Raw genomic sequence first — 115,343 nt, 5'->3', positions numbered from 1 at the left:
TTGGTTATCGTTTTTCAGCAGCCCCTTGTATCTGGCTTTCACGAAGCCGAACTGCCGCTTGATGATGCGAAACGGGTGCTCCATCCTGGCACGGATGCTGGCTTTCATGTATTCGATGTTGATGGCCGTTTTGTTCTTGCGCGGATGCTGCTTCAAGGTTTTTACCCTGCCGGGACGCTCGGCGATCAGCCAGTCCACATCCACCTCGGCCAGCTCCTCGCGCTGTGGCGCTCCTTGGTAGCCGGCATCGGCTGAGACAAATTGCTCCTCTCCATGAAGCAGATTACCCGGCTGATTGAGGTCATGCTCGTTGGCCGCGGTGGTGACCAGGCTGTGGGTCAGGCCACTCTTGGCATCGACACCAATGTGGGCCTTCATGCCAAAGTGCCACTGATTGCCTTTCTTGGTCTGATGCATCTCCGGATCGCGTTGCTGCTCTTTGTTCTTGGTAGAGCTGGGTGCCTCAATGATGGTGGCATCCACCAAAGTGCCTTGGGTCATCATGACGCCTGCTTCGGCCAGCCAGCGATTGATGGTCTTGAACAATTGGCGGGCCAGTTGATGCTGCTCCAGCAGGTGGCGGAAATTCATGATGGTGGTGCGGTCCGGCAGGGCGCTATCCAGGGATAACCGGGCAAACAGGCGCATGGAGGCGATTTCGTACAGAGCATCTTCCATCGCGCCATCGCTCAGGTTGTACCAATGCTGCATGCAGTGAATGCGTAGCATGGTTTCCAGCGGATAAGGTCGCCGGCCATTACCAGCCTTGGGTTAAAACGGCTCGATGACTTCCACCATGTTTTGCCATGGCAGAATCTGCTCCATGCGGGACAAGAAAATCTCTTTTCTGGTCTGACGGCGCTTACTGCTGAATTCACTGTCGGCGAAGGTAAGTTGATGACTCATGATGAACCCTGTTCCATGGCTCCAGATGACAAACATGATCTCATATCAGGGACTTGTTCGCACCTTCCATAGCTAAACATGATTTCCCCATCAAACAGTAAGTCGTGTCAATTCCTAGAGTTAACACATTTCTGATCATGACTCACACGTTACGTTCAGTCGGTAGCCATCTGTGCAAAAAATGCGCTTAGCGTAGGATAATTTCCTTTTTCCAAGCGGACCCCAGGGACAACGGAACGCAACACCAAGTAGATTGATGACATAAAGTTCCTTCAATTCCGATCTGCCCTCCCGCTTTCATTTTCTGCCGCAGATCACTTTTGTTGCCATTCCTTTACAACAGCTCCCCAATCGACAGTTCTCTCGACCAATTTCCCATCAGCATACTTTCTTGTCCAAACATCCCAGAAGTCAGGGTCATCAGAATGGGGTTGCTGATCTTTCGTCAAATTTTTCATTTTAACCAGGACAGGAAGCTCAGATGCCCAGCCCATCAGTATTGCATGTTGGGATGGCAGTGAAGGCAACTCACGGAGTAATCCTCGCAAATTATCAGGTACCATTTTATGAACTTGCTCCTGATCTTTGTCATTACTAATTCGATGCAGAAGAAAAGTATTACATTGAGATAAAACTGTAGGTGATAATTCTGATGGTCGTTGCGAGGAAACCACCATCCCAAGACCAAATTTTCTGCCTTCTCGTGCAATTTTCTCAAACACTTGGCAGCAAACAGCTGCGACATCCTGATTTTCAGAGTCATCACGATACCGTTTAATAAATGTATGTGCTTCTTCAGCTACAAGTACCGTAGGTAAAGATTTATTATATAGTCTTCTATAGCGTTGCAATGATTCAAAAATAATCCTTGAAATCACAGCAGTAACAATGTGAGTAATTTCGCTTGGAACTAGAGATAGATCTATTATAGAAATACAACTGTTATCATCTCTTGAACAATCGGTACCAAGATATTTCTCTAACCATTTAGCTAAGTCAATCCGATTATCAGCATCATTAGTAACAGATCTCATCCTTGTATCTGAGAGCATGGTGCGTATTCTGGCAACCAAATATTCAACATATTGTTCACTGCCATTTTCTTGAGCAAGAGCTTCTAAATAGGCAACCAGGTTATTACCATCAAATGGTAACGGTATATCTTCATTCTTTGGTAGTAACTCTTTCTCAAACCCTCCGAACTCTCTAAATGCAGAGGTAACACTCTCGATAATGCTATCTATTTCAGGCACGGTCGCTTGCATGGTTGCGTACTGTACATTCCTATCTTGTCTATATTTAGACATTATTGTGATTACATTCGTTAAGTTGTTATTTCCAAGTTTATCTCTGTATCCTTCAAAGCTTTCAATCCATTTACCCATTATCTCGTTAAAGCCTTTTGCAGGCCCCCAAGCTCCAAAGGGTTTCCCTGAACTTTTATCATGTTTTAAGGTTATGAGAACATTCCCTAGAAAACGTTTTATTTCTATATTTGAGGTTGTTTCAAGTTCAAAATCTTCGTTTCTCATTGCCCTTAGAGAACGCTTTAGTAAAGGAAGTTGGGCTTTAGGACTCGCTTGCGTAAATGATGCCCATTCCGAGCTATTCCAAAACCAAGATGGCACTTGGAGTTGATGCTCATTTTCCCCAGCTTCGACTTTAAAAATTCTGCCTTTAAATTTTGTAGTTGGTCCCAAAGCACGTACATACTCGCCATTGGGGTCTAATATAATAAATCTGGCGTTTGGTTTTACTTCTGACTCCATTGCAGCTTCGAGTGACCATTGGATTAATCCTGCGACAGAACAAGACTTACCACTACCAGTATTACCAAGTACTGCTATATGACGACCAAATAATCTATCAGGGTCTACGGCTACATTAGCATTGTTAGCAAGTGGACTTTGCCCAATAACTATTCGTCTATTATCACCAGACTCGACAATTGATCTAAGCTGTAAATCTGTTGGTAGTAAAATAGCTGAACCAATAGAAGGAAATGATTCAGAGCCGCGTTGAAATTTAAAATAATCAGTACCATCTTTGGAAAAGCGTTTAAGAGTTCCGACTGGATTTAAACTTATTTTTTTTCGAGGAAATGGTAGGTTTACTAGACCAAAATCTTGAATATCTCTTTGTTTAGGATAAGGTGAATGCTCAACTGCAAGCCACTCTATTTGCCCAACTAAGTAACCATTATCACATGAGACTAATACATAGCTGTTTACTCTAGGAAAATTTCTAGGTGTGCCTGCATTCAAAGCGACAGCATCAGGTGAATCGATATCTAATAGTGCTCTAATTTCATTGGGTGAAACAAAATCTACAGTACCTACCCTGAGTTGCTCACCTTGTTCAATGGGAAATGAGTTCATTCGGAATCCCCACTATTATTTGAGGTAGTTGCACGATACAAACCTCTTGACTTCAATAGCTCCGCCATACGAATTGATGATCTGTCTATCGCGGCTTTAGGAAGATAAAAATCTACTAATTTCTTTATATCTCCAAAGTGATCACCAAGCAATAAAGATATTTGAGCTTTTCTTCCACTATCGTTTATAAAACGCATGATTCTACCAAGTGGATCACCGTATGCAATTATTACTATATGCGTTGAGGGTATTGTCAACATGTCAATAATAACCCGATTTATATGCTCATCGCCAAAACTATAACCATATGTTACCAAGGTGCTATTAGGACGACATGTTGCAGATGCTAAATCCCTAAATAGCTCAACATAAGGATATTCAGATGTTTCACGGTCTTTAACTGAATTTGGATAAATCATTAATTGTTGATAATTTGCAGTTCCGGTAGTTTCCACCTGTAAAAAGGGTTCAACCGAACTGGCTCCAAATGGCAATCCAAAACGCCTTATAGCCCCTTCAGTAGCATACCAGTCCAATGAACCATGTAATTTAGTAAATCGCGCCACACCTTCCAAATATCTTGGCTCACCCCGAATCCCTGGTGGGTTGTAATGATAATCCACTTCTAACCGAGAAGATCTAAAAATTGGTGCTATAGTACCGACAAATCTGTCAATTAAACGAAGACCTGCTATTTCAGCGCCCGTTTCAATTATCCTGTCGTAATTTGTCGTAAAAATATGTAATCGATCCCTAGTTGCTGTTCGACTTGAAAAACTCATCAAAAAACTTACTAAATAATTAAATGTTTCTGTTTTTAAATCGTTGTTTGCATCACGAATTAATTTTTCACCATAACTAACTGAGTCTGAAAATAATTTCAGACACCTTGTTAGCTCATTATTTAACTCTACTAACTCACTTTTTAAATTTCGATATGAGGGAGCACCTGGTGGAGATGGTGGAACCGGTAGGTTTTGTACCGTTAAAATCTCTAGTCCTTTAATCAACTCATTAATTGAACGAATCTGATCTTCAATATTACCCTTTCCCCTTCCTGAGGCGTCTGCTGTTTTAGCTACATAACTGTCTATTTCAGCCTTACAAACTTTGAGATCTTCAATCCATCCCATACCTTGAGGTTTGGTGCCGGTCGCTGACTCTTGGATAGCCGAACTAAGGCCGGCGCCAATAAGTATATTTAAGTGTTCAGACTGAAAAAGTGCAGTTAACCAAGGTTCTACTCTTGAACGCAAAAAGTCAGGAGTGATTTTATCTTCTGGTTTTGCCCATGCGCAGTGTCCAACGACTTTAAATGCACCAACTTCGCTGTGTGGGTCCAACTGAACCGGAGACTGGTCATCGCCAAGCTTTAAATATTGACTCAATTTGAATACATCCTTTTTTCGAGTTTAAATATTGCTAAATAGAAGCCGTTCAGGTTTTTAAGAATGCTCATCTTTCTTATTTATTATTGGAAAGATTAATATTGTTAGTAACCGTTTTTCTTTTCAGCCTAAAATACGTCGCCCGTGATATACCCGTTTTTTCCATTACCTCTTTTACTTCTACGTCCTTATTGATCAATTCATTAGCTAATTCAGCCTTTCTATGAGGTTTTCTTCCGAATTTGACGCCCTTAATCATAGCTGCCTGCCGTCCATCGTTAGTTCGTTCCAAGATCCTTTCACGTTCCGCTTCGGCAACAGCAGCTAGTATCTGGATGACCATTTTTCCCATAGTGCCTTCAGTACTAAGGCCGTTCTCAAGAAAGCGAATAGCGATGCCTTTTTTATAGCAAGTATCCACGATGCGAATCATATCTGCGGTATTACGTCCAAGACGATCCATTTTTGTACAGAGAATAATGTCATCTTTCTCCGCTCTGGCAAGGAGTCGCTGTAGCCCTTCGCGCTCATCAGTTGCTCCCGACATCATGTCAGTAAACACTCGATCATCCCTCACTCCCGCTGTGTTGAGCTCAGTAACCTGGCTCGTCAGTTTCTGATGGCTGGTTGATACTCTTGCATACCCTAATAATGCCATTTTGGTCTCATAAATCGATATTGATACTGCGTAGTATCATAAGGCATAAATCACGATTTTTGATACTCATGTTTAGGGCAGTTTTCATTGGTCTCAAAATTTATAATATTTGAGACGGTTAAAAAATGAACAGAACTCCCGTTTACGAAAGGATGCGCAATGAGTGATGACTTTCTTACCAGCGAACAGACAGAAAACTACGGTCGCTATGTGGCAGAACCAAATGAGGTTCAGCTGGCTCGGTATTTTCATCTGGATGAGCGTGACCTTGCTTTTATTAATCAGCGACGGGGAAAACATAACCGGCTGGGGATTGCACTTCAGCTGACTACGGCGCGCTTTCTGGGAACGTTTCTTCCTGATCTCCTTCAAATTCCCTCATTCATCCGTTTTTACATTGCGGCACAGTTGAACATCAGCCGACCAGAGATCCTTTCCCGGTATGCTGAAAGAGACAATACCCGCTGGGAGCATCAGGGGCTTATCAAGCTCTATTATGATTATCATGATTTTGGTGATTTCCCCTGGTCATTCAGACTGAAGCGTTTGCTCTATACTCGCGCCTGGCTCAGCAATGAGCGTCCAGGTCTGCTGTTTGATTTTGCTACCGCATGGTTGCTGCAAAATAAGATCCTGCTACCCGCAGCCTCGACTCTGACAAGGCTGATTGGCGAAGTACGCGAACGGGCAAGTCGACGATTATGGCGAAGGCTGGCTTTGTTGCCTGACAGCTGGCAGAAAACACAACTGGACGGTTTACTTGAAATACCTGAAGGGCAGCGTATGTCGGTGCTGGAGGAGATGCGAAAAGGTCCTGTCACTATCAGTGGGCCGTCATTTACAGACGCCCTGGAGCGATATACCCGACTGCGTAGCATGGAGTTTTCCCGGCTGAATTTCTCCGGTCTGCCTGCCATCCAGCTGCGGAATTTGGCCCGTTATGCCGGAATGGCTTCGGTGAAATACATTTCAAGAATGCCTGACGAACGGCGACTGGCCGTGCTTACTGCGTTTGTGAAAGCACAGGAAATTTCGGCGCTTGACGAGGCCGTGGATGTGCTGGATATGCTTATTCTGGATATCACGCGTTCTGCAAAAAATATCGGGCAGAAAAAGCGGCTCAGGACCCTTAAAGATCTTGATCGTGCCGCGCTATTACTGGCACGGGCATGCACGTTATTACTTGATGAGAACACCGATGAAGCAGCTCTGCGGCAGGCTATTTTTCGCCGCATACCAAAGGACAAACTGGCTGAATCCGTCGGCAAGGTAAATGAGCTGGCGCGCCCGCAAGATACTCATTTTCAGGATGAAATGGTGGAACAATATGGACGGGTGAAGCGCTTCCTGTCCGCGATGTTGCGTGACTTACACTTTCAGGCCGCCCCGGCCGGGGAGCACACGTTGTCAGCAATCCATTATCTGGCCGAACTGAGTGGCTCAAAAAAGCGAATTCTCGACGATGCACCAGAGCAAATCATTTCCGGCCCCTGGAAACGTCTGGTCTACGACAGAGATGGTAGGATTCTACGAGCGGGTTACTCGCTGTGTCTTCTCGAGCGCCTTCAAGATTCTTTGCGCCGTCGTGATCTCTGGCTGGAGAACAGTGACCGGTGGGGGGACCCGCGTCAAAAATTGCTTCAGGGAGCTGAATGGCAGGCACAACGCATCCCGGTATGTCGGGCGCTGGGTCATCCATCAGACGGAACTAAAGCAGCAGAACAACTGGCTACGCGGCTTGATGACACATGGAAATCAGTGGCTTCACGTTTTGCCTGCAACGCAGCGGTCAGCATAAGCAATGAAGGTAAGCATCCCTCACTGACGATTAGCAGTCTGGATAAACTGGATGAGCCACCGGCACTGATACAATTGAATCGTCGGGTAAGAGAACTGATCCCTCCGGTTGATCTGACTGAGCTGTTGCTTGAAATAGATGCCCGAACCGGTTTTACCCGCGAATTCAGCCACGTCAGTGAATCAGGTGCTCGGGCGCAGGATCTCCAGGTCAGTCTGTGCGCAACACTGCTGGCAGAAGCCTGCAATATAGGGCATGAACCCCTGATAAAGCATAATATTCCCGCGCTTACTCGCCATCGTCTGAGCTGGGTTAAACAAAATTATCTCAGGGCAGAAACGCTGGTCAGCGCTAATGCACGGCTGGTTGATTTTCAGTCCACGCTGCCGCTCGCGGGGTACTGGGGAGGTGGTGAGGTTGCCTCCGCAGATGGTATGCGTTTTGTCACACCGGTTAAAACGGTTAATTCCGGACCAAATCGTAAATACTTTGGTTCAGGACGCGGTATCACCTGGTACAACTTCGTCTCCGATCAGTACTCCGGTTTCCATGGCATTGTCGTTCCCGGTACGCTTCGTGATTCCATCTTTGTACTGGAAGGGCTTCTGGAGCAGCAGACCGGGCTGAATCCGGTAGAAATTATGACGGACACGGCAGGATCCAGCGATATCATTTTTGGCCTGTTCTGGTTACTGGGCTACCAGTTTTCCCCTCGTCTGGCCGATGCAGGCGGGGCGATATTCTGGCGGGCAGATAAAACGGCACATTATGGTGCCCTGAATGAGCTGGCCCGGGGATGTGTTGAACTGTCAAAAATAGAATCCCAATGGGATGAAATGATGCGAATGGCGGGCTCACTGAAGCTTGGGACCATCCATGCATCAGAGCTTATTCGTTCACTGTTGAGAAGTAGCCGACCATCTGGTCTGGCTCAGGCGATTATGGAAGTGGGCCGGGTCAACAAGACGTTGTATCTTCTCAACTATATCGATGATGAGGATTACCGGCGTCGGATCCTCACTCAGCTCAACCGGGGAGAAGGACGCCATGCAGTGGCTCGAGCCATTTGCTACGGACAACGTGGTGAAATTAGAAAACGCTACCGTGAAGGGCAGGAAGATCAACTCGGTGCTCTGGGTCTGGTGACCAATGCGGTTGTGCTGTGGAACACACTTTACATGCAGGAGGCGTTGTCACATCTTCGCAAATCGGGGGAAACACCTGAAGAGGAGCATCTGGCAAGATTATCGCCGCTGATACATGGCCATATAAATATGCTGGGGCATTATACGTTTTCGTTACCGGAAGATATTCTGAAGGGCGAGTTAAGACCATTAAATTTCAATACAAACAATGAATTAACCTCTTAGCGTGGTTTTTTACATCATTGGACCTTGAACCCCTAGTAGGGTTGCAGCCACGAGTAAGTCTTCCCTTGTTATTGTGTAGCCAGAATGCCGCAAAACTTCCATGCCTAAGCGAACTGTTGAGAGTACGTTTCGATTTCTGACTGTGTTAGCCTGGAAGTGCTTGTCCCAACCTTGTTTCTGAGCATGAACGCCCGCAAGCCAACATGTTAGTTGAAGCATCAGGGCGATTAGCAGCATGATATCAAAACGCTCTGAGCTGCTCGTTCGGCTATGGCGTAGGCCTAGTCCGTAGGCAGGACTTTTCAAGTCTCGGAAGGTTTCTTCAATCTGCATTCGCTTCGAATAGATATTAACAAGTTGTTTGGGTGTTCGAATTTCAACAGGTAAGTTAGTTGCTAGAACCCATGGCTCCTTTGCCGACGCTGAGTAGATTTTAGGTGACGGGTGGTGACAATGAGTCCGTGTCGAGCGCTGATTTTTTCGGCCTTTAGAGCGAGATTTATACAATAGAATTTGGCATGAGATTGGATTGCTTTTAGTCAGCCTCTTATAGCCTAAAGTCTTTGAGTGACTAGATGACATATCATGTAAGTTGCTGATAGGTTTCCAGTTTTCCGCTCCTAGGTCTGCATATTGTACTTTTCCTCTTACTCGACTTAACCAGTACCAACCCAGCTTCTCAACGGATTTATACCATGGCACTTTAAAGCCAGCATCACTGACAATGAGCGGTGTGGTGTTACTCGGTAGAATGCTCGCAAGGTCGGCTAGAAATTGGTCATGAGCTTTCTTTGAACATTGCTCTGAAAGCGGGAACGCTTTCTCATAAAGAGTAACAGAACGACCGTGTAGTGCGACTGAAGCTCGCAATACCATAAGTCGTTTTTGCTCACGAATATCAGACCAGTCAACAAGTACAATGGGCATCGTATTGCCCGAACAGATAAAGCTAGCATGCCAACGGTATACAGCGAGTCGCTCTTTGTGGAGGTGACGATTACCTAACAATCGGTCGATTCGTTTGATGTTATGTTTTGTTCTCGCTTTGGTTGGCAGGTTACGGCCAAGTTCGGTAAGAGTGAGAGTTTTACAGTCAAGTAATGCGTGGCAAGCCAACGTTAAGCTGTTGAGTCGTTTTAAGTGTAATTCGGGGCAGAATTGGTAAAGAGAGTCGTGTAAAATATCGAGTTCGCACATCTTGTTGTCTGATTATTGATTTTTCGCGAAACCATTTGATCATATGACAAGATGTGTATCCACCTTAACTTAATGATTTTTACCAAAATCATTAGGGGATTCATCAGCGCTTTGTCGGTATTGAGCGTGGCAGGCTTTTCCCAGTGCTTCAGGCCTCGCAGGGCCTTGCCCAGGAACCGCTTCGCTGCCTTGGCGCTGCGGGTCGGCGACAGGTAGAAATCGATCGTGTCGCCCCGCTTGTCGACTGCCCGGTACAGGTAGGTCCACTTGCCCCGCACCTTGACGTAGGTTTCATCCAGGCGCCAGCTCGGATCAAAGCCACGCCGCCAGAACCAGCGCAGCCGCTTCTCCATCTCCGGGGCGTAGCACTGGACCCAGCGATAGATCGTCGTATGGTCGACCGAAATGCCGCGTTCCGCCAGCATTTCCTCAAGGTCGCGATAGCTGATCGGATAGCGACAATACCAGCGCACCGCCCACAGGATCACATCACCCTGGAAATGGCGCCACTTGAAATCCGTCATCGTTCCGTCCGTCCAATCTCCGCCAAGCATGCTCAAGCTTCACGATTTTTGCAACAGAGCCCACACGAGTATTGAGCATAGTCGAGATTGGTGCAGATCACTTCTGATATTGAACTGTCAGGAGCTGGCTGCACAACAGCCATTACGCCCAATCAACTGGTGCAGTCGTCTTCTGAAAATGACATTTGGTATCTCTCATAAACGGATGTTTTTGAGAGAACTATCTTCGGCCTTCACACGCACGAAAGGCGGCGAAGCTCCGCCGTTAATCCGTCCGCCGGAGATCTCGCCCAGGCAGGCTGAAGGCCGAGCAAGCCTGACAGGCCCGAAAAGCCCGGCACGGGCGTCGGCGGCGATGACGGCGGCGGCATTATCCAGGGTTGATGATGGAAGTGGAGGATATCGACAACCTCTCGCGCAACCAAGACATCGCGGTCGGACTGCAAGTGATCTTGAAGCCACGGGCCCGTCCCACCCCGACATGGACCTCGATGCCCGAACGGACGTTAGATTTCGAGTTCTAGGCGTTCTGCGATGAAGGTTGGATCCCAGCCGGGATTGAAAGTGTCGACGTGGGTGAATCCGAGCCGCTCGTATAGGCCACGCAGGTTCGGGTGGCAGTCGAGCCGCAGCTTGGCGCACCCCTGCGTTCGCGCGGCATGGCGGCAAGCCTCGATCAGCGCGGAGCTGACACCCCGGCCCGCATGTGTCCGTCGCACCGCGAGCTTGTGCAGATATGCGGCCTCCCCCTTGAGGGCGTCGGGCCAGAACTCGGGATCCTCGGCCGACAAGGTGCAACAGCCGACGATGCCGTCGCTGCAACTCGCGACTAGGAGCTCGGATCTCAGGACGAAGGTCTCCGCGAATGTCCGGTCGATCCGCGCGACGTCCCAGGCGGGCGTTCCCTTGGCGGACATCCACGCCGCAGCGTCGTGCATCAGCCGCACAACCTCGTCGATATCACCCGAGCAGGCGACCCGAACGTTCGGAGGCTCCTCGCTGTCCATTCGCTCCCCTGGCGCGGTATGAACCGCCGCCTCATAGTGCAGTTTGATCCTGACGAGCCCAGCATGTCTGCGCCCACCTTCGCGGAACCTGACCAGGGTCCGCTAGCGGGCGGCCGGAAGGTGAATGCTAGGCATGATCTAACCCTCGGTCTCTGGCGTCGCGACTGCGAAATTTCGCGAGGGTTTCCGAGAAGGTGATTGCGCTTCGCAGATCTCCAGGCGCGTGGGTGCGGACGTAGTCAGCGCCATTGCCGATCGCGTGAAGTTCCGCCGCAAGGCTCGCTGGACCCAGATCCTTTACAGGAAGGCCAACGGTGGCGCCCAAGAAGGATTTCCGCGACACCGAGACCAATAGCGGAAGCCCCAACGCCGACTTCAGCTTTTGAAGGTTCGACAGCACGTGCAGCGATGTTTCCGGTGCGGGGCTCAAGAAAAATCCCATCCCCGGATCGAGGATGAGCCGGTCGGCAGCGACCCCGCTCCGTCGCAAGGCGGAAACCCGCGCCTCGAAGAACCGCACAATCTCGTCGAGCGCGTCTTCGGGTCGAAGGTGACCGGTGCGGGTGGCGATGCCATCCCGCTGCGCTGAGTGCATAACCACCAGCCTGCAGTCCGCCTCAGCAATATCGGGATAGAGCGCAGGGTCAGGAAATCCTTGGATATCGTTCAGGTAGCCCACGCCGCGCTTGAGCGCATAGCGCTGGGTTTCCGGTTGGAAGCTGTCGATTGAAACACGGTGCATCTGATCGGACAGGGCGTCTAAGAGCGGCGCAATACGTCTGATCTCATCGGCCGGCGATACAGGCCTCGCGTCCGGATGGCTGGCGGCCGGTCCGACATCCACGACGTCTGATCCGACTCGCAGCATTTCGATCGCCGCGGTGACAGCGCCGGCGGGGTCTAGCCGCCGGCTCTCATCGAAGAAGGAGTCCTCGGTGAGATTCAGAATGCCGAACACCGTCACCATGGCGTCGGCCTCCGCAGCGACTTCCACGATGGGGATCGGGCGAGCAAAAAGGCAGCAATTATGAGCCCCATACCTACAAAGCCCCACGCATCAAGCTTTTGCCCATGAAGCAACCAGGCAATGGCTGTAATTATGACGACGCCGAGTCCCGACCAGACTGCATAAGCAACACCGACAGGGATGGATTTCAGAACCAGAGAAAGAAAATAAAATGCGATGCCATAACCGATTATGACAACGGCGGAAGGGGCAAGCTTAGTAAAGCCCTCGCTAGATTTTAATGCGGATGTTGCGATTACTTCGCCAACTATTGCGATAACAAGAAAAAGCCAGCCTTTCATGATATATCTCCCAATTTGTGTAGGGCTTATTATGCACGCTTAAAAATAATAAAAGCAGACTTGACCTGATAGTTTGGCTGTGAGCAATTATGTGCTTAGTGCATCTAACGTTTGACATGAGGGGCGGCCAAGGGCGCCAGCCCTTGGACGTCCCCCTCGATGGAAGGGTTAGGCATCACTGCGTGTTCGCTCGAATGCCTGGCGTGTTTGAACCATGTACACGGCTGGACCATCTGGGGTGGTTACGGTACCTTGCCTCTCAAACCCCGCTTTCTCGTAGCATCGGATCGCTCGCAAGTTGCTCGGCGACGGGTCCGTTTGGATCTTGGTGACCTCGGGATCATTGAACAGCAACTCAACCAGAGCTCGAACCAGCTTGGTTCCCAAGCCTTTGCCCAGTTGTGATGCATTCGCCAGTGACTGGTCTATTCCGCGTACTCCTGGATCGGTTTCTTCTTCCCACCATCCGTCCCCGCTTCCAAGAGCAACGTACGACTGGGCATACCCAATCGGCTCTCCATTCAGCATTGCAATGTATGGAGTGACGGACTCTTGCGCTAAAACGCTTGGCAAGTACTGTTCCTGTACGTCAGCAAGTGTCGGGCGTGCTTCTTCTCCGCCCCACCACTCGACGATATGAGATCGATTTAGCCACTCATAGAGCATCGCAAGGTCATGCTCAGTCATGAGGCGCAGTGTGACGGAATCGTTGCTGTTGGTCACGATGCTGTACTTTGTGATGCCTAACGCCCGGCTTTGGGGCGGACTTGTAGCCGCGCAGCGGCGAAAAGGCCGTCCCAGCCCCGAAGGGGCGACAACAGCCGATTGTTACGTTTCAGCTCCACACCAGCCCCTTATAAGGCGAGCTTTCCAGCTCAGCTAAGCGAGTGGCCAGTGTTCCGCAATGCAGTTCAAGGCGATGCCCATTTGGGTCAAGTAAATAGATGGAGTCACCCTCACTGGTATTCTGCTTCCACTCTTCAACGCCAGCCTGCTTTAGTTTAGCTCGCAACTCCAGGAGCTCCCCTTCGCGGACACTGAAAGCGACGTGTGTGTAGTCCTTGGCGGGTTCGGGCTGCCCCAAACTCAAACATAACCACGTATTGCCTGCAGTGAGATAAGCACCTGTGTCCCAGAATACGTGCAACTTCATTCCCAGAAGATCACGGTAGAACTCAATCGATGCCCGCAGGTCCCGAACCGAAAATGTGATGTGATTGATGCCGGTAATCATGCAGAGAACCTTGAGAAAACGTAACTTTGTTTTAGGGCGACTGCCCTGCTGCGTAACATCGTTGCTGCTCCATAACATCAAACATCGACCCACGGCGTAACGCGCTTGCTGCTTGGATGCCCGAGGCATAGACTGTACAAAAAAACAGTCATAACAAGCCATGAAAACCGCCACTGCGCCGTTACCACCGCTGCGTTCGGTCAAGGTTCTGGACCAGTTGCGTGAGCGCATACGCTACTTGCATTACAGCTTACCAACCGAACAGGCTTATGTCCACTGGGTTCGTGCCTTCATCCGTTTCCACGGTGTGCGTCACCCGGCAACCTTGGGCAGCAGCGAAGTCGAGGCATTTCTGTCCTGGCTGGCGAACGAGCGCAAGGTTTCGGTCTCCACGCATCGTCAGGCATTGGCGGCCTTGCTGTTCTTCTACGGCAAGGTGCTGTGCACGGATCTGCCCTGGCTTCAGGAGATCGGAAGACCTCGGCCGTCGCGGCGCTTGCCGGTGGTGCTGACCCCGGATGAAGTGGTTCGCATCCTCGGTTTTCTGGAAGGCGAGCATCGTTTGTTCGCCCAGCTTCTGTATGGAACGGGCATGCGGATCAGTGAGGGTTTGCAACTGCGGGTCAAGGATCTGGATTTCGATCACGGCACGATCATCGTGCGGGAGGGCAAGGGCTCCAAGGATCGGGCCTTGATGTTACCCGAGAGCTTGGCACCCAGCCTGCGCGAGCAGCTGTCGCGTGCACGGGCATGGTGGCTGAAGGACCAGGCCGAGGGCCGCAGCGGCGTTGCGCTTCCCGACGCCCTTGAGCGGAAGTATCCGCGCGCCGGGCATTCCTGGCCGTGGTTCTGGGTTTTTGCGCAGCACACGCATTCGACCGATCCACGGAGCGGTGTCGTGCGTCGCCATCACATGTATGACCAGACCTTTCAGCGCGCCTTCAAACGTGCCGTAGAACAAGCAGGCATCACGAAGCCCGCCACACCGCACACCCTCCGCCACTCGTTCGCGACGGCCTTGCTCCGCAGCGGTTACGACATTCGAACCGTGCAGGATCTGCTCGGCCATTCCGACGTCTCTACGACGATGATTTACACGCATGTGCTGAAAGTTGGCGGTGCCGGAGTGCGCTCACCGCTTGATGCGCTGCCGCCCCTCACTAGTGAGAGGTAGGGCAGCGCAAGTCAATCCTGGCGGATTCACTACCCCTGCGCGAAGGCCATCGGTGCCGCATCGAACGGCCGGTTGCGGAAAGTCCTCCCTGCGTCCGCTGATGGCCGGCAGCAGCCCGTCGTTGCCTGATGTCTTTGCACATTAAAGACTTAAACTGATGAATCATAAAATCAATAACTTACATTAGGTATGATTCAGTAAATTTACATTATAGTTCTAAACTCAATGAACTTTGAGTTTAGATAACCAATCCATTTATGACATAATAGTTGTAAATTTACTTATGTTTGAGTTTACCTATTCCAAATATCCAATAAGTAAATAAAACGGTGATTGCAAGTGATATAAAAATGACTATTGGGGATGGTACTTGCATTGGACTCAACCAAAATCCAAATAAAATACATGCAACAAATGCACTGCTACAAAGAAACAACTTAAAAAATACCACAAGTATTGAATCTGATTTTTTCGTAATATTCATTCAAACTTCCTCTTTGAGTTTACAACTATATTGTTAAAGTTTAGAACATTAATGTCATTTTTGAGACTTTAATGGTCAGTCACACTGTTGTCCGCGGTTTGGCACTCGCTTCGCGCGACTGCTAAAATCGCCGGGTTTTTCCACGTCAATCAACCATTTACCGAGGTTGCCATGTCCAATATCAAGCCGCTGCACGACCGCGTGGTCATCAAGCGCATGGAAGAAGAGAAGCTGTCCGCCGGCGGGATCGTGATCCCGGATTCGGCCACCGAGAAGCCGATCAAGGGCGAAGTCGTCGCCGTCGGCACCGGCAAGGTGCTGGACAACGGCCAGGTCCGCGCGCCGCAGGTCAAGGTCGGCGACAAGGTGCTGTTCGGCAAGTACAGCGGCACCGAAGTGAAGCTGGACGGCGTCGAGCTGCTGGTGGTGAAGGAAGACGACCTGTTCGCGATCCTCGGCTGATCGCGCGTCGCTCCCACACATTTCTCATCCGAATAATTTTTCGAGGTAATTCGCAATGGCTGCCAAGGACATTCGTTTCGGCGAAGACGCGCGCTCCAAGATGGTGCGCGGCGTCAACGTGCTCGCCAACGCCGTGAAGGCGACCCTCGGCCCGAAGGGCCGCAACGTCGTGCTGCAGAAGAGCTACGGCGCGCCGACCATCACCAAGGACGGCGTCTCCGTCGCCAAGGAAATCGAACTGGCTGACGCGTTCGAGAACATGGGCGCGCAGATGGTGAAGGAAGTCGCTTCCAAGACCTCCGACAACGCCGGCGACGGCACCACCACCGCCACCGTGCTGGCGCAGGCGTTCATCCGCGAGGGCATGAAGGCGGTCGCCGCCGGCATGAACCCGATGGACCTGAAGCGCGGCATCGACCAGGCGGTGAAGGCCGCGGTCGGCGAACTGAAGTCGCTGTCCAAGCCGTCGTCGACCAGCAAGGAAATCGCCCAGGTCGGCGCGATCTCCGCGAACTCGGATGCCAACATCGGCGACCTGATCGCGCAGGCGATGGACAAGGTCGGCAAGGAAGGCGTGATCACGGTCGAGGAAGGCAGCGGCCTGGACAACGAACTCGACGTGGTCGAGGGCATGCAGTTCGACCGCGGCTACCTGAGCCCGTACTTCGTCAACAACCAGCAGTCGATGTCGGCCGACCTGGATGATCCCTTCATCCTGCTGTACGACAAGAAGATCTCCAACGTGCGCGACCTGCTGCCCGTCCTCGAGGGCGTGGCCAAGGCCGGCAAGCCGCTGCTGATCGTGGCGGAGGAAGTCGAAGGCGAAGCGCTGGCGACCCTGGTGGTCAACACCATCCGCGGCATCGTCAAGGTCTGCGCGGTGAAGGCCCCGGGCTTCGGCGACCGTCGCAAGGCGATGCTGGAAGACATGGCGATCCTGACCGGCGGCGTGGTGATTTCCGAGGAAGTCGGCCTGTCGCTGGAGAAGGCCACCATCAAGGACCTCGGCCGCGCCAAGAAGATCCAGGTGTCGAAGGAAAACACCACCATCATCGATGGCGCCGGCGAAGGCGCGGGCATCGAGGCGCGCATCAAGCAGATCAAGGCGCAGATCGAGGAGACCTCCTCCGACTACGACCGCGAGAAGCTGCAGGAGCGCGTGGCCAAGCTGGCCGGCGGCGTTGCGGTGATCAAGGTCGGTGCCGCCACCGAAGTCGAGATGAAGGAAAAGAAGGCGCGCGTCGAAGACGCCCTGCACGCGACCCGTGCGGCCGTCGAGGAAGGCATCGTCCCGGGCGGCGGCGTCGCCCTGATCCGTGCCAAGGCGGCGATCGCCGGCATCAAGGGCGTGAACGAAGACCAGAACCACGGCATCCAGATCGCCCTGCGCGCGATGGAAGCCCCGCTGCGCGAGATCGTGACCAATGCCGGCGATGAGCCGTCGGTCATCCTCAACCGCGTGGTCGAAGGTTCGGGTGCGTTCGGCTACAACGCCGCCAACGGCGAGTTCGGCGACATGATCGAGTTCGGCATCCTGGACCCGACCAAGGTCACCCGCACCGCGCTGCAGAACGCCGCGTCGATCGCGGGCCTGATGATCACCACCGAAGCGATGGTGGCCGAGGCCCCGAAGAAGGACGAGCCGGCGATGCCGGCCGGCGGCGGCATGGGCGGCATGGGCGGCATGGATTTCTAAGCCCCGCGATCCATCAAGCAAAACCACAAAGCCCGGCCTCGTGCCGGGCTTTGTGCGTTCTGGCGTCCGAGGCGGGAGACTTCCTACCCGCCCCGCGGCAATGTCTGACGCGAAGATCAGAAAACGCCGATATGAACGCGTGCTCGCGGGCGCAACCCTGAGCAGCCGTCCCTGCAACGGAGCGCTGCGTGCCGCGCCTGACCGCACCCCGGCGGCAGGCCGAGGTGTGCGCGCCACTGCCGGCCGCCCACGCCGCTGCGCGTTACGCGCGCCACCTGCCCGAGCGCACGCTGCTGTACGCGCTAGTGCAGGCGCACTACCCGGACTTCATCGCGCGTCTTGAGGCCGAAGACCGCCCGCTGCCCGAGTATGTGCGCGAGGAGTTCGAGACCTACCTGCGCTGCGGCGTGCTCGAGCACGGCTTCCTGCGCGTGGTCTGCGAGCACTGTCGTGCCGAGAGGCTGGTGGCGTATTCCTGCAAGAAGCGCGGGCTGTGCCCGAGCTGCGGCGCACGGCGCATGGCCGAGTCGGCGCGGCATCTGGTGGACGAGGTGTTCGGCCCGCGGCCGGTGCGGCAATGGGTGCTGAGTTTCCCGTACCCGTTGCGCTTCCTGTTCGCCAGCAAGCCTGAGGCGATCGGCCCGGTGCTGGGCATCGTGCATCGTGTGATCGCCGGTTGGCTTGCCGATCAGGCCGGCGTGCCGCGGGATACGGCGCAATGCGGCGTGGTGACCCTGATCCAGCGCTTCGGCAGCGCGCTGAATCTCAACATCCACTTCCACATGCTGTGGCTCGACGGCGTGTACGAGGACACCACCGAGCGTCCGCAGCGCAAGCCGCGCCTGCACCGCACCCGTGCGCCCACATCGGCGCAACTGACGGAACTGGCCAACACCATCGCGCATCGCGTGTGCCGGCACCTGTCGCGCCGCGGCTGGCTCGAAGGCGAAGACGAATCCGTGTTCCTGTCCGACAGCGCGGGTAGCGACGACGGCATGGATGGGCTGCGGATGAGTTCGATGACCTACCGCATCGCCACCGGTCGCGACGCTGGCCGCAAGGTCGTCACGCTGCAAACGCTGCCTGGCGACGCCGGTCCGCTGGAGGGCGACGCCGGCAAGGTCGGCGGCTTCTCGCTGCATGCCGGCGTGGCCGCGGAAGCACACGAAAGCCACAAGCTCGAAAAGCTGTGCCGCTACATCACGCGCCCGGCGATCAGCGAGCAGCGGCTATCGATCTCGCCACAGGGCAGGGTGCGTTACCAGCTCAAGACGCCGTGGCGCAATGGCACCACGCATGTCGAATGGGATGCGGTGGACTTCATCGCCAAGCTGGCGGCACTGGTCCCGCCGCCACGCGCGCATCTCACCCGCTTCCACGGCGTATTCGCCCCGAATGCAAACCTGCGCGCGCAGCTGACGCCCTCGGGGCGCGGCAGGCGGCCTGCGGGCGATGCGGCGCCAGTGGACGTCAGCGCCCACGACGAGCCGCGCAGCCCCGAGCAGAAGCGCCGTGCGATGAGCTGGGGCGGGTCTTTTCCATCGACATCACCACCTGCGCCCACTGCGGCGGCGCGGTGCGGATCGTCGCCAGCATCGAAGACCCCAAGGCCATTCGCGCCATCCTCGCCCACTTCGAGAAACACGGCGCGCTGGAGCAAGCGCACTACCGGCCCGCAGCGCGCGCCCCGCCGCCCGCCGCGTGATGAGGCGCCGGCCACACAGCCGGCAGCCAAGCCAGAGTCCGATCCGATGCGGCCACGACCCCGCAGGGCTGCGCTCGGCCCTGTGCCGGGATTCGGTGAGAAATGGCTACGCACTGAGCCGCTGCGTGGCCCCGCGATGTCGAAAACCCACGCATGAACCCCCGATCTGTGCCCGATCTGTGCCCAAAGCGGCGCTTGCGCGGCCGCTTCCTACCCGCCAGACTCGCCAAAAAGGGCGGTTGAACTTCCTATACCCATATCCCACTTTAGGTTTGGCAGCACCTTTTCAATCAGGTGGTTGTTTACACCAATCCAGCTATTGGCCAATTGAATATTGGTTTCGTCTACTTTTTTTGATTTTTTAAACAGCTTGGTAAAACCGAGTGCCAAAACAGGGGGACCATGTAAAAACGTGCTTCCTGTAATGACTGAACCAACTGTGAGTCCTTTACTGACTTTTTGCAATAAGGATGCTTTTTTATGAGCAGTAGACATAAATCTAACCTTGAGTGTAGAGATTTAAAAAAATGTTCCAACTATAAACAACGGAAATTGAAATACAATTGTATATTTGAAGATGTTGACATTTTTTATGGATTTACCCATTTTCTGCAATTTTAATCCACTTTATCATAAGTGAAGCATTGGTATTTGGTGTATAAAGTTCTTAAAAACTTTTATTGAAACATATATCTCATGTTTTTAGAAATCCGATAAATTGAAAACAATGGAGGGCAGAGTAAAACTTGAAGTGCGACATAAACCACCTAATTAATTTAAAGGGTTTATGGAGTATATAAAATTGTCATACCATCATCTTAACTTTGAAGATCGTACTGCATTAATGCTTGAGTCAAGAAAAGAAGGCTTTTCAGCCAGAAAATTTGCTGAACTCATTAAAAGACATCCTAGTACGATCTATCGTGAGCTTAAAAGAAATAGCATCAATGACGTTTATCAAGCTCGATATGCTTCTGATAACACCTTCGCTAGACGTAGACGTGGTCACAGAAAACTCAAAATCGATTCAATCCTCTGGAAATTTATTGTTGAAGCGATCCGTTGTTTATGGTCTCCTCAGCAAATAGCAAAGCGTTTAAAGACATTTCCTGATTTGGATCAAACAATGAATGTAAGCCATACAACGATTTATTCAACGATACGAGCATTACCAAAGGGTGAGTTGAAAAAAGACTTATTATCCTGTCTACGTCATGAAAATAAAAAGCGAAAAGCTAACGGTGAACCTAAAAAAGATTCTATATTACAGGATATTAAAACTATTCATGAGCGCCCAGCCGAAGTTCAAGAAAGAAAAATACCGGGTCATTGGGAAGCTGATTTAATTAAAGGTAAAGACAATAAAAGTTCGATAGCAACACTTATTGAACGAAATACACGGCTCTGTATCTTGGCAACATTACCTGATGCAAAGGCAGAATCAGTGCGCAAGGCTTTAACTGAAGCTCTGAAATATTTACCTGCAGAACTGCGTAAAACGTTGACCTATGACCGTGGACGTGAGATGTCAGAACATAAAATACTCGAAGAAGATTTAGGCATAGATGTATATTTCTGTGACCCACATTCACCCTGGCAAAAAGGCACATGCGAAAATATGAATGGTTTAATTAGGCAATATTTACCTAAAGGGATTGATTTAAATCAGGCAGATCAGCATTATTTAAATCAAGTTGCCATGTCACTGAATACTCGTCCTAGAAAGGCGTTAGATTGGCTTACACCATTAGAGAAATTTGCTCAGCTTGTTGATTATCATATGGCTTTTGAAACTGTCGCACCTCATGTTTGAATTCGCCCCATATTTTTGCTACAGTGAACCAAATTAAGATCATCTATTTACTAGGCCTCGCATTTGCGGGGTTTTTAATGCTGAATAAAAGGAAAACTTGATGGAATTGCCCAATATTATGCACCCGGTCGCGAAGCTGAGCACCGCATTAGCCGCTGCATTGATGCTGAGCGGGTGCATGCCCGGTGAAATCCGCCCGACGATTGGCCAGCAAATGGAAACTGGCGACCAACGGTTTGGCGATCTGGTTTTCCGCCAGCTCGCACCGAATGTCTGGCAGCACACTTCCTATCTCGACATGCCGGGTTTCGGGGCAGTCGCTTCCAACGGTTTGATCGTCAGGGATGGCGGCCGCGTGCTGGTGGTCGATACCGCCTGGACCGATGACCAGACCGCCCAGATCCTCAACTGGATCAAGCAGGAGATCAACCTGCCGGTCGCGCTGGCGGTGGTGACTCACGCGCATCAGGACAAGATGGGCGGTATGGACGCGCTGCATGCGGCGGGGATTGCGACTTATGCCAATGCGTTGTCGAACCAGCTTGCCCCGCAAGAGGGGATGGTTGCGGCGCAACACAGCCTGACTTTCGCCGCCAATGGCTGGGTCGAACCAGCAACCGCGCCCAACTTTGGCCCGCTCAAGGTATTTTACCCCGGCCCCGGCCACACCAGTGACAATATCACCGTTGGGATCGACGGCACCGACATCGCTTTTGGTGGCTGCCTGATCAAGGACAGCAAGGCCAAGTCGCTCGGCAATCTCGGTGATGCCGACACTGAGCACTACGCCGCGTCAGCGCGCGCGTTTGGTGCGGCGTTCCCCAAGGCCAGCATGATCGTGATGAGCCATTCCGCCCCCGATAGCCGCGCCGCAATCACTCATACGGCCCGCATGGCCGACAAGCTGCGCTGAGCCATGGCTGACCACGTCACCCCCAATCTGCCATCGCGCGATTTCGATGTGACAGAGGCGTTTTATGCGAAGCTGGGCTTTGCGACGAGTTGGAAGGATCGCGGCTGGATGATCCTGCAGCGCGGCGGTTTGCAGCTCGAATTCTTCCCCTATCCTGACCTCGACCCAGCTACGAGCTCGTTCGGCTGTTGCCTGCGGTTGGATGATCTCGATGCCATGGTGGCATTGGTGAACGCGGCGGGAGCCGAGGAAAAAAGCACCGGCTGGCCGCGCTTCAAAGCTCCGCAACTGGAGGCGAGCGGCCTGAGGATCGGCTACCTGATCGATCCCGACTGCACGCTGGTGCGGCTGATCCAGAACCCCGACTGACCGCATGCCCGCGAAAATCAAGATTTGCGGGATCAGCACACCCGAGGCGCTCGATGCGACCATCGCGGCGCGGGCGGACTATGCCGGGTTGGTGTTCTATCCAGCGTCGCCCCGTGCGGTTACGTCGAATGTCGCGGGCGCTTTGACATCGCGCGCAGCTGGCCAGATCGCCATGGTCGGTTTGTTCGTCGATGCGGATGATGCTGTCATCGCCGACGCACTGGTGGCAGCCAAGCTGAACGCGCTGCAGCTGCACGGTTCGGAATCGCCCGAACGCGTGGCCCAGTTGCGCGCGCGGTTTGGCAAGCCGGTGTGGAAGGCGCTGCCCGTCGCCAGCGCCAGCGATGTCGCACGCGCCGCAGCCTATGCCGGGGCGGCGGACTTGATCTTGTTCGACGCCAAGACCCCCAAAGGCGCGCTGCCCGGCGGCATGGGGTTGGCGTTCGACTGGTCGCTGCTGGCCGGATATCGCGGTGCCTTGCCGTGGGGGCTGGCAGGCGGGCTAAATCCGACGAATGTTGCCGAGGCGATTGCGCGCACCGGAGCGCCGCTGGTCGATACCTCCAGCGGCGTCGAAAGCGCGCCGGGCGTCAAGGATACCGACAAGATTACCAATTTCGCCTTTGCGGTGCGCTTGGCCTAAATCGCGTCGATCAATAGGCGTCGTTCAGCGCAAAGATCGGCTTGCGGGTGCGCCACTTGTCTTTGCACATTAAAGACTTAAACTGATGAATCATAAAATCAATAACTTACATTAGGTATGATTCAGTAAATTTACATTATAGTTCTAAACTCAATGAACTTTGAGTTTAGATAACCAATCCATTTATGACATAATAGTTGTAAATTTACTTATGTTTGAGTTTACCTATTCCAAATATCCAATAAGTAAATAAAACGGTGATTGCAAGTGATATAAAAATGACTATTGGGGATGGTACTTGCATTGGACTCAACCAAAATCCAAATAAAATACATGCAACAAATGCACTGCTACAAAGAAACAACTTAAAAAATACCACAAGTATTGAATCTGATTTTTTCGTAATATTCATTCAAACTTCCTCTTTGAGTTTACAACTATATTGTTAAAGTTTAGAACATTAATGTCATTTTTGAGACTTTAATGGTCAGTCACAGCGGCGTGAACGCTGGCCGTCCTTTCTGATCCGGCGCGATCCGCGCGACATCAGCCGTATCTGGGTCCTGGAACCGGAGGGACAGCATTACCTGGAAATTCCCTACCGTACCTTGTCGCATCCGGCTGTCACCCTCTGGGAACAACGGCAGGCGCTGGCGAAACTGCGGCAGCAAGGGCGCGAACAGGTGGATGAGTCGGCGCTGTTCCGCATGATCGGCCAGATGCGTGAGATTGTGACCAGCGCGCAGAAGGCCACACGCAAGGCGCGGCGTGACGCGGATCGCCGCCAGCACCTCAAGACATCAGCTCGGCCGGACAAGCCCGTTCCGCCGGATACGGATATTGCCGACCCGCAGGCAGACAACTTGCCACCCGCCAAACCGTTCGACCAGATTGAGGAGTGGTAGCCGTGGACGAATATCCCATCATCGACCTGTCCCACCTGCTGCCGGCGGCCCAGGGCTTGGCCCGTCTTCCGGCGGACGAGCGCATCCAGCGCCTTCGCGCCGACCGCTGGATCGGCTATCCGCGCGCAGTCGAGGCGCTGAACCGGCTAGAAGCCCTTTATGCGTGGCCAAACAAGCAACGCATGCCCAACCTGCTGCTGGTTGGCCCGACCAACAATGGCAAGTCGATGATCGTCGAGAAGTTCCGCCGCACCCACCCGGCCAGCTCCGACGCCGACCAGGAGCACATCCCGGTGTTGGTCGTGCAGATGCCGTCCGAGCCGTCCGTGATCCGCTTCTACGTCGCGCTGCTCGCCGCGATGGGCGCGCCGCTGCGCCCACGCCCACGGTTGCCGGAAATGGAGCAACTGGCTCTGGCACTGCTGCGCAAGGTCGGCGTGCGCATGCTGGTGATCGACGAGCTGCACAACGTGCTGGCCGGCAACAGCGTCAACCGCCGGGAATTCCTCAACCTGCTGCGCTTCCTCGGCAACGAACTGCGCATCCCGTTGGTTGGGGTAGGCACGCGCGACGCCTACCTAGCCATCCGCTCCGATGACCAGTTGGAAAATCGCTTCGAGCCGATGATGCTGCCGGTATGGGAGGCCAACGACGATTGCTGCTCACTGCTGGCCAGCTTCGCCGCTTCGCTCCCGCTGCGCCGGCCTTCCCCAATTGCCACGCTGGACATGGCTCGCTACCTGCTCACACGCAGCGAGGGCACCATAGGGGAACTGGCGCACTTGCTGATGGCGGCGGCCATCGTCGCCGTGGAGAGCGGCGAGGAAGCGATCAACCATCGCACACTCAGCATGGCCTGTCGACAACCTCTCGCGCAACCAAGACATCGCGGTCGGACTGCAAGTGATCTTGAAGCCACGGGCCCGTCCCACCCCGACATGGACCTCGATGCCCGAACGGACGTTAGATTTCGAGTTCTAGGCGTTCTGCGATGAAGGTTGGATCCCAGCCGGGATTGAAAGTGTCGACGTGGGTGAATCCGAGCCGCTCGTATAGGCCACGCAGGTTCGGGTGGCAGTCGAGCCGCAGCTTGGCGCACCCCTGCGTTCGCGCGGCATGGCGGCAAGCCTCGATCAGCGCGGAGCTGACACCCCGGCCCGCATGTGTCCGTCGCACCGCGAGCTTGTGCAGATATGCGGCCTCCCCCTTGAGGGCGTCGGGCCAGAACTCGGGATCCTCGGCCGACAAGGTGCAACAGCCGACGATGCCGTCGCTGCAACTCGCGACTAGGAGCTCGGATCTCAGGACGAAGGTCTCCGCGAATGTCCGGTCGATCCGCGCGACGTCCCAGGCGGGCGTTCCCTTGGCGGACATCCACGCCGCAGCGTCGTGCATCAGCCGCACAACCTCGTCGATATCACCCGAGCAGGCGACCCGAACGTTCGGAGGCTCCTCGCTGTCCATTCGCTCCCCTGGCGCGGTATGAACCGCCGCCTCATAGTGCAGTTTGATCCTGACGAGCCCAGCATGTCTGCGCCCACCTTCGCGGAACCTGACCAGGGTCCGCTAGCGGGCGGCCGGAAGGTGAATGCTAGGCATGATCTAACCCTCGGTCTCTGGCGTCGCGACTGCGAAATTTCGCGAGGGTTTCCGAGAAGGTGATTGCGCTTCGCAGATCTCCAGGCGCGTGGGTGCGGACGTAGTCAGCGCCATTGCCGATCGCGTGAAGTTCCGCCGCAAGGCTCGCTGGACCCAGATCCTTTACAGGAAGGCCAACGGTGGCGCCCAAGAAGGATTTCCGCGACACCGAGACCAATAGCGGAAGCCCCAACGCCGACTTCAGCTTTTGAAGGTTCGACAGCACGTGCAGCGATGTTTCCGGTGCGGGGCTCAAGAAAAATCCCATCCCCGGATCGAGGATGAGCCGGTCGGCAGCGACCCCGCTCCGTCGCAAGGCGGAAACCCGCGCCTCGAAGAACCGCACAATCTCGTCGAGCGCGTCTTCGGGTCGAAGGTGACCGGTGCGGGTGGCGATGCCATCCCGCTGCGCTGAGTGCATAACCACCAGCCTGCAGTCCGCCTCAGCAATATCGGGATAGAGCGCAGGGTCAGGAAATCCTTGGATATCGTTCAGGTAGCCCACGCCGCGCTTGAGCGCATAGCGCTGGGTTTCCGGTTGGAAGCTGTCGATTGAAACACGGTGCATCTGATCGGACAGGGCGTCTAAGAGCGGCGCAATACGTCTGATCTCATCGGCCGGCGATACAGGCCTCGCGTCCGGATGGCTGGCGGCCGGTCCGACATCCACGACGTCTGATCCGACTCGCAGCATTTCGATCGCCGCGGTGACAGCGCCGGCGGGGTCTAGCCGCCGGCTCTCATCGAAGAAGGAGTCCTCGGTGAGATTCAGAATGCCGAACACCGTCACCATGGCGTCGGCCTCCGCAGCGACTTCCACGATGGGGATCGGGCGAGCAAAAAGGCAGCAATTATGAGCCCCATACCTACAAAGCCCCACGCATCAAGCTTTTGCCCATGAAGCAACCAGGCAATGGCTGTAATTATGACGACGCCGAGTCCCGACCAGACTGCATAAGCAACACCGACAGGGATGGATTTCAGAACCAGAGAAAGAAAATAAAATGCGATGCCATAACCGATTATGACAACGGCGGAAGGGGCAAGCTTAGTAAAGCCCTCGCTAGATTTTAATGCGGATGTTGCGATTACTTCGCCAACTATTGCGATAACAAGAAAAAGCCAGCCTTTCATGATATATCTCCCAATTTGTGTAGGGCTTATTATGCACGCTTAAAAATAATAAAAGCAGACTTGACCTGATAGTTTGGCTGTGAGCAATTATGTGCTTAGTGCATCTAACGCTTGAGTTAAGCCGCGCCGCGAAGCGGCGTCGGCTTGAACGAATTGTTAGACATTATTTGCCGACTACCTTGGTGATCTCGCCTTTCACGTAGTGAACAAATTCTTCCAACTGATCTGCGCGCGAGGCCAAGCGATCTTCTTCTTGTCCAAGATAAGCCTGTCTAGCTTCAAGTATGACGGGCTGATACTGGGCCGGCAGGCGCTCCATTGCCCAGTCGGCAGCGACATCCTTCGGCGCGATTTTGCCGGTTACTGCGCTGTACCAAATGCGGGACAACGTAAGCACTACATTTCGCTCATCGCCAGCCCAGTCGGGCGGCGAGTTCCATAGCGTTAAGGTTTCATTTAGCGCCTCAAATAGATCCTGTTCAGGAACCGGATCAAAGAGTTCCTCCGCCGCTGGACCTACCAAGGCAACGCTATGTTCTCTTGCTTTTGTCAGCAAGATAGCCAGATCAATGTCGATCGTGGCTGGCTCGAAGATACCTGCAAGAATGTCATTGCGCTGCCATTCTCCAAATTGCAGTTCGCGCTTAGCTGGATAACGCCACGGAATGATGTCGTCGTGCACAACAATGGTGACTTCTACAGCGCGGAGAATCTCGCTCTCTCCAGGGGAAGCCGAAGTTTCCAAAAGGTCGTTGATCAAAGCTCGCCGCGTTGTTTCATCAAGCCTTACGGTCACCGTAACCAGCAAATCAATATCACTGTGTGGCTTCAGGCCGCCATCCACTGCGGAGCCGTACAAATGTACGGCCAGCAACGTCGGTTCGAGATGGCGCTCGATGACGCCAACTACCTCTGATAGTTGAGTCGATACTTCGGCGATCACCACTTCCCTCATGATGTTTAACTTTGTTTTAGCCACCAATGATGCCCTCACTTTCCATGATTTTGGTGGGAATGGATTTTCTTAGCGGCAACTTACTTTCGTTGTCTATATCCATGTTAAAGGCGAAAAAGTAAACCTCTGTCTCCTTCTCAACCCACCCAACCCACCATGCGACACCAGGATTTGACTCAGTTCCCACACCAGAAAAACCAGTTTTTGAATGCACTAGATATTCAGGTGCCGCCTCCGTTACCAAAGCCTCTTTTACTATTAGCTGGTTTTCTTTAGATGCTGACAATTTATTTAAATATAGAGACTCTAGAAACTCCACTTGATTAACTGCGGAAATTCTAAGCTGGCCTTCCAACCAGAATTTGTCAATGCCACCACTGATATTCTGGTTGCCATAGGAAAATTTTTTAAGGTATTTCTGCATTCTTACTTCGCCAACTTCTCTGGCGATTTGTTGAAATACGGGAACAGCTGAAACTTGTATTGCCCCTCTTAAGGTCAAGTCTCTTTCCCATTGCTTCATGGCTCTTGGCTTTCCGTCCCATTTGAAAACCTGATGCTCATTCTTTATGACACCAGTTTCTAGGCCGATAATTGCGTTGGGGATCTTAAATGTTGATGCTGGAAGATATTCCTTTGATGCACGAGCTAAGTCATTGGTAGCGCAGGATTTACTGCTACTTTTACAAAGCACGAAGACACCATTGACGGCTTCGGCAGAGAACTCTTTGTTCCAAGACGTATTTTCTGTAATTGAACCAGCTAATGCCGTACTCGAAAGACACGCGATAATTACATATGCGGCAAATGTTTTCATGGCACCTTCTTGGTGGCTAACGTTAATTCGACCTCAGAGGCGTTTAAGTCAAAATACCTCTGACGTCTAACATGATTAATCAAAGTCTGATTTTTTAACAAAATCAGAAAGATAGACGCGAAACTTTAAAACAAAGGCGTCAACACTTCAAGTAGCGATCTTTCGCTTCGGCGAGGCCTAACGCCTGAGCTCAGCCGACCGAAACCGCGTAGCGGTTTTGGGTCGGCTGCAGCGATTTGTTGGGCGATAGCTTGCCACATTCTCTCAACGATTGGGATTTGATGTACTTTCCGCACTTTGTAGCGCGACCACATCATGCTCCCCCTGGCCGCGAGAGCCCTTCACTCGGGAAACACAAGACAGACCGAGCACGACTGTTGCAAGGGTCAAACAGTACACGACAACCGGCCAAGCCGTGTTGCGCGGCAACAGCGAAATGATCAACGTTCCGATGCTTCCTAGCAGTACACCGCCCAAGCAGAAGTAGACTGCCGTGACCGTTCCAGCAACATGGTCGAATCCTCGAAGAGCGCCATTGGGCGACACAGATACCGCTGTGGCGACACCAATACCCACTAGCCACATTGGAGCAATAAAGCCTAACACGGACTGCGAAGCCCATATTTCGGTGATGGCAAGCAATACTGCTCCAGCTATCAGGCATCCCATTCCCATTCGCAAGACACTTGGGCTGCCCCACTTGGGTATCACACGCCCCATAAAACGAGCCGTAAACACCATGGCAATTGCCACTGTGGCGAACAGCAGGCTGAAGCCAAGCTGAGACACACCTTGCCTGCCCATCATTAGTCCGGGCGCAATGGAGAAAAAGACGAAGAAGCTACCCATTCCAGCGGCGTAACACAACGTGTACAACCAGAAGTTCAGGCACTTAACGGGGAGTAGCAGCTGCGACCATTGCAAGCCCGCAACTCGTTGCACCCGGGTTTCAGGCCAGAATCGCCACGCTGCTGCAGATGCAGCGATCATGCCCAAACCTAGAAACGCAAAGATAGCCCGCCACCCAAGCCACATGTCGACGAGCGCTCCGAGCAATGGGCCTACCGCCGGGACCATGGCCAGCATGGATCCGAGTATGCCGTAAATGACATTACTTTCCTCGCGACCTGCGTAAATGTCACGTACTGTTGCAAATGTGGAAACAAGGCACGCCGAGGCACCACAAGCCTGAAGAATCCGAAGCCCCAGAAAGACTTCAGCCGATGACGTAAGAGCGAGGCCCATTGACGCCACAACGTAGGCGAGGCCACCTCCCAGTAGAACGGGGCGGCGCCCCAGTCGGTCCGATAGCGGTCCAAACAAGAGCTGACCGGCACCAATCATGACCAAGTACGTTGTCAGCGTAAGCTGAATTGTGCTCGCTGTCGTACCAAGCGCGTTTGGCATAAACGGCACTGCTGGCAAGTACATGTCCATGCCGAGTGATGCCAATAAATCGAACGGTGATAACAACAACACCGTGGCGGCAAGGGAGTACCGCCAACTAAAGTTTTTTGAGCGCACGAAACCATCTCCTTGAACAAAGGATTTGGCGGCGCTCCCGTAGAGCAAAAGGATTCATGAGAACGCCGCAACAACCGAAAAATGAAGGTTGCTGCGGCTTACTTGTCTGCGTTCTTGGAAGTGCTCATCTGCTGACTATCTCATGATTGAATTTGAATCGTAACAACTTTCAAGCAACTCTGCGAGGAGCCTTATTGTGCGCCCAACGCCGCCATAAACGGCGACAGGGTGGCGCGCCTATTGCGCATAAAATGGCGAAGCCATGCGCAACAGGCGCGGAATCTCTGGCGTCCGGTTTGATGGCTTTGTTATGCAAAGGACTAGTCTTCAATGACGTGTAAACCACGGCGCTTTAAGTCCTCTAACGAATCCAACATTCCCCTTATTAATTCAACAGGATGCCCCTCCCAGTCTTCAACAACGCCAACAATTCTCAAGGGTTCGCAGGTTCTATAGGACTGTGTTGGATTACCGGGAAATTTTTTGTTCGTAAGATTCGGATCGTCTTCGAACGGTCCTGTTGGCTCAACTATGTATATGTAGCCGCGACCCTCGAGGCCAGACAGTGACATAGCAAGTTCAGCTCCCCAAACTGCTGGCTCCATCAAGGCTGAAAAGTAGATGTGCTTAAGAATACGACCGTCCTCGAAATGAGAGATGAACCCTGTGGTTAGCAAGTCACCAATCGCCAAATTGGCTTTGGTTCCATGATAGAACGGTCCTTGCACCTGCTTGTAATTATCATGAGAGATGGGAATCCAATCTTTTACCATTTTAAGACCCTTAATTGTTGGGATTTGGCTGCATAACGTCGCTATCAATCGCGGAAAAGGCGTAGTGCGCGAAGCGAACGAAGCTTTTTGCCGTCGATTGCATAGCTTTGTTAACCCTTTTTCCAAATTTGATAGCAATAGTTAATGTTTGAAGTAAAGTGTTGCTCAAAAACAACTTCGAAGGTATTTGGAATACTCGGGAAGAAAACATCCCCCTCTGGCTCGATGTCGATCGTCGATAAGTGGAGCGTAGAGGCCATGGGTAATGTTTCTCGGTAAATTTCTCCGCCACCAGACACTATAACGTGACCGGTGAATTCAGCTAGCCTGTCCATGGCCTCTTCGATTGACTGAAATACAACTACATTGTCATCATTTGATGTCCAACCTGAGCGGGTAACGACCGCGTATTTCCTATTGGGGAGTGCGCCCATAGATTCAAACGTCTTGCGACCCACCAGAAGCCACTGATTGTAGGTCAATGCTTTAAAAAGTAGCTGCTCCCCTTTCGCGGACCAGGGTATGTCTGGACCGCAACCAATCACGCCGTTTTTCGCTTTCGCAGCCATCAATGATACTTTCAAGGTTCTCATCCTGGGTTAACTTTGTTTTAGGGCGACTGCCCTGCTGCGTAACATCGTTGCTGCTCCATAACATCAAACATCGACCCACGGCGTAACGCGCTTGCTGCTTGGATGCCCGAGGCATAGACTGTACAAAAAAACAGTCATAACAAGCCATGAAAACCGCCACTGCGCCGTTACCACCGCTGCGTTCGGTCAAGGTTCTGGACCAGTTGCGTGAGCGCATACGCTACTTGCATTACAGCTTACCAACCGAACAGGCTTATGTCCACTGGGTTCGTGCCTTCATCCGTTTCCACGGTGTGCGTCACCCGGCAACCTTGGGCAGCAGCGAAGTCGAGGCATTTCTGTCCTGGCTGGCGAACGAGCGCAAGGTTTCGGTCTCCACGCATCGTCAGGCATTGGCGGCCTTGCTGTTCTTCTACGGCAAGGTGCTGTGCACGGATCTGCCCTGGCTTCAGGAGATCGGAAGACCTCGGCCGTCGCGGCGCTTGCCGGTGGTGCTGACCCCGGATGAAGTGGTTCGCATCCTCGGTTTTCTGGAAGGCGAGCATCGTTTGTTCGCCCAGCTTCTGTATGGAACGGGCATGCGGATCAGTGAGGGTTTGCAACTGCGGGTCAAGGATCTGGATTTCGATCACGGCACGATCATCGTGCGGGAGGGCAAGGGCTCCAAGGATCGGGCCTTGATGTTACCCGAGAGCTTGGCACCCAGCCTGCGCGAGCAGCTGTCGCGTGCACGGGCATGGTGGCTGAAGGACCAGGCCGAGGGCCGCAGCGGCGTTGCGCTTCCCGACGCCCTTGAGCGGAAGTATCCGCGCGCCGGGCATTCCTGGCCGTGGTTCTGGGTTTTTGCGCAGCACACGCATTCGACCGATCCACGGAGCGGTGTCGTGCGTCGCCATCACATGTATGACCAGACCTTTCAGCGCGCCTTCAAACGTGCCGTAGAACAAGCAGGCATCACGAAGCCCGCCACACCGCACACCCTCCGCCACTCGTTCGCGACGGCCTTGCTCCGCAGCGGTTACGACATTCGAACCGTGCAGGATCTGCTCGGCCATTCCGACGTCTCTACGACGATGATTTACACGCATGTGCTGAAAGTTGGCGGTGCCGGAGTGCGCTCACCGCTTGATGCGCTGCCGCCCCTCACTAGTGAGAGGTAGGGCAGCGCAAGTCAATCCTGGCGGATTCACTACCCCTGCGCGAAGGCCATCGGTGCCGCATCGAACGGCCGGTTGCGGAAAGTCCTCCCTGCGTCCGCTGATGGCCGGCAGCAGCCCGTCGTTGCCTGATGGATCCAACCCCTCCGCTGCTATAGTGCAGTCGGCTTCTGACGTTCAGTGCAGCCGTCTTCTGAAAACGACACCATGTGCAAACGATGTCAGAATAGAGTTAAATTTCCTATTGATTGACATATTCCGTCAAAGGTAATAGATTTCATCCTGACACTTTTGCCTTTGGAGGCATCTTGCAAGGTCAACGCATCGGCTATGTCCGCGTCAGCAGCTTCGACCAGAACCCGGAACGGCAATTGGAGGGTGTTCAGGTGGCGCGGGTGTTCACCGACAAGGCTTCTGGCAAGGACACCCAGCGTCCCGAGCTGGAAAGGCTGCTGGCCTTCGTCCGCGAGGGCGACACCGTGGTGGTGCATAGCATGGACAGGCTGGCACGCAACCTTGATGACCTGCGCCGCATCGTCCAAGGGCTGACACAACGGGGCGTGCGCATGGAGTTCGTCAAAGAAGGGCTGAAGTTCACCGGCGAGGACTCACCGATGGCCAATCTGATGCTGTCGGTCATGGGAGCCTTCGCTGAGTTCGAGCGCGCCCTGATCCGCGAACGTCAGCGCGAGGGAATCGTGCTGGCCAAGCAGCGCGGTGCCTACCGGGGACGAAAGAAATCGCTGAACAGCGAACAAATTGCCGAGTTGAAACGGCGAGTTGCGGCAGGCGACCAAAAAACCTTGGTGGCCCGTGACTTCGGCATCAGCCGCGAAACCTTGTACCAGTACCTGCGGGAAGACTGACCATGCCACGCCGCTCAATCCTGTCCGCCACCGAGCGCGAAAGCCTGCTGGCACTGCCAGATGCCAAAGACGAACTGATACGGCACTACACGTTCAACGAAACCGACCTGTCGGTGATCCGTCAGCGTCGCGGCGCCGCGAATCGATTGGGCTTCGCTGTGCAGCTTTGCTACTTGCGATTCCCTGGCACCTTTTTGGGCGTCGATGAGCCTCCGTTTCCGCCCCTGTTGCGCATGGTGGCCGCGCAACTCAAGATGCCAGTGGAAAGTTGGAGCGAGTACGGCCAGCGCGAACAGACACGGCGGGAGCACTTGGTCGAGCTGCAAACGGTTTTTGGGTTCAAGCCCTTCACCATGAGCCACTATCGGCAAGCCGTGCATACATTGACCGAGCTGGCCTTGCAGACCGACAAAGGCATCGTGCTGGCGAGCGCACTTGTCGAGAATCTGCGGCGGCAGAGCATTATCCTGCCCGCCATGAATGCCATCGAGCGCGCAAGCGCCGAGGCCATCACCCGTGCCAACCGACGCATTTACGCGGCGCTGACCGATTCTTTGTTATCACCCCACCGTCAGCGCCTGGACGAACTTCTCAAGCGCAAGGACGGCAGTAAAGTGACGTGGCTGGCATGGCTGCGCCAGTCGCCTGCCAAACCGAACTCTCGCCACATGCTCGAACATATTGAGCGCCTGAAATCCTGGCAAGCACTTGATCTGCCCGCAGGCATCGAGCGGCAGGTTCACCAGAACCGCCTGCTCAAAATCGCTCGTGAAGGTGGCCAGATGACGCCTGCTGATCTGGCAAAGTTCGAGGTGCAACGACGCTATGCCACGCTGGTAGCGCTGGCCATCGAAGGCATGGCCACCGTCACCGATGAAATCATCGACCTTCACGATCGCATCATCGGCAAGCTGTTCAACGCGGCCAAGAACAAGCATCAGCAGCAGTTCCAGGCTTCCGGCAAGGCGATCAACGACAAGGTGCGGATGTATGGGCGCATCGGTCAAGCGTTGATTGAGGCCAAGCAAAGCGGCAGCGATCCGTTCGCCGCCATCGAGGCCGTTATGCCCTGGGACACCTTCGCCGCCAGCGTCACCGAAGCGCAAACATTGGCGCGGCCTGCCGACTTTGATTTCCTGCACCACATCGGTGAAAGCTATGCCACGCTACGCCGCTACGCGCCGCAGTTCCTGGGCGTGCTCAAATTGCGGGCTGCGCCCGCCGCCAAGGGTGTGCTCGATGCCATCGACATGCTGCGCGGCATGAACAGCGACAGCGCGCGCAAGGTGCCCGCCGATGCGCCAACCGCATTCATCAAGCCGCGCTGGGCAAAGCTGGTTCTGACCGACGACGGCATCGACCGGCGTTACTACGAGTTATGCGCCCTGTCGGAGCTGAAGAACGCGCTGCGCTCCGGTGATGTCTGGGTGCAGGGTTCTCGCCAGTTCAAGGACTTCGACGAATACCTGGTGCCGGTCGAGAAGTTCGCCACTTTGAAGCTGGCCAGCGAATTGCCGCTGGCAGTGGCCACCGACTGCGACCAATACCTGCATGACCGGTTGGAATTGTTGGAGGCGCAACTCGCCACAGTCAACCGCATGGCTGCGGCCAACGACTTACCGGATGCCATCATCACCACCGCGTCAGGCCTGAAGATCACGCCGCTGGACGCGGCAGTACCAGACGCCGCGCAAGCCATGATCGACCAGACAGCTATGCTGCTGCCGCACCTCAAAATCACCGAGTTGCTGATGGAGGTCGATGAATGGACGGGCTTCACCCGCCACTTCACACACCTGAAGACCAGCGACACGGCCAAGGACAAAACCTTGCTGTTGACGACGATCCTGGCCGACGCGATCAACCTGGGTCTGACCAAAATGGCCGAGTCCTGCCCTGGCACCACCTACGCCAAGCTGTCTTGGCTGCAAGCCTGGCACATCCGCGATGAAACCTATTCGACGGCGCTGGCCGAGCTGGTGAATGCGCAGTTTCGGCAACCCTTCGCCGGCAACTGGGGTGACGGCACCACGTCATCGTCGGACGGCCAGAACTTCAGAACCGGCAGCAAAGCAGAAAGCACTGGTCATATCAACCCGAAGTATGGAAGCAGTCCAGGACGGACTTTCTACACCCATATCTCCGACCAGTACGCGCCCTTCAGTGCCAAGGTGGTCAACGTGGGCATTCGTGATTCAACTTACGTGCTTGATGGCCTGCTGTACCACGAGTCGGACTTGCGCATCGAGGAACACTACACCGACACGGCAGGCTTCACCGATCACGTGTTTGGCTTGATGCATTTGCTGGGATTTCGCTTCGCGCCGCGTATCCGTGACTTGGGCGAAACCAAGCTATTCATCCCCAAGGGCGATGCCGCCTATGACGCGCTCAAGCCGATGATTAGCAGCGACAGGCTGAACATCAAGCAAATACGCGCCCATTGGGATGAAATTCTGCGGCTGGCCACCTCCATCAAGCAAGGCACGGTAACGGCTTCGCTGATGCTGCGCAAACTCGGCAGCTACCCGCGCCAGAACGGCTTGGCCGTGGCGTTGCGCGAGCTGGGGCGCATCGAGCGCACGCTGTTCATTTTGGATTGGCTGCAAAGCGTGGAGCTGCGCCGCCGCGTCCATGCGGGGCTGAATAAGGGCGAGGCGCGCAACGCGCTGGCCAGGGCGGTCTTCTTCTACCGATTGGGTGAAATCCGCGACCGCAGTTTTGAGCAGCAGCGCTACCGGGCCAGCGGCCTCAATCTGGTGACGGCGGCCATCGTGTTGTGGAACACGGTATATCTGGAGCGTGCCACCAGTGCTTTGCGTGGCAACGGCACGGCGCTGGACGACACATTGTTGCAATATCTGTCGCCGCTGGGGTGGGAGCACATCAACCTGACCGGCGATTACCTATGGCGCAGCAGCGCCAAGGTCGGTGCGGGGAAGTTTAGGCCATTGCGACCGCTGCCACCGGCTTAGCGTGCTTTATTTTCCGTTTTCTGAGACGACCCCCAATAGTGGTGAAACCTTTTCGCCATGTGTATAGGAATGTTTTAGACTCGCTATTTTACTTTCATCTTTAAAGTGATTGTTAGGGGTCATAATATGCAGCAGTGCTAGATCTACGGTATAGATATCACCGGTCACAACTGGCGGGGTTACAAATATTTCAGTAAGGGCATACAAACGTAATACTTTAAGGGTGTAGTTTTCTTTGGTGCGTGGGTAGGCTAATTTCATAATGATTTCTCTGTGATTAATAGTATAGATTTTGGCTGTCAGGATGTTTGTCTAAACCGTTAAATTTTATCAGGAACGGCAAATAATTTTGGTTCTTCAGATATGCTTTTGCTTTAAGCGCGAGATAGTAACTCTCAATCCCCTCTACCAATACAAACAAAGCAGTAGCAGACTCATACCCTATCCCATATGCATAGTTTGTACAGTCGGGCAATATATCGTCACTGTGGCTATGTATTGCGGAATGATGCTCACCGGTCAAAGTATTGATGATAATAGGCAGGGGGTTTTCGAGTAATTCAAGCAGATCCGATGGTGACAGTTCATTAATGAATGTTTCATCACCTGCACTAATTTTATCAAATGCCGGTTTCGCAGGAACTCCTGAATGGGCTATAAATTCAGAGGCTATGTGCTGTAACAACGCTGTGTTGTTCATCATTTTTTATAGGTCCTCCCATACTGTTTGAAATATTCATTGAGCTCTTTGTCTCGCTCATACGTAGCCGCATCTGCCGCTTGTCTGGCTTCATCAACCTGCTTTCTTTGTAGTTCTTCAGCCAGCTTCAGATAAGATTGAATATTCTCTTGGTTTGGTTCATTTGTTACGAGTTCAAACGCAACTCTTTCACGTTCCTCCAATGAGACGCACCCCATCAACGAAAACATGGCAACTGAAGCACAAGAGTAAAAACGAGCGGTTGAGAATTCCCGTTGTGTTTTTTTCTTCATCATTTTTCCAACTTAATTATCTGTTGCCCCCTAAACACGCCAAGGAGAGTCGTTTTGTGTTTGTCAGAACGCTCCTGTCTGTCTGCTTCAGCAGTAAACAATGGCAGGGGACTTACTTTAAAATCCTGATCCTGCACTATCAAAAACGGCACAGGAGCGTTTATGCAGCGTTTTTTCCCACTGGCAAAGGTTAGGTTGCAGATCGGCTGCGGCGTAACGCTACGCTTTATTCTGAGCCTATTAGCAGGGCACTCTTGGATTTTATCCATTAAGTCCTGTAACTCAGCGTTGCCTTTTGCTATGTCAGCTATGAGCTGATAAAGCTTAACAGGGTCTGTTTTCTGCATGAGTCCTTTTAAGCCCCACGTATATGAAGCATGAGTGATCACATCGTCAGAGTTAAATACAGGAATGTTCCGGTACAAATGCAGTGTCATTACGTTACTCAGATGTTTACGCAAAATTCTGAAACGCTCAGATTTCGGCAGTGCGACAACCGAGCTTCTGATATTGTTTTTTACGGTATTGATTTTGATTAGATGATCAGCAAGTTCCATAGCCGCAGTTGATAACTGTACATATCCGGCTGTTCGCCTCGCAAACTTTTGTGAGTACAACGGAGAAATGTATAAGTCCTGCCAACATGAGATAACCGATGTATAGGCATGAGAACCCCAATTCACAACCGGCTCAATGCATTTACCGATATCATCACAACCATTTTCTACCGGTGGAATGACACAGGTAAGGGCTGAAATTACCTTTGTATCTCGAAAAAGAGAGTCAAGCTGGTGGAGGTACTTCAGCAATGAACCAATATAGCTATCAAGCATCACATGAAACTCCTGTTCTTAGAAAGAAAGAATCATAACCAAATATGCCAACATACAAATAAGCGTTCAACAAATACAGGAGCGAAACTTAGACATCTGCGCCCCTGACTCGCGCTTTTTTCTCTCTTTTTCTCTTTTTTTCTCCCCCTTTTTTCTAGGGGCGGCTGTTCAAGGTGGAACGCCCATGTAACTACACCATCTTTTGTATGTTGGCATATTTCATGGCGACTTTTACAAAATGAAATATGACCGATCATGCTATTATTCTTGTTCTCTGGATTTCTTCAAAAATTTTTTAAAACTGCTATCACTGACCATCAAGCCGTAAGCCGGTAAAGCATCCATAATCGCATTCCAAGACATGCCTGATGATTTCATTTCAAATAAATCATCCTGAATATGGTTCAACATAGCATTTTTTTATAATTCGGGTTCTGCAAACTGAACTGAGTAATTTTTTCTTGTAATCGTTTATTTTTATACATCATTACTATAATAAACCTATCTGCTTTTCGAGCTCGTCCAGTTCCTTATCGGTAGGCATAGAACCACCCACTTTTTCATTGTGAATAACATAGGATATGCGTAACACAGAAGCCTTGCGTCCTTTACGTGACTCAATCGCAATTGAAACATCCTTGATATTCGTTTGTTCACCCAAACTAACCGCCAGCCGCTTTAAAAACTGACCAAAATATTTATAGCTTTGATAGAGATATTCCTTATTGCCTTTCTTATCTATATTGAACAGCCACATTTCGTCCTTAAGTTCGTCAACTCCAATTGTGAAAGACGTTTTATATTCGGCAATAGTATTACGTTTAGAGTACCGTTTCATAATTAGCTGATATAGATTTGCCAAACTAGCATCCGATAATCTAGCTACATAAAAAAGGTTTTGTGTCGTGAATTTTTTTGATAATTCAAAGAAATAGGGAAATACCCTACGGTTAAAGAATATTTTGCAGTAGCCTTCGTCAAAGTAATATGTAGCACTCGTTGTAATGTTGGTTTTTGAAGCTCGTTTAAAACCTTCCTCACTTAGATCTTCATATATGTGAGAGCTCAACAGAGTATCTACGGCGAGTGGAAGGGATTTATACGCAGTTGAAAGGTCCACGTCACAAATTTCAGCATACTCCTTAGCTTTAACCTCAAAGCATATTTCATCTTCATCAACAGATTCTCTAGGATCAGATATCTGAGCGAGAATAAGAAACAGCACTCTTTTCGCCGGTATAGGTAAGCTGGCGAGAGAAAGATTGAAATCATCAGAATGACGAACATTAGTATAAAGTGTTAAGTTACTGATTTGCTTCTTTTTCATCACAAAAGACTCAATTCCAACATGATAGGTATATATTCTAAAGGTTGTTTTGTCTAAAAGCAAAGTGACCTTTAAAGTAATACGTAGCTGGTGGAGTATTGAACACCAGACGAAAAATTAGCAATACTTCCATGACGGCTTATTGCCAAGTCAGTTAACGAAATTTCCATATGACAAACTGCATATGTCGCGACCTTTCGTTAACATACTGATAAACAGTAAGTTAATGAAGTCCACCATACTACTCTATACTGCATCAACGACGACCTTTTACCTTAAACAGAAAAGTAACTTTTTTTTATGATCATACTGCACCAATGACGACCTTTAGCATAACCGATTGATATATAAGGATTATATATACATGCTTACACCATTCTATACTGCATTAGCGACGACCTTTAGCCACCAGCAGAAAAATACCTTTTTTTATGACCGTACTGCATCAACGGCGACCTTTAGTGTAACAATATGATATATAAGGATTTATTTTAAGCATTTACACCGTTATATACTGCACAAGTGGCGACCTTTAGCCTTTAATAGAAAAGTACCTTTTTTTATGACTATACTGCACCAACGGCGACCTTTTGCATAACATGTTGATATATATGGATTAAATTATGATAGAAGTATATATTTATACTGCATCAGCGGCGACCTTTAGCCACCAGCAGAAAAATACCTTTTTATTGATTAACTGCATCAACGGCGACCTTTTGCAGCAAATCAAAAATATACTTTTTCGGTAGTGGAATATTACAAAACATTTAAGAAAATCGTACTTATCCACAACAAAATTAGAAAATAAACTAATATTAATTAATAGGATAGGTTTTTTTTGATTAAATAATGAGCCTTGGTTAATAATTAACCGCATATACTTTACAAGTGACGACCTTTCACTGCATCAACGGCGACCTTTCACTGCATCAACGGCGACCTTTCACTGCATCAACGGCGACCTTTTACTGCATCAGCGACGACCTTTCACTGCATCAGCGACGACCTTTAATATCGTAACTAAATGATTATTATGAATATATCCCCATATCTAAGGTTTTAATGTTTTAAGATCTAAAAAGAAAGAAAAGATCTTAATATGCTAAGATGTGCTTCACTGTGGACAATTTTCTTATGCTTTCTAACGCACTCGCTTTGCTCGTTTGTTCAACAGCGACACCGACACGAAAACAAGTTTTCATGTCTCTCGCTGTTCAGAGCTAAAAATGTAAATTCATTTATGATTGAAAAAAAAAGCCCAAACAAATGTTTAGGCTTCTCAGTTAATGAGTGTCGTTCAAATACAGACTTTTTAGCGTTACAACAGTACATGCATAACTTATTTTTAACGCTGCGGATAGCTGCTGTACGATGAACACAGCAAGTTCCAAACGTTGGTATTGATCTATACCGTGTTCTAGCGTCTGTCCTGCTTCAGAGATCAAGAAAATCATTCCTGACTTGCCATTATCAAAGACAGACAACCCTTTGTTTCTATGACCCCCATGATATCGGGCATCTAGATTATCAATATACTTCTTTGATAGAAGAACTAATGCAGTGAGTTGAGTCAATTCTTTTAAGGATAACTGAATAGTCATTTTCTGTTCCCATCTTGCAGTTCCATCCTTTTCAAGAGGTGCTATCTCGATGTTAAGGGTAGGAACGCCAGATCTGGAAACTACCTTTTGAAAGTTAAGACAGGAACGTTTCTTTTCGTGTTTCTGCCAATCGGCGAAGAACTTTAAAGTCTCACCATACACTTGTTCGGACATACACCACCCATCAATCTGGTAATGAACCTTTCAAATTCTGTGCTGCCTGACTTGGGGGCTCCTTCTCTATTTTTACTTTATCAGTCAGTAACGCCCGTTTTGCCTGACTCAAATTTACTTTATTGTGAGCATGAGTGCCGTCACTATCAACAGTTAGAAAGGAATCTAACATTACTTTGAAGGTATCAGCCTTTGTCCTGTCTGATAGAATTGAAGCCAGCAAAGAAGGCAATCTATCATCAATTTCCCCTAATGCGATCCCTGCCAGTAACGCTGTACGTACTGCTTCAGTTTGAACCGGCGATTCTTCAATCTTTTTAATTGCGAATTTATCAGCCTCGCTGAGTTCGGGACGAAGATACAAAATTATCTTTTTACGCTCTTGTTTCATAACGTTATCCTAATAATTTCAGACCCCGAACCAAAGCAAACTGAGGTTCTTCAGCCACGTAGAAACGTTCTGGTTGGATTGCTATTTTCTTTCTGATTGCATCAGCGGAAAGCGCAGCTCCACCACCAATAACCATGACATGTGTATAGCCCTTAAAGGTGCTGACCGCATCGAGCACACGGGTATTTAGTCGTTCAATACTGCTGTTCATGGCATCTTTCACCATCTGAATATCATCAACGCTGTTGATGTTATCTAACAGATAGTTTTCATCGTGCCGGTTAATAATGAGTTGATCTGCGTTATAGCTGGATGTTTCTGTTGAAGCGTTCACCAAAGCTCTTTTGACTTCGTTAGTCACCAATGATACGCCAAGCGTAGGATCACCAAAAATGCGTGATACAGACGTCATTTGACCAGAAACCATTGAGATATCAGTTGTGGTGCCTCCAATATCAATAATCAGTACAGAATGATTGGGTCTTAATTCATCACACAAAGATATACCCGCAGGAATTGACTCAGGACGAACGGTTACTTTTTTGATTTTGAAAGGTTCATTCCGGCTTACTTGAACTTCGCGCATTAAGTTATCTTTTTTGCGTTGGATGTTATCCATTCGATATTGCGCATCCTGATCGTAAAATTCTGCCAATGGTAGAGTGACAACGATTTCAACCTCTTGGGGAGGTAAACCGCTAATCTGAAGTGCATGTTGCACTGCAACTGCGTTTAGAGGGCTATACTGCCAAGCTACGTTGTTAGTTGGCAAATTGTCAGGATCAATAATATCGAATGAATACTTCTCGTTATCAACGGTATAGTTGAATGGTTTGCCAGTACCAAAAGCCGTACCCCAACCGCGTTTGAAGCTGTTAGGACTAATTTTAATTACTTCACCTTCCTGATCCTGTTCCCACAGCATTTTTATGTTAGTAGAACCATCATCTATATAAATACGCATTTGAAGCCTCTAATTGTTAATGTGATGCATCTGAGATTTATTTGATGCGATATTGAGTATGTTTGTAATTTTAACAGTGGAAACTGAGTGTCGCAAGAGGTTGATGTGAGATTAATTTGAGAAATATCAGGGTGTAAAAATCATAATGAAAATGAAAATATATCATTTAGATGTGGGTGTGATGCATAACTGAGGTTTATATGAGGCTTGTTCTGTGTGGTATTACTGTGTGAGGATTAATTGAGGTATATCTGATATGTGTAGATATACCTCGATACCTTGACTGTGAATGTGTATCACAAAGGCGGCAATGCTGAGGGGAAAAGTTTTGCGATCAAATCATTAGTATTATTTATCAAACTTTCACTTTTAAATAATAGATGCATTGTGCCTTTTTTGTACCACTTAACGATGAAAAATTCAGTTTCAAAATTTTTATTATTAGTTCGCACATTATCAGATATATATAGCCCTACACTATTTTGAAATTCGTGAATTGGTTTTTTTTGTAAGATGCAAAATATTCTAACTAGATCGTTAACGGTGTCAGTCTTATTAAATCTAGTTGAATACTTACCAACTGAAACAGCATTATCCATTATTATTTTTTTGCTAAGATAGCGAGGATTATTACTCTTGTAATCCCATGAGACAGATTGCAACGCATCCATCAATCCATTCTTAAATGAATCAGCTTTGTTAGCGCTTAAACTTGTAAAAGTGCTTAATGCATTCTCAAAGTTGAATATAGGCGATTTCATATCGTAAAGGTCGTAATGTAACTTTTCTATTTGTTTATTGCTCATGATTGTTTTGATACCAGATTTATCAATAAACATTTTCCATATCTTTCTGTCTAACCAAAGTTCAAACCGTGTTCTGTTATCATCATCATTAGTATTTCTAGGGTATTGCAAATCAATTAAATCGTCCTCTATGCATTGGTGAGGAAAATGATTGTTGGTATTGGGGATTGTTTTTAATATTTCGATAGCCTCTGCTGCTTTAGAGAGTGATTCTTTATATAGGCTAATAGCATGTTTTCGGATTGCAATTACTCTGTCTATCTCAATTGATTCGATGATATTAGTATTGGTATTAAGGTTCATTAATAAAATCCAATTTAATTTTTTATATGGCATACGTTAGGCGAGAAAAAATAGAAGTAGTACCATATCAAGCAAACAACAATAAAGATATATGTTTGTCAAAGTGAAAACTTCATTATTTAATTAAAGATGAATAATTATGATTTAATTTAATTCTGTTAATTTGGTAATTAATTGTATAATGAATTGTTGTGTTTATATAAGTGGTGATATTGTATTTATCATTTTTACAAAAATATTGCTTTCAGCTTTGTACGAATATATTATTGATTCTCAAATATAATTAATTACCACAGCTAATAATAATTAAACGAGGATGAGTCATGAATACCTATAATGTATCGTATAAGGTTAATCTTAATAACAATAACTATGCTCTAGCTTCATTTGATGTACAAGCAAAGTCTGAAAAGGAAGCGCGTAGAATAATAAGCAAGTCGAATATAGGTGTTGAAGAATATACTGTTACTGAGAAAGACTTTTTCTCGGTAACGTGGTGTGCTGAAGATATTCATGCAAGTATTGTTTCCGGTTGGGATAGTGAAACAGAATTAGATGAATTTAATAAAACTGATCTTGATGTTTTCTATTTTAATTTAAGTGATAATGATAAAAAGAATTTTTGTTTAGATGTATTGGAGGCACTTAAAAACAACCATGATTGTAATTACGGTATTAATTGGGATGTAATTAAAATATCAGCAGATTCAAGTATGGATATATGGAAAAGATTAATTAATTAAGATTAAATATTAAATTACAGAAAAATAGTCAGAGCTTATTGTGTCTGGCTATCTTCCCCAAAGGGAAAGCCTCTACTTATTCGTAAAATACTGCACAAAATGGCTGAAAAAAGTGAATGGATGCAAGTAGTGGCTTTTTAATATCATATATGCTTCGTCTAAGCGATTCTGAGCCACTTTAGCCTGTACGCCAATGCTTATCCACGATGATGTGTGGAAGTCCTCTCAAAATCGCCCCTACGCTGTTTTTAAAGACAGGGAAAGGATCGCCTACGGCTCACAGTACCCCCTAAAAGATCGCCTACGGCTCACAGTAAACAAAAAAAACATAAAAATCAGCGAGTAACACCGATAACCGTTTTTCTTGTGCCCTTTTTCAAATGTGTAATTCTCATTTTCAATGATTTAGTAATATTTTTGGTTTGCTTAATGTCAGCCCTGATAATTTTAAACTTATCCTCGTATTTTTGAATAAGTTGGCGTACTTCATCAGACCGAATTGAAAAATAGCGTATGTCAAAATCGCCATTACCTGTGGTTGGAGCATTACGCATAGAGCCAACTTTTTTAGTCGCCTTGTTCATCACAACCATTCCCCATCGAATCCGTACTGAGCCCCTGTCGTTATGAATTACTGGCAGGTATGGGGAGAATAGCTGTTTGTTATTTATTTCTTGCATAAACTGTTGGATCAGATTTACCGCATTATCAGCGCATACAGTTATTGCTTCCTCACAGTCAGCAAGGATTGCTTCCAGCTTTAGCAATAACGCATCTTCATATGATACTGACATGAATTTCAGCACTCCAGAAAAGGTTCAGAAAAAGTCATTTTAACATAAACTATTTATACCGTAACCACCCTATTGGTGACTTAATGTTTCGATTACATTAAGTCGTAACTACTGTTTTGGTGACTTAACACGTGAGATACATTAAGTCACCAAAACCCCCTTGGTGACTTAATGTTTTTTGAAAATGTGCCGATAACAATTTTGGTGCAGAAGAAAGAATTGTCTTTCTTAAGCCATAAAACACCTATTTTCGACTTAATGCGAATGTTATTAATTTCTTTGGATAATAAGTATCATGCCACTAATTATTTATATTATGTAACATGTTGAATATAAGTGAAATTTTACTCCCTCTCTGTTTACGCATACTGTAAATAAATGTATAATAAATTGCATTAGTCGTAGATAGTGTGTTGACGACTAATGTATGTCTTACTATAATTTATACTGATATATACGTATATGCTCAGAATAAGTGAGGGGAGGATGAAACGCTTTCTTCTGTTTTTAAGCATTTTTAATGCTGCGATTTGCGAGGCTGCTGTTGTAGATTTAACTAATACCTCGTGGGAAAAGCACGCTAAACAATGTAACCTCGATCCGCTTTTACTCTATGCTATTGCTCTTAAAGAGAGCTCCCATAGAACAGGCGATAAATCCTTTGTTGCACCCCATCGCTATGCTTTAAATAACCCAATTATGGGCTCTTATTATCCGGTGAACCGAGATGATGCTGTCCGAAAAGTGCGGGAATATGTAAGCGTTTCAGCATTGACTGATATCGGTATTACACAAATTAATTGGCGTTGGAACGGTAGTAATTATGTTTCTGACCCTGCTGAGTTATTAGATGTAGATAAGAACATTGAGGTATCAGCGAAGGTCTTGTGTCGAGCGATTGAACTATCTCCAAATGATATAGCGCAAGCCATCGGTAATTATCACACACCAAATCCAGCGTTAAAGAACAAAGCTAAAGAATATGGTGAATCAGTTCTGCTCATATGGAAAAGATTGAAAGAAAATGAACAATAAAATAAATTGCTACAACACTGAAATGACTGATGTACTTTTCAGTTTATTAAGTAATTCTGAAAGAGTTGATAATAATCCATTTGTGATCGTCAATTCTGACAAAACCTGTTTTGTTGAAGATTTTTCCATTATGAGAGATTTTTTCAGTGGATTGAAAGTGCCTGCTTATATATTAAGCTATAAAGAGGATTCTCAGTCTTTATATACTAAGAAAGACCCAAATTTTAAAAAATCTCTGTTGGATGTTTCATTTTTGCGTTTAACAATGCTAATTGAATCAGCAATTATTAACAGCATGTCTGGCACAGATACTAATCATTTCTTTTGGTTTAATGATTGTCAGTCATACAATACAATTAATAAGTTTTCTTTTAAGGAAATACTGTTTTCTTTGTATTCAAAGCAAATAAATATTTCTCCAATTTACAGACCTTCGATTATATCAACTAGATTAGTCGATAGTGATGGTTATCATAAAAAATATGATGATGTATTATTCTATCTTAAATCTAGAGCGCGCTTATGTGGAAAGGTGTTTAAATGAAATTAACTATTGCACCAGAAGATTATCAATTAGCAATTGATATGATAAAACTTGGATTTAGAAAGAATGTAATATTGTCTGAGATTCCAGCAATATCTCCACGTATGTATGGATGTTTACGAAATGATTCAGGAATTGATAATGAGGATAATGATTTTACGTTAGGACGACTAAGAAAAATTAGCACTATATTAGCTAATCAACATGATAAACGATCTGCAACTGATTTTTTACATGTATATTTAATGACTGCACAAGATCCAGAAAATAGATTGCAAATAGAAGAATTGGTTGGTGCTTATAAAGCATACCGCCATTTATTTAATGTTCATTGTGGTTTCTTTGATGATCCATTAAAGAAAAACATAATTGATCCGAACTTGGCATGGCAAATTGCAACCAATTACCGAAATGGAATAATTGGTTTAACTGGCTGTTTTGAGTGTCGGCAGAAATATATCTATCTTACACACGAATCAGAGGATTCCTGCAATATGAAATGTCCTTATTGCTCTGAATCTAAAGAAAATGAATTCATTAATAATAAGGGTGAATAATGAAAAGTTGTAAAATGATTACAGGAATTCTATTTTCATTAGTGTTATCCGGCTGTGCTAATAATGAAAATAGTAATTGGATATATAATAATGAGGCTTCAAAACCAGTGGTTGAAAATGGAAGTGAAGCTCTCAAAATTGCTAAATCAATAGGGTTGAATAATCTAGATGATGATGCGGATAATTACACAATCTTTGCTGTGTTAGTACCAAGTCAGAAAGGAAATTCATTAAAAAAAATTAAGGAACCTATTGTTGTAAGCGATACAAAAGGGATGGATCAGTTAAGAGAAATCATCTCACAAAGTAAGAATGCAGTAAATGTAGTGGATCTTACCCTTGCTGCAACAGTAAACCCTGTTTTTGGGCTCTTAGCTTTTGATACAAGCACTCCAGAAGAACGAGCGCCTATGATGGAAGGTCGTTTACTAGTAACCGAATGGGGATCTACACCGCTGAGTTTCAGTGACCAACTTTTGAAAACGAAGCGTATTAACTCTGTCTTTGATAAATACTTATCAAATGCAATTAAAGCTGAAGTGGCTGGAAATGTTTTAGCATGTAACGCTGCTAAATTTGTATCTGTTACTGAAAATAGAAATATTTCCGATCAGAATCTATATGTAAATGTGCATCAAGCACCATTCACTAATCTGAAGTATTCATATAATTATACGGATCATGAGTGTGTTCATTATTTACACGATACTGGTAGGTATGAGGAAGAATTCAAGAAAATTAGTGTTGAGTTAGGTCCTGAAACCGTACTGTTTTTGCCGAGCAATTTGAAAAGTGAGCCAAAAATAATACGGAATGGTCAGGTATATAAATTTAGATAAAAAAAATCCCGCTTATTAGCGGGATTTTTTTTATCTATTCATCTTTAACACTTAACCTTGTTTTCGCTCTTTGTCTAACTTCATCTAAATCTGTACCTTCAACCCCTCTGGTAAATCGCTCGACAGAGTTTACTCGCTTTCCATCAGCATTGAGTGTACTTCCAGAACCCGTATATTTATCGAGGTCAAATTCTTTGAAATCAGGAAGCATGTCGGCTTCTTTAAGAGTTGCGGTCCATTCAGAAAAGTCTATTTTGGTGAAGTCTACTTTATCCATATCTGCTAATGTAATTCCTTCACAATTCGGATTTTTTGTATCACCGTATCCTATTGTTCCTCTAACGTGCTCAGTGATTATTCTGGCTACCTGAGAGTTATACGCACAGTAGCTACTTTTCTTTTCGATACATGCGCCAAGGACCTTCTTAGAACACCAACTGTCTACCTTTGTCGCTAACTTAGTTTCTTTTTTGATTGCCAGTTTGAATTCTTCATCGGTACAAGCCCATATAATATTCACCAATAGGTTTGCCATTTGGTATGCCAAGTATGCATATCCGACAACTGACATGGCTGTTGTGATCGTTGATGAAAGTTGCACTACTGAAGCACCTGAGCTAGCCCCTCCGTTTTCTGCTAATGATTGAGTTGCAGTTTTTCCGCCTTCAGTAGCTGCGGATTGGAAAATAGCGTTTGTAACAGCCTCACCGAAGGTGTTTGCAGTCCATTCGGCAACTTTGGTTGTTAGGTTGTTAAGCGCTGCTGTTGTCATCGAGACAACGCCTTTTTCAGCGACTCCTTGAGCTACTTCAGCACCGGCATTTCCAACAAAAGAGTTAAAAGCGGAAATAGCAGGTTTTGTAATAGCTTCCACCGCATCCATAGCTGCTGTGCTTGCCATATCAAATAAGCCTACACCACCATCAAACAACCCTGCTTCTATCGCTAAGGCATCTGCCGCTCTCATAGTCATCATTGAAAGCTGTACGTATTCTATCCAGCTCACACCGACCGGTTGATCACAACAATCTACCCATCCTCCCATTGCCGTTCGGCATGTCAGAGCTTCACCTTTGAAAATGACACATTGCTCTTTATTCAAAGAAGATTCACCGTTGTTTGCTTCTTCTGCATCAGCACAATTCGTATCTGCCAATGCAAAAGATGCCGCATTCAACATAGCAGCCGCTGTTGCAAAATCACCATTCTCTTGAGATGAAGGACGTAAACATGATCCATTTAGACATTGTACAGCGCCGTCACAAATTAGCTTTTCATGGACTGCGCCATTATTAAAGGTAACATCTTTTCCACAATCCCATGTTTCACTAGATTGCCAGCAACCAGCAATATCACCTTCTTTTCCTGTTAAACATTGAGATTTTATAAACGAACAACCTTGCTTCTCGTATTTCTTGCATGTGTTGTTTACCCCATGCTCTTTACCGCAATGCGTGATCACTTCTGCTCTCTTACAGAATGGTGATATTTTATCTAACGGAGGTGGCACGAAGTCCTCTTTACAGAGTTTGACACCATCTATGACAGCACAACCGTCTTTATCGGGGATTATTGTGTCATGACAAACAACAGTGTAATCCTGACAAAATCCTTCTTTAATGGCTTTTACAGCCTTGTTAAATTCACTTTGCTGTGGCGAGCTCCAGACATCATTAGTAAGTGCTTTTTTCTTATCAAATTGAATGCGTAATTGTGCAAAGCCTTCACCTGCACCGGTTACTGATACTCTGTTTTTAAAAAATACTTCATCATTCGGTTGGACTTTACTAAATTTTTCAGTCACATCAACATTTAACTGCTGATCCCAACTCGTTGAAAGTTCGCACCGACCAGGAGTTTCCGGTGGAAAAACATCTTTTCCGTGTGGACCGCCCCACACATGTTCTAAGGAATCCTTTGTTCCGGCATAAATTTGCATGTAATCATCCCATTTTGCTCGAGTAATTTTGGCACTTACAACAGCAGTAGGATTGATAACATTCACGGACATAAAATCTTCAAAGATTCGACAACGCCCTTCCCAATAGTTGTCACCAACTTTTCCAAGCCAAATATCAACACAGGTTTCCCCGCAGGTTTTAATATTTGCAGGACCTGAATTATGAGATACCAAACCTGCTAAATATGGATGATTAACTATGTAACCACCTGTCACATCGACTGTCTTTGTGCATTCTTTATAATCAGGTATGTGCTTTTTATCTACATAATCCTCAAATACCTGTTTTGTTTCGCATTTTGAAATAGCATCGGAATATTTTTTTTCATTTGAGAGAAAATCGTTATGAACATTAAAAACATCATCATCTTTGTTAATGTCAATTGAGGAGTGACGGGATGCCCCTACTAAAGTTCGGTATGCCTCTCCCTTGGGGCTTTGTTCTGTTTTCAGTTTTTTTGATTCATGAAACCCAATTTCATTTGTTTTGCTATCATTGCCATAGACGTTTGATACATCATCTACCCCCATAGCAAAGCTGTCTTTATAATAAATATTGTTAAAATTGACAGATTCACCTTTACCAAATTGTGAAGTACCTTTCGAATCTACATTTAGGCTTGGTAATGTTTTATAAAAATTTAAAGCCTCTTTAGCTGTGTCATGACCAGCAGTAACTCCCTCCAGATTATTTTTATCTGTCTGATATTTACCTGTGTTTTCTGGAGGTTTTGTCGAAACTTCAGCAAATGAGTTAACGGGTGTTATCATCACTGAGAGATAGGCTATTAGTGATAAATGTGTCACCACCGAAGAAAAATTTCTTCTCCTAAAATTTTGAATCATTTTCTTTCCTCATGGTTTTCAGATCATCACATGATAAACACCTTACATTTTTGTTTTTCAGGATAAATACTTAGAAAAGGGTTCTATTTAGCATGTAATTTTTTATCGAATAAGGTATGATTTGATGGTATGTAAATTAATCAGTTGAGGGGGGGGCGATATGTCTTTTAATCACGGTTTCATATACAGACGACCGCGTTATTATCACTTCACCCGTTCGTGTAAGTGTCATGCGGAGAGAATGCAAAAAACAGAACAACAAGCCGCAGAACAGCGTCAACATGATATTGATTTATATGGCTCTGCTTATGTTAGGAAGCGTGAAAACGGTTCTGGTTTCGGTAGTTTTTTAGAAGATTATGGATTAGGTATTGCTATCGTCGTTTTTTTGGTGTTTTTTTTAATACCAATTTGAGTAACACAGGTCATAAAGATAAGGCAAAAACACAATGTTTTTGCCTTTTTTATATCCGTTATCGTGGTTTTATTTGTTCTACCCTTGGCATTGGATTACCTTTTGTAATAATTATTTTATCTTCACTTGAATCTCCTGATTTTTCGGGTTTCTCTGGTATAGAACTTGGTGAGAGATCTGTACCTGTAATTATATCCCTACGACTTCTTTGTGGAATTTGATTGCCATTACCACCAGCTAATGTGTTGTTGGTAATGTTTAATTGGGTATTTCCAGAGCCGGTTCTTGCTTCGATTTGCACATTATTAAGTGCGCTGTAAAGTTGGTCACGGCTGGCATTACCGCCATTTTCATAATAAGTATTGGCATAATTAGTAGCAGCTTCGTTAATTTGATTAATGGATGTCGCATTCTTAGCAATAGCTGCGTATTGTGCCAGTCCTTCAGTAATATTGTTGGATTGTTCATACCCCATAGTCGCAGAGCTAACAGACTTCATAGAATTCAAATTAGCTTTTGTATCTGATTCTATATTGTTTTGATCCGCGCCCACATTACTAACAGAATTTGTCAAAGCATTCATGCTAGTTGCAATACTCGTACCTTCATTTGAAATACTTTGTGCGCTACTTTCTGATACAGAACTACCATGTAATTGCTCTCTAGCTCTCCTAGATTCTGAATAATGCTCAGACATCCCTAGACCCGCACTATTTTTAGCTGAATCATCTTCTATATTAGCCTGTTGGCTATTTAGGAACTGTTGGGCTTGAGCAGTTGTATTACCATATTTGGTATTAACAGCCCCCTGAGTGCTTGCAATATTGCCTTGAACTTCAGATGCTGTATTTTGTGCAATATTCATGTTTCTACTTTCTTCGCCATTCATTGCACCAGTAGGGTTTGTAGCAGGACCAAACAATTCTCCAAAGTGATTAACTAAACCACCAGTATCATTTGCCGCATAAATTGTTGCAGCGTTTTCTGCATCTGATGCCCCCATAATAGAACTAAGCTGTTGTTGGTATTCTTTTTTTCTGTTCTGGAATTCATCATTACTTAGATTTTCATTATTGATTTTGTCTACAACATTACTATTTTCATTTGCTAAATTTGCTACCTGACCTGCTGTATAAGACTGTTTTGCAGATACAGAATTATTCGCAGAAACAGTCTCACTATATGATTCTTGGGCTGTTTCTGCTTGCGAAGCGGCTTGTCTGATACTTTTTGCTAATTGTGCTGATTCTTGAGTACCACCATGTTTATCAAGTTGGTCAGCAATGTGTTCAGCAAATTGAATGTTATTAGATACACTAGTTGCGTCATTCGTTGCAACAGAGTCATTTGTCATTATGCCGGTTGTTTGAGATCCGGAATTACGGTGAATATCGGAGGATTGAGCACTAACGGCAGCGCTACCGCCAATAGAAACGCCTTTACCACCAGCTCCACCAGTTTCCGGTGAACCTACGCCCATACCACCTGATACGCTTGCGTCACCGGATAAAGCTGTAATTTTGGCACTCTCATCAATAGTAGAGGATGTGTTACCAGTTGTGATCATTGAGCCATTATTGGATGAATTGCTAACTGTATTGCTCAAACCGGTATCACTATTGATTGTAGAACCGTAGTTATGAGATGTATTTATCCCCATAGAACTCAAAGAGCTAACACCTTTATCTATGGCTGAAGTTAAAGTTTCTTGAGCTGTGATATTCCTGTTGGAAGCAGATTGTATAGCTTGTTGTCTCGTATTTGATAAGTCCAGTTTTGGAGCAGTGCTATTCCCACCTGTTATCGTTGATACTGCATTATGTGCTGATTGTTCAGTAACTGCTGATTGCTTGTGTAAAGCAGGAGAATCAGTAGCATCTGGAGTCATTGGTGACGTATCAGGAGCACCTGTTGTTGATAGACCTTTTGTTAATCCCGTGAAAGCATAAGAGGAACCAAACACGACAAATGCGCCCAACATCGGTACTGATGCCATCATGTGCCCTGCAATGGCGATATTTTTCTGTGTAACAAATAACAAATGATATAAATCGGAGAAACTAGAAGCACCAGAAACCAGCACTGAGATATCAGACTGTGTTTTAGTTAACATAATAGCGTTCATGATAGCCAGCAACGGTTGCCATGTTTGAATCCACAAAAGCACCAGAACATATTTAAGGCTTAAACCTACGCCCATTAATCCAAATGCTAAAGCGAAGGCTACAAATGGCACCAGACCGTATACAGCCGCTTGTATAAACGACTGAAGATACTGAATCCAAATTAGAAATGAAGAACCTTCAGATGCCCATTTGAATGACTGTTGAATTTGTGACTGTGATTTAGCAACTGCCGCATATGAGTGATAGGCGTTTTCATTAGCGGTTTGTGGCATATTAACAACGAATGGGTACATTAATAGCTGTGCTTGAAAATCCCGTAGGTTTTTCCCAGTTGCTCCAAAAAATGTCATTGCTTCAGTCATGGTTTTGTTTGCAAAAGGCAGTGAACACTGGTTCTTGGAGCCATATGTTTTACATTTTTCACTAAACCCATTTCTTACACTGAGCACACCTTTACCTATTGAGTCAGCTTGTCCGCCAACCATAAGCCTGATACTTTTCATTGCCTCAAGGCAGGACACATCATCAACTTTACCGTTTACTTCAATGGCAATAGTTCTGTTCGGGCTTGTTGCTAGTTGATCATCAAATGGCTTATTCATGATCCCCATGAAACTTTGAGCCCCTCTTGCAATATCAAATGCAAGGCATTGATTTGTGTAAACCTTTATAGCTTCCTCTAAGTGAGCACTTTTGCTATCGCCACTGGACCAAATTAACGGATCTCGCATTGCATCAAACATTGATGCAAGGGTATACAATGGGTCAACGGGACCGTTTTCAGTCATGCTTGGCATTGAAAATGCCTGTTCCATTTTTCGTGTAAACTGATAACCAGTATTGCTGATGATTGATGCTGTAAAACCAACACCGAAAGGTACATTATCAACAGCCCGTACTTCGCCGGTTGTAACATCTTCAATCGTGACTCTTGTTGTAACTTGAAAGAAGCATAAAAATAGAACTACTGATACGGCAGCTTGTTGAAATGCTATGGTTCTACCACCATCAGCGGCAGATTTTATTACATATCCGATGATAGATAACAAAAAAGCGATTTTAAATGATCCTGCCAAGACACCATCGTTACTGAGCATACTAAGCCCGTTAAACACCATTGAAAGTGCCGAAGCTCCACCAGATGATGTGTATACGTGAAAATCCATTACTGATTACTCCGATTGATTATTGGGCGTTCACACCATCTGGAACGTGAATTGGTTTCGTACCGACCATGAATGTATTAAATATTTCGTTTATTCTGACTAAACCACCATGCTTAACAATGTAACCATCATGTATTTGTCGAAGGGTTACTTTTGCATCTCGTATCATTTCACGCTGTTTTTTGATATGAGCAAAAATAGGTTCCTCATTGTTTTCTATAATTCTATCTGCACTGCTTTCTGCGGCAGTTAACATATCGTTTAAATATACGAAGGCTGCTTCATAACTAATTATTTCCGATATATTTCTGTAATAGTGCATTGCTCTAGTAGTATCTTGACCCTCTATTAATTTGTAGCCATTAGTGACAGCTCCATTAACATTGAAAAACAATACTTTTTGCTTTATGTTTTCAGCAGGTTTCTCATTGCTTATATATTTTTGAAGATAGTTATATTTTTCAAATATATCTAAGAATTGAGTCTGAAGCCCATCAACCTTAATTTTCTTTGGTGCTGGAGCTATGCAGGTGTCTTTTGATGTACCACAGCCATAGATTTGAACATTTTCTTTTTCTTTTGAGCCTTTCATCAACAGTTCATAGACTTCCTCAATAGGGATGGGGGCAATTGTTTGGTGCAATATGGGAGTGGATTTGTCATTAGATTGTGTGGCTTCTTTTACAATAACCATACCGGTTAAACTCATAACTAATTCTTTTTGTTCGTCAGTAGAATTTAAAAATCCACTATTAAATCCACCTTTACTTAATAAACACCACATTACATTACCGTAGTGAGTACACGGTTTTGTTAAACCGGCTTTTTGTGCTGCTATCATTGGCGGTTGTTTACCTAACACCTCGGATTTATAGCTATTGAATGAATCCTGAATACCTTTAGACGAAAGCTGTGCAGACACTGACGTTTTCATTTCTTCGCTAATTGCACCTGCCATATCTACCATTAAGCCTTTTGATAATTGACATGAGTTGGCGGTGTATTCATTCAGCTTTTGTATGATGGATTGTAGTTTTGATAATTCCCCTCCCAGTACGGCATCCATAGCGTTAATAGCCAACTGAAATGCCAGTCCGACAGAATTAGCCGCGATATTTCGGAGCAATTGAATAAATTCTTCCGTGTTAATGAAACTGAATGACCCTGCAAAGAAATCAATACCGGCACACCCACCAGACGCTTTAGGTAACGTTACGTTAACGGGTGTAAGGGTTCGTAGTTGATTACGGACCACGAAGCCCCCTCCTACGTACCCCTCGCGAGTAACACTCTTATAAGAACCACCGCTGGTTGTGTTCGACATAGAGCCAAACATCTTATTTAATTGCTCGTTTACATCAGCGGATTGACTAATAGGAGTAAATCCGAAAAGAGCTGTAACAACCAAACTTAATAATGTCTTTTTCATTACGAAATTAGCCTTTTAAGGTTTTGTAACTTGAGATCGTTTTTGGATATATTCAACAAATAGAATTGGGTCATTTAAAATATCGTCTGGCATATCTTTGATTATGTCGCTGTCAATATATCCATTGTGATTAAGGGGAAGTGTGCTTGTGTAATCTTGTTCAGAAATTAGTTTTGCATCTTTAGCAATCAACACAGTGCGTTCCTTCAGAGAATCACTACTGATAGCGCTAAATGAAATGATTCTGATATCTTTAGGGGGTATGGCTAATGCAATCGCTGGTACATTAGTAATTCCAAGTTTTTTGGCTTGACCGGTATCAATTTTCATATTGTTAAATTCATTTTGAGGTAGAGGGAGACCATCAACAGAAATAGGAATTACATTTATACTAGTTTCATGACTAAATGTTTTTAAAACAAAGGCTTGCTTCTCACATAAAGGACAGTCCTTTCCTTTAAAAAAGAAAAAGATACCTGCTTTACTTGAAATGCTATTCAAAACACGTCCTCTGTTTTCGTCAGCTACTCGTGTTTGCTCCATAGCCGCAAATGAGGATGTGGATCGGCGATTGTTTTCATCAATGAACGGATCAGTAGTAGTTACCAGTCTCGCCATATCTGCATAACGACTGGCTTTGTCCAGCATGATCCGTTGCACGTAATAGTATCGCCTTACATTCTCTTTAGTCGGATTATCAATTGCCTCATCTCGTAGCTTCTGAATGTTTTCCCGATACCATTTAACTGTAAATTTCGGCTCTGGTGCAGGAGCTGGCGCTGGTGTTAGTTTTGGTTCGACTGGCTTAGGTTTTGGTGTATCTGGTTTTGGTTTAGTTGGAGTGATTGGCTTTGGTTTCGTGACTTGCTTTTCATTATAGAAAAACCACCCTTCATCTTTTTTTTCCAAGTCTTGTACACTTCCACCAATTACCTGTTCAGAATCATCGTATGCTTTCTTAGGTTCCTGATTTGCCAAAGAATAACTTGTTCCTGAAAATGAAATAGCCACAATTACAGCCATAGATAAATATTTATATTTTCTCATTGAAATTCACTTATGTTTGATGTCAGCGACCTAATAAAAATGTTTTGCATTAGGAAAACACTGTTTTTATTCATTTTTTACATGGAAAATATTTGTATTTTATAATTGCAATAATTATTTTTTCTTGTATTAGAGTGATAAATTTCAAGTAAAAAAAAAGCCCCCGATGAAGGAGGCTTTATAGTTGTTGTAAGTGAAAACAAACTTTGTGTAACAACGCGAAAAGTAACCTTTTACTATCGTGCTGTGACTATTAAATTTGCACACATTTGAAGTATGGATTGCTCAATTTCATTGAAATTATTGATAAATATTGTATTTTTACCAAATATCCCCTTGAAATAGGCTTCGTTTGCACCATCTTCGTTCAATACAAAGGTACAGACTTCTATCCCTTCGATTGTTGCTGAATTGATGATTTCTTTTGTCTTTTTATCATCATTAGGTTCCCCGTCAGTGATAATAAAAATCATCTTTTTCTTTTCCCTTGATAGAGCGATTTCGCTTATTACGGGAATCAAACTTTCAGCCAATGGAGTAGAGCCTAAACATCCTTTGTGCGTAAAAACACCTTGAGAAATACTTGCGCGAAGCGGTGTGTATCTTGGCTTCATCGTTTGTACTAGTAGTGAATTGGATTCTTCAACGTAAAACGGAAATGCATAGCAAGCGGTTGAAACACCTGAGATATTTAACCCTTCCAATACTGCAATGACGGAAGATAATGCAGCTCGAATACGAGATGTATCAAAGTGGTATTCATGCATTGAGGAACTAGTATCAAGTAAAATAGAACAAGCACAATTTGGGCTTTGGATAACATTTTTAGTCTTAAAAATGTTAGTGTTTCCCGTTTTAACACCTGCTAATTTACTAGATTTAATTCTTGCGCCTTGCTCCCTTAACCGTGAAGTGGATGTAGTATTATCATGGACTAATTTTTCAAATGACCGGCGTAATCTACTTCCTGTTGTCAAACTTCTTTTAATATCAAGAGAAGTTATTGTTTGAGTGGCTTGATCAAAATTCTTCTTCCACTCTGTGTTAATAATAGCAACGTTAAAAAAATCATTAACTATTCCCTTGGAACTCATATCCTTTTTAAGTTGTTCCTTATTCGAGATTGTAGATGTTATATCTTGAATAACATTGGCATTTATAGTATCGAATGAAACATCCTTAAAAATATCGCTAAAACTCTCTGGATCTGAATCTAAATCGTCAATATCAGTTTCGGTTGAAAAATTGGCGTCATTAGGTCCATTTGAAGTTTTACCCATACCAGAGCAGTCAGAGTTGCCAGAACCGTCAGAGTCATTCCCCTCAGAGTTACCGGAACCATCAGGGTTATTGCCCTTAGAGTTACCGGAACCGTCAGGGTTATTCCCCTCAGAGTTACCGGAACCATCAGGGTTATTGTCCTTAGAGTTACCGGAACCGTCAGGGTTATTGCCCTCAGAGTTACCGGAACCATCAGGGTTATTCCCCTCAGAGTTACCGGAACCATCAGGGTTATTGCCCTCAGAGTTACCGTAATTATCAGAGCTCCCATTAGAAGGAGGTAACGTATCTTGTGGTTTGAGTTGAAGGGCTGTTGCTAGAACAATGAATAATTTTTTTGCGATCAGATTATTATCGACAGTAGTTGTGGATAAAAGCACCATTTCTAATAATCTATCAACCTTGTCAGAAATTGTTTTGGTAAAGATTGAAATGAATTGAAGTTTTAGATCGTTAATGTTGTTAACAACGACTCCGTTATATTTACTTCTACCATGCAGTAAAACGTAGTTGATGAAAAACGTAATTTTTTCCTCAATTGAAATAACGGAGTTAATAGGCTTTTCGGTAAAAACATGTTGTCTTACGGCATCCAAGTAATACTTGGCACCACCATAAACATGCTCTAACTTTGATTCAATCCAGATATCTTCGCAAATGTTTTCTAATACACTAATATATTTGTTGCCTGTTTGAGCAACAAATGAAAAATCAGTGAATTTGGCATGTCCAATTTCATGAAGTAAAAAACCTAACAAAATATTACCGAAAGATGTATCAGTTGTGTAAGGAATCCCTATTTCATATTTACCACTTTCAGATATACCACAATACGCTTCATCAGTAGTAAACTTAATTGAAATGTCAAATTTGCCAGCCAATACATTAGCAACGATTGCTAATGAGGCTGCACTTCTTAATTGTTTCATATATATACCTATTTAAATAAAAACGCCTGAATAAATTCAGGCGTTAGTTTGGTTTCCCATATTATTAGTAGAAAAATGGAACATCCTGATTTTCATCTTCAACACTAAAGGATGAACTTACAGGTAAATCCGAAGAAACTACTTCAGGTTCTGATTGAACATCAATTGGTGTCGGAGTTGGTGTCGTATTTTCTACAACATCTTGACTCACATTCGGCACTGTAACCGTTTGTGAGTTTTCGGCGACATTCACAATGTTTAAATCGTTTTCTGTTGGTTCAGCAAGATCATCTTCATCGACTACAATTTCAATGAAATCACTATCAGTATTACCCGTTACAGGTACTGAAGTTGGTATGGCAATTGATACATCAATGTTGTTTGTAGTTTGTGGTAAAACAGTTAATTCCACATCTGATACATTGTTCACATTGGTGGAGTTTATTAACTGCTTCAAAGTTTTAATGTCTGATAACGTAATAAAAAGTGTTGTTACGGCAATTGATTCGTCATTAGACAATCTCCCAACGCTTGGCAACGTTGAAATAAAGTTACTCAAATAATCACTTAAACTGCCAGCATCTGGATTTAATACAGCTAATCCTTTCAGCTTACTTGCAACTTCTCGTAACGTATTGAGTGTAGTTTGAGATATGTTTGATGCATTGTATGAGCCACGTTCCCGTAACTCAGAAATTCTATCAACAACATCAAGCAGGACAGATTCTTTAAGGCTTTGTACTTTTTCTTCTGACTCGCCTTCACCAAAGGGTGAAATATTGAAAGAAGAAAAACCAAATTGTAGCTTTTCATCTAACCGCTTGACGTCAATCACTTCGGACTCAAACAGTTTTTTTACAGTTTCATCTTCTTTATCTAACCATGAAAGAAAATCAGTTGATATAGCGGATAAAAACTCATTTTTGAATATATAGAATTGGTCCTTTAAATCATTCAACTGCTGTCTTACGTGACTTGCAAGTGAAGTCGGCACTGCATACCCGTTCAAGAATGGAACACCATATTTTGAACAGATTGCATCAGCACCAGTACGAAAGGTACGCATTTTGTTGATTTTTGCAGGGTCAATAACCTTTTTGGTTCCGAGGCTGGCTATTGTTTCGGGAGGCAGAACTATATCTCCAGTGTTAATAACCTTAATATCTTTACCTTTAAGTGTTTTTCTTCCAGTAGTTAAACGGATACCTTCCAGAGAAAAAATTACTACGTTTTCAAGAATGTTTGGGCTCATAAATTCACCTACATATTTATATATTTAAAAAAGGCAAATAGATAAATCTATTTACCTTGTCGATTTATTAATAATTAAAATTAAAAATAAGATTTGAATTAAGATTTAAAATAAACATTAAACATATCGTTCAATGCTATTTTTTCATCTTCAGGAGCTCTGTTAGAGATATGTAATTGCCATGCATCTAACAGAATATCTACCGGTGGTTGTTTAGAACGAAGCATAAAATCGAAACGGCGAACAACATTCACAAGGCTTCTAGTTGAAATAGCGGTACTACTGAAGTTAGTGACTGTCGCAGATGTACTTTTACGTACATCGTTAGCCAGCTTTATTAGTCCATCCGTCAGTAACTGATGTGATTCAGGATCAGACAAAAATGAAGCAAGTAGCTTACGTTCTTCTTTTTCGGGCATATAGTCAGCCTCAACAAACATAAACCTATCGAGGTTGGCTATATTCTGCGGTTTTACACCACTGTAATTTCCTGTCATATCACCGGTCCCATTACTGTTTGCAGTTACTGCAAATCTAAAGTTTTCATGGTGATGAATGCATTCATTTGTTTCAGGAATGACAAGAGAACCCATCTCTAAGATCCCGTTGAGGGAATTAGCTACGGAAGGTTCTAATTGGTCATACTCATCAATCAGAAAAACCAACCCATGCTTATACGCGATGGTTAGCGGTCCTTCATGAAAGACGGTTTCTTGATCACCCGTTAATTTATCGACTTTTAGCCGAAAACTACCGAGTAAGCTACTCATATCAAGATCAGGACTGGCTGTTACTTTCATCAATCCCCAATTCATACGAGCAGCAATTTGCTCAACTATTGACGATTTTCCACAGCCAGTAGGTCCAGAAATCCAGAGTGATGTATCTAATGGGTTATCAAACCACATTAACACATGCTTTCTGAGTGAAGGTTCAAACACATACTTCTCATTAAATTTCGGGATATACTCTGAAAATTGATGGTCATTAGAAAAACCTTTGATACTATATTTGCCCTTTAAATTCTCAGGCAGAATAATACCTAAAGATTCCATATCGACCGGAGTGTTACGTTTAATATCAAAACTGTTATTTACAGCGTTCATATATTTACCTATTTAAATAATAAACATTCAAATTAATTTGAGGTTTAAGTTTGTTAAATTGAACAATTAATAACACCGCAATGACGTTGACGTTTTAAAACCTCGCCATTCACAAATGTTGTTACTTGTTTTACGTTGGTCATGTAAGTTTCAATGTCTAAATCTCTCATGCTTTTAGTAATAAAAGGAATGAGAAAAGATTTTCCACCAATCAAACATTTATTTGTTTTGTACTTAACACTCAAGAATTCAGCAAATAAAGCAATGCTATTTGCTTGGTTTAATAAATCTTTTCTTTCGGTGTTTGTAACACGTAATAGCATACGAAGTTTTTCATTTTCATCTTGAGTTAAATCAATAACGCCAAAATTTTTTTGATCCTCGGATGCAGCATAAGTTGTCATATTAATGATATTATTCATTGATAATCCTTAAAACCTGAATTAAAACTCAGGGTTATTATAAATATTTATATATATCTATTATTGAATCACCTTTCTGATTATTATCGTTATCTTGATAATTATCAGAGGATGATATTGAATTGAAAGAATGATATTCATAACTTGTTATTGATGTTCTAATTGACGACTCACCATAACAATCAGGATGATCTTCTTCATTGATACCCAATTTCTCTCTTAGTTTCTTCCAAGAAAATCGTGGAGCGCTTTGAGATTCTAAATATCGAATTCCAAAGCCTTCAAGCCTCAAGGGAGCATTAGGTTGTAACTTTAATACAGATGATAAAACCTTTATTTCATTTCTTATCTGTTCATCAAATGATGCTACTTTTTCTTTAGCTTCATTCAATTGTTTTTGTGCTAATTGAAATGCAGATTGTAATTCAACTAACTTTTTGGTTCGTGATATTAAATCATCAGGATTAATATTACGTTCTTTTAGTACATCATCACTATTTAAATAAATTATATCCTTATTTACATCAAATTCAGGAGGCGTTTTGTTATTAACGCAATTCCAGAATCTTTTGGTGATGGTAACAACCTTATTTATTATTTTGTCATTAATTTTTAATTTAAAGACAATAGGTGTTTCTTTAGCAGACCAGAATACCAAGTACCCGTATGTGCTGCCAGTAACTACCATTTGATGATAAACCTGCCATTTGTAATAGTTGAAAACTGAAGATTTTGCTTTTTCCTCTAATAACATACGGTGATTTTTTGGGGATATATTTTTGAACTCTACAACATCATTATTATCACTAAGTCCATCAAGTGAGGCTATCATGTGCGGATATTTCCTACTACGCACGCAACATGGACTACTGATTTCCCCATACTGATTCTCAAACCAGTGTCGGGCGAACTGTTCGGATAGCTTCCCTACTTCAACTTGCCGTATACATGACAAATCCTTTGGAGGAATAGCACCGATCCATTCTAAATATAAGCTGTAAGGAGTATTGCTGAACTCATTTTTAACTTCGGGATTAAGTGTGGGGGTACACGTAGCTGTTACACCCGTTTTTCTCCAGCTTAACCATTTATCAGAGCCTTGAATGAGATCATATATATCGAAATTATTCATATTAATATCCAAAACCCGTAGATAAACTACGGGTCCGGTTGATATCTATTAATTCCGCTCAATAGTAAGCAAAATATAATCAGATAACGGTTTAAATTCGATAATAGACAACTTATTTATAAGTGGTGTCATATCGCTTTGTTTTTTGCAATCAGAGAATAACTGTCGGCAACAAGCTAAATCAGATTTAACTTGCTCAAGTGTTTTTATAAATGCCACTTGATCTGAACCTGAAACAGTTGAAATGAAATTATCAACATCTTCAAAATTATTATTCTGGATTGCATTAGTTAGTATTTTATTAAATACATTCTTTCTTTCTGCTATTAATTCCTCCTTTGCATATTCAATTTCAGCAGGATTAAACTCAAAGTTATTTGAGATTTCATCAAGCATGCTTTCAAATGCATTGGTCTTGCTGCACCGTTCAACCAGCTTGTCAATCCGCCGTTTCACTCCATTACGAATGACATCAACTACAATAGCCTCAGACACGTTTTTAGGCGAGTCTGTTACTACTGCTGAGTCTTGGTCGGTAAATGCGTGTACAGCTTCATAAGTAGTTGTTTCGAGCGAAACAGGACGATTTTGAGTAAAGCCCTCACCCCCATCTGTATTCAGATAATCAATTGTTCGCATGATTGCCTGATTAGCGTTAGGAAGTAAGTGTATACAGGATTTGATAGCAGTTTTTCTGATCATCTGTGTAGTAAACAACGACCACGGAGATTTATCAGGACTATACAGCCAACTTGCAGATTTTAAACGGGCGCTTGCAATATCACGTCTGGTTATGAAGTAAATCAAGTGAGTATCGTCATGCAGAAGGTAGTCAACATACACCCCCCTGAAATTACCTCTTTCACCGATTGAGCCTTTGTCGAATTGGTCTATAAGAATATTTCCAACATCAGCAAAAGGGTCATAGTGATGTGTTGGTGGTGTCCGTCTGCCATTGAACTCAAATTTATCTTTTTCAAAAACTAAATCTATAATTAAGTTTTTGCACATTTGAGCTTCAATAGCCATTTTAATTAAACCCAAATACGAGACATCAAGAATAACACGCTCATCTCTGGGTACTAAGTATGCTAATTTTTGAGCAGGGTCTAACGTTAGTGACGTTGTTGCAAGCTGTAAAAAAGCAGTTTTAAAACTAGCGGGATTATTAATAGCAATCGCCATTAGTTTTTTGTTGTTATCAATCTGATTCTTAGCAAAAATTGCTTCATTAAAATACGATGTTTCACTAAGAGAGTTCTCAGTAAATTTCGGTTTTAAACTTGCGATTATGTTAGAAACAGCTTTGCTACCTTGAACTATATTCGATGATGACATATATAAGATACCTATTTAAGAAACAAAAAAACCGCATATAGCGGCTATTGTTTGAATTGGAATTGATGAATATTAGTTCAAATAGATTTTTTACTATTTAATGAACTTAATAATTGGCTTTTTAACAAAAGCTGATTATTATCATATTTATTTTCTTCCAATTTTTTATTTGATTCATCAAGCGAATTTCTGGATTTATTAAAGTTTAATATATCCGTTAACTCTCTGATGCGTTCTAAACTTCTAACGCGCTGTTGTCTTGCTTCCTCATCTATTTCAATCTCTGATTTTGTTTGGTAAGTATTAACGCCATTGATTGATAATATAAATGGAAGAATATAGAATCTTTCTTTAACAATATTGTTAATTACAGATTCTTTTAATTTAACTTCACCCTTTGCAAATATCGTATCATTGCTTTTAGCATTTGATAATATCTCTGCAAGTTTGGTGTCCTTACAAACTATATGAAAGTAAGCACTTTGATCTTCAAGCATAACATCATAGACTATTTTGTCTTTTACTTGAGTCGAGCGAATAATATTTATTTTACCTGAGAATGATAATTCACACATATTTTCACCTATTTATTAAATAAGAGACACATAATTAAAACTATGAGCTCAGAGTTTTTGAATAAAGTATATTCAATGATTGAATATATTTTATTAGGGCGTAGAAAAGCCTTGACTGTTAAGCGTGATGCTAAACAGTTGTGATTAACCAGAAAGATCTCCGTTTGGGAGATGCCAGTTTCTCACTACCGAGTCGGTTTCCTGACTCATCAATTATACGGGCATATTCAACAACTTCTTCACGCTCTTTTTTGAGTGTGATGAAATCACCTTTCTGCACCGTTGAGTTAGCAATTGCATCTGCCAGACCTAAACCCCAAATGATATCTTCATCAATACGAACGTAATAGGACCGTCTGTTTTGAGGTTTGAACTGGTAGTGCGCTACTCCGAAATCACGTAAAATACCGTGGTATTCTTTGTGAGAGCCCTTTCGACAGTCGTTAGAAGATGAAAGCTGTGCTTCATTTCTATCCAATCTATCGCTATTTAAGGCGCAAATTTCCGGATAATTATTGCTTGAGTCGTCTTTTTGCTCACAATCGTGTGCAATCATTAACTCGTGTGAAGTTGGAACTTCAGCGTTTGGATATAGGTTCACATCATCGGCATTGCGAAAATGTGCCTTTCGTCTATTAAGCTGATCTCTATTGCGTTTATTCAGATACAAAATCATGAAGATAGTTGTACTGATAGCAATCGAAACCAGATTTTTAGTGCTAAAACTTTCTACGTTTGGTAGTGATCCATCCCACAAAAACACAAGCGCAAACATTATTGAAGCGTATGCAACCGTGAATTTATAGTTCAGGCAGGCGTGAACAAGCACACCAATCACTAGTATTGATATGATTAACATATAATTTACCTTCGTAAACTTGGGTATTATTGGAGAGTTTAAAGCCGTTAGTAGTAAAAACTACTTCGGGGGAGAGAGGGATTATTGAGATCTCTCTGAATTGAACTATGAGTTAACATAGCTAGATGTAGTGTCAATCAGACACTTGTAACAGAACCATTTTGTTTCAAAAATAATAAGAATGCAAGTCCCTTTTTTGATTACAACTTTTATTGCTATCATGAAAAGTTCTTTTTTATTGGTACGTATAATGAAGGTCTTTGAAACCGGTTTTGGAGAAAACATGAGTCAGGATAAAGAAGTTGTCGATTCAGTAACTACACGAAAAACAAGACGGAAAAAAGTAACTTCTGTACCGTCGTCTGAATACCAAATGCATTTAGATACCACTATTGCGATTGATGCCTATCATCAACGGTTCTTTGTAGCAAGCCAAGCCGCCTATTTGTTGGAACAGCGCCTTGAACGCTGTCTTATGCATCGAGACAAAATTATGCGTGATCGAGCTGCTGCTATCATGAAGTCACTCAATCAGGCAGTTGATAGTAATTTTTCTGATATAGAAAACTATAAGCAGACATTGGCACAGGTCATAGCTGAAGTAGAGGCTGAACGGGGTACTAAATATGAGTTATTGAGTTACTCTACTCCCCGCGATATGACGATTGAAAACCGTACCTATCTGGCTACACGAATGTGCAGTGGTTTAGAAACACTGGATCTCATAATCAAGTACCTTGATGTTTGCCGACATTACTCGTTAGTACCATTGGCTGAAATACTGGAAACTCAAATCACTGCCGATAAGCGTATTCGCGGTATATTTAGTACGATTATTCGTCATGGCGAAACAATGAAGCGTTTAGAAATCGATCATTCGATAAATGCAAAAAATGCTAAAAATGAATTAAATAATAATGACAGCACTGGTGCTGAAGATAAATAATTTTTCTGTAAACTAAATGTATAAAGGTGGTCAGCTACGTGACCACCTAGTTAATATTTTAAATTTATAATTCATTACTATTTGGTGGAATAACTGTAAATTCTTTATCTTTTGCATTCGATTCTAGCAACATTATCTTTTCTCTCAACCTATAAATTTCAATATCTATTTTATATTGTTTATGTGCCTTTCTGTTAAGAATTGAGGGTTTTTTAGGCTCGGTATCTAAATTATAAATTGGATGTAGATACCAGTCTTTATTTCTAACCACAGTAGGGGATGGATTCCAGTCTACACCTTGAAAAATAAGCCCGCGAGTATTCGGATATACGACTGATTGCCAATGATTTAGTGTGCTAAATGTTGATATGTTATTTGGGTCATATTTTACTTCATCTGAAGTTATCAAGTGAAAAATACTATTTTCAAATTCTGGCGGGGGGAGGGGCTGATCAAATGTGTTACCAAATGCTAATTTATGAATCCCTTTAAACTTGAATATAAGTCGTATTTGCGCGTTTGTTTCGTAATCTTCTATTTTATCCTTTATGTGAAAATTAGCATGTCTGCCTACATCTTTATTACTATAAATATTTTCACTTTCTAAAATTGATATGGCTGATTTAATAGATGTCCAATGATATAACTTTTCAAATAAGTTTATTTTAATTTCAGGAACAGCATAAATTTTAGTTATCATATTACCCTTATTTTACGTAATGTACTCTCTGTTAAAGAGTACATTACATGCTTTTAAAGTATGATTCTACAACAATCCATCCACTGAAAGATCATATACGTACTTTCTTGTCCTGATCCCGTAGGGTATCTGAATGAGCCCCCCTGCCATTTGTAAGGTGTCTCACCAAGTACGTGTGAGCTTTTGGTCTCCGGTGTAGGAAACACCATATTGAACTTATATTGCTGTTTAGGGATAGTTGGGTAAACACGAGGCTTACAAGCCACTTCACGCCCCACGGTTAGACGTGCTAGCCCACTGCGGTGTTCAAGTGATAATGATTTTGCTGCTGTCAGGCTGGTTGTCCGTGGTGTGTCTCTCGATGATGTAGAACCGGTTAATGGATATTGACCACCCCATGATCCGGCGCACCACCACAGCTTATTCATAGGCTTTCCTCCGCCAGTAATGGCAACGGATTCCATTGTACATGCTTGATGTGCAATTATATTTGCTACCGCAACAGACTCAGGATGTTGGAAAAAGGCTAGCGTGGCGCTATGCCAAGTTGGGTCAATCTCTGAAAAACTAATGATATCAAAGTCACTGTATGCGTCTGGTTGACAACCTTTTGGCAACCACAAATCTAATATACGTAACAGTGGAGCTGAGTAGTAATGATAGTGATAGAAACTGATACCAGAATTCGTGTCTATCTCATGACCTGTATCTGATACCTGTGTACCGTAACTGTATTTATTCCCCACATTGATTTTTAACCCGCCCATCGTAGAGAAGCAACCAGGAACTCGCGTAACTTCCATAATTTTGCGAGGTTCCCACACTCCAGTTAACAACCCTGCGTGATAAACCCCTAATCCGTCAGGACAGGCGCAGAATACGCCCTTTGCGGCATCATCAGGCATATCACCGCTAGGTCCAATATTAGCTCCTGATATCTTTATTGGAAAAATGCAACTCCAGCAAACATCAGTAAACATTTTGCCCTTTGTTAAAAATTCATTATCCTTGCATGTGAATGATGCAGTATTATTATTTTGTACACTTTCTGCATAGCTTAACGAAGTTAACAGGAGTGCAGATGATAATAACAATTTAAATTTGTTCATCAGTAATTCCTTTCTGCATATTCATTAACAATAAATTGCTTATCATCACCGGTTACAATGCTTGGAACATTACGAATCCCAAAACGTTCTTTCATACCTTCCTGTATAAAATATAAAGTGGCATTATCACCATACAAATTGCTATCTGAAAATGTTTCCCAACCATCCCCATATACGTCAGTTGCAATCAATGTAGGAATTAAATTTTCATCTTTGGCATTTTGATATTGCTGTTGTGCAAATATACGTTGCCATTCTGAAGCAGGATTGAAGAAAATTAACTTCAAGTTAAATGGGATAACGTCCATAGGGTTTACTCGCCCTTTTTTGGCAATTATGCGTCCATCTGGAGATAATATATCCTGTGGTATCACAACGCTTGGGTCTACATAGTGGGTGCTATCTTTTAGAGCTTCAGGGAATTTGTATATATCTTTATTCTTCCAGTATCGGTTATAGGCATCCTTTTTCATTTTTTCGAAATCTAGATTTTTAATACCTTCTTCAATTAAATCCAGCATATTACGTTCAATTACCTCAACAACTGGTCCTTGCACACCCATATTCCCTGTTTTGTTATCGAGATAATTAACATTGGAAATTCCATGTACCAGAGATACAAATTCACCGTCATTTTCATGAATGATAGTCGGAATGGTTCGCACACCATATTTAATAAAAATGTTCGGATCTATTGTGAAATTCACTTCTGACTTTGTATCGCGAATTAATTTATGCCAGTGATTTATTTCATCGACCAGTGAATCTTTATTTCTAACTCCCTGAACAACTAGGATTACATCATTACGACCTGATACTGACCGCATAATATCAATTACTTCAGTATCTTTAAGGCTTGCCGAAATCAATATGTAAAATACATTACCTTTTTGCTGTTGGTTGAAACTTTCACTTTCATTCTGGCTTTTGATCATCTCCTTTAGTATCTGCCCTTCATCAGTCGTTAGCTTGTTAATAGCCTGATTTGCCATAACGTTTTTATCTGCGATAAGCTGGCGCGTTGCCTCTCTGTGAACTTCAGCTTGTGCCGCTGCCACTGCTTTTAGTTTTTCCAAATCTGCCATGTCCGCATCAGTAGATCGTTCGACAGTAGGAATGGACTCTGTATATGGAGTAACCATATTTAATTTACTATTTGCACTGGATGTAATGGATAGTGTTAATAGAGAAATCAATAATGTAACTTTCTTTTTTACCATATCGGATATGCTCTCCCGATCACATTTTCTATGGGGAGTACGCCCCAATACCGTGAATCAAAACTGACCTTAGTGCGACCCATTAGCCAGATATGACCGACAGGAATTATCCCCTCACGTTGTAATTCCTGCTCTGTATGACCAGATTCTCTTGCTAATAGAAGTCCTTCACCCACCATCAGATCATTGACCGTGGTTTCTTCAGGATTGACCCTAACCTTGTCACCAGCTACACCGTCTATAAATTTGATCGCAATGCTACTGATGTATTCAGACCGAAAAGCAAATGTTTTCCCTTTCTGAATATCTTTGTCCATTTTATCAATTAGATAAATTCGGTGTTCAGGGAGGCAGGGGTAATTTTGCGGATCAATCCCAATTGAAAAGCGATTAAGTACGTAATGGCTGGCAGGTGCGACAGTGACGACAATAACCAACATATAAAGAGATTGCCGCCCCCAACCTCGTTTTTTCCTTGAAATTCTTTTATAAAAATTCTTCAGGTGCATATCAGTTATCTTTTAGCTTTCCACTGATGTATACGCCGTCAGGAGCCGTATGAAGCGCTGATTGATTGAAAATGATGAATCCCTTATCTTTCAAAATATCAGCTCTATGCTGTATTACAGCGCGTTCTTGGGGCGACTTGATACTCCCGTCCGGATTGCTCATATTTATCACAGCAATTTGTGCCACTAGCGGTTTTGGTGGCTTTAAGTGCGAGTAAATACCCGCACCAATAAACCCGAACAAGATCGGTAATAAAACGGTTTTAATCATCGTTTCCATACCCTTGTTCTATTAAATATTGATCGATTGCATCAATGACGTCTTGTCCCTGTTTCAGACGATCCTCAATCGCCTGTACTTCAGAAGCTCTTGTTGTGTAAAGCATGTAAGAAAACTTATCAACGAGGAACCGGCAAATTCCGCCACCCATAGCACTCATAAAGTAGACTTCAGAATAGATCCCCGTTTGGCTTTTAACTGTTTTCAAAAATTCGTAACCGGCTTCGTCGAGCGGCAAACGTTCTTCCCTTCGTGCTTTATTCACCGCAGATTCGGTTTGTCCAAGCATGGCAAGAAATGCGGAATTATCAGTGATAGCAAGACCGACACGGTCCTTATACATATCATTGATAGATTGGGTAATCGTAATAGCACTGCCGTAATACTTACGGAACCGGCGGTAGCCTTTCTCAATAAATGCACCGATGTTCCCTGTCAGTAACGCCCATGCTTCATCTATGATCACAATTTTCATTTGATCACGATCACCAAGATACATATCTTGTTGAATCTGATAAATTAATTGCATCAAAATGATTTGTTTCAGGTGTTCGGATTTTTCAATACGACCCAACTCAAGTACAGTAAACGGATTATCAAAAGAGATGTTGTTTTTACCAGTAAAATATTTGCCGTATTGACCTTCTTTTGTGAAAGGATATAACTGCTCACCAATATCTTTAATGCGCTGATCAGGATCGCTTTTGCAGGAGTCTGCTACCATGTCGATAGTTGTTTCTTTACCGTGTTTCCTGACTAATTTGGCAACATGATTTTTCAAACGGGATGTTTCAAAATCCCCCAACCCGTCTTGTGGTGCAGCCATGACTGACAGCAAACCAATAACTAAATCTTCTTCACCGGTTCCTTCTTCAGCATCTTCATCCTCTCCAAAATAATCCTCAATAATTTCAAAGAAATTAAGACATGGTTTAGTCGATGGATGGAAATCTACATACGAACCATCAAACATCTGACACAATTTTTTATATGAGTCGCCAGCGTCAATTACCCATACCTTCGCGCCTAGTGAGCGGTATGCAGAGATAATATAGTTAGTTAAGAATGATTTACCTGAGCCGGATGATGCAGCAATACAAACGTTGTAGTTTGTATCGCTTTGGAAAAAGTCCATTGTCTGGACCTGACCATTTCGTGATGTAAGAGTTAGAACCGGATTACCAGTACCTTGCCAATCAGAGTAAAGTGGAGAAAGAACGAGAGCTTCCTCTACCGCAAGAGTTTTAGAACGACCTAAAACTTTGTCAGCATTTGCTTCATAAAATAATGGCAGCGTTCCTAAAAATATCGGTGCAACAAAATTGACATCGGGAATCATTTTGAAAGATAGATTGTTGAGGTAACTGGTTGCCTCTTGTACTGATTGATTAAGTTGTTGCACAGAGTTGGCAAAAATTGAAACAGTAAAAGCAGCTTTATAAATTGGCTGTCCATCATCAATTTTCTGTGCCAACACATCAAATCCCGCACTCGTAGTTTTCATTGATGGAACCCATCTGGAAGATGGTCCATCAGCGTTGCGCGTAGCAACTGTACGTTTTGATGTAAATGTACTTTTAGCATTCTGCTGGTCCGGATAAACCAGTGTCATTGTGATAATGCAAGGGTTTTTAATACCAGTTGCACCGTTCATCAAATCGCCTAAAAAATACTGAGCAGAACCTTCTTGAAATCTACGAGGTAACTTTTTAGCTGAAATTGTTCTTGCAAAAGTAGTGTTTGTCTCTGCCTTACTACTCTCATCTTCCGGATTGCCAAAACCGACATAATTAGAGCGAACGAAAAACAAACTATCCAGTTCTAGTAGCTGTTCCGAAATCATTTTGTCTTCATCAACTTCAATCGGCATTCTGTCGCGCCATGTCGCATTACTGCCTTGATTTATCATTGAAGTGATAGCGGTAAGATATATTTCTCTTGTTAGTTGCTGAGGTGCGAAACCCGTCATTCTAAGTGTGGTTTCAAAGTTACCCTGCATCTCTCTAACAGTGTTTAATTCATTCAGAGAAGGAGAAAGATCATTTTTAATAGGCACTTTAACTGTAAAGTATAATTCACAGTTACGAGCCTTTGTATTTGTGCCGTTAAACGCTTTCGATGTGTGAGCCAACAGAAAACGCGAGCGTTTTAAGCTCGTCGTTTTCATAACCTGATTCTGACAATTCATGCGTAAGAAATCAGATCTATTTGCAATGTGGCTGATATTTGGAGAGGCAAATAAAGATATCTGAATAACGGTACTATTTGGGAAATACCCAGATAAAAGTGTTTTTAATTGAGAGAGCTCTTTTCCGGTTGTACCAGACAAGGGAATACATTTAAATCCAAAACCAATATAGTTATTTTCACAAATAAAAATGTTTTCATCGTCATGAATAGCTAAAACTGGACATAAAGATGAAAAACGCTTAAAGGTTTGCATTTTTTTTAAGATAGAAGCTGTTGCCATTATTTACCACTCTCCAAAAATGACTTTAACCCTTCAACTGGTTTACCAACGTTGTAAGTACCATCGTCACGAATAATGAATGGAATCATGCTCACACCAAAAACTTGTGCGGTAATTTCCCTTTTCATCAAAGCCTCACGGTCACAGTTTTCAATTTGCTCGAAACGAACACTGTTATTCCCAGTAATGATTGCCCTGTCAGCTCTGTATCTGTCTTTTGCACAATACAATTCAAAATTGCGTTGCTGGCTATTACTGTTTAAAACGCCTACGGAAAGTACATGAACAGTGTATTTCTCAGGGTCAAGATCATTTAGTTGTTGTAACGTTTCATGGCACTGAACGCAGAACGGGTCAGTGAAAATAATGGTCTGCTTTGGACCTTTTCCCCACGTTGCAGACTGCAAATCATCCATTTTAATATTGAGGTTCTTTACAGGAATAATTGAGCCGTACTTTTGAATTTCTTCAAACGAGGTTAAATCTTTTTTCGCCCATGTATCATATAAAGTTCCCTTGATAACAAAGCGCCCATTCGAGGTAAGAAGCTGTAAACTACCATTGTTATTTAGCGCAATTATCCCATTGCTTGGTAATAGAAATTTGGGAATATCAGGCGTTTTTGTGGGATGTGCTTTTAATGCTTCTTGATTGAAAACAGTCTGAGTATTTGTTTTTTCGATATCAGCATAGTTCGCATGAGCGTGTGCGGTTGTGAATGCTAAAGCTAATGAGATTAAACTAAGGTGTATCTTATTTTTCATTTTGAATCCTGCACCATCTGCGTATTTATCTGTGGATTGTGATTCTTTCACATCTGAAAAATTTCTTTTCTTGTCTGGTAATAAAAAAAGGACTTAAAAAGTCCTTTTTAAAATTGTTGCTGACCACTAGCTATTTTCGGTTATCTGGTGTTTGTAGTGGTTTGAGAACCGCATTGTGCTTGCGATCTGGACGAGAAACACCGACTTCCCATTTACGAGGCGATATCTCCGTGTAGACATACCCTGTGATGATAAGATCTCCATCTGTGTTTTCGTATGGGTCGATTAAAACACGCATTACCATCGACTCGCTTCTAATGGGTTGTGGGTTTGCCGCAGGTTTTGGCACAGGCACATATTGTCCAGACTCCGTACCAACCCATTTACTATTTTCTGATTTGAGTATGTTATCCATATCGCTTTTGCTTACTACTTCTCCGTTGAGCTGCATTTGAGAAACAGTATCAATTTTTTCTTGATAGTTTTCACCATCAGTCAATTTGTGTACGTCACGAACACTCATACACGTTACTGAATTAGGCATACCTTTACAGCCAAACTCTGTTTCACCGACCATAAGAGATGAACAGGCGGTTAATGAAAGGGTAGTTAAAACCATCAGTGGCAATAGTAAAAATTTCATAGAGTAAGTCCGTATTTTAATTAGTTTGTCTGAATTGAAGTTGAACGCCTTTTGTGACAACAAAATCTATTGATCTGGCAGGGTCAATTTCAATTACAGGGAACAGGTCTTGTGCCATATCCATGTAAAAGTCAGCTAACCGATTGAGTGCGCTGCCTACGCCTTTCATTGCTGCACCTTGTACCTTATTGCTGTTAATTTGTTGATAAGGTGACTGTGTTGGTCCTATTCCGTCCTGTGTTAACGTGATAGACGGAATTTGCTGAACACTGAACATTTCCGAGCCAGCTTGAAGAAATCCTGCAATAAGCGCTTTCGCAAGATATTGCCCCTGTTTTGTTACTAAGCGCCCACGAATACCGATTTTCCCATCCTCTCCGACGGCATACGAATCAAAGGTTGCTTCAATAACTGCCCCATCTTCTCTGATGCAGGAGATCGTGTTACTGCGTAAGTAGGCACGTTCTGATGATAGCTCGCCATAGCCACTGCTAATAATTGCACAATCACGAATATCCGCAGTGTAGTTATTAGGTAAAATGGCTTCTCTTTTCACTCGCACTAACATTGGATAAGGGTGTTCTCTTGCCGCTTTCGCTGTGGGTGCATCCATCCCTGACAAAGCAACTGTGGAAATAATAGAGCCAGCCGGTAAGTACGTTCCTTCCAGCTCAGGGCTCACATTTGCATCCGTTTCGGATTTTGATAATGTATTATTCGCTTTGGATTCTGAGTCGTGATTATTTGTACCATCATAGGTCGTCAGCTCAGGGTATTCTTCATCTGATCCGGACGTATTTGCTTCCTGTGTTGTGTTCGGACTGTACGGTATATCATTTTCATAAACATCATTCAGATTACGACCACCTCCCACCTGATTTGATGATCTGCCGGTATTGGAGAAACTATTCGTATAATCCGGTGTGTTCATCTTCTCTTTTACTTGCTTATCAAGCTGTTCTTTTAGCTCAGTAGCAAGATCATTTTTTTGATTCTCTAATATTTTTTGTTGAGCATACAGTTGTGTAACTTCCTTTTTATACGATTCTTGTACTGATAACAGGCTATCAATTCTGTCATCAATTCGTCGCAAATCAGCGGCGATTGATTCTTGGCTAACGCCCTGCGTGTCAGCATTAGTGAGTAAATTTGTCACTGGTTTATTATTCACAGCCGATACAGCAGTTGGATAATCAGGTTCACTGGTTAAAAAATACAAAGCAGTTACCAGTAATAACCCTCCCCCACCCCATAAGACTATTTTTTTCTGTTTGGGGCTCAGGTTTTCGTATTGGTCTTTGATAGACATGCATTACTCCGCTAAACGAGGGCGAGAATTTTCAGAACGTGTTTCCTCTGCCGTATTAGATTTACGAATTACAAAATAAGCCTCAGTAGATTGCTGTGGTTCTAACGTGTTATTACTCCAAAGTGCTCTTGCCGCTAATCTTGGGTGCGTACACAGTGACTCATCAACAGTGACAGTTGTGTTACCAACGTTTTTCGCTACACCAATTATTACGCCGAAATTACTGCCGGACAGATACTGCCCTTCGCTGAAGGTGTATTTGATATTATCTTGTGGGCTATTTGTTCTGAACGCGCAATTAGGTATAGAAATGCCAGCATTATTGATCCCCATAATTTCATAGCCAGCGGGTACATCACCTAATGCAACACTCCTGAGTAATTTAGTAATGGTACGAGTGTATGAGTCACTTTTTTCCCATTTATCCGCCACGTCCTTATTACCCGAGGCTGTGGGGGTGTAATACTTACCGCTGTTATATACAGCCATGTTTCCATCATCTTTTTCTAAAAGAAGGGTTGCTTCAACAGGTGGTCTTTTTTGTGGGTGAAGGGATAATGAGATTGCTTTACTTTCATCACCTTTATTCGTGATGTACATAGCAACAGGGTTATCTTTGAATGCAGTAAAGTAAATTACATTACCCTCCTGTCTTATTTTTATTTCATTCTTTTTTATCGTTTGAACAACCGGTTCTGAAAACGGTGTAACAATTCTGTTAGGTTGTCCTAACGAGACTGGAATTAACGTGTTTTCACCTGAACGAATTGTGTATGTCATACGGGAATTAGTTTTAGCTTTTGATGAAATGACAGACGATGGCACCGGTTGAATATTTAGGTCGTCTGAAGCAATCTCTTTAATCGAGCTGGATTGATTCTCAGCACCGCCTGAAGGTTGTTGATCCTGACCATAGACAGAAATAGTTTTCGCTGAAGCGAATGAGCTCAAAGCTAGTGAAAGAAGCAAAACCTTACAATTGAACTTCGCCTGATAATTAATCATTTATTCTACTTCCTTCGATAATTTCTTTAGACTGTGAATCATCTGGTAACACACCGCCGTTTGCTTCCTGCTCATAAGTCGGCAAATATGCATCCCCATTCTTTAATTGAATATCTTCGATAACGGGCTTATAGCCACGAATATAAACTGTGACAATGTAATGAACTGTCTTAGTCGTAGTTCTCCCTGTCACACTTTTAACTTCTTGTGAACCCTCGACAAAGTAGACGCCCTTCGCTTTCGGGTCTGTTGAAATGCGAGTTGGTGTAAATGACAGTGATACACGGTCACGATTTATCTGACTGATTGCATCATCAATACTTAGCATGATCCGTTGGTAGCTATTGGGAGAAAGAAACGGCGCTAATGAGGATTTAACGAAATTTACTGATGAGGGATTAGTGTTGCCAAGTAACGTTGCGATATAACTCGCCCACGATTGCATATATGCCGTAGAACCTTCATTTTCATCAATCCAGCCAGTTGTTTGTAAGTTAGGCGGAACAATAATGATCTTTTCATTCTTTCCGTACAGAAGTAACAGTAACCCAATCGCAATGAAGCCAGTGCATAAATTAGATAGTGATAGGACTTTTGATGTTTCCTGTAATCTGGAAACTGTTTTTGTCATTTTGAAAAATTTCATCAGTAGAATTCTCTGTCAAATGAATCAGGAATAAATGTAATTTTGTTGTCACCGATGCCAAATCGCCAGTAGACCAAATGGGCTAAATATTTATCAGATGCTTTATCAAGAAAACGTCCATATATCTTGCTAAGAACAACGCCAACCGCGATCATGGTTAATAATTTTCCAGTAAAAACTCCAATACCGATCATGACCATGAATGGAAATAGCTCGTCAACGGTCCAGAAAAATAGCTTAGGTGGATCATCAACACTGTGAGATATATTTACTACCTTACTCATTTTAAATACCTTATATATCAACTAATTGACTTGTGTTAACTGTCCCATTACTGCTTTGATTTCGTTTAATGGAACTGCGCCTTGTAACGGAACCGCTTTTTCTTGATATGAAACGATAGTGCTTGGAGTTCGGTCAAAGTTAAGACCAATGGCTTCTTGTGTATCGAATAAAATTTTCGCGTTGCTGCTATTGCTGTTTACGCAGCTCTGAAACACTGTCTCATCGAGACTATAACTACTTGCTAATTGAGCAATAGGCGTGCTAAATCCGCCACTTCGTTGAGAATCGAAAATGAATTTCGCAACTTCAAAAAAACCATAATTACCCTTTTGCGCATATGCACACTCTGTCAACGTTGATAGATACAGCGAGCGTTGACCATGACCAAGTGTGTGTTTGAACACAAGAGCTACGTTACCGCCGGATGAATCAACGAAATCGAGTAATTCAGGAAACTCCTGACCGCAATACGGACACTCAAAATCAGAATAGTGAATCAATAAAAATGGTGCATTTATGTTCCCGTAAACGCGATCATTCGTTGGTGACGGTTGTTCGAGTGTACTTTTATTGCTCTCTGAGATTTGTTCAGGTGTTTTTAGAGTTGTTGGTTTATAACCAGTTGCAGCGATATACGTGCTAAAAAAGTTCGCCAAATCATCATCATTGGCTATTTTAGGTATTTCAATACTGTCAACTGCTATCTGAATTTCATTCATATCAGCATTTAAAAAGTATGTTTTCGTACCCGTAAAAGCAGTTAATGCTGCAAGAGCAACAACACTGACGTGTGTAAAAGTTATTTTTTTCATTTCTTCTGACCAAGTTCTATTAAATCGCTACGAGAAATCATTTTCCTTTGTGGCATTTGATTAGTCGCTTCGAGTTCATCTTTAGTGAGCTCAAATAACTTCAATACAAGTTCGCTTTCATCTTCAAGATAGACAGAGCTCAATGTGACTTTTGAAATATCGCTATTAAATGTTCTAAGCGTGTTAGACAAATGAAAATTGACAGCCAACGTAATGATATTGAAAACAAAAATACTCGCTAAAACTGACGTAATTAAATGACTGGATTTATTAAGCATAGGACCCCCCGACAGAGGCATAATGTACCAATCTATCGGGGTTTTTTTTGGCAGAAGGGTATTAAAACAATGATGATTGTTTTTAGATTTGCTTAGGGAGGTTACTGATCATTAAAATAATGGAAGTCGGTATAACAAATAATGTCATGACTGCATTTATAACTGGTGGTACGGGCAGTGGTATCAAAATTGATACTGCAACCAAGAAAACAGTCAACCCTATGAGCTTCATACTACGTCTGTTTAAAAAGGGTGATACATATGAGAAGTCGTATTGCTTCCGCTTCCATCTGCAAACACCGGCAATGAGTGAGGGTACTAAAATGATACAAAAGAACGGCAACCAAAATGATAAAAGAGCCATACGATATACAATCATATAGTTATGGTAATTTATCATTTTCGCTAAGTTAATGAAAAATGGATAGAAAATCCCACTTATATTGTTAAACGTTTGCTCCAGCGGATCAGCTGACACTGGCAATGGTGCATAGTAATTTGTTAACGCAGAGTTGATACCGGTTTGAACAAAAAAGTCATTATATAACTCATTGGCAAATGGGAGAATCTGGCTATGAAAACCACTTTTACCAGTAATCAATTCGCCCATTTTTAACTCGCTAACCATGTTTGATTTATACCATTCAGCAGGGATAAACAATGACATGATAATGAGTAAAACTGTTACCGTAAGTAACAGTTTTTTAATTGAGCTACCGTTAGATTGTGTATCGGCTGACATTAATAACCTCTTTAGAAACTGGAAATAACGCTATTATCTAACCTTTCAGGGAATTTATACTTGTGATATTCATCTAAAGGCGAAGTGTTATTTAACTTTGAAAGAAAAATTATGGATTTTGAAATGACTATTGCTAGATTGTCCCAATCTGAAATCTTCAAATCAGTTTTTTTTCTTTGATAATATTTCTCAATTTGTTCGTTGAAGTAGTCACAGAAAATGGTTTCAAATTCAGTGTCCTTCATAGATAGAAGCATCAATATGATCTGACGGCTACAAATATTCCACTGGAGAAGAAAACGAGCAAAATATATGTCGCTTGCATTGGATCTAAACTCATACTCTGGGACAATATTATCCATTTAACGTGCCTTATTAAATTCTTTGATTAGCATCTTTAACTTTAATACTTCTTTTTCGCTGGTTGGTAATTGTACAATTGGAATTTGACCTTTACATATATTCCCCGCTTTTAAAATAGCGCAAAACTCTAGATTTGGGAGGTTTCCTAATAGTTGTGGAGGAAATAACTCACTCTCAACCTCCATCAATCGCTCACCAATACTTCCGGTGATTTTTTCTGGATCTTCCCCCGAACTCGTACCATGCCCTCTTTGGATGTACTTGAAATTTGTAGTTGGTATTCTTTCTATTAAATCTTTTTGACCTTGAATATTGATAGTCCGTAATGCAATGTTATGGTTCGCATTTATACTAACTTGTTCTTTTTTCGCTTCAGAGCCAAGGGTAGCAACGTAGTCAGTGGTAGACTGTGAGGCAATGAATAACTTAAACCCTGCCCCTCTCCCTTTATTTTGAAGCCGAATAACCTGATCGTTGATAACTTCAGCAGCTTCATCAATAAGAATATTTGTATCGCGTTTCTTTTCACCGCGCGGTTTTGCATAGTTATAAATATCAGCCGCAACAGCAGTGATATCGCTTAGAAATATTGAGCCAACAGCGTTTCCTTTATCACCATCAGCAAGAGAATTAAGCCCTAAATACATCATCCCGTTTGTATTGATGATATCTTTCATATTAGTAATGACTCTTTCATCATCAATATTCTCACTGGACGGTGACAATACTTCATCTAACCCATCACTAGTTAACATGCTTAATACAGGTAGTGCCGTTAATATCATCTTTTGGAAATGTTCACGATTATGCTGAAATAGGTCAATTCCACTTTTAATGAATGTATATTCCTTAATTTTTGCAATATCATTCAGATAGATAGTGATTCTTATTCCGGCATGGTTCTCGATAGTTCCTGTCGTTCTAGTCATTGATTGATGTTCTAGTCTACGATCAAGAAGTGAGTCGTATACATCAGGAAATAGCTCATATCCTAATTTGTCGATTGCTTTAACAAGTAATTCAGCAAAATTACCCAAATTAGTACCAAGCTGTGCTTTTATATTTACAAGAGTAGGCTTTACGTTTGCGAAATTCATCAACTGCACAATAGTTGTCAACGTCATTGTCGCAAATGAAATAAATGGATCAGTTGTGTTATCAGCCTTCTGGATAACGGAAATAATACGGCTGGCTACTTCAGTTGAGTTGGAATAATTTGATATTGGTGAAATCCGGTTGGATTTATCCAAGTGTGCAATGGAAAGATAATAAAAATCATCTTCTCGTTCCATTAGTTTCATGCACTTGTACATATAATCAGCAAGTTCCTCATCATTTTTAGGGTCAATTAGAATAAGAGGTTGCCGTTTTAAAGCAGCTTGCAGAATAAGTAATTTGTAAAGAGTCGTTTTACCGGAACCCGTAGTACCAGTTAATGACGTATGTAGCGTCATTAAGTCGTCAGGTACGCTGATCCACTCATTTGAATTCCCTAATTTATGAATCCAACCGTGCCCCATGCTTTCATGATCATTAGGTAAAAACCTGTCAGCAACACCACTTTTTAAAATTTCATATGCCCGTTGTCCATGCTCATGCCGCCATGTAAAGCCTTTACCTATCAATGTCGTGTCGCGATTGTTCATCATTTCTTTGACAACATCATAGGCTGAAGTAAACGTAGGAGCCGGTCTGGTTTTTAGGTTTTTATGCAAGACTGCAATTTTAATTGCATTTGGCAATGATTTCATAGCGAAAATGCTTTGTATCGCAGCAGCAGATAGCGTAGCAGTTAGAGGCATTGATAGATATGTACCAACACCGACCGTAGCTAATACACCGGTTCCCCAACCACAAACTTCATACATCTCGTAGTTAGTACGAAATGGCATTAAATGTTTCCAATCACTCATTGTTTTTCTCGCATAAATTGAAGTCCAAAATGGCTGTTGTAGCTTTCAAACCTAACAGCCATGATTTGTTTGAATGTCGTTTGAGACACCCCCAACTTAGCAGATATTTCAATAAGTTCTGTCCGACTCAACTCTATATATTGAATCGTTTTAAATTGGTTTTCTGAAATGTCGTTTTCATTGTGAATAGAAAATATGACATCTTCAATTAATGAAGTTGCTAAGTCAGGAATGACTGGATTTAACATTTGTTCAATTTCAGAAAATCCAGTGATGATAAATACATCAATGAGTAATTCTTTTTTCAAAACAAGATAGAAATTTGATCTTAAAAGCACCAGCGCTTCATCATCTTTAGAACGCGATGCTTGAGGGCTTCTGGCTTTCCATGCCGAGGGTATTTCGAGTTTATCATCAACCAGTAAGTGATTTTGATTTATGTTGCTAATTAACTGTTTTTTTGAAAGCCCTAATAGATATATTTCAAAAGCCTCTCTGATATGAAGATCAGCTGTAATATAGATATCACTATGCATACCCTTTTGAGTTGTAATCTCTACGGAGTCGGTGTCATCAAGTTTCACGTCTGCAAACAATGATTTCTGCTCAGATAATTGAGTAGCTACTGGTATATCAGTCAGTGATTTCATTGGTAGTGCTACTGACGGTTTACTCATGGCAATAATCCGTTCTTTTAACCCTAGGCTGTGTTTATGGGTTATCTCAGAAGCAGGATTGCCTACTGGCAGTGTATCACCACCCTGTATCTTGAGATCACATGCTGCTATAACTTGAACTTCAGGTACTTCAACGGCTTGTTCATTACATACCGGCTCGATAATGGCTAGTTCTTCAAGCGTTTCCATTATGCTAGTTACATTATCAGATTCTGGAGGTGTATCATTTATTATTTTATCTACAATATCAATCGGTTGATGCTTAAAATCATTGTTTACGATAGTTGGTTCAGTTTTTTCACCTGTGATTTCTACATTAGTTCCTGTTTTTGGTTCAAAACTAACCCAACTCGTTTCGTTTTTGACATAAACAGATGCATGTGTTGGCTTTATATTTTCGCCAAATAGTAATTCGTCTGAAGCTAATTTCACGCAGTAAAAGAACGTGTCTGGATCTTTTATAAACGACGCTGATTTGAGTAACTTTTTTGGTGCAATCTTCCAATAGAGTGAACCTCTTGGCGCTTCAATGATTACATCATGAGCTAATAGTATCTCACCTAAACTATCTGCTGATTGTGGGATAAAAATTCCAAGGTTTTTTATCTCTTTGCATAATTCTTCAGCGGCACTAGCCCAAATAATGTAGACCCCATCTGGCGTTGACCAAATCGGACTAGGAGGAACGTTTGGGGTCCAACGACCTGATGATATAAATTGGCGCATAGTATCAACCAGACGCTGAATAGTTGATACACCAGAACCGGCAGCGCGTATCGCATCACCTGATGTCAATTTAAGGTCATTTGCAACAGAGGCTCGGTCTGCGAGTAACAGAATATTAAACAACTGATTGCCATTGATTGTTTTTTTATCCGCCAGTTCCATGTTATCGCTGTTAGAAATTGCCTCTATAACTTTGAAATATAGGTTTTTACTATTTTGCTGAAGTAGTTCTATCACTTTCGCAGGAACAATTTTTTCAATAAGCGAAGGTGCTATAATTCTATGATTGTTATGCCTTTTCTTGTTCCACTGTAAAAAATATCTTTCTATATCGTGTTCAACAGCCCAATGAAACAGGTTTTTTCCACTCGGTTTCCACTGATATACACCAGTCTGATCCCAAATTTCATAGTCAGACACTGGTTTACCAATGTCGTGCAGTAATGCTGTTACAGCCACTGCAAGACGCCATTTCAAAGCGTTAGCAGACCGTTCTTCAGGGGTTTCATTGCTATCAAAGTCAGTGGTCTTTGTGTGCTTAACTGCGATGTAACAGACTTCTAAACTGTGTCGTAAAAGCCCTCCTTGAGCTCTGTGGTGATGTGCTTCAGAAGCCGGTAGTAAGTGTATAAAATCAGCAGTATTACATAGTAGTGGCATGACCAATTCATCAAATAGCTCACCGATTTGCATTTCTCTTTTGATTTTTGTGATCATTTCCGCTTGGGTTTTAATCAGCAATTGTTTTCCGCTGATTCTTGCAGGATATCCTTCAATTTTTGGCGGATATCCAATCGGCATTTTGAATGTTTCTATTTGAGATTTAATATCATCCGGAATTTCAATCTCACCTTTTTGAAGTATGGAATGCTGTGATTCCTGCATATCTGGCGATGTTGACACATCTACTGAGAAGGGATCTTTCCCTGATTTCAGTATGGATTTTAACCAGTTTATAAACATTCGGCGAACCTGCTTCTCTAAATTTTTAAGATTATTTGATGCAACAATGTTACCTGTTTTTAAATTTGCAATTTCATAATTAGAACCGTTTTGCATTGTTATATCGGGAAAAACTGCACCTAAATAGTTCATACTCACCACGATCTTCAGTGAGGAACTTAGATGAAAAAGTCATTTATATTTTGTTGTCTGCTTGCAACATCCTTATCAGGTTGTAGTAGCGCAGATAAGCCCATATTTGGGTGTGGAAATTATGTAAAAACATCCACAATTAGCATTGAATCGGGTTATGGCGGTACAGCGAATGACGTAATTGATAAGCAAATTGCTCGAAAAGCAGTAACGGCTACTTATCCTGCTGACTATACATATCGCGAAAATTGGAAAGATACGAATAGAGGTGGCGCATCATTGCGACAGCAAGGTTACAGGCACGTAATTGCATCACCATACGAGATCTACGACCAAGGTAAAAAACATATTCCTGTGGACCGTAGCTTTCATACAGACCTGTTAATAAGTAGTTTAGCTCGCAGTAGTTCATCGAACGTTTATACCAAACCTGAATTACCATCGTTCTGTGGTGAAAATTCACGAAATTATTTTCTGAAGGAAACGCCTGAGAATAAAAAATCTCGGAATGAATATATTCGTATCAAAGAAAAATACTGTTCTGATCCAGAGTATAAATTAACTAATGAAGAATTAGTTATTTTACAAAATGGAGAGCCTGACTCTCTCAAAAACTATCGAATGAAAATCTATATTGATAACCAAAACGAACCATCACCTGCAATAAAGTAGAAAGGTATTTTTCATTATGAATAAATTATCAACGTATCAAAAATCAGTGATTGCACTTTTAACTACAATAGTTGGCGTAGGAATAACCAGTACCTATTTAACCACAAGTGAGCTAAAGCAAACTAATATACTATTGGCTTCGTCAATTACTATTCAAAATGCTACAAAAACAGAAAGTGCTGGTGTAAACCAGTCTTTAAGCAAAATTTTGTCTCTGTCTGAAAATACTGAGCCGGTCCAACAGCCTGAAGCTCAACCTGAAGAACCAAATCTCAATCTTTCCCAAGTCCAGCTTGATTCCAACACACTAACTTATGGCAATGAGAATGCGAGATTTTCACTTGTAACATACATGGATTTCCAATGTCCATATTGCCAACGTTTCGCATCTACTCCTAAAACACTAGTTGATAAGGCGAATGGTGGTTTAGTCAATTGGAAATGGAAAAACAGCCCTCTACCATTCCACGAGCCAAATGCTACTGATTATGCCGTGAAAATGCTCTGTGCTGGTGCTCAAAACACTGACAATCACTGGAAGATCATTTCAATGTGGGGGAATCATGAATTTGATTTTGCTACCGCAGATATGATCGGAATGTTTGAGTTAGACCCTGTTGCGTATAACACATGTCTTAAAACTGACTCTGTAAAGTTAACTTTAGATAAAGACAAGGCAGAAAGCCGTTCTCTTGGTGTTTCAGGCACACCTACAACGGTAATAGTTGATAATAAAACTGGAGAAAAACGTGTGATAGAAGGTGCTGTACCAATGGATATGTTTGTAAACACCATCGAAGCTATGATGAAAAAATCACAATAAAACCAATTCGTTTTAGTAACCTTATAAAAGATAAATATTAATTAGTAAATGTAAAATCCACGTTGATAGTAGTTTGCTGTCATTTTAATACTGTAAATATAGAAGGGTTAGATATGCAATTAGTAAAAACATGTGCCATGCCGAAAATTGATACCAAAAAAGTGCTTTTCGTGGTTTTCGCAGTGTTATGTGTAGCGGCACTGGCAGTTATGTTTGCCTATGGCAAAGGAACCGAACAGTCCGGTTTCAAAGAAGTATGGATGCAAATTACTGCATATATGCAGGGGTCATTAGGTCGTGTGTTAGTGGGGCTGATTGTAGTTGTTGGTATTGCTGCGGCGGTTGTTCGTCAGTCGTTAATGACCTTTGCAGTGGCGGTTGGTGCGGCAATTGGTCTGTACTATGCTCCGGATATCATCAACGGTATCATGACTTCATCTGTTGCAGTAACAACGGCATTACCGATATTGTAGTAGAAAGCAGCAACTCAAAGAAAAGCCGTATGAGAATACGGCTTTTTTTATCTGAGTAATATTAATGGATATTAAAATCACCATCCGGATACTCTCTTGTGTATCCATAACCCCACTTGGATATCAGCATAGGATCTGCGGGGCACAAAAACAATAGACAGTAATCTTTGGGGAAGGATTACATTCCCTTTCGCTAAAAACCATTACGCAATTATGTTATGTTAACTGTAACATAATGATATAAAGGCATTTTCATGTCAAAGATAATCTTATCTCAAGAACAAGAAGCCATTTTAGCCTCTGAAGAAAAGTATATTTGCTGTCAGGCTTATGCAGGTTCAGGCAAAACGTTCATATTGACTCAATTGGCAAAGCGTAATCCGGATAAACGTATTTTGTACTTAGCTTACAACAAAGGCATACAGATAGAAGCATCACAAAAATTTCCTTCTAATACCAAAGTGATCACCACTCATGCAATGGCATATCGGTATTTGAAAAAATTGAAGTACAAAATGAAGTTTAATTTCAATGGGTTCGATGTGGCTCGGCTACTAAATATTACATCTGTTCAATTGCAATTTCTCATAATCGAGACTCTAAATAATTATTATAGGTCTGCTGATTATTCGTTACAGATACATCACGTTCCAACAGAGAACACAGGGAATGGTAAAAAACATGCTGAAAATGTTAGGAAATGCGCATTAGAAAATGCAAAACTCATTTTTGAATTACAAGCTGACCCTAACAGTGACTTCCCTGCTCCCCCTGACTTTTACATAAAATATTTTCAGTTAGTAGCCCCTCCCCTACATACATGGTTCGATATCATTTTGTTTGATGAAGCACAGGATGCCAACTTAGTAACGAAGGCAATGCTAGATAAATGTGAATGCAAACGAATCTTTGTAGGTGATACGCACCAGATGATCAACCGCTGGCGTGGGGCAAATGATGCCCTAGATGCCTCTGTACGTGATGGAGCTCAGATATTGCGTCTAACTACGTCATATCGGTTTGGACGATGTGTAGCAGCTATCGCAAATGCCATACTGATGTTAAAAGGGGAGACTGTAAGCCTTAAAACGACCGGTATTACTGATAAGCTCATAAATAAAGCTGAAATCAAGAATATCTTCCCTAGAACTGTGATTTCACGCACCAATCTATCTGTGTTGATCAATGCAATTGACGCTGGAAGAAACGGTAAAAAAGTGTTCTTCGTAGGTGGTATTGATAGGTATGCTTTAGACGATATTGCTGATTTTTACTATCTGTATATCGGCAATACTAAAATGATTAAGAGAAAAGCATTTTTATACGACTATCCAAATTGGGATCGGGTTGTAAGCGTTGCAGAGAACTCAGGCGACAATACGTTGAAAAGGACGATACACCTAATTGAAAATGAGCCTGATATTCTAGAGCTGGTTGATAAAATTAAAGAAGCAGCAGTTAATAATTACAATGATGCTGATTTAACGCTTGTAACTGCACATTCATCGAAAGGACTTGAATGGGAATATATTGAGATTGATGATGATTATGTTTCATTAGTTGAATATATTGAGAAAACACCAAAACAAAAACAGAATCTAATATTTATTAATGATGAATTAAATTTGTTATACGTTGCAGTAACCAGAGCTACGAAAGCTCTATCGGTATCAATGGTAATTATGGAAATAATTTCATTAATAAAATATAGAAAAGACAAAAAAAGAAACATTCCAATAGTAACTCCGGAAGAACTACACATTTTTTTAAATAGTACAACACAAATCTAACCAACTTTTTCATTAATAGTAATTAATATAATACTATCAGCAGTAAGAGGATTTAGTATGTCAAAGAAAAATAGAACCAGTCTTAACCAAATTCAACGATGCTATGAACTAGATGAAATGACAGTAAACCGAGAATTGGCAAAAGCATCGTATGGACCCGCAGCCTTGATATTTTTCTTATTAATTTTTTTTCTACCTTTGAAAGCTGAATTTAATCTGTGGCTATCATTATTTCTATCATTGTTAGCTGGATATATAGCATATAGAGTATTTGGCAGAAAAATAGCAAGTAATAAAATTGAATACTTAGACCAATTGCTATTGAAGTATACGCCGATGAACCAAGAGGCATACGAAAAATTAAAAAAATCTGTAAATGAAGAACCGGATGGATTTTACACATATCTAGGTGAGTTTATAAACAAAGAAAGAGAGTTTTGTGATAAAAAACATTGTTCTAAATCAGATGAGCATAAATTTAAATTTATAAAATAAACAAATAAATGCAGATATATTCCACATATCTGCATTTAATTTTGCTAGTAGTTACTTTATATATCCTGTTAGGCAGGGTAAATGATTTTCGTTGTAATTAATCATTCTATCTTGGTTTACTTTTCCATTTGTTGATATTTTGCAAATATGCACATCTCGCCCTGAATTGATTGCTATTTCTGCGGCTTTTAATATTTCCTCTCTTGAGCTCCAATATAATAAGCTAATATTCTTCTTGGGTGGAAATGCACTCCAGCGACCATTAGTATTCAAATATCGGTCTAACATTCTACCTGAGTTTGCATGTTCGTTTTCTACACCTTTGTGTGAAGCAGGGGAAAGTAAGTAATATTCTAAATCTGGCATAATTTATCTCTTATATGGTTTATGTTTCACTCTTGAATAAAGCAGCGACTATTCGTTTATTATGATTGGTGTTAATTTGTGTTTAATAAAAAAATTCAAAATAATCCTATCATATCCTAAGTAATCACACGTATGATAATTTGCTATGTAAGCCGCTTCAGTCATTGTGATCCCATTGGGGTTTTGTTCTAAACCTAAAATTCGCCTCATAGCCTCTGATTCAGCCCCTCTCATTAGTGTAAACACTTCATCAGAGCAACGATGTTCTGGAAGTAATTCCTTCGTAATTTTCAAGGGATTTACGCCTGCATGGTAATTTGGTGTTTTGTCTCTCTCGATTAGGTTAATTTCTCGGTTTCCGTCGCGAAAATCAATTAAAGGGTCTATGACGGTATGAGCCTTTGTCTCGATCCATGAGTATTGCAAAATGCTGTTTGTGTAAGCTAAATCTGTCTCCGGAGTGTGGACCAGTTCTTGCTTATAGATACCAATCACAGCCTCGCCCTCGATGTATCCCTTTTTTAATAATTGTCGGCATAATAGATATGAATATGGGTACATCTGAATATCGTCAGCTATTGTTCTCAGACTCGTGTATTTTTCCATTTTGAATCCAAAAAAGCCCCAAAAAGGGGCTGTAAGGTAGTTTTGGAGAGTTAACGATCACTTATTGGTTGTGTTTGCGCTTACTTTTTCATAATGAATAGAATCAGTTCTTTCATCAGGGTTTTTCGCACTAAGTAATATAAATGTATAATTTTGTTTACCATGAGTGATGAATAAGTCTGTGCCGCCCCACACTTCAGAACTTGGCTTTTTCGATAAGAGCAAAATGTTATTTGGTAATAATTTGATGTCGAAATGATCGTCATGGTCTGAGCCATTGATGAAGTAATTGAGCTCTTTAACGGCTTCGGATTGTGCAGGTAGGAAAATTTTCACTGCAAAATTACGGTAGAGATAGACTTTAGTTTGTGAATTTGGCGCGTATGGGATCGTTAATTGCTTCCCTACATAGTCGAGGTTTTGGTCATTTTCAAGGCGTTTGTTTCTTTCTTCCAATGCTGCATCAAATACGTTTTTAAAGTCTTGTTGCTGTGTTGGAGCCTGATTGCTGTAATACACATCACTGAGCTCCTGAGCTGCCGGTGCAGGTGGTTGACCTGTAAAGTTTGTACTTAATGCCTGAGTGTGTTCCACTACTGAAGTAGCAGCTTCGCTAACATGCTCAAGCATGCCATTAATGCTTTGTTCGCTATCTGATGGATTCTGTGTTTCTGTTACGTCAGAATGCTCCTGTTCTGCTTCTGAGAGCGTCTTAGCAACATCTCCTGTAACAGAGTCGGATTTAACCTCTGATGCCGGAGAATCGGTTTTAGTTACGTTCTCGGCACTGTTCGATTCTGGTTCTGCCTCTTTGGGATTGTTAAAAACAGGAATAGAGGTTTCAACGTCACTATAATAATTAACATCAATTTCTGTCGTGTCTGTTGCTGGTTTGAGTAAAACAAATACTGCTATTGCACCTGCTGCAACTGCAACTGCAATCATGGATTTTTTATTCAGAAGAAAACCAAGTCCTTTTTTACTTTCATTTTTTTTTGCATTGGAAGAAACATCCGTCATTTTGAGCCTCAATAATCTGTGTTACGTGTATCTGATATATGTTATAGAATTACGCCCTACGAATAGGGCGCAAAGGTTCTAAAAGCGGATTACTTTCTTAACAGCAATAATTTATCGGCTATCATTTTTCCGTCCATGAGTGTCAGACGGTCAGATGTTCTGTGACTGTATAGAACTGCATCGTTAGAAAACTTACCTGATGTGACTAGAAATACATGCTTAAATTCGGGTTCTGCTTCTAGTACACCAACCATTTCACGGGCGATAGCAACACCTACATTGTCAGATTTCCAGTGTTTGCATTGAGCGAAAACTTTGATTCCATCACGTTCCATAATGATATCTTTCCCACCATCTGGACCATAATTAGTGACAGTAGCTCTGTACCCAAGGCTGTTGAATAACTCTCTTATAAATTCCTCAAATTCTCGCCATGATAATTCTCGGATAAATTGCAATGCATCTTCATGATAGGTGGCATTAAAAAGTACCTTTTTAAACATAGTTTGTTGTTTATAACGAAAATAGACACTTGCTGAATAAGCCACGAGCAGAAATGCAACGCATGAACGTAATATATGGAATGTATAATATGTACAAACTGGGATATTCCTCAGAGAGAATAATTTATTCGCACTGCTTTTCCCGAAAATATCAGCATATGCTGTTTTTATATCTCCCCATATCAGTTGTATGATTTTCGTTGTTATTACATGGTCATAACGAAGAAAAAATACAGTTATTGTGGTAACAGCAATTATCACTAATGCAACTTGAGGGTTTAATAGAGGGGCATTTCTTTTGATTCCCACTGAAGCCCATTCAGGTTTCTTTCTCTTGTGTAACCTCAATATTTTGCTGCTAGGTGACAATATATAAACAGCAAATAAAGGTATTACTAAAGTTAAAACTCTCGCAATAGAATCAAATCTAAGAAATACCAGAGTGGTCATATAGAATATAAATGCAATATTCATATTAGTTACATAGGGATTTCGTTTCTTAAATCTACGCTTTCTTCTCATTACAACATTCCAATTTACTAAAATAGTAGCTGTGTCACGGTAAGTAAGGCTCCGTTTGGAGTGATATGTATTCCATCCTTTGTGCGAACTGTTGTCCCATCTATGACATCCTTGTATGTTTCACCAAGAACCGTTCGTGTATCTACGGTGGTGATCCCCTCTATCTGCGAAGCCGTCATTATGGCTTGCCGAGTGTTATCTAATAGTCTGTTTTTGGCGGTGTCTTTAAGGGTTGGAGGAAGTAACCAGATTACATTTTGGTTTCTGGCTTTTATGGTTTGGATAAAATGCCGAACTTTAGAGGTGTACTTTTCTTTTTCTGATATTTGAACATGGTCGTTAGTACCGAGAATCACATAAACGGTATCGTATTCTTCAAAACTGAATTGCTCTGCGTATCTCTGCCAATCAAGGATATTCTTTGTGGATAATCCGCTACCTACTTTGTATCGAGCATCAACAGCTTGGATTGTGCTGTACCCTTTAGCTATCTCATAGGTAAGTGAATCTCCTATAAAAATAGGTTTGCTGTATGACAAAGAAGAAAATAAAAGGGAGCTGATTACTGAGATTTTATAAATATTCATTGCAACCCATATCAGTTATAAGCCAAATCTCACTACTTTGACTTGTGTTCTTTTTAAGCAATATCGAGCATGGTATAGATGCCATATCAATTTTTATTAATGTGTTGTCACTCCCCTTCACCTCATAGAGTTGCTTTATTTCGTTGGATTCAAGACCAGTAATCTCTCTTGCCAGTACATAGGTATCAGCTACTCTGTCGAAGCCACCTGAACTGACATGCTTATCTTGTGTGGCTTGCGTCACAAGATGCTCGTGTGTAGTGATCGCCCCTGTGGTAGAACCACAAGATGACAAGAAAAAGCAAACTAATGCGATACAGCTTCTATTTATCCCCATCATTCCCCTCTGCCGTTTGAGCTTCAGAAATTACTTTTAAGCTATTCTCCCCTATATCAAAATCGCTTTTCATAAACTCAAGTGTAAAAGCCGTGGCTAAATACCGGCTTATCAAAAGTTCCTTTTTAACAAGCCCTCGCAAATGCCTTGGAGTTCCAACTGCATTTTCAAAAAACCGTGAATCCCATGAGTGATCCCTGTTATCGCCAAGAACAAAAACATATCCATCAGGGATTACCCATTGTGTATAAATTGGCTTAACGAATGGTTTACGGTTATCAATGACGTACTCATATTGTTGCGCATTACGTTCCTGAAGCGCCTGATAGGTACTCGTATGGTCATTATGATGGTTTAGCTGCCCGATCATCCTTCCGTTGATCTGGACTGACTTATCATCGGCATAAGTGATAGTATCGCCAGCCAATCCGATTATGCGTTTTACATAAATGAATGAAGGGAATGCAGGAGCTCGGAAAATCACGATATCTCCACGCATCAATTGCTCTTTTTGCGTGTCAACCGGCTTTGCAAAAATGAGATCACCGGCTTTTAATGTCGGTGCCATAGAGGATGTTGGGATAATGTAATAGTCCAATAGGTAGGATTTAACGGACCACACAATAACTGATATTATTACCAAGCTAACAGTATAAAAACTAGGCTTACGTTTTCGATATATGAGGTAAAGAATTCGTAGGATAAGTGCAAGAATAAGGGTACTTATGAAGTTCATGAGCTTCAGCCTTCAGAAATTAAAAAGGCAATGTACCCGTTATATGGTATCTTTTTTCTTAGTAAACAGTCTTAAAAGTATCACTTTCTATTTTGAAGGTGCATGGTTATGGCTTTCAAATATCCATAAAACCATAACATATTAAAGTGGCTACTTATTTTTAAAGGCAAGAAATAACATATAGTTTCACTGGAAAAAACAAGATACCCCATCTTATTATCTACTGCTTTAAAACTAATTAAATCAATATTACTTTTAGAGTACTTAAAATAGCTGCGGTAGCAATTCACATAAATTGCAATAAGAAAGAATGATGCTAACATCTTAGATAATTCAATTAATGTTATGCACTCAATAAAATCTCCAATTACTGCAATTAATACAATAAATATTAACATGGAAATATCAATTATGTTTTTTCTGCGTATTAATAAATACGCTGGATATACACAAGCAACGGTAAAAAAAATAATTTGAATGAAAGAGATGTATTTATTCTTCATTAGACCACCATTCAGGAGCTGCTAATGAATCATCTGAAACTTTCCAACCAAAGTTAATCAACATTTTCTTTATATTATAAGGTTTATCCATAAAATAGCTCATGTGGGTTTTATTGTTCTTTGTGACCAGCCCTGCTACCTTAACTGAAGTAATACCAATGTAGGTCGTTAAATCTGCAAGTGTATAACCTAAATACGTTACATCTGACAATTCTTCGATACGCTTATTTTCATGAATAGTGTTTAGTATGCCCTCTAATTCTGATTTAATAAACATATACAATTGTCTGCTATCATTACCGGTTATTTCTTTCCTTTCATCGTAGTGGCTATTATGAACATTCTTATTATCCTTGTTATTTTCAAGCCACCAATTAGGCGCAGATAAATTATTGTTGGTAACAACCCATCCATGATTAATAAGAACAAGCGCATTATTAAATGTATACTTTGAAAGTTTCAATTCATTAACTTCAGACAAAAAGATTTCTTGTTTATCAATGCATTCTAAAATACCAAGATCTATTAACATTGCGGTAATAGATGATTGATTTCTATGTATTTTATTTGCGATTGAGCTTAGGTTCATCTTGTTTTGTATCATGGAGATAACTGTATGAATTTCCTCATTAACCCATACTGTTTCATTACGATTCAATTCGATAGTGTTACTTATAGGGAACTGATCATTATTTACCCACCACTTGGGGGCTTTAAGAGATTCCTCCCTATTTAATAACTCATATATCCAACCAAGTTCTAATAATTTAGGAATAAATGATGAATAAGGAATGAGATGGTTTAAATTTGTATTCCTAGCCGTAGATATCTTATTATCCTTATAGTTTATTTCACACAATCCCATGTGCAACAATTTAGAGAGGACATCATTTACACTACGTCCGGTAAATTTGCATATTTTTTCAATGAAGAATGGTTCGTCAATAGTCCCAATCAACTTTGTTATTTCGGAACAAGTCCATGTGGTTAAATTTCTCATTATAATTATCTCAAAATAAATTAAAATGGAATTAAGGCTTCAGACTCATAACCCCATCTTTCTAATTCTGATGAAGAAATAATGTCATTACAAATGCAATCTAATATTTCAAATTGTTTTTTAATAAAGTTAATCTTTTTATTTGTTGTTTTTTTATATTTAATGAATTTATTAAATGTGGAAATCATTTTATTAATTCTAAGTTTCTGATACTGAGTTCTCATTTCAAAAGGGCAACTATCATCAACATATAGTTCAGATGCATATAAAATTACATTTTTCATGTCATTGATTTTGTGACATAATTCTATGCATTTACTGCCATGATAATAATCATTGTTATATATGACCATTTCACCCCAAAATTTCAAATTTTCGATTGTATGCTTAAATGATATAAAATCATTAACTGCACGGCTATTTGCAAGTAATTTGATTATTTTTTCTCTATTTTTAGAGAGGTCATTTTCTTCTGGAAAATAGATTGTTATTGACTTTTTATCTTCCCAATTTTTTTCATTAAGCACTAAGTTAGTATATTTTTGTAACCAAATAAATTTTGTTTGCTTTGAAGTGATAGACGTATAAAACAAAAAAAATGGTACGTTAAATAGCATTGCATATTTTATAGTGTTAACAGGAAAGCTGATTTTTACATCTTCTGTAAATGTTTTTTCAGTGCCTTTGGATTGTACAAAAAAACAATCACCAGTTGATTCTTTATTATCAAAAAGCTCAATCATGAAATCTGAGCCGTAATCTCTTTCACCAATGGAACGTAACACCCAATTTTTACTGGGTATCTGATTGTGGACTATCTTTATAGCTTCAGTTTCTACAAAATGCGATTGTGATCTCATTTGTGTTATATCTCTAATAATATTGCAGATTACGTGCAGCAGCCTCTAAGCGTGTTACACCTCGTTTATCATATCGCTGTGTAGTAGCGACACTACTGTGTCCCATAGCTTCTCTGACAGTAAGTAGGTCCTCACCTAGTTCTAACAACTTAGTGGCATAGGTTCGTCGGCAATCATGCGGTGTAAATGAATCTGAGTCTGAATCTTTCACCAATTTATCAATAATATACCGTAAACCATCGGTTGTTATTCTATCGCAAGTTACATCATCATTTTTACGTATGCGGGTAAAAACTGCACCGGTATGATCCCCTCTTACAGTTTCTATCCATAAGCGAATACGACGGAGCGTGTCACTTGGCATGAAGTTAGTTCTTTCTTTGTTTCCTTTACCCATGATTTTAATGGAGTAATTATCAAAATTGATATCTTCCATATCCAACAAAGTGACTTCAGCACGGCGCAAACCACAGCCAAGCATTAATGATACAATCGCTGCATCACGTACCGAGACTGCGGTATTTATGCTATCAAGATGCTGATAAATGTGCGTTATTTCACTACTACTCAGTGAACGCCCTCGACCAATACGGTTCCCACGAATCCGGCGTATGCTTCTAATATCCTGATATGTATCACTATCTATGACTCGTGATGCTCTGGCTTCTTCAGCCACCCCTTTAATGGCACTCAATATCAAGTTGATACTATTTGGGGTCTTTTTCTCCAGTATTAATTTCTGAAGTACCAATTGAACGGCATCTCGATCCATGATTGACCAATCGAAAGTAAACGGGTCCATAGCACGAAACAATTTCACCACTGACACTAGACAGGATCGCATTGTCTTTTGACTTTGTTTGGAACGGAGCCGTAGCAAGTAGCTGGTTGCTGGATTGTTGGTGTTTTTCGTCATGTTATTTACATCAACAATATCTGTTACGGTGTCACGTAAAATTAACTCTCCCATCAGTGCCTCCTTGGTGCTGAAAATTGGTGTGAAAATTGTGGTGAATTCTGGTGCATCAAATAGCATCATTAACCATAAATCATAAAATAAAAAAAGTTACTACATTAAACGTATATTTAACCGAGTAAAGAGTAACACAAGGATTTATCATCCAAAAGTTAAAACATAGATATTATTGCAAATATAACAATACTCGGTGATATATTGCACATTATTGATGATTAAAATCCATAATGTAACTTGTATTATGAATTTGTGGGTAGAAAGTAGGTTTAATACACTGATTAGTGATTTCCTTTTTTTGGTAATATCAGAATCAATTGAATAGCTACCATGTAGCTATAATTATAAATTTTTATAATTCTATAAGTGCTAATTTATAGTAAAAATAAAGGAAAAAATGTGAAAGCCAATAAATTAATTTTATTTGCAGTCTTATCATTGAGTATCACACATATCCAAAATGCGATTTCCGCTGAAAGTCAAATGTCATTTTCACTATCAGAAATTTGTAAAGCAGGATTATCTACCATATATGATCGTGATATAGATATAATGCAATCGACGGAAATTTCAAATAATATCAGTAGAATTAGATACATAAGAAGCCAAGATGGTAAACTCTTTTCATATCTGTGTAGAAAAGAGTCAACAAACAGACTAAGTTTCTTTGACGAAAACTTACCCAATGCTCGTTGGTATGGTGCTGATCTGTCTGAACCACAGATATTTTTCTCTACGGCAAACAATGTGCTAACTATAAGAGATGTTGTTAACGGAGAAACCTTAAAAACATATATATTTAGTAGAAATGATTTTATTGACAAGAAGGAAACATCTAAGGATGAAATGGATAAGATAAACATCTGGCTAGATGAGTACATAACCAATTCATTCAATAAAACTAATGCGTGGGATGTTAAATATATTGGTGTTACACAAACGATGTCTAGTCCGGTTAATACTTATATGCTAAATTTTGATACCACAGATAAAAAGTTACTCTCTCTTAAAAATGCAGATGTTGATGCGTTTGCTTTTGAACAAAACATATCAAGAATATCTAAATGGAAGAATAGCTTTTGTACAAAAGAGATTTCAGATTTTATGATTAAATATAGCATTGATGTGCTACACTCAAAAATATCTAATAACGGAGAATTACAATTCATCTCTACTTGCTACAAAGGTAGCTATTAAGGTTTATTGAAAGGTATTAATAACATGTGGGTGTAAATAAAATTATACCCACCACTAATATATGGTGATTTCATAGAATATTTAAATATATAATTGATATTATTCAATTCAAGTTAGTATGAGCCATTTATATTAAAATACTTAAAGAAATATCATAAAAACAAACAAATATTATTAATAATAAATAGTATTGCAATTAATAATAATCTGCTAATATCGTTTTGGGTGCTTGAATCATTTTGGTTCGAGCATTGATACGAGCCAAAAAGACGAAAGCCCCGAATCAGGTATAACCCTTAATTCGAGGCAGTCTACAAACTTCGCAATTTGATTCTGTCTCCTTTTACTCAAGGAGTCAAGAGAAATGAGCAAATTTGCCCTGATTGGGCTGATTGCTGTGTGCATCACAGTTCTGTGCTTCTCATTGTTAATGCGTGATCGCTTATGTTCACTAAATTTCACAAGCGGAGGCACAGTGGTTCAAGCTACGCTATCTTGTGATAAGTAATGTTGCTCTTGTGGGGGGAAACCCCCACATTTTCTCTTTTATAGATTACGAAGGATTGGTGATACAAGCACCCTTTTTCGGTTAGCTATGGTTCACTCTTTTTGCTATCAATCATACCACTTTCGTTGAATAGATAGATAAGCCAGTATATTAAATATAATGCTGTTGTAATCATGCCTATATTGATCATTAATAATCCGAATCGCGGTGTATTATTAATATCAAACAGTAAATCATCCCTGATAAAATAGCTAGAGAGTAAAAATACAACTGATATACCAGAATAACCAAATGCCAATTTGAATAGTCTTGATTTCGATTTAGCGAAAATCATTATTAAAATTATAAAAAACAAAACATAATCATTTACTGTGAAAATAACATCTAAAATAGAGCTTAATGATGATATAGCATTATCTAAAGGAGTTTGATTACCTGTTGCTGTGTGTAGTGTTTCATTTTCCATTCTATCCCATAACCCTTATAATTATTATATCTAACCTATTAACGCCTTTGCTTTAGCTTTTATCTCTGCCAGTTCTGATGCCTCCACTTTGCCCTTTTTAGTAACCTTACGAGCTCTCCAGTCAACACATGTAACTTGATCCGCTAATGCGTAGCTGTCTCTTTCGTTCGAGAGTTCGCATTCAAATGGATAGCCTTTGCCCTTAGTTGTACATGGTACGCATAATAAGAGCCCTACTTTATTATTGTATGCAAATGGGCTGAGGACAACTGCTGGACGATGACCGCCCTGCTCATGTCCTTCAACTGGATCAAAGTCAATCCAAATCAAATCGCCAGAATCAGGAACGTATCGAGATACCATTAAATTAATTCCTTACCTGTTCGAGCTCCGAAGTCTACTTTCTCATGAATATTCTCCGGCGTGATACCGGCTAACAAATTTTCTAATGAGTATTCTACTGCTTTAACTGGCGTAATGATGATACGACCTTCTTCTACCGCTATTTCAACCGTATCATCAACGCTAAGTGCCGCTTTTTGCATGATTGCAACAGGAAGCCGTACAGACGGGCTATTGCCCCATTTTTTTACTGTGACCTGAGCCATTTATCACCTCTACAATTCAACGTCCGAGTTTTAATAGTAGCACTCTAATTTAAATGTATCAACATTGTTGATTGTGTTAATGTGACTAAACACATAAACACATAAACACATTATCGCGTGTGTAACTAACTGATTTCACAGGTCAGGTATGTTTTTCTTATAATTTAATGTGTTTTTGCTTAAATACACATTAACACAAATACACATTGATTATTTTTTGGCTTCCTTAGATAATGAAAAAAACACAAACAAACATATGAGGTTTTCCAGTGAAAGTAATTTCTTTTTTAAATCCGAAAGGCGGCTCTGGAAAAACAACCACCGTCATAAATGTTGCTACTGCTATGCAGAAAGCAGGTTATTTATTAGCAGTTGTAGATACAGATCCTCAAATGAGCCTATCTAACTGGTCTAAAGAAGGGAACTGTGATTATGATGTTTTCACCGCCGCCAGTGAGAAAGACGTTTATAGCATCCGTAAAGATCTAAGTGATTATGATTTTGTCATTGTAGATGGAGCTGGTTCACTTTCTGTCATTACATCAGCAGCAGTTATGGTTAGTGATCTAGTTATAATTCCAGTCTCGCCAAGCCCTCTTGATTTTTCCGCAGCCGGTAGTGTTACATCGGTCCTCGAAGCTCAAGCATACAGCCGTAAAGTAGAAGCTAGATTTCTGATTACTCGTAAAATTGACCAAACAACTATGTTGCAAGTATTAAAAGACAACCTCAAAGATACTGGCTTGCCTTCTTTCAAAACAGCTATTTCTCAACGGCAGAGCTATATCAAATCTATTCTAGATGGTAAGAGTATTTTTGAAACTAATGATGGAAATGCAAAAGGCGAGATAGAAATACTAACCAGAGAAATTTTGACTATTTTTGAGTCATAATGTGTATTCACACATTAACACATTAACACGAACGTGTATCTACACGTGTGCGCTAAAACACATAAGCGCATATGTGTTTTGAAATTAAAAGAGATACTTTATGGCACTTAAAAAAGTTAACGAATCAGCAAATTCACAGAAAATGAAATTCGGTGAAAACAGAGACTTAGATAAAATTCTTGATAAAAGTACAAAAACCAAACGCATTAATGTAGATCTTGACGAAGATACTCAAATTCGATTCAAAGCTGCATGTGTCAAACGAAACACCACAATGAAAGATGTAATATCAGATTATGTTCATCAGTGGCTAAAGGAAAATGAATAGGTAGTGGTTTTATAGGGATGATATTTCATCCCTTTTTATTGTACTTTTATCTCAATTTCACTAGGTAACATTCAAAACAAAAGTGCCTCATGCTCAATTATTCGAGCCAATCTGGTAGTTTTGGCAATAGTTGTTTTTTCCACGGCTCTTGCTCTCCAAGATCCCAAACTTCAGTGTTGTATGTCCCTGTTCCACCAAAATCAAAGCATGGTCGTAACTGCGATATGTAGCAGTATGCGAGAAAGCCGTTCTCTCTCTTGCGTACCAATTCAGTCCAACCGACCGCGTATACATCTTGCAGATATCCTTCCCAAGCAAACAGTACACCGGTATTGCTCCAATGTTCTAACTCAGGATAAAACTTTCTTATTTCCTTTATAAAATCAATCACGTCACTATTGAATTCATTATCTGGACATGGATTACTGGGGTTCCGTTGGAACGTTTCTTCATTAAAAACAAACATGCTCCGGTCCTCTACTTTAACTGGTAGTGTTTTTGCTTTTTATTATTGTACCTGTGATTTAATTCTTCACTTAGATTTTAGATTGATTACCTATAAAGCCTAAAATATTTTTATATGTGCGTACACACATTAACACATATGTGTATATGTGACGAATCACACACAAATACACAAATACACATTAACACATATACACATGGGTGTTTATGTGTATAATTAGTTTTGCCATACGTTATATGATTATAATAAGTACCAACACTAGGGTTATAACGCCACATTGTGGCGTTTTTTTTTGGCTGTCATTTTGGCAGGGCAGAAAAATAGAGGTACAAAGCGCAGCACATAGCCGTCAATATGTCTTGTTTAGCTGTGGCTCGATCTTTGAATTAGCCTTTTCTAGCCAATTCATACTATTAGAACAATCCTTCTCATGACCAATGATTGTCAATACCTGTTTATAAGCATCATCATTCAACATGAATTTCAAACTATTCAAATAGCCATATAATGGGTCCCTAATTATCACATCATCTGCCGTGACTGATTGTGCACATGCCCGATAGCGGATATCTTTAATGTTTTGTACAACACTCATACAAGCTGGACAGTTGGCTTTGTATTTCTCTAAATCAGAATATCGCTGTCCTTCAATCCCTTCCATTGCAGAATAACTATTACCCAACGCTGGCACTGAGATCAGCGTAGTTATCAGAATGAAAGGCAAGGATATTGTCAGTTTCATTTTGGATTCTTAGTTTAGGTTGTTCTGCTGTTCACATAGCAGTTGCAACTCAGTCCATACCTCATTTTCCGAGGCTTTTAAAACCTCATCCAACTGATCTGGTGTCGTTGCTTCTAATACGGCTTGTCTATTCTCACCACTTAACTTACCGGACATGATTTGTACACCAGACATGATCATAGAGTGATATAAGTTCTGACGTTCCTTTTCATCTGATGAAAATATGCTATCCAGCATCTCCAAAACCCCGTTATAGCGCAAAATTTCACTTTCACTGCACTGTGACGTATTCATTAGGTGTTTGAGCTCGTGTAGCTTCTCACGCGCTTTAAATAGGGCATAGTTTAGAACTGTTTGATCTCGTTTCATTTCTGCCATCACATAATTAGGATTTTGAACGTTACAATTTGAAATTTGGTCTGCCTTAGCCATTCTGCTCTCCTGCATTTGTATTTTTACTATTAGGTAATACTCTAAACACACCTGTCTGGTAATTCATTATTATAGAACAGGAATTATTAGTCGGTTGTAGCCTTGCTTCGATGTAAACAAGTTGTCCTTTCTGACCAAAATTAGCTGCTATTTCTGCTATTTTTCCGTATGCACTAATGTTAAACCAATCTGTTATCGGGTTTCCTTTCGAGTCATGCCGGTTAATTGCAACAGAGAAGTAGGTCATTGCCTCACCGTTACGTTCTGAATACTTCAGATTATCTTTCGGGGACGAACCTAATCGTGCGATCAGTTGCACCTTGTTAAGTAATTCCATAGTTAAGCCTGAATAGCTTCAGTGTTGGATTCGGTTTTGCTCGGTTCGTTCTCATCATCATTAGATGCGGCGGATTCATCATTCGCAAACTTCTGAAGAACATCATTAAGCAGGGTCACAATTGTTACCGGCATTTCGACAGTCACTGTTTCATCATTTTCTTGAATATCAGCAACTTTGTCGTGAATTGTTGTGCGGATTTCACTTAATTGTGAAAACACGGAATGTATTTCTTTTTTTGAAAAAGGTACTTTCTTCGCTGAAGGTACAAATTTCCGTGTGACTTTATTTTTGCCGCTGTCAGTCGCCTTCTGCAATCCTGCAATGATCACATCATATGCCTCTTGATTAGTTTCTTCACACTCAAGCAGTATTTCTATGGCTAAATCTGAAGTAATCAGGTTCTTTCTGACAAGATCAGTGATTCTGTAATCTGCTCGGAACAAGCGTAATAATCTGTTGATCGTAACAACACTTGTGTTCGTATATCGTGCAATTTCCTTTTTTTCCCATCCCATACTAAGTAAACGATGGAAACCATCAGCTTTTTCTAACGGAGCTAAAGGTTTTCCTTCTGAAGATGTCAGCATATTGACGATCTCAAGTTGCTGACTGCCTGAGAACTCCGTGACGTATACGCCTTTAATCGTGCATCCTTCTTCCATTGCCATGCGTAGAGCGCAATATCTGTGGTGTCCATCAATAATCTGTAAGCGTGGCAGATTATCAACCGTTATAACTTTCACAACGATAGGTGGAACATAAACACCTGATACATACGAATTCTTGATTCGTCCAGCATGTTCAGTATCAATCTCCCGAAGATTGAAACCTTCCTGTACGTACAGTAACTCAACGTTAACGCGATAAATATCACCACGCGAACACACCTTTTCCTCAAAGGCATCAGACATTTTGCGTAATGTTGAGATATTGTGCGCTTCAGTATTTTTCTTCAGAGTAGGGTAGGGTAGGTCATTGAGAAGTACCTTGCTCATATTCGAATTTTGTTGACTGCTATTCGTTGAAATTGCTGCGTTAGTATTCATAGTCCTCGCCTTGTCATTGTGTAACTAGGTATTATTTTTATTCGACGTAAGGCTATCACACAGGATTTTCTATTTTCCTTAGTTACATAAGGAAAACGGCATCATTTCGATTTATGTGCATTGCTATCAATTAGTTAAAGGCGAACAACTCCAGAGGGTAAAAGTGTTAAAGATAATCATATCAATGACATATCGCAACAATCATAAATTGATAATGATTGTTTCATTATCTTAATAATGTTCAGAAATATGAATATAATTCTAAACGAAAGACGTTCTCAATTTAGGTATACTGGTTGAAGCAATTGTAGGATTGCGGTGAATCCTGCTGAATACGCTGGTGGATTTCCTCTAAATCTTCACTACGGGAAGATCTGAAATTCTCGTAGTGTATGCCGGTGAAAGCATTTCTCGCTTCATGCGCCAGTTTGTGTCCATTCCCTTTCCAGCGAACCATATTTTGCTAACACCTCGATTATTTATCTGGTCCAAGGTTTTCATCAATTGTTCACTTCCTTTGTAGGGTTTACTATCAGAAAATAAATTAAGTTGAGTAACTGATGGATCAGAAAAATCAGTGAGCATGATGCCAGCTTTGTGATATTTAACTCCCGATTTCCAGATGGTCTTTAACAGACGCACTGCTGCATTGATAATGTCTCTTGTATCAGCACTTGGATATTCTAACCGTTCAGAACGGTGGTTGTAGTATTGAGGTCCGCTGGCGTAATGGCTGGTTTGGATAAAAACAGAAACAAAGGAACAGACTCGTTTTTCAGCTCGAAGTTTCTCTGCTGCTCTCTCTGAATACTCGCAGATAGCCTGATGCATATGCTCATAGAGCTCAATTTTTTTTCCAAATGAACGTGAACAAATGATTTGCTCTTTAGTTTTTGCTACTTCTTCAAGCTCGATGCAAGATTCACCGTTCAGCTCTCTCACAGTGCGTTCTACAACCACACCGAATGTTTTACGGATCATGGTTGTTTCAGCCCTAGCCAAATCAAGCGCTGTAACTATCCCCATAGCATTTAGCCGGTTACTTATTTTTCTACCCACACCCCATACTTCATTAACAGGCACAAGGGACATGAGCCGTTTCTGGCGTGAAGTAGCACTCAAATCGACTACACCGCCTGTTTTGGTCCATGTTTTAGCAGCATGGTTTGCCAGTTTAGCCAGTGTTTTAGTTTGAGCAAAACCAACACCGACCGGTACATGAGCTATCTGCAAAATTCGTTGTTGTATCTTGCGACCGTAATCTTCTAATGGAAAGTTTCTAGACATGCCGGTCATATCTAGATACTGCTCGTCGATACTATACGTTTCTACTCTTGGGGCAAAATCAGATAGTGTGTCCATGACTCGGTTGCTGATGTCAGCATAAAGTACGTACAGTTGGCTAAGAATTCCTGTCAAAGATAGATAAGTAAGCGATTAACCATTACCTTTCATAGGTTGATAGTATCTAATATTAAAAAAATCACCGAGCTTAATCAGCTGTCTATTTTTAATAGTAAGTATTCATCAACATGTCTAATTTTTACCAATTGGATTACTAAGATGTACTAAGTTTAGTACCGAGGGATCGAATGTACAATCTTCACTCAGCACCAACACAATTCACTTTGTCGGGTGGACGACATTTGTTATTAAAAGCCGTCTTCTTGAGAACCCTGCGTGCAACTTTCACTGTACTAGACTCAAACATTTGATACCCAGTAACTTATAGAGCAGCCATTACAGGATCATTCCAAGAGTTGCGAGTTAGCCTTTTCGTTTTAACCAAGTACTCTTGATATTGAGGGGCAAATAGTGTCACTGCACTTCGGATTTTTACATGTTGTTCATTGATACTTGAGTCATCAATAAACGCACAGAAACTTCTGTGGAAAGATTTTCTGAACCAGAATTAAGGAGGGATAAGGTATATCACACTTAATTTGACAAAAAAGACCAGCACTCAATTGTGCTGGACTAATAGTACAACCAATAAAATTTCTTAGCGAAGAATTACCATTGGTAGTTGAGTACTTTCCATCATTTTAAGTGTATTACTGCCAAGGAAAACCTGTGCCAGCTTAGAGCGTGAAAATGCGCCCATCACAAGCATTTCAACATCATGACTCGATTTATATTCCATCAATGAATTAAATACATTGCCTTCCAATAAACTCGAACATACTTCAAATCCATTCTCTTTCAGCATAGCTTCGGTTTGCTGAAACTTTTCTTGTTGTTTAGGTTGATTGTTTTTCACACTGACAAGATGACATGTCAAACCATGAAGTAAGCCTCCTTCAATAATAGTTTTCACCGCTTTATCTGCGGTTTCACGCCCATCATAAGCCAACATAAAACTTTTAGGGGCTGCAAACTCTTTATTGGCAATAACAACAGGAGTATGAACTTGACGAATAATTTGCTCAATGTGAGAGCCCACCACATTGAAATTATCACCATGGCTTTCACCAGAGCGTCCAATCACAATTAAACGAGCCTCTTCTTCCAGATCATAAATGGCTTCAACGATACCGCTATGTCGTTGCATTTTTTCAATTGTGTGACAACCTTGTGCTTGCGCTAATTGAGAAGCATGTTCCAGCATCTCTTTACCTAACTCCAAGGCTAATTTGCTTTTTTGTTCATCTAAACTGGCCATTTCAGTTAATAAAGATGAACGAGCGCCTAAGCCAATAGCACCACTAAGATCTTCGGCTTGGGTTGATGGTGTTTTCTCAATTGCGTGTAACAACAACAATTTTTTATTCAATTTATTCGATGCCCAAATGCCAGCACGGCAAGTGGAATCAGCATAGATTGAGCCATCAATACAGGTAATTACGTTATTCATTACTTTCTCCTTAGTGGCCTGCCATGAGCTTTTCGACTTCTTTAGGATCATTATGCACACCAAACTTATCAACGATGGTTTCTGTTGCTTCACTCATCCCAATAATTTCAACATCTGTTCCTTCGCGTCGGAATTTAATCACCACCTTATCAAGTGATGATACTGAAGTAATATCCCAAAAGTGAGCATGAGTGAGATCAATCACAACTTTATTCACCACCTCTTTAAAATCAAATGATTCAATAAATTGCTCTGATGATGCAAAAAAGACTTGTCCCATAACTTGATAAGTTCGGCTTGCATCTACTGGTGACTCTGTTTTTACCACCATAAAACGACCAATTTTATTGGCAAAGAATAACGTCGCTAATAACACCCCGACAAAAACACCAATTGCTAAGTTATGCGTTGCCACAACCACAACAACGGTCGTTATCATCACAATATTTGTTGATAATGGGTGCTTTTTAAGATCTCTAATTGAACTCCAAGAAAAGGTACCAATTGCTACCATAATCATTACTGCAACTAACGCTGCCATCGGGATTTGCTTAAGCCATTCATCTAGAAAAACTACCATGATGATAAGATAAATACCGGAGCTTAAGGTGGATAATCGTCCACGTCCGCCAGATTTAATATTAATAATTGACTGGCCAATCATGGCACAACCAGCCATACCGCCCATTAAGCCTGCACCAATGTTAGCAATACCTTGTCCCTTACACTCTTGATTACGATTACTTTTGGTATCCGTAAGGTCATCCACAATCGTGGCGGTCATCATTGATTCCAACAGACCAACCATAGCGAGGCCCAATGAATAAGGTAAAATAATGAATAAAGTTTCAAGATTAAGTGGAACTTCTGGCCATAAGAAAATAGGCAGCGTATCGGGAAGTTGCCCCATATCACCAACAGTTCGTATATCCATTCCAGAGACGCTTGCTACAATTGTCAAAACGATGATGCAAATCAAAGGAGATGGGATCGCTTTACCGATAGCAGGAACATATGGGAATAAATAAACAATTCCTAACCCTGCTGCTGTCATCGCGTAAACATGCCAAGTTACATTGGTTAACTCGGGCAATTGAGCCATAAAGATAAGAATTGCTAATGCATTAACAAACCCCGTCACGACAGAGCGTGATACAAAACGCATTAAGCTGCCGAGTTTTAAATATCCGGCTATGATTTGGAATACCCCTGTTAACATAGTTGCCGCTAACAAATACTCTAAACCGTGGTCTTTAACCAAAGTGACCATAAGTAACGCCATCGCACCCGTTGCAGCCGAAATCATTCCGGGGCGGCCACCCACAATAGAGATAATGAAAGTGATACAAAAAGAAGCGTAAAGACCAACTTTAGGGTCAACACCTGCAATAATAGAAAAAGCAATAGCTTCTGGGATCAGAGCTAAAGCCACAACAATACCCGCGAGCAAATCGCCACGAACATTCGAAAACCATTCAAGTTTTATTTTTTCTAACATGAAAATCCTATCATAAAAGAAAGCGACATCGATGCACACAAGATCCTATAGGCAGATTTAGCCTAAGATAATTTAGTGAACGCACTATGCTGCTTTGAAATTGTATTTAATGAAATTAATAGAATAAATGGTACTAAGGTACCTGCCGGCAAACGGCATAATAGTCACGCAAAATGGTGACAATTTTGAAGAAAGAGGTGGGTAGCCTAAGGCGGCGTAATATGCAACTTACAATCCTTTTAAAATTAATAATGTGTGAATTGTTACACGAATATCACAAAAGGTCTATATGGTAAGAACAAAAAAGAAACGGTTTTTCACTTCATCATTAGATGAATTAATCTTTAACACTCTTTTAGTCACTATGACACTGTTTATCTTTAAAGGACTGATAAGCAGGTATAAGAAGTAATAATCCGATCATAGTTAGGCCGCTAAACAAACCAAATAGAGTGGAAGCTGTCCAGCCTTTTTCAATAAATATCCCAAATATCCATGGGGCAGCTGCTGTAGAAAAGATCATCATTGAGGTCACCATAGAGCGGATTGCTCCAATATGCTGAGTCCCATAAATCTCTACCCATAATGCACTAATAACAGGACTGGAACTACCAATGCCTAGACCAAATAAGGACATAAATAGAGGTGCAGCCCAGTAATTATCCAATAACGTTAAGACTAATAAACCGGCAATTAAAGGTAATGGAAGAAATGGTAATAAAGATTTAGCTTGAAAACGATCAATCAAAGAGCCAGAGACCATAGAACTTGCCCAATGTAAAAAACCATATGCAACGAAACTACTCGCTAATAAACTTGCAGGCCATCCCTTTTGTTCCAGTAAGTAATTTTGTTGAATAAATACGGCCGTCACAATAAATGGAGCGGATAAAACGGCAGGAATAATCGACCAAAATCGCCAATCTTTCACGACATCTCTACGCCCTTGCTCTTGTGTTTTTGTGCTTTTGGGTTCCAAAGGTTTTTTCTTATCAGATGTATTCGACTTTTTTAATAAAGTTAAAGCCATTGGTAAATAAATAATCATGACTATCAATGCCAACATCAACCAACTCCACCTCCAACCAAGCAAAGCGATAGTCGTCATTAAAATTATGGGAAGCACCATTTCACCGAAGGCAACTCCGCTAGCAGAAAGGCTAAGCGCTTTCCCCCTTTGGTGAGTGTAAACTCGAAGCATGGTTGTTTGCGCGGTATGTGGAAAGAGTCCTTGTCCAGCGAGCCTCAGTCCCCAAAATGCAAAAAATAACATCCACACAGTTTGAATGTTCGCCATTAATAAACAGGAAACACAAAGTAAAAATGACACGACAATAACCACTTTATGCAAAGCCCAACGGTCAACAAGGCCGCCAACCATAAAAATGACGGCACTACTGCACAACGTGGCAATGGCATAAATGAAACCATAGTCCTCAGCAGAAATGTTAAGTGATTGTTGAATATCTGCGCCATACCAACTCAAAAAAAATGATTGGCCAATATTACCGATAAAAACAGTAATAAAGCCAAAGCTTAAAAGCGGCCATTCTTGGCTCATAAAACGAAAATAACTACTCAAAAATCACTCCAATAATCAATTGATTGGAAAACAACAATCATACGTTTTCTAGAAATAAGATACCTTTTTCCAATCCCTGTCGATACCCTAATTCTAGTTTTCCTTTAGATCGAGTAAAACGAGAAACAGGGAATGAAGGTGGGGGGGCAATCACATTAATTTTGCAATCTTTAGGAGGAGCTTGAATAAAGTCTAACGCTTGATTATACATTTCATGACGCTTAAGCATCGCAGTATATAATTGAGGATACTCTTTTTCTAATGATTTCATCCACTTTAAAATATATGGCTTCTTTTTTCTATAGCCTAAGGGCTGAGATAATATCACCGTAATATCTCTTGCGCCTTGCTGATAAGCAAACTTGACAGGAATAGCATCAGCGATCCCTCCATCAGTCATTGGTATACCATCAACCATGGGATAATAACGATAAACTAACGGAATAGCACAAGAAGCCATGATCGCAGAATGGTTAATATTATCACTCGAAGTTTGATAATAGCAGGGCTCCCCCGTAGTAATATTTGTTGTCACTACCCAAAGCGGCATGAAAAATGGTCTATGTAACGGCTCATTGTCATATGAGCTTCTCCACAGCCACCCGACATCGCACAAGTGCCCCCCCTTAATATAACGTTTCAGATTAATGAATTCAGAGCTAGTAGCATATTTTTTGATGATTTTTTCACTACGGCCAACTTGCTTTGATAAATAACCAACAAGATTTGTAGAACCAGCAGAAACACCTACAAAAAAATTAAAATCATAATAATTATGAGCCATTAGTGCGTCTAGTACTCCAGCTGCAAATATTCCTCTCATCGCTCCGCCTTCAACCACAAGTGCTTTATTTTTTATCATTTTTCTATCTCCTTAGAACACAAGCTTAATTTTTCATAGAATGGTTCGATAAATAAATATGAAAATTCATTATGAGCTAATCGAGTTTGTGATCTTTGAAGTTCAAGTGAAATGTTAAAGCCATAATTTTGCAGTTGGTAAATAAGTAGTGTTTCTGCTGCAATCCCACTAGTACCAATATAATAAGTCAGCATAATTTCATTACTGCCAGATTTTATATTTACTAATTCATTGCTATGTATACCTACAAAACCAAATGATAATATGTGAGGGGATTCGTTTTCATAAAACTCAATGTTATCATTATGTGGTTTTTTTATGACAAATTGATAGTCGTTCAACTTAGAAAATAGCATCTCTAGCCGTTCTTCGACCGTGCAAGAGTCCTCAATAGCCGCGATAGGGGCGGCTATGTCTGACATTTCACGAGTTAAAATACTCAGTGCTTTGATGGATGGGCGAGCTTGGACGGCCACTGAGCTAAGTTCTGTGGCGAATATATCAGCTTCAACGGCGAGCAGTCATTTATCTAAATTATTAGATTGCCAGCTAATCACAGTAGTAGCTCAAGGCAAGCATCGTTATTTTCGGCTAGCAGGAAAAGATATTGCTGAATTGATGGAAAGTATGATGGGGATCTCCTTAAACCATGGCGTACATGCCAAAGTTTCCACGCCAGTGCATTTACGAAAAGCACGTACTTGCTATGATCATTTAGCTGGCGAAGTTGCCGTTAAGATCTATGATTCCCTTTGTCAACAGCAATGGATCACTGAAAATGGTTCAATGATCACATTAAGTGGTATTCAATATTTTCATGAAATGGGAATTGACGTTCCTTCCAAACATTCACGTAAAATCTGTTGTGCGTGTTTAGATTGGAGTGAACGCCGTTTCCATTTAGGTGGGTACGTTGGAGCCGCATTATTTTCGCTTTATGAATCTAAAGGGTGGTTAACTCGACATCTTGGTTACCGTGAAGTTACCATCACGGAAAAAGGTTATGCTGCTTTTAAGACCCACTTTCACATTTAAGTTGTTTTTCTAATCCGCATATGATCAATTCAAGGCCGAATAAGAAGGCTGGCTCTGCACCTTGGTGATCAAATAATTCGATAGCTTGTCGTAATAATGGCGGCATACTATCAGTAGTAGGTGTTTCCCTTTCTTCTTTAGCGACTTGATGCTCTTGATCTTCCAATACGCAACCTAAAGTAAAATGCCCCACAGCGCTGAGTGCATATAATGCATTCTCTAGTGAAAAACCTTGTTGGCATAAAAAGGCTAATTGATTTTCGAGAGTTTCATACTGTTTTTCTGTAGGCCGTGTACCTAAATGTACTTTTGCTCCATCGCGATGACTTAGTAAAGCACATCTAAAACTTTTAGCGTTATTACGTAAAAAATCTTGCCAGCTTTCCCCTTCTAAAGGGCAAAAGTGAGTATGGTGCCTATCTAACATCTCAATGGCTAAGGCGTCGAGCAAAGCCCGCTTATTTTTTACATGCCAATACAATGTAGGCTGCTCTACACCTAGCTTCTGGGCGAGTTTACGGGTTGTTAAACCTTCGATTCCGACCTCATTAAGCAGCTCTAATGCGCTGTTAATCACTTTACTTTTATCTAATCTAGACATCATTAATTCCTAATTTTTGTTGACACTCTATCATTGATAGAGTTATTTTACCACTCCCTATCAGTGATAGAGAAAAGTGAAATGAATAGTTCGACAAAGATCGCATTGGTAATTACGTTACTCGATGCCATGGGGATTGGCCTTATCATGCCAGTCTTGCCAACGTTATTACGTGAATTTATTGCTTCGGAAGATATCGCTAACCACTTTGGCGTATTGCTTGCACTTTATGCGTTAATGCAGGTTATCTTTGCTCCTTGGCTTGGAAAAATGTCTGACCGATTTGGTCGGCGCCCAGTGCTGTTGTTGTCATTAATAGGCGCATCGCTGGATTACTTATTGCTGGCTTTTTCAAGTGCGCTTTGGATGCTGTATTTAGGCCGTTTGCTTTCAGGGATCACAGGAGCTACTGGGGCTGTCGCGGCATCGGTCATTGCCGATACCACCTCAGCTTCTCAACGCGTGAAGTGGTTCGGTTGGTTAGGGGCAAGTTTTGGGCTTGGTTTAATAGCGGGGCCTATTATTGGTGGTTTTGCAGGAGAGATTTCACCGCATAGTCCCTTTTTTATCGCTGCGTTGCTAAATATTGTCACTTTCCTTGTGGTTATGTTTTGGTTCCGTGAAACCAAAAATACACGTGATAATACAGATACCGAAGTAGGGGTTGAGACGCAATCGAATTCGGTATACATCACTTTATTTAAAACGATGCCCATTTTGTTGATTATTTATTTTTCAGCGCAATTGATAGGCCAAATTCCCGCAACGGTGTGGGTGCTATTTACCGAAAATCGTTTTGGATGGAATAGCATGATGGTTGGCTTTTCATTAGCGGGTCTTGGTCTTTTACACTCAGTATTCCAAGCCTTTGTGGCAGGAAGAATAGCCACTAAATGGGGCGAAAAAACGGCAGTACTGCTCGGATTTATTGCAGATAGTAGTGCATTTGCCTTTTTAGCGTTTATATCTGAAGGTTGGTTAGTTTTCCCTGTTTTAATTTTATTGGCTGGTGGTGGGATCGCTTTACCTGCATTACAGGGAGTGATGTCTATCCAAACAAAGAGTCATCAGCAAGGTGCTTTACAGGGATTATTGGTGAGCCTTACCAATGCAACCGGTGTTATTGGCCCATTACTGTTTGCTGTTATTTATAATCATTCACTACCAATTTGGGATGGCTGGATTTGGATTATTGGTTTAGCGTTTTACTGTATTATTATCCTGCTATCGATGACCTTCATGTTAACCCCTCAAGCTCAGGGGAGTAAACAGGAGACAAGTGCTTAGTTATTTCGTCACCAAATGATGTTATTCCGCGAAATATAATGACCCTCTTGATAACCCAAGAGGGCATTTTTTACGATAAAGAAGATTTAGCTTCAAATAAAACCTATCTATTTTATTTATCTTTCAAGCTCAATAAAAAGCCGCGGTAAATAGCAATAAATTGGCCTTTTTTATCGGCAAGCTCTTTTAGGTTTTTCGCATGTATTGCGATATGCATAAACCAGCCATTGAGTAAGTTTTTAAGCACATCATCATCATAAGCTTTAAGTTGGTTCTCTTGGATCAATTTGCTGACAATGGCGTTTACCTTACCAGTAATGTATTCAAGGCTAATTTTTTCAAGTTCATTCCAACCAATGATAGGCATCACTTCTTGGATAGGGATAAGGTTTTTATTATTATCAATAATATAATCAAGATAATGTTCAAATATACTTTCTAAGGCAGACCAACCATTTGTTAAATCAGTTTTTGTTGTGATGTAGGCATCAATCATAATTAATTGCTGCTTATAACAGGCACTGAGTAATTGTTTTTTATTTTTAAAGTGATGATAAAAGGCACCTTTGGTCACCAACGCTTTTCCCGAGATCTCATCTATTGAAACAGCTTGATAGCCTTTTTCAACAAACAATATTCGTGCTGAGTTAACCAGTGATTGATAGGTACTCTTAAAATTTTCTTGTTGATGATTTTTATTTTCCATGATAGATTTAAAATAACATACCGTCAGTATGTTTATGGTATCATGATGATGTGGTCGTGACAATCTTAAGAACATTTAGGTTATTTTATGTATATTGAACAGCATTCTCGCTATCAAAATAAAGCTAATAACATCCAATTAAGATATGATGATAAGCAGTTTCATACAACGGTTATCAAAGATGTTCTATTATGGATTGAACATAATTTAGATCAGTCTTTACTGCTTGATGATGTGGCGAATAAAGCGGGTTATACCAAGTGGTATTTTCAGCGGCTGTTCAAAAAAGTAACAGGGGTCACACTGGCTAGCTATATTCGTGCTCGTCGTTTGACGAAAGCGGCTGTTGAGTTGAGGTTGACGAAAAAAACTATCCTTGAGATCGCATTAAAATATCAATTTGATTCCCAACAATCTTTTACACGTCGATTTAAGTACATTTTTAAGGTTACACCAAGTTATTATCGGCGTAATAAATTATGGGAATTGGAGGCAATGCACTGAGAGATCCCCTCATAATTTCCCCAAAGCGTAACCATGTGTGAATAAATTTTGAGCTAGTAGGGGTTTGAGGGCCAATGATGCAAAAAACCACGCTAACAGCGTTAGTTCATTGTTTATATTGAAATTGATAGGTACTGCGTTTACAGCCACTTCAGTCGTCATGGTGGGGCTGAGGGACGGGTCCGCTTGGAAAAAGGAAATTATCCTACGTTAAGCGTTTTAAGCTAACGGGTGATTTCGTTCCATTGAGCGCGAACCCCTGACCGTAAGGGATGTACGAAATGATCCGGCTGTCCGTTAATGGTTTTGCTTACTTTCGGACATGGGTGATGCTGCCAACTTACTGATTTAGTGTATGATGGTGTTTTTGAGGTGCTCCAGTGGCTTCTGTTTCTATCAGCTGTCCCTCCTGTTCAGCTACTGACGGGGTGGTGCGGTCCGGCAAGGCGCTATCCAGGGATAACCGGGCAAACAGA

116 protein-coding genes and 5 pseudogenes (1 of these 121 running past the window's edge) are annotated in these 115,343 nt (G+C 42.4%); 34 read left to right on the top strand and 87 right to left on the bottom strand.

The features are described 5' to 3' along the window. From ACWPW6_RS19280 to ACWPW6_RS19265, 4 genes and pseudogenes are all read right to left on the bottom strand, one after another. Positions 1-906, bottom strand: a pseudogene (locus ACWPW6_RS19280) (IS5-like element IS5 family transposase); it reaches 75 nt to the left of the window's first position. 314 nt (positions 907-1,220) lie between these two features. After that, the gene (locus ACWPW6_RS19275; RefSeq protein ID WP_001084040.1) at positions 1,221-3,284 is read right to left on the bottom strand and encodes an ATP-binding protein; all 2,064 of its coding nucleotides are present in this window, start codon (positions 3,282-3,284) and stop codon (positions 1,221-1,223) included. Continuing rightward, positions 3,281-4,672: an SIR2 family protein gene (locus ACWPW6_RS19270; RefSeq protein ID WP_000085085.1), complete on the bottom strand. Its 1,392-nt coding sequence runs from the start codon at positions 4,670-4,672 to the stop codon at positions 3,281-3,283. The genes ACWPW6_RS19275 and ACWPW6_RS19270 overlap by 4 nt, the downstream gene beginning before the upstream one ends. Positions 4,673-4,748: 76 nt before the next feature. Beyond that, a complete protein-coding gene (locus ACWPW6_RS19265; RefSeq protein WP_001196201.1) occupies positions 4,749-5,330 on the bottom strand; it encodes a recombinase family protein in 582 nt (193 codons plus the stop codon). Positions 5,331-5,489: 159 nt separating this feature from the next. Here ACWPW6_RS19265 and ACWPW6_RS19260 point away from each other — a divergent pair, with 159 nt between their 5' ends. Then, a complete protein-coding gene (locus ACWPW6_RS19260; RefSeq protein ID WP_016240410.1) occupies positions 5,490-8,498 on the top strand; it encodes a Tn3 family transposase in 3,009 nt (1,002 codons plus the stop codon). A gap of 9 nt (positions 8,499-8,507) precedes the next feature. Here ACWPW6_RS19260 and ACWPW6_RS19255 read toward each other — a convergent pair whose 3' ends face one another. From ACWPW6_RS19255 to fosF, 8 genes and pseudogenes are all read right to left on the bottom strand, one after another. Next, positions 8,508-9,695: an IS4-like element ISVsa5 family transposase gene (locus ACWPW6_RS19255; protein WP_454210214.1), complete on the bottom strand. Its 1,188-nt coding sequence runs from the start codon at positions 9,693-9,695 to the stop codon at positions 8,508-8,510. A 107-nt stretch (positions 9,696-9,802) separates the two neighbouring features. Then, positions 9,803-10,219, bottom strand: a pseudogene (locus ACWPW6_RS19250) (IS6-like element IS6100 family transposase); the annotation flags it as partial. A 117-nt stretch (positions 10,220-10,336) separates the two neighbouring features. Continuing rightward, positions 10,337-10,405, bottom strand: a pseudogene (locus ACWPW6_RS19245) (EAL domain-containing protein); the annotation flags it as partial. Between the two features lie 320 nt (positions 10,406-10,725). After that, complete coding sequence (locus ACWPW6_RS19240) at positions 10,726-11,226, bottom strand: GNAT family N-acetyltransferase (protein ID WP_000376623.1); 501 nt, start codon at positions 11,224-11,226, stop codon at positions 10,726-10,728. A 127-nt stretch (positions 11,227-11,353) separates the two neighbouring features. Further along, positions 11,354-12,193 carry a sulfonamide-resistant dihydropteroate synthase Sul1 gene (gene sul1 / locus ACWPW6_RS19235; RefSeq protein ID WP_000259031.1) on the bottom strand — a complete coding sequence of 280 codons (840 nt, stop codon included), beginning with the start codon at positions 12,191-12,193 and terminating at the stop codon, positions 11,354-11,356. Further along, positions 12,187-12,534 (bottom strand): quaternary ammonium compound efflux SMR transporter QacE delta 1, encoded by a 348-nt coding sequence (locus ACWPW6_RS19230; protein WP_000679427.1) that lies wholly within the window; start codon positions 12,532-12,534, stop codon positions 12,187-12,189. Before ACWPW6_RS19230 ends, sul1 (ACWPW6_RS19235) begins: the two co-directional genes overlap by 7 nt. A gap of 168 nt (positions 12,535-12,702) precedes the next feature. Further along, positions 12,703-13,257, bottom strand: coding sequence for an aminoglycoside N-acetyltransferase AAC(6')-Ib4 (locus tag ACWPW6_RS19225; protein WP_003159191.1), 555 nt, complete (start codon positions 13,255-13,257; stop codon positions 12,703-12,705). Between the two features lie 112 nt (positions 13,258-13,369). Continuing rightward, entirely contained in the window at positions 13,370-13,768 is a 399-nt protein-coding gene (gene fosF / locus ACWPW6_RS19220) for a fosfomycin resistance glutathione transferase FosF (protein WP_063851231.1), read from the bottom strand. Between the two features lie 160 nt (positions 13,769-13,928). On the opposite strand from fosF, the gene intI1 (ACWPW6_RS19215) reads away from it, so the two are divergent. From intI1 (ACWPW6_RS19215) to ACWPW6_RS19200, 4 genes and pseudogenes are all read left to right on the top strand, one after another. Beyond that, the gene (gene intI1, locus ACWPW6_RS19215) at positions 13,929-14,942 is read left to right on the top strand and encodes a class 1 integron integrase IntI1 (protein WP_000845039.1); all 1,014 of its coding nucleotides are present in this window, start codon (positions 13,929-13,931) and stop codon (positions 14,940-14,942) included. 655 nt (positions 14,943-15,597) lie between these two features. Beyond that, positions 15,598-15,888: a co-chaperone GroES gene (gene groES / locus ACWPW6_RS19210; protein ID WP_004201172.1), complete on the top strand. Its 291-nt coding sequence runs from the start codon at positions 15,598-15,600 to the stop codon at positions 15,886-15,888. 55 nt (positions 15,889-15,943) lie between these two features. Next, entirely contained in the window at positions 15,944-17,584 is a 1,641-nt protein-coding gene (groL, locus tag ACWPW6_RS19205) for a chaperonin GroEL (RefSeq protein WP_004201176.1), read from the top strand. Between the two features lie 188 nt (positions 17,585-17,772). Then, positions 17,773-19,289: pseudogene (locus tag ACWPW6_RS19200) on the top strand (IS91-like element ISCR21 family transposase). 210 nt (positions 19,290-19,499) lie between these two features. On the opposite strand, the gene ACWPW6_RS19195 reads toward ACWPW6_RS19200, so the two are convergent. Further along, entirely contained in the window at positions 19,500-19,784 is a 285-nt protein-coding gene (locus tag ACWPW6_RS19195) for a hypothetical protein (RefSeq protein ID WP_015056391.1), read from the bottom strand. Between the two features lie 292 nt (positions 19,785-20,076). On the opposite strand from ACWPW6_RS19195, the gene ACWPW6_RS19190 reads away from it, so the two are divergent. The 6 genes from ACWPW6_RS19190 to ACWPW6_RS19165 all read left to right on the top strand — a co-directional run bounded on the left by ACWPW6_RS19190 (position 20,077) and on the right by ACWPW6_RS19165 (position 24,927). Further along, entirely contained in the window at positions 20,077-21,102 is a 1,026-nt protein-coding gene (locus ACWPW6_RS19190) for an IS30-like element ISAba125 family transposase (RefSeq protein ID WP_004994718.1), read from the top strand. Positions 21,103-21,202: 100 nt separating this feature from the next. Continuing rightward, the gene (locus tag ACWPW6_RS19185; protein WP_004201164.1) at positions 21,203-22,015 is read left to right on the top strand and encodes a subclass B1 metallo-beta-lactamase NDM-1; all 813 of its coding nucleotides are present in this window, start codon (positions 21,203-21,205) and stop codon (positions 22,013-22,015) included. A 3-nt stretch (positions 22,016-22,018) separates the two neighbouring features. Further along, complete coding sequence (gene ble, locus ACWPW6_RS19180; RefSeq protein ID WP_004201167.1) at positions 22,019-22,384, top strand: bleomycin binding protein Ble-MBL; 366 nt, start codon at positions 22,019-22,021, stop codon at positions 22,382-22,384. Positions 22,385-22,388: 4 nt separating this feature from the next. Next, entirely contained in the window at positions 22,389-23,027 is a 639-nt protein-coding gene (locus ACWPW6_RS19175; RefSeq protein ID WP_004201168.1) for a phosphoribosylanthranilate isomerase, read from the top strand. A gap of 608 nt (positions 23,028-23,635) precedes the next feature. Next, a complete protein-coding gene (locus ACWPW6_RS19170; protein WP_000019232.1) occupies positions 23,636-23,932 on the top strand; it encodes a hypothetical protein in 297 nt (98 codons plus the stop codon). A gap of 2 nt (positions 23,933-23,934) precedes the next feature. After that, positions 23,935-24,927, top strand: a complete 993-nt coding sequence (locus ACWPW6_RS19165) for a TniB family NTP-binding protein (RefSeq protein WP_001381192.1) — start codon at positions 23,935-23,937, stop codon at positions 24,925-24,927. Here the strand turns inward: ACWPW6_RS19165 and ACWPW6_RS19160 are convergent. The 8 genes from ACWPW6_RS19160 to dfrA14 all read right to left on the bottom strand — a co-directional run bounded on the left by ACWPW6_RS19160 (position 24,896) and on the right by dfrA14 (position 31,357). Continuing rightward, positions 24,896-25,396 (bottom strand): GNAT family N-acetyltransferase, encoded by a 501-nt coding sequence (locus ACWPW6_RS19160; RefSeq protein ID WP_000376623.1) that lies wholly within the window; start codon positions 25,394-25,396, stop codon positions 24,896-24,898. The two genes, ACWPW6_RS19165 and ACWPW6_RS19160, sit on opposite strands and share 32 nt — an antisense overlap. Positions 25,397-25,523: 127 nt before the next feature. Further along, a complete protein-coding gene (sul1, locus tag ACWPW6_RS19155) occupies positions 25,524-26,363 on the bottom strand; it encodes a sulfonamide-resistant dihydropteroate synthase Sul1 (RefSeq protein WP_000259031.1) in 840 nt (279 codons plus the stop codon). Beyond that, positions 26,357-26,704, bottom strand: coding sequence for a quaternary ammonium compound efflux SMR transporter QacE delta 1 (locus ACWPW6_RS19150; RefSeq protein ID WP_000679427.1), 348 nt, complete (start codon positions 26,702-26,704; stop codon positions 26,357-26,359). The genes sul1 (ACWPW6_RS19155) and ACWPW6_RS19150 overlap by 7 nt, the downstream gene beginning before the upstream one ends. A gap of 163 nt (positions 26,705-26,867) precedes the next feature. Continuing rightward, positions 26,868-27,659 carry an ANT(3'')-Ia family aminoglycoside nucleotidyltransferase AadA1 gene (gene aadA1, locus ACWPW6_RS19145; protein WP_001209508.1) on the bottom strand — a complete coding sequence of 264 codons (792 nt, stop codon included), beginning with the start codon at positions 27,657-27,659 and terminating at the stop codon, positions 26,868-26,870. Between the two features lie 16 nt (positions 27,660-27,675). After that, positions 27,676-28,476 (bottom strand): oxacillin-hydrolyzing class D beta-lactamase OXA-10, encoded by an 801-nt coding sequence (locus ACWPW6_RS19140; RefSeq protein ID WP_000846390.1) that lies wholly within the window; start codon positions 28,474-28,476, stop codon positions 27,676-27,678. A 264-nt stretch (positions 28,477-28,740) separates the two neighbouring features. Further along, the gene (locus tag ACWPW6_RS19135; RefSeq protein ID WP_012300772.1) at positions 28,741-30,000 is read right to left on the bottom strand and encodes a chloramphenicol efflux MFS transporter CmlA5; all 1,260 of its coding nucleotides are present in this window, start codon (positions 29,998-30,000) and stop codon (positions 28,741-28,743) included. 320 nt (positions 30,001-30,320) lie between these two features. Next, positions 30,321-30,773, bottom strand: coding sequence for an NAD(+)--rifampin ADP-ribosyltransferase Arr-2 (locus ACWPW6_RS19130; protein WP_000237816.1), 453 nt, complete (start codon positions 30,771-30,773; stop codon positions 30,321-30,323). Between the two features lie 110 nt (positions 30,774-30,883). Then, positions 30,884-31,357 carry a trimethoprim-resistant dihydrofolate reductase DfrA14 gene (dfrA14, locus tag ACWPW6_RS19125; RefSeq protein WP_004201280.1) on the bottom strand — a complete coding sequence of 158 codons (474 nt, stop codon included), beginning with the start codon at positions 31,355-31,357 and terminating at the stop codon, positions 30,884-30,886. Between the two features lie 155 nt (positions 31,358-31,512). Between dfrA14 and intI1 (ACWPW6_RS19120) the strand changes: the two genes are divergently transcribed. The 3 genes from intI1 (ACWPW6_RS19120) to ACWPW6_RS19110 all read left to right on the top strand — a co-directional run bounded on the left by intI1 (ACWPW6_RS19120) (position 31,513) and on the right by ACWPW6_RS19110 (position 36,364). Continuing rightward, entirely contained in the window at positions 31,513-32,526 is a 1,014-nt protein-coding gene (gene intI1, locus ACWPW6_RS19120; RefSeq protein ID WP_000845039.1) for a class 1 integron integrase IntI1, read from the top strand. A 305-nt stretch (positions 32,527-32,831) separates the two neighbouring features. After that, complete coding sequence (locus ACWPW6_RS19115; RefSeq protein ID WP_001162012.1) at positions 32,832-33,389, top strand: recombinase family protein; 558 nt, start codon at positions 32,832-32,834, stop codon at positions 33,387-33,389. A gap of 2 nt (positions 33,390-33,391) precedes the next feature. Then, positions 33,392-36,364, top strand: a complete 2,973-nt coding sequence (locus tag ACWPW6_RS19110; RefSeq protein ID WP_001138073.1) for a Tn3 family transposase — start codon at positions 33,392-33,394, stop codon at positions 36,362-36,364. A 6-nt stretch (positions 36,365-36,370) separates the two neighbouring features. Here ACWPW6_RS19110 and ACWPW6_RS19105 read toward each other — a convergent pair whose 3' ends face one another. The 10 genes from ACWPW6_RS19105 to ACWPW6_RS19060 all read right to left on the bottom strand — a co-directional run bounded on the left by ACWPW6_RS19105 (position 36,371) and on the right by ACWPW6_RS19060 (position 43,759). Continuing rightward, a complete protein-coding gene (locus tag ACWPW6_RS19105) occupies positions 36,371-36,625 on the bottom strand; it encodes a hypothetical protein (protein ID WP_109910876.1) in 255 nt (84 codons plus the stop codon). 16 nt (positions 36,626-36,641) lie between these two features. Next, positions 36,642-37,067 (bottom strand): hypothetical protein, encoded by a 426-nt coding sequence (locus ACWPW6_RS19100; protein WP_109910875.1) that lies wholly within the window; start codon positions 37,065-37,067, stop codon positions 36,642-36,644. Continuing rightward, positions 37,064-37,360 carry a hypothetical protein gene (locus tag ACWPW6_RS19095; RefSeq protein ID WP_125894510.1) on the bottom strand — a complete coding sequence of 99 codons (297 nt, stop codon included), beginning with the start codon at positions 37,358-37,360 and terminating at the stop codon, positions 37,064-37,066. Before ACWPW6_RS19095 ends, ACWPW6_RS19100 begins: the two co-directional genes overlap by 4 nt. After that, positions 37,357-38,190: a DNA replication terminus site-binding protein gene (locus tag ACWPW6_RS19090; RefSeq protein WP_109910873.1), complete on the bottom strand. Its 834-nt coding sequence runs from the start codon at positions 38,188-38,190 to the stop codon at positions 37,357-37,359. Before ACWPW6_RS19090 ends, ACWPW6_RS19095 begins: the two co-directional genes overlap by 4 nt. Positions 38,191-38,451: 261 nt before the next feature. Next, positions 38,452-38,601 (bottom strand): hypothetical protein, encoded by a 150-nt coding sequence (locus ACWPW6_RS19085; RefSeq protein ID WP_158516017.1) that lies wholly within the window; start codon positions 38,599-38,601, stop codon positions 38,452-38,454. Positions 38,602-38,680: 79 nt separating this feature from the next. Next, positions 38,681-39,517 (bottom strand): replication initiation protein, encoded by an 837-nt coding sequence (locus ACWPW6_RS19080; protein WP_072070757.1) that lies wholly within the window; start codon positions 39,515-39,517, stop codon positions 38,681-38,683. A gap of 1,286 nt (positions 39,518-40,803) precedes the next feature. Beyond that, positions 40,804-41,295: a hypothetical protein gene (locus tag ACWPW6_RS19075; RefSeq protein ID WP_023159976.1), complete on the bottom strand. Its 492-nt coding sequence runs from the start codon at positions 41,293-41,295 to the stop codon at positions 40,804-40,806. 10 nt (positions 41,296-41,305) lie between these two features. Next, the gene (locus ACWPW6_RS19070; protein WP_072070758.1) at positions 41,306-41,686 is read right to left on the bottom strand and encodes a plasmid partitioning/stability family protein; all 381 of its coding nucleotides are present in this window, start codon (positions 41,684-41,686) and stop codon (positions 41,306-41,308) included. 4 nt (positions 41,687-41,690) lie between these two features. Further along, a complete protein-coding gene (gene parM / locus ACWPW6_RS19065) occupies positions 41,691-42,650 on the bottom strand; it encodes a plasmid segregation protein ParM domain-containing protein (RefSeq protein WP_099660683.1) in 960 nt (319 codons plus the stop codon). Between the two features lie 296 nt (positions 42,651-42,946). Continuing rightward, complete coding sequence (locus tag ACWPW6_RS19060; protein ID WP_163939963.1) at positions 42,947-43,759, bottom strand: DUF4942 domain-containing protein; 813 nt, start codon at positions 43,757-43,759, stop codon at positions 42,947-42,949. 323 nt (positions 43,760-44,082) lie between these two features. On the opposite strand from ACWPW6_RS19060, the gene ACWPW6_RS19055 reads away from it, so the two are divergent. Further along, positions 44,083-44,502 carry a hypothetical protein gene (locus ACWPW6_RS19055; protein ID WP_023159979.1) on the top strand — a complete coding sequence of 140 codons (420 nt, stop codon included), beginning with the start codon at positions 44,083-44,085 and terminating at the stop codon, positions 44,500-44,502. A 335-nt stretch (positions 44,503-44,837) separates the two neighbouring features. On the opposite strand, the gene ACWPW6_RS19050 is transcribed toward ACWPW6_RS19055, so the two are convergent. Further along, positions 44,838-45,296 carry a hypothetical protein gene (locus ACWPW6_RS19050; RefSeq protein WP_023159980.1) on the bottom strand — a complete coding sequence of 153 codons (459 nt, stop codon included), beginning with the start codon at positions 45,294-45,296 and terminating at the stop codon, positions 44,838-44,840. 486 nt (positions 45,297-45,782) lie between these two features. Here ACWPW6_RS19050 and ACWPW6_RS19045 point away from each other — a divergent pair, with 486 nt between their 5' ends. From ACWPW6_RS19045 to ACWPW6_RS19030, 4 genes are read left to right on the top strand one after another with little or no spacing between them, the layout of a single operon-like run. After that, on the top strand, positions 45,783-46,331 hold the full coding sequence (locus tag ACWPW6_RS19045; RefSeq protein WP_023159981.1) for a transglycosylase SLT domain-containing protein: 549 nt from the start codon (positions 45,783-45,785) through the stop codon (positions 46,329-46,331). Further along, entirely contained in the window at positions 46,321-46,875 is a 555-nt protein-coding gene (locus tag ACWPW6_RS19040) for a hypothetical protein (protein WP_072070760.1), read from the top strand. Before ACWPW6_RS19045 ends, ACWPW6_RS19040 begins: the two co-directional genes overlap by 11 nt. Continuing rightward, on the top strand, positions 46,872-47,432 hold the full coding sequence (locus ACWPW6_RS19035) for a FlhC family transcriptional regulator (protein WP_110592905.1): 561 nt from the start codon (positions 46,872-46,874) through the stop codon (positions 47,430-47,432). The genes ACWPW6_RS19040 and ACWPW6_RS19035 overlap by 4 nt, the downstream gene beginning before the upstream one ends. Further along, positions 47,432-48,271, top strand: a complete 840-nt coding sequence (locus ACWPW6_RS19030) for a hypothetical protein (RefSeq protein ID WP_023159983.1) — start codon at positions 47,432-47,434, stop codon at positions 48,269-48,271. Before ACWPW6_RS19035 ends, ACWPW6_RS19030 begins: the two co-directional genes overlap by 1 nt. 34 nt (positions 48,272-48,305) lie before the next feature. Here ACWPW6_RS19030 and traN read toward each other — a convergent pair whose 3' ends face one another. Beyond that, entirely contained in the window at positions 48,306-51,077 is a 2,772-nt protein-coding gene (traN, locus tag ACWPW6_RS19025; RefSeq protein ID WP_110592904.1) for a conjugal transfer mating pair stabilization protein TraN, read from the bottom strand. Between the two features lie 241 nt (positions 51,078-51,318). Between traN and ACWPW6_RS19020 the strand changes: the two genes are divergently transcribed. Continuing rightward, positions 51,319-51,492, top strand: coding sequence for a hypothetical protein (locus ACWPW6_RS19020; protein ID WP_152964649.1), 174 nt, complete (start codon positions 51,319-51,321; stop codon positions 51,490-51,492). 58 nt (positions 51,493-51,550) lie between these two features. On the opposite strand, the gene ACWPW6_RS19015 is transcribed toward ACWPW6_RS19020, so the two are convergent. The 11 genes from ACWPW6_RS19015 to ACWPW6_RS18965 form a co-directional block, all read right to left on the bottom strand. Further along, positions 51,551-54,784 (bottom strand): conjugal transfer protein TraG N-terminal domain-containing protein, encoded by a 3,234-nt coding sequence (locus ACWPW6_RS19015; RefSeq protein ID WP_110592903.1) that lies wholly within the window; start codon positions 54,782-54,784, stop codon positions 51,551-51,553. A gap of 19 nt (positions 54,785-54,803) precedes the next feature. After that, a complete protein-coding gene (locus ACWPW6_RS19010; RefSeq protein ID WP_099660692.1) occupies positions 54,804-56,213 on the bottom strand; it encodes a conjugal transfer protein TraH in 1,410 nt (469 codons plus the stop codon). A 15-nt stretch (positions 56,214-56,228) separates the two neighbouring features. Next, positions 56,229-57,260, bottom strand: a complete 1,032-nt coding sequence (gene traF, locus ACWPW6_RS19005; RefSeq protein ID WP_023159919.1) for a conjugal transfer protein TraF — start codon at positions 57,258-57,260, stop codon at positions 56,229-56,231. Positions 57,261-57,496: 236 nt separating this feature from the next. Then, complete coding sequence (locus tag ACWPW6_RS19000; RefSeq protein WP_110592902.1) at positions 57,497-59,470, bottom strand: VWA domain-containing protein; 1,974 nt, start codon at positions 59,468-59,470, stop codon at positions 57,497-57,499. A 64-nt stretch (positions 59,471-59,534) separates the two neighbouring features. Further along, positions 59,535-60,722: a DUF3150 domain-containing protein gene (locus ACWPW6_RS18995; RefSeq protein WP_023159921.1), complete on the bottom strand. Its 1,188-nt coding sequence runs from the start codon at positions 60,720-60,722 to the stop codon at positions 59,535-59,537. A 98-nt stretch (positions 60,723-60,820) separates the two neighbouring features. After that, positions 60,821-61,828: an AAA family ATPase gene (locus ACWPW6_RS18990; protein WP_023159922.1), complete on the bottom strand. Its 1,008-nt coding sequence runs from the start codon at positions 61,826-61,828 to the stop codon at positions 60,821-60,823. A 53-nt stretch (positions 61,829-61,881) separates the two neighbouring features. Further along, positions 61,882-62,250, bottom strand: a complete 369-nt coding sequence (locus ACWPW6_RS18985) for a hypothetical protein (protein WP_072070766.1) — start codon at positions 62,248-62,250, stop codon at positions 61,882-61,884. A 37-nt stretch (positions 62,251-62,287) separates the two neighbouring features. Beyond that, complete coding sequence (locus tag ACWPW6_RS18980) at positions 62,288-63,382, bottom strand: lambda-exonuclease family protein (RefSeq protein ID WP_110592901.1); 1,095 nt, start codon at positions 63,380-63,382, stop codon at positions 62,288-62,290. A 48-nt stretch (positions 63,383-63,430) separates the two neighbouring features. After that, positions 63,431-64,720 carry a recombinase RecT gene (locus ACWPW6_RS18975; RefSeq protein ID WP_023159924.1) on the bottom strand — a complete coding sequence of 430 codons (1,290 nt, stop codon included), beginning with the start codon at positions 64,718-64,720 and terminating at the stop codon, positions 63,431-63,433. A gap of 77 nt (positions 64,721-64,797) precedes the next feature. Further along, on the bottom strand, positions 64,798-65,295 hold the full coding sequence (locus ACWPW6_RS18970) for a hypothetical protein (protein WP_072070767.1): 498 nt from the start codon (positions 65,293-65,295) through the stop codon (positions 64,798-64,800). A 130-nt stretch (positions 65,296-65,425) separates the two neighbouring features. Further along, positions 65,426-66,154, bottom strand: a complete 729-nt coding sequence (locus ACWPW6_RS18965; protein ID WP_023159925.1) for a hypothetical protein — start codon at positions 66,152-66,154, stop codon at positions 65,426-65,428. Between the two features lie 283 nt (positions 66,155-66,437). Between ACWPW6_RS18965 and ACWPW6_RS18960 the strand changes: the two genes are divergently transcribed. Next, positions 66,438-67,100: a hypothetical protein gene (locus tag ACWPW6_RS18960; RefSeq protein WP_109927598.1), complete on the top strand. Its 663-nt coding sequence runs from the start codon at positions 66,438-66,440 to the stop codon at positions 67,098-67,100. 64 nt (positions 67,101-67,164) lie between these two features. Here ACWPW6_RS18960 and ACWPW6_RS18955 read toward each other — a convergent pair whose 3' ends face one another. The 17 genes from ACWPW6_RS18955 to mobH form a co-directional block, all read right to left on the bottom strand. Continuing rightward, positions 67,165-67,800, bottom strand: a complete 636-nt coding sequence (locus ACWPW6_RS18955) for a hypothetical protein (RefSeq protein ID WP_023159927.1) — start codon at positions 67,798-67,800, stop codon at positions 67,165-67,167. A 53-nt stretch (positions 67,801-67,853) separates the two neighbouring features. Next, entirely contained in the window at positions 67,854-68,909 is a 1,056-nt protein-coding gene (locus ACWPW6_RS18950) for a TraU family protein (protein WP_454210194.1), read from the bottom strand. Further along, positions 68,909-70,129 carry a TrbC family F-type conjugative pilus assembly protein gene (locus tag ACWPW6_RS18945; protein ID WP_023159929.1) on the bottom strand — a complete coding sequence of 407 codons (1,221 nt, stop codon included), beginning with the start codon at positions 70,127-70,129 and terminating at the stop codon, positions 68,909-68,911. The genes ACWPW6_RS18950 and ACWPW6_RS18945 overlap by 1 nt, the downstream gene beginning before the upstream one ends. Continuing rightward, positions 70,123-70,638 carry a signal peptidase I gene (lepB, locus tag ACWPW6_RS18940; protein ID WP_109927599.1) on the bottom strand — a complete coding sequence of 172 codons (516 nt, stop codon included), beginning with the start codon at positions 70,636-70,638 and terminating at the stop codon, positions 70,123-70,125. Before lepB (ACWPW6_RS18940) ends, ACWPW6_RS18945 begins: the two co-directional genes overlap by 7 nt. Position 70,639: 1 nt before the next feature. Beyond that, on the bottom strand, positions 70,640-70,918 hold the full coding sequence (locus tag ACWPW6_RS18935) for a hypothetical protein (protein ID WP_141240700.1): 279 nt from the start codon (positions 70,916-70,918) through the stop codon (positions 70,640-70,642). Then, the gene (gene traC, locus ACWPW6_RS18930) at positions 70,902-73,388 is read right to left on the bottom strand and encodes a type IV secretion system protein TraC (RefSeq protein ID WP_023159930.1); all 2,487 of its coding nucleotides are present in this window, start codon (positions 73,386-73,388) and stop codon (positions 70,902-70,904) included. The genes ACWPW6_RS18935 and traC overlap by 17 nt, the downstream gene beginning before the upstream one ends. Continuing rightward, a complete protein-coding gene (locus ACWPW6_RS18925) occupies positions 73,388-74,203 on the bottom strand; it encodes a DsbC family protein (protein ID WP_235906220.1) in 816 nt (271 codons plus the stop codon). The genes traC and ACWPW6_RS18925 overlap by 1 nt, the downstream gene beginning before the upstream one ends. Before the next feature lie 79 nt (positions 74,204-74,282). Next, entirely contained in the window at positions 74,283-74,795 is a 513-nt protein-coding gene (traV, locus tag ACWPW6_RS18920; protein WP_023159932.1) for a type IV conjugative transfer system lipoprotein TraV, read from the bottom strand. Positions 74,796-74,811: 16 nt separating this feature from the next. Further along, complete coding sequence (locus ACWPW6_RS18915; RefSeq protein WP_023159933.1) at positions 74,812-76,104, bottom strand: TraB/VirB10 family protein; 1,293 nt, start codon at positions 76,102-76,104, stop codon at positions 74,812-74,814. A gap of 3 nt (positions 76,105-76,107) precedes the next feature. Beyond that, complete coding sequence (locus ACWPW6_RS18910) at positions 76,108-77,109, bottom strand: TraK domain-containing protein (RefSeq protein WP_023159934.1); 1,002 nt, start codon at positions 77,107-77,109, stop codon at positions 76,108-76,110. Next, positions 77,102-77,755, bottom strand: a complete 654-nt coding sequence (locus ACWPW6_RS18905) for a TraE/TraK family type IV conjugative transfer system protein (RefSeq protein WP_023159935.1) — start codon at positions 77,753-77,755, stop codon at positions 77,102-77,104. Before ACWPW6_RS18905 ends, ACWPW6_RS18910 begins: the two co-directional genes overlap by 8 nt. Beyond that, positions 77,755-78,039: a type IV conjugative transfer system protein TraL gene (gene traL, locus ACWPW6_RS18900; protein WP_023159936.1), complete on the bottom strand. Its 285-nt coding sequence runs from the start codon at positions 78,037-78,039 to the stop codon at positions 77,755-77,757. Before traL ends, ACWPW6_RS18905 begins: the two co-directional genes overlap by 1 nt. A gap of 21 nt (positions 78,040-78,060) precedes the next feature. Beyond that, positions 78,061-78,852, bottom strand: coding sequence for a DsbA family protein (locus ACWPW6_RS18895; protein WP_023159937.1), 792 nt, complete (start codon positions 78,850-78,852; stop codon positions 78,061-78,063). Continuing rightward, positions 78,849-79,130: a hypothetical protein gene (locus tag ACWPW6_RS18890; RefSeq protein ID WP_072070772.1), complete on the bottom strand. Its 282-nt coding sequence runs from the start codon at positions 79,128-79,130 to the stop codon at positions 78,849-78,851. The genes ACWPW6_RS18895 and ACWPW6_RS18890 overlap by 4 nt, the downstream gene beginning before the upstream one ends. Before the next feature lie 82 nt (positions 79,131-79,212). Continuing rightward, positions 79,213-79,872, bottom strand: a complete 660-nt coding sequence (locus ACWPW6_RS18885) for a DUF4400 domain-containing protein (protein ID WP_023159938.1) — start codon at positions 79,870-79,872, stop codon at positions 79,213-79,215. A gap of 362 nt (positions 79,873-80,234) precedes the next feature. Continuing rightward, entirely contained in the window at positions 80,235-82,148 is a 1,914-nt protein-coding gene (traD, locus tag ACWPW6_RS18880; protein WP_023159939.1) for a conjugative transfer system coupling protein TraD, read from the bottom strand. Beyond that, on the bottom strand, positions 82,145-84,646 hold the full coding sequence (mobH, locus tag ACWPW6_RS18875) for a MobH family relaxase (protein WP_094962554.1): 2,502 nt from the start codon (positions 84,644-84,646) through the stop codon (positions 82,145-82,147). Before mobH ends, traD begins: the two co-directional genes overlap by 4 nt. A gap of 30 nt (positions 84,647-84,676) precedes the next feature. On the opposite strand from mobH, the gene ACWPW6_RS18870 reads away from it, so the two are divergent. From ACWPW6_RS18870 to ACWPW6_RS18850, 5 genes are all read left to right on the top strand, one after another. Further along, on the top strand, positions 84,677-85,318 hold the full coding sequence (locus tag ACWPW6_RS18870) for a hypothetical protein (protein ID WP_023159943.1): 642 nt from the start codon (positions 84,677-84,679) through the stop codon (positions 85,316-85,318). Between the two features lie 16 nt (positions 85,319-85,334). Continuing rightward, the gene (locus tag ACWPW6_RS18865) at positions 85,335-86,141 is read left to right on the top strand and encodes a DsbA family protein (RefSeq protein WP_023159944.1); all 807 of its coding nucleotides are present in this window, start codon (positions 85,335-85,337) and stop codon (positions 86,139-86,141) included. Between the two features lie 113 nt (positions 86,142-86,254). Beyond that, entirely contained in the window at positions 86,255-86,614 is a 360-nt protein-coding gene (gene traA / locus ACWPW6_RS18860) for a TraA family conjugative transfer protein (protein ID WP_234430105.1), read from the top strand. Positions 86,615-86,868: 254 nt separating this feature from the next. Continuing rightward, entirely contained in the window at positions 86,869-88,404 is a 1,536-nt protein-coding gene (locus tag ACWPW6_RS18855; RefSeq protein WP_094962555.1) for a UvrD-helicase domain-containing protein, read from the top strand. 57 nt (positions 88,405-88,461) lie between these two features. Further along, positions 88,462-88,899 (top strand): hypothetical protein, encoded by a 438-nt coding sequence (locus ACWPW6_RS18850; protein ID WP_094962556.1) that lies wholly within the window; start codon positions 88,462-88,464, stop codon positions 88,897-88,899. 51 nt (positions 88,900-88,950) lie between these two features. Here the strand turns inward: ACWPW6_RS18850 and ACWPW6_RS18845 are convergent, their stop codons facing one another. The 10 genes from ACWPW6_RS18845 to ACWPW6_RS18800 form a co-directional block, all read right to left on the bottom strand. Next, the gene (locus tag ACWPW6_RS18845) at positions 88,951-89,265 is read right to left on the bottom strand and encodes a hypothetical protein (RefSeq protein WP_094962557.1); all 315 of its coding nucleotides are present in this window, start codon (positions 89,263-89,265) and stop codon (positions 88,951-88,953) included. 48 nt (positions 89,266-89,313) lie between these two features. Next, positions 89,314-89,871, bottom strand: a complete 558-nt coding sequence (locus ACWPW6_RS18840) for a hypothetical protein (RefSeq protein WP_094962558.1) — start codon at positions 89,869-89,871, stop codon at positions 89,314-89,316. A 57-nt stretch (positions 89,872-89,928) separates the two neighbouring features. Beyond that, complete coding sequence (locus ACWPW6_RS18835) at positions 89,929-90,891, bottom strand: hypothetical protein (RefSeq protein ID WP_109910886.1); 963 nt, start codon at positions 90,889-90,891, stop codon at positions 89,929-89,931. An 89-nt stretch (positions 90,892-90,980) separates the two neighbouring features. Continuing rightward, a complete protein-coding gene (locus ACWPW6_RS18830; protein ID WP_163939962.1) occupies positions 90,981-91,868 on the bottom strand; it encodes a restriction endonuclease in 888 nt (295 codons plus the stop codon). A 65-nt stretch (positions 91,869-91,933) separates the two neighbouring features. Next, entirely contained in the window at positions 91,934-92,503 is a 570-nt protein-coding gene (locus tag ACWPW6_RS18825; protein WP_094962561.1) for a DUF459 domain-containing protein, read from the bottom strand. Then, positions 92,490-92,843, bottom strand: a complete 354-nt coding sequence (locus tag ACWPW6_RS18820; protein WP_141240701.1) for a hypothetical protein — start codon at positions 92,841-92,843, stop codon at positions 92,490-92,492. Before ACWPW6_RS18820 ends, ACWPW6_RS18825 begins: the two co-directional genes overlap by 14 nt. Continuing rightward, entirely contained in the window at positions 92,827-93,576 is a 750-nt protein-coding gene (gene lepB, locus ACWPW6_RS18815; protein ID WP_094962563.1) for a signal peptidase I, read from the bottom strand. Before lepB (ACWPW6_RS18815) ends, ACWPW6_RS18820 begins: the two co-directional genes overlap by 17 nt. A 492-nt stretch (positions 93,577-94,068) precedes the next feature. Further along, positions 94,069-95,079: a hypothetical protein gene (locus ACWPW6_RS18810; protein ID WP_369101364.1), complete on the bottom strand. Its 1,011-nt coding sequence runs from the start codon at positions 95,077-95,079 to the stop codon at positions 94,069-94,071. 20 nt (positions 95,080-95,099) lie between these two features. After that, positions 95,100-95,939, bottom strand: coding sequence for a DUF4365 domain-containing protein (locus ACWPW6_RS18805; RefSeq protein ID WP_094962566.1), 840 nt, complete (start codon positions 95,937-95,939; stop codon positions 95,100-95,102). A gap of 13 nt (positions 95,940-95,952) precedes the next feature. Further along, a complete protein-coding gene (locus ACWPW6_RS18800) occupies positions 95,953-96,909 on the bottom strand; it encodes a tyrosine-type recombinase/integrase (RefSeq protein ID WP_172691636.1) in 957 nt (318 codons plus the stop codon). Positions 96,910-97,311: 402 nt separating this feature from the next. On the opposite strand from ACWPW6_RS18800, the gene ACWPW6_RS18795 reads away from it, so the two are divergent. After that, positions 97,312-98,109 carry a hypothetical protein gene (locus ACWPW6_RS18795; RefSeq protein WP_048607643.1) on the top strand — a complete coding sequence of 266 codons (798 nt, stop codon included), beginning with the start codon at positions 97,312-97,314 and terminating at the stop codon, positions 98,107-98,109. 364 nt (positions 98,110-98,473) lie between these two features. Further along, on the top strand, positions 98,474-98,617 hold the full coding sequence (locus ACWPW6_RS18790) for a Hok/Gef family protein (protein WP_071547955.1): 144 nt from the start codon (positions 98,474-98,476) through the stop codon (positions 98,615-98,617). An 85-nt stretch (positions 98,618-98,702) separates the two neighbouring features. Here ACWPW6_RS18790 and ACWPW6_RS18785 read toward each other — a convergent pair whose 3' ends face one another. The 3 genes from ACWPW6_RS18785 to ACWPW6_RS18775 are packed head-to-tail and all read right to left on the bottom strand — an operon-like array spanning position 98,703 to position 99,691. Then, positions 98,703-99,083 carry a hypothetical protein gene (locus ACWPW6_RS18785; protein WP_096864991.1) on the bottom strand — a complete coding sequence of 127 codons (381 nt, stop codon included), beginning with the start codon at positions 99,081-99,083 and terminating at the stop codon, positions 98,703-98,705. Between the two features lie 30 nt (positions 99,084-99,113). Continuing rightward, positions 99,114-99,446 carry an endoribonuclease MazF gene (gene mazF / locus ACWPW6_RS18780; RefSeq protein WP_023159957.1) on the bottom strand — a complete coding sequence of 111 codons (333 nt, stop codon included), beginning with the start codon at positions 99,444-99,446 and terminating at the stop codon, positions 99,114-99,116. Continuing rightward, a complete protein-coding gene (locus ACWPW6_RS18775) occupies positions 99,446-99,691 on the bottom strand; it encodes an AbrB/MazE/SpoVT family DNA-binding domain-containing protein (RefSeq protein ID WP_096864992.1) in 246 nt (81 codons plus the stop codon). The genes mazF and ACWPW6_RS18775 overlap by 1 nt, the downstream gene beginning before the upstream one ends. Positions 99,692-99,960: 269 nt before the next feature. Here ACWPW6_RS18775 and ACWPW6_RS18770 point away from each other — a divergent pair, with 269 nt between their 5' ends. Then, positions 99,961-100,584, top strand: a complete 624-nt coding sequence (locus ACWPW6_RS18770; protein WP_109910889.1) for an AAA family ATPase — start codon at positions 99,961-99,963, stop codon at positions 100,582-100,584. A 100-nt stretch (positions 100,585-100,684) separates the two neighbouring features. Continuing rightward, complete coding sequence (locus ACWPW6_RS18765) at positions 100,685-100,912, top strand: plasmid partition protein ParG (RefSeq protein WP_096864993.1); 228 nt, start codon at positions 100,685-100,687, stop codon at positions 100,910-100,912. Positions 100,913-101,009: 97 nt separating this feature from the next. Here ACWPW6_RS18765 and ACWPW6_RS18760 read toward each other — a convergent pair whose 3' ends face one another. The 11 genes from ACWPW6_RS18760 to ACWPW6_RS18710 all read right to left on the bottom strand — a co-directional run bounded on the left by ACWPW6_RS18760 (position 101,010) and on the right by ACWPW6_RS18710 (position 111,090). Further along, the gene (locus ACWPW6_RS18760) at positions 101,010-101,378 is read right to left on the bottom strand and encodes a hypothetical protein (RefSeq protein ID WP_109910890.1); all 369 of its coding nucleotides are present in this window, start codon (positions 101,376-101,378) and stop codon (positions 101,010-101,012) included. A gap of 349 nt (positions 101,379-101,727) precedes the next feature. Next, on the bottom strand, positions 101,728-102,120 hold the full coding sequence (locus ACWPW6_RS18755; protein WP_109910891.1) for a hypothetical protein: 393 nt from the start codon (positions 102,118-102,120) through the stop codon (positions 101,728-101,730). Positions 102,121-102,129: 9 nt separating this feature from the next. Next, entirely contained in the window at positions 102,130-102,552 is a 423-nt protein-coding gene (locus ACWPW6_RS18750) for a hypothetical protein (RefSeq protein WP_048821775.1), read from the bottom strand. Continuing rightward, the gene (locus ACWPW6_RS18745) at positions 102,545-102,889 is read right to left on the bottom strand and encodes a single-stranded DNA-binding protein (RefSeq protein ID WP_023159966.1); all 345 of its coding nucleotides are present in this window, start codon (positions 102,887-102,889) and stop codon (positions 102,545-102,547) included. Before ACWPW6_RS18745 ends, ACWPW6_RS18750 begins: the two co-directional genes overlap by 8 nt. A 2-nt stretch (positions 102,890-102,891) precedes the next feature. After that, on the bottom strand, positions 102,892-103,938 hold the full coding sequence (locus ACWPW6_RS18740) for a ParB/RepB/Spo0J family partition protein (protein WP_072070749.1): 1,047 nt from the start codon (positions 103,936-103,938) through the stop codon (positions 102,892-102,894). A gap of 351 nt (positions 103,939-104,289) precedes the next feature. Continuing rightward, a complete protein-coding gene (gene umuC / locus ACWPW6_RS18735) occupies positions 104,290-105,357 on the bottom strand; it encodes a translesion error-prone DNA polymerase V subunit UmuC (protein WP_159227769.1) in 1,068 nt (355 codons plus the stop codon). 583 nt (positions 105,358-105,940) lie between these two features. Further along, positions 105,941-106,792: a universal stress protein gene (locus ACWPW6_RS18730; RefSeq protein ID WP_024008861.1), complete on the bottom strand. Its 852-nt coding sequence runs from the start codon at positions 106,790-106,792 to the stop codon at positions 105,941-105,943. Between the two features lie 10 nt (positions 106,793-106,802). Continuing rightward, positions 106,803-108,290, bottom strand: coding sequence for a SulP family inorganic anion transporter (locus tag ACWPW6_RS18725; protein ID WP_024008860.1), 1,488 nt, complete (start codon positions 108,288-108,290; stop codon positions 106,803-106,805). 355 nt (positions 108,291-108,645) lie between these two features. Then, the gene (locus tag ACWPW6_RS18720) at positions 108,646-109,872 is read right to left on the bottom strand and encodes an MFS transporter (RefSeq protein ID WP_024008859.1); all 1,227 of its coding nucleotides are present in this window, start codon (positions 109,870-109,872) and stop codon (positions 108,646-108,648) included. A gap of 37 nt (positions 109,873-109,909) precedes the next feature. Beyond that, entirely contained in the window at positions 109,910-110,734 is an 825-nt protein-coding gene (locus ACWPW6_RS18715; RefSeq protein WP_024008858.1) for a patatin-like phospholipase family protein, read from the bottom strand. Then, positions 110,731-111,090 carry a hypothetical protein gene (locus tag ACWPW6_RS18710; protein ID WP_110592900.1) on the bottom strand — a complete coding sequence of 120 codons (360 nt, stop codon included), beginning with the start codon at positions 111,088-111,090 and terminating at the stop codon, positions 110,731-110,733. Before ACWPW6_RS18710 ends, ACWPW6_RS18715 begins: the two co-directional genes overlap by 4 nt. A gap of 55 nt (positions 111,091-111,145) precedes the next feature. Between ACWPW6_RS18710 and ACWPW6_RS18705 the strand changes: the two genes are divergently transcribed. Further along, positions 111,146-111,769, top strand: a complete 624-nt coding sequence (locus ACWPW6_RS18705; RefSeq protein WP_001280391.1) for an ArsR/SmtB family transcription factor — start codon at positions 111,146-111,148, stop codon at positions 111,767-111,769. On the opposite strand, the gene tetR(B) is transcribed toward ACWPW6_RS18705, so the two are convergent. Then, complete coding sequence (gene tetR(B), locus ACWPW6_RS18700; protein ID WP_000088605.1) at positions 111,747-112,370, bottom strand: tetracycline resistance transcriptional repressor TetR(B); 624 nt, start codon at positions 112,368-112,370, stop codon at positions 111,747-111,749. The two genes, ACWPW6_RS18705 and tetR(B), sit on opposite strands and share 23 nt — an antisense overlap. Before the next feature lie 81 nt (positions 112,371-112,451). Here tetR(B) and tet(B) point away from each other — a divergent pair, with 81 nt between their 5' ends. After that, complete coding sequence (gene tet(B) / locus ACWPW6_RS18695; protein WP_001089072.1) at positions 112,452-113,657, top strand: tetracycline efflux MFS transporter Tet(B); 1,206 nt, start codon at positions 112,452-112,454, stop codon at positions 113,655-113,657. Between the two features lie 112 nt (positions 113,658-113,769). Here tet(B) and tetC read toward each other — a convergent pair whose 3' ends face one another. Next, positions 113,770-114,363, bottom strand: coding sequence for a tetracyline resistance-associated transcriptional repressor TetC (gene tetC / locus ACWPW6_RS18690; protein WP_000428546.1), 594 nt, complete (start codon positions 114,361-114,363; stop codon positions 113,770-113,772). 87 nt (positions 114,364-114,450) lie between these two features. On the opposite strand from tetC, the pseudogene ACWPW6_RS18685 reads away from it, so the two are divergent. Both ACWPW6_RS18685 and ACWPW6_RS18680 read left to right on the top strand, forming a co-directional pair. Further along, positions 114,451-114,846 (top strand): annotated as a pseudogene (locus ACWPW6_RS18685) (helix-turn-helix domain-containing protein); the annotation flags it as partial. A 401-nt stretch (positions 114,847-115,247) separates the two neighbouring features. Next, positions 115,248-115,343, top strand: a 96-nt coding sequence (locus tag ACWPW6_RS18680; protein WP_336313791.1) for an IS1 family transposase, incomplete at its 3' end; no start/stop codon positions are given.

It is taken from the genome of Providencia sp. Marseille-Q8014 (assembly GCF_965112055.1).
The sequence above is the reverse complement of the archived record's forward strand: the minus strand, read 5'-3'. Positions and strand labels throughout refer to the sequence as shown.

Coding starts and splice junctions, on each gene's coding strand:
- ACWPW6_RS19195 (WP_015056391.1), bottom strand. CDS start 19,784: ATGTCTACTGCTCATAAAAAAGCATCCTTATTGCAAAAAGTCAGTAAA.
- ACWPW6_RS18995 (WP_023159921.1), bottom strand. CDS start 60,722: ATGAGCCCAAACATTCTTGAAAACGTAGTAATTTTTTCTCTGGAAGGT.
- ACWPW6_RS18730 (WP_024008861.1), bottom strand. CDS start 106,792: ATGAATAACGTAATTACCTGTATTGATGGCTCAATCTATGCTGATTCC.
- ACWPW6_RS18890 (WP_072070772.1), bottom strand. CDS start 79,130: ATGCTTAATAAATCCAGTCATTTAATTACGTCAGTTTTAGCGAGTATT.
- groES (WP_004201172.1), top strand. CDS start 15,598: ATGTCCAATATCAAGCCGCTGCACGACCGCGTGGTCATCAAGCGCATG.
- ACWPW6_RS19050 (WP_023159980.1), bottom strand. CDS start 45,296: ATGTCAGTATCATATGAAGATGCGTTATTGCTAAAGCTGGAAGCAATC.
- ble (WP_004201167.1), top strand. CDS start 22,019: ATGGCTGACCACGTCACCCCCAATCTGCCATCGCGCGATTTCGATGTG.
- tetC (WP_000428546.1), bottom strand. CDS start 114,363: ATGGAAAATAAAAATCATCAACAAGAAAATTTTAAGAGTACCTATCAA.
- ACWPW6_RS18865 (WP_023159944.1), top strand. CDS start 85,335: ATGAATAAATTATCAACGTATCAAAAATCAGTGATTGCACTTTTAACT.
- ACWPW6_RS18870 (WP_023159943.1), top strand. CDS start 84,677: ATGAAAAAGTCATTTATATTTTGTTGTCTGCTTGCAACATCCTTATCA.
- traA (WP_234430105.1), top strand. CDS start 86,255: ATGCAATTAGTAAAAACATGTGCCATGCCGAAAATTGATACCAAAAAA.
- mobH (WP_094962554.1), bottom strand. CDS start 84,646: ATGAACTATTTAGGTGCAGTTTTTCCCGATATAACAATGCAAAACGGT.
- ACWPW6_RS18745 (WP_023159966.1), bottom strand. CDS start 102,889: ATGGAATTACTTAACAAGGTGCAACTGATCGCACGATTAGGTTCGTCC.
- ACWPW6_RS18810 (WP_369101364.1), bottom strand. CDS start 95,079: ATGAGAAATTTAACCACATGGACTTGTTCCGAAATAACAAAGTTGATT.
- traC (WP_023159930.1), bottom strand. CDS start 73,388: ATGGCAACAGCTTCTATCTTAAAAAAAATGCAAACCTTTAAGCGTTTT.
- ACWPW6_RS18765 (WP_096864993.1), top strand. CDS start 100,685: ATGGCACTTAAAAAAGTTAACGAATCAGCAAATTCACAGAAAATGAAA.
- aadA1 (WP_001209508.1), bottom strand. CDS start 27,659: ATGAGGGAAGTGGTGATCGCCGAAGTATCGACTCAACTATCAGAGGTA.
- ACWPW6_RS18825 (WP_094962561.1), bottom strand. CDS start 92,503: ATGAATATTTATAAAATCTCAGTAATCAGCTCCCTTTTATTTTCTTCT.
- ACWPW6_RS18760 (WP_109910890.1), bottom strand. CDS start 101,378: ATGTTTGTTTTTAATGAAGAAACGTTCCAACGGAACCCCAGTAATCCA.
- ACWPW6_RS19130 (WP_000237816.1), bottom strand. CDS start 30,773: ATGGTAAAAGATTGGATTCCCATCTCTCATGATAATTACAAGCAGGTG.
- ACWPW6_RS18955 (WP_023159927.1), bottom strand. CDS start 67,800: ATGATAACTAAAATTTATGCTGTTCCTGAAATTAAAATAAACTTATTT.
- ACWPW6_RS18905 (WP_023159935.1), bottom strand. CDS start 77,755: ATGAAATTTTTCAAAATGACAAAAACAGTTTCCAGATTACAGGAAACA.
- ACWPW6_RS19105 (WP_109910876.1), bottom strand. CDS start 36,625: ATGAAATTAGCCTACCCACGCACCAAAGAAAACTACACCCTTAAAGTA.
- ACWPW6_RS18750 (WP_048821775.1), bottom strand. CDS start 102,552: ATGGCTAAGGCAGACCAAATTTCAAATTGTAACGTTCAAAATCCTAAT.
- ACWPW6_RS18715 (WP_024008858.1), bottom strand. CDS start 110,734: ATGATAAAAAATAAAGCACTTGTGGTTGAAGGCGGAGCGATGAGAGGA.
- ACWPW6_RS18855 (WP_094962555.1), top strand. CDS start 86,869: ATGTCAAAGATAATCTTATCTCAAGAACAAGAAGCCATTTTAGCCTCT.
- parM (WP_099660683.1), bottom strand. CDS start 42,650: ATGCGTATTTATATAGATGATGGTTCTACTAACATAAAAATGCTGTGG.
- ACWPW6_RS19190 (WP_004994718.1), top strand. CDS start 20,077: ATGGAGTATATAAAATTGTCATACCATCATCTTAACTTTGAAGATCGT.
- ACWPW6_RS18895 (WP_023159937.1), bottom strand. CDS start 78,852: ATGAAAAAAATAACTTTTACACACGTCAGTGTTGTTGCTCTTGCAGCA.
- ACWPW6_RS19275 (WP_001084040.1), bottom strand. CDS start 3,284: ATGAACTCATTTCCCATTGAACAAGGTGAGCAACTCAGGGTAGGTACT.
- sul1 (WP_000259031.1), bottom strand. CDS start 12,193: ATGGTGACGGTGTTCGGCATTCTGAATCTCACCGAGGACTCCTTCTTC.
- ACWPW6_RS18980 (WP_110592901.1), bottom strand. CDS start 63,382: ATGAATAATTTCGATATATATGATCTCATTCAAGGCTCTGATAAATGG.
- lepB (WP_094962563.1), bottom strand. CDS start 93,576: ATGAACTTCATAAGTACCCTTATTCTTGCACTTATCCTACGAATTCTT.
- ACWPW6_RS19060 (WP_163939963.1), bottom strand. CDS start 43,759: ATGAACCTTAATACCAATACTAATATCATCGAATCAATTGAGATAGAC.
- ACWPW6_RS19110 (WP_001138073.1), top strand. CDS start 33,392: ATGCCACGCCGCTCAATCCTGTCCGCCACCGAGCGCGAAAGCCTGCTG.
- ACWPW6_RS18970 (WP_072070767.1), bottom strand. CDS start 65,295: ATGTGTGAATTATCATTCTCAGGTAAAATAAATATTATTCGCTCGACT.
- ACWPW6_RS18850 (WP_094962556.1), top strand. CDS start 88,462: ATGTCAAAGAAAAATAGAACCAGTCTTAACCAAATTCAACGATGCTAT.
- ACWPW6_RS19095 (WP_125894510.1), bottom strand. CDS start 37,360: ATGATGAAGAAAAAAACACAACGGGAATTCTCAACCGCTCGTTTTTAC.
- mazF (WP_023159957.1), bottom strand. CDS start 99,446: ATGGTATCTCGATACGTTCCTGATTCTGGCGATTTGATTTGGATTGAC.
- ACWPW6_RS18830 (WP_163939962.1), bottom strand. CDS start 91,868: ATGAATATTGCATTTATATTCTATATGACCACTCTGGTATTTCTTAGA.
- ACWPW6_RS18945 (WP_023159929.1), bottom strand. CDS start 70,129: ATGGTAAAAAAGAAAGTTACATTATTGATTTCTCTATTAACACTATCC.
- ACWPW6_RS18915 (WP_023159933.1), bottom strand. CDS start 76,104: ATGTCTATCAAAGACCAATACGAAAACCTGAGCCCCAAACAGAAAAAA.
- traF (WP_023159919.1), bottom strand. CDS start 57,260: ATGAGAAAATATAAATATTTATCTATGGCTGTAATTGTGGCTATTTCA.
- ACWPW6_RS18985 (WP_072070766.1), bottom strand. CDS start 62,250: ATGAATAATATCATTAATATGACAACTTATGCTGCATCCGAGGATCAA.
- ACWPW6_RS19150 (WP_000679427.1), bottom strand. CDS start 26,704: ATGAAAGGCTGGCTTTTTCTTGTTATCGCAATAGTTGGCGAAGTAATC.
- groL (WP_004201176.1), top strand. CDS start 15,944: ATGGCTGCCAAGGACATTCGTTTCGGCGAAGACGCGCGCTCCAAGATG.
- ACWPW6_RS18845 (WP_094962557.1), bottom strand. CDS start 89,265: ATGCCAGATTTAGAATATTACTTACTTTCCCCTGCTTCACACAAAGGT.
- ACWPW6_RS19090 (WP_109910873.1), bottom strand. CDS start 38,190: ATGCTTGATAGCTATATTGGTTCATTGCTGAAGTACCTCCACCAGCTT.
- ACWPW6_RS18965 (WP_023159925.1), bottom strand. CDS start 66,154: ATGTTAATCATATCAATACTAGTGATTGGTGTGCTTGTTCACGCCTGC.
- ACWPW6_RS19035 (WP_110592905.1), top strand. CDS start 46,872: ATGAAATTAACTATTGCACCAGAAGATTATCAATTAGCAATTGATATG.
- ACWPW6_RS18775 (WP_096864992.1), bottom strand. CDS start 99,691: ATGGCTCAGGTCACAGTAAAAAAATGGGGCAATAGCCCGTCTGTACGG.
- ACWPW6_RS19240 (WP_000376623.1), bottom strand. CDS start 11,226: ATGGACAGCGAGGAGCCTCCGAACGTTCGGGTCGCCTGCTCGGGTGAT.
- ACWPW6_RS18785 (WP_096864991.1), bottom strand. CDS start 99,083: ATGGAAAATGAAACACTACACACAGCAACAGGTAATCAAACTCCTTTA.
- traL (WP_023159936.1), bottom strand. CDS start 78,039: ATGAGTAAGGTAGTAAATATATCTCACAGTGTTGATGATCCACCTAAG.
- ACWPW6_RS19030 (WP_023159983.1), top strand. CDS start 47,432: ATGAAAAGTTGTAAAATGATTACAGGAATTCTATTTTCATTAGTGTTA.
- ACWPW6_RS19175 (WP_004201168.1), top strand. CDS start 22,389: ATGCCCGCGAAAATCAAGATTTGCGGGATCAGCACACCCGAGGCGCTC.
- ACWPW6_RS19080 (WP_072070757.1), bottom strand. CDS start 39,517: ATGAAAAAGAAGCAAATCAGTAACTTAACACTTTATACTAATGTTCGT.
- ACWPW6_RS18975 (WP_023159924.1), bottom strand. CDS start 64,720: ATGTCATCATCGAATATAGTTCAAGGTAGCAAAGCTGTTTCTAACATA.
- lepB (WP_109927599.1), bottom strand. CDS start 70,638: ATGCACCTGAAGAATTTTTATAAAAGAATTTCAAGGAAAAAACGAGGT.
- ACWPW6_RS19055 (WP_023159979.1), top strand. CDS start 44,083: ATGAATACCTATAATGTATCGTATAAGGTTAATCTTAATAACAATAAC.
- ACWPW6_RS18960 (WP_109927598.1), top strand. CDS start 66,438: ATGAGTCAGGATAAAGAAGTTGTCGATTCAGTAACTACACGAAAAACA.
- ACWPW6_RS19230 (WP_000679427.1), bottom strand. CDS start 12,534: ATGAAAGGCTGGCTTTTTCTTGTTATCGCAATAGTTGGCGAAGTAATC.
- ACWPW6_RS18705 (WP_001280391.1), top strand. CDS start 111,146: ATGTCTGACATTTCACGAGTTAAAATACTCAGTGCTTTGATGGATGGG.
- ACWPW6_RS18740 (WP_072070749.1), bottom strand. CDS start 103,938: ATGAATACTAACGCAGCAATTTCAACGAATAGCAGTCAACAAAATTCG.
- ACWPW6_RS18790 (WP_071547955.1), top strand. CDS start 98,474: ATGAGCAAATTTGCCCTGATTGGGCTGATTGCTGTGTGCATCACAGTT.
- ACWPW6_RS18800 (WP_172691636.1), bottom strand. CDS start 96,909: ATGGGAGAGTTAATTTTACGTGACACCGTAACAGATATTGTTGATGTA.
- ACWPW6_RS19020 (WP_152964649.1), top strand. CDS start 51,319: ATGCAAAAAACAGAACAACAAGCCGCAGAACAGCGTCAACATGATATT.
- intI1 (WP_000845039.1), top strand. CDS start 13,929: ATGAAAACCGCCACTGCGCCGTTACCACCGCTGCGTTCGGTCAAGGTT.
- ACWPW6_RS18910 (WP_023159934.1), bottom strand. CDS start 77,109: ATGATTAATTATCAGGCGAAGTTCAATTGTAAGGTTTTGCTTCTTTCA.
- ACWPW6_RS19000 (WP_110592902.1), bottom strand. CDS start 59,470: ATGAAACAATTAAGAAGTGCAGCCTCATTAGCAATCGTTGCTAATGTA.
- ACWPW6_RS19260 (WP_016240410.1), top strand. CDS start 5,490: ATGAGTGATGACTTTCTTACCAGCGAACAGACAGAAAACTACGGTCGC.
- ACWPW6_RS19265 (WP_001196201.1), bottom strand. CDS start 5,330: ATGGCATTATTAGGGTATGCAAGAGTATCAACCAGCCATCAGAAACTG.
- ACWPW6_RS19140 (WP_000846390.1), bottom strand. CDS start 28,476: ATGAAAACATTTGCCGCATATGTAATTATCGCGTGTCTTTCGAGTACG.
- ACWPW6_RS19185 (WP_004201164.1), top strand. CDS start 21,203: ATGGAATTGCCCAATATTATGCACCCGGTCGCGAAGCTGAGCACCGCA.
- traD (WP_023159939.1), bottom strand. CDS start 82,148: ATGAGTGATTGGAAACATTTAATGCCATTTCGTACTAACTACGAGATG.
- ACWPW6_RS18990 (WP_023159922.1), bottom strand. CDS start 61,828: ATGAACGCTGTAAATAACAGTTTTGATATTAAACGTAACACTCCGGTC.
- ACWPW6_RS19010 (WP_099660692.1), bottom strand. CDS start 56,213: ATGAAAAAGACATTATTAAGTTTGGTTGTTACAGCTCTTTTCGGATTT.
- ACWPW6_RS19045 (WP_023159981.1), top strand. CDS start 45,783: ATGAAACGCTTTCTTCTGTTTTTAAGCATTTTTAATGCTGCGATTTGC.
- ACWPW6_RS19040 (WP_072070760.1), top strand. CDS start 46,321: ATGAACAATAAAATAAATTGCTACAACACTGAAATGACTGATGTACTT.
- traN (WP_110592904.1), bottom strand. CDS start 51,077: ATGATTCAAAATTTTAGGAGAAGAAATTTTTCTTCGGTGGTGACACAT.
- ACWPW6_RS19075 (WP_023159976.1), bottom strand. CDS start 41,295: ATGTCCGAACAAGTGTATGGTGAGACTTTAAAGTTCTTCGCCGATTGG.
- ACWPW6_RS18950 (WP_454210194.1), bottom strand. CDS start 68,909: ATGAACAAATTTAAATTGTTATTATCATCTGCACTCCTGTTAACTTCG.
- ACWPW6_RS19255 (WP_454210214.1), bottom strand. CDS start 9,695: ATGTGCGAACTCGATATTTTACACGACTCTCTTTACCAATTCTGCCCC.
- ACWPW6_RS18725 (WP_024008860.1), bottom strand. CDS start 108,290: ATGTTAGAAAAAATAAAACTTGAATGGTTTTCGAATGTTCGTGGCGAT.
- ACWPW6_RS19160 (WP_000376623.1), bottom strand. CDS start 25,396: ATGGACAGCGAGGAGCCTCCGAACGTTCGGGTCGCCTGCTCGGGTGAT.
- fosF (WP_063851231.1), bottom strand. CDS start 13,768: ATGATTACCGGCATCAATCACATCACATTTTCGGTTCGGGACCTGCGG.
- ACWPW6_RS18935 (WP_141240700.1), bottom strand. CDS start 70,918: ATGGAAACGATGATTAAAACCGTTTTATTACCGATCTTGTTCGGGTTT.
- ACWPW6_RS18820 (WP_141240701.1), bottom strand. CDS start 92,843: ATGATGGGGATAAATAGAAGCTGTATCGCATTAGTTTGCTTTTTCTTG.
- ACWPW6_RS18710 (WP_110592900.1), bottom strand. CDS start 111,090: ATGCTATTTTCTAAGTTGAACGACTATCAATTTGTCATAAAAAAACCA.
- ACWPW6_RS19015 (WP_110592903.1), bottom strand. CDS start 54,784: ATGGATTTTCACGTATACACATCATCTGGTGGAGCTTCGGCACTTTCA.
- ACWPW6_RS19085 (WP_158516017.1), bottom strand. CDS start 38,601: ATGTTGAACCATATTCAGGATGATTTATTTGAAATGAAATCATCAGGC.
- ACWPW6_RS18885 (WP_023159938.1), bottom strand. CDS start 79,872: ATGTCAGCCGATACACAATCTAACGGTAGCTCAATTAAAAAACTGTTA.
- traV (WP_023159932.1), bottom strand. CDS start 74,795: ATGAAATTTTTACTATTGCCACTGATGGTTTTAACTACCCTTTCATTA.
- intI1 (WP_000845039.1), top strand. CDS start 31,513: ATGAAAACCGCCACTGCGCCGTTACCACCGCTGCGTTCGGTCAAGGTT.
- ACWPW6_RS18755 (WP_109910891.1), bottom strand. CDS start 102,120: ATGAAACTGACAATATCCTTGCCTTTCATTCTGATAACTACGCTGATC.
- sul1 (WP_000259031.1), bottom strand. CDS start 26,363: ATGGTGACGGTGTTCGGCATTCTGAATCTCACCGAGGACTCCTTCTTC.
- ACWPW6_RS19100 (WP_109910875.1), bottom strand. CDS start 37,067: ATGATGAACAACACAGCGTTGTTACAGCACATAGCCTCTGAATTTATA.
- ACWPW6_RS18840 (WP_094962558.1), bottom strand. CDS start 89,871: ATGGAAAAATACACGAGTCTGAGAACAATAGCTGACGATATTCAGATG.
- ACWPW6_RS18805 (WP_094962566.1), bottom strand. CDS start 95,939: ATGAGATCACAATCGCATTTTGTAGAAACTGAAGCTATAAAGATAGTC.
- ACWPW6_RS18835 (WP_109910886.1), bottom strand. CDS start 90,891: ATGACGGATGTTTCTTCCAATGCAAAAAAAAATGAAAGTAAAAAAGGA.
- ACWPW6_RS19070 (WP_072070758.1), bottom strand. CDS start 41,686: ATGAAACAAGAGCGTAAAAAGATAATTTTGTATCTTCGTCCCGAACTC.